This window comes from Streptomyces tendae, from assembly GCF_014650435.1.
Classification (GTDB): domain Bacteria; phylum Actinomycetota; class Actinomycetes; order Streptomycetales; family Streptomycetaceae; genus Streptomyces; species Streptomyces tendae.
In genome coordinates this window covers 1-115,343 of the sequence record NZ_BMUY01000017.1, presented here as the reverse complement: position 1 = coordinate 115,343, position 115,343 = coordinate 1, and the positions used below count along the sequence as shown (strand labels likewise).

Sequence of the window (115,343 nt, the reverse complement as noted above, 5' to 3'; positions counted from 1 at the left end):
GATGCCGGGTGACCCTCCTCGCCGAATCGTTCGGCCGCCCGCACCTCCTGGCCGACCTCACCGAGGCCATGGCCCTCGAAGGCGCCGAAATCGTCTCCGCGACCGTCGAGCCCCCCGACCGCCAGCGGGTCCGGCACAGCTACACCGTGGTGCTCCCGGACGCCGCCCGGCTGCCCGCCCTCATGCGGGCCATGCGCGACGTGGCCGGCGTGTACGACGTCAGCCGGGCCCAGCCGCAACCGACCGGCGCCTGACCCGGCACGCCGCGCCGAAGCGTTCGGGTGCCCCCGGCGCCGCTGCCGCACGGCCCGCGTGCGCCGGTACGGAAGCCGTTCCGGCGCTCCGTTCGGGCGCTCCGTCGGGCGCGTCACCGCACCGGCCCCGCGCCGTCCGCACGGAACCGGGCGCTGTCGCCGCACGGCCCGCGCGCCCGCGCCGAAACCCGTTCGGGTGCCCCGGGCGCGCGCCGTCACCGCCGGGCAGGCGCGCGCTGATAGCCGTGAGGGATGCTGCACACCCCTCACCCCCCGACCCCGCGACCCCGCGCACGCGCCCGGCGCCGGCTCAGGGCCGCGGCGCTGCTCGCCTCCGCCGTCTCCGTCTGCCTGGTCGCCGCGAGCGCCCCGCCCACCCCGCTCGGCGTCGGCGACCGCCTCTACCCGCAGCTGGGCAACCCCGGTTACGACGTGACGGCGTACGACCTCTCCTTCACCTACTCCGGCAGCAACAGCGAACCGCTGAAGGCCGTCACCGTCATCGACGCCCGGACCACCGCCGACCTGGACCGGCTCAACCTCGACTTCGCCCACGGAAAGGTCGACTCCGTCGAGGTCGACGGCGAGCCCGCCGCCTTCGCCACCGCCGGTGAGGACCTCGTCGTGACGCCCGAGGACGCGCTCGACGAGGGCGACCGGACGCGGATCACCGTCCGGCACAGCAGCGACCCCGTGTACCCCGAGGACCGCCAGGGCGGCTGGGTGCGCACCGCCGACGGCCTCGCCATGGCCAACCAGGCGGACGTCGCCCACCTGGTGTTCCCGTGCAACGACCATCCCTCCGACAAGGCGCGGTTCACCTTCCGCATCACCGCCCCCGACGGACTCACGGCCGTCGCCAACGGCCTGCCGACCCGCGTGGACCGCACCGGCGGAACGACCACCTGGACCTACCGGACCGGACACCCCATGGCCACCGAGCTGGCCCAGGTGTCCATCGGCCGCTCCACGGTGCTGCACCGCACCGGCCCGCGCGGACTGCCCATCCGGGACGTCGTGCCGACCGAGCACCGCGCGGCGCTCGAACCGTGGCTGGCGAAGACCCCCGACCAGATCGCGTGGATGGAGCGGAAGGTCGGGCGCTACCCCTTCGAGACCTACGGCCTGCTCATGGCCGACGCCACCACCGGCTTCGAACTCGAGACCCAGACGCTCACCCTCTTCGAGCGGGAACTGTTCACCGAGCCGGCCTACCCGAAGTGGTACGTCGAGTCGATCATGATCCACGAGCTGGCCCACTCGTGGTTCGGCAACAGCGTCAGCCCGGCCACCTGGTCCGACCTGTGGCTCAACGAGGGACACGCCACCTGGTACGAGGCGCTGTACGCGGAGGAGACCGCGGACAAGACCGTGGCGGCGCGCATGAAGGCCGCCTACGGGGCCTCCGACCGCTGGCGCACCGCGGGCGGGCCGCCCGCGGCCCCCAAGCCGCCCAAGAACGGCAGCAAGACCGGGATCTTCCGCGCCAACGTGTACGACGGCGCCGCGCTCGTGCTCTACGCCCTGCGCCAGGAGGTCGGCGGCGCCGTCTTCGACCGCATCGAGCGCGCGTGGGTCGCCCGGAACCAGGACGGCACGGCGACGACCGCCGACTTCGTCCGGCTCGCCTCCGAGACCGCCGGCCGCGACCTGGGCGACTTCTTCCATGCCTGGCTGTACGGCGAGAGGACCCCGCCGATGCCCGGCCACCCGGACTGGAAGCAGGCCCCCGCCGCGAAGGCCCCCGCCAAGGCGTCGCACAAGGCGCACGGCGAATAAGCCGGTGACGAGACGGCCCGTGCCGTGCGACCATCTTCGGGACGGCGCGGTACGGGCCCCGGGAATCTCCCCGACGGCTCGCGCGTTGTACACGATGTCGCGGCAGGAGTGCCGCGCCCACCGTTTCCCCAGCTACGTAAGGATCCAATGACCTCCTCTTCTTCCCCCTCCCAGGACACCAAGCGTCTCGTGCAGACCTATCCCGAGGGCCTCCGGGCCGATGCCCTGATGGAAGAGGACGTCGCCTGGAGCCATGGAAACGACTCGCAGTGGGACGGCGAGCAGTTCGACCGTTCCGACCGCGCGGCCCTGCGCCGGGTGGCGGGCCTGTCCACCGAGCTCGAGGACGTCACCGAGGTCGAGTACCGCCAGCTCCGGCTGGAGCGGGTCGTCCTCGTCGGCGTCTGGACCTCGGGCACCGTGCAGGACGCGGAGAACTCGCTGGCCGAGCTGGCCGCCCTCGCGGAGACGGCGGGCGCGCTCGTGCTCGACGGCGTCGTCCAGCGCCGCGACAAGCCCGACGCCGCCACCTACATCGGCTCCGGCAAGGCCGAGGAGCTGCGGGACGTCGTACTCGACACGGGCGCGGACACCGTCATCTGCGACGGTGAGCTCAGCCCGGGGCAGCTGATCCACCTCGAGGACGTCGTCAAGGTCAAGGTCATCGACCGCACCGCCCTGATCCTGGACATCTTCGCCCAGCACGCCAAGTCCCGAGAGGGCAAGGCGCAGGTCGCGCTCGCGCAGATGCAGTACATGCTGCCGAGGCTGCGCGGTTGGGGCCAGTCGCTGTCCCGGCAGATGGGCGGCGGCAAGGGCGGCGGCCTCGCCACCCGCGGTCCCGGTGAGACCAAGATCGAGACGGACCGGCGCCGGATCCGCGAGAAGATGGCGAAGATGCGCCGGGAGATCGCGGAGATGAAGACCGGCCGCGAGATCAAGCGCCAGGAGCGCAAGCGCCACAAGGTGCCCTCCGTCGCCATCGCGGGCTACACCAACGCCGGCAAGTCCTCGCTGCTCAACCGCCTCACGGGCGCGGGCGTCCTGGTCGAGAACGCCCTGTTCGCGACCCTCGACCCGACCGTGCGCCGGGCCGAGACCCCCAGCGGGCGGCTGTACACGCTGGCCGACACCGTCGGCTTCGTCCGGCACCTGCCGCACCACCTGGTCGAGGCGTTCCGCTCCACGATGGAGGAGGTCGGCGACTCCGACCTGATCCTCCACGTGGTCGACGGTTCGCACCCCGTCCCGGAGGAGCAGCTGGCCGCCGTGCGCGAGGTGATCAGGGACGTCGGCGCCACCGGCGTACCCGAGATCGTCGTGATCAACAAGGCCGACATGGCCGACCCGCTGGTGCTCCAGCGGCTGCTGCGGGTCGAGAAGCGGGCCATCGCGGTCTCGGCGCGCACCGGGCAGCACATCGACGAGCTGCTCGCACTGATCGACAACGAGCTGCCGCGTCCCTCGGTCGAGATCGAGGCGCTCGTGCCGTACACCCACGGCAAGCTGGTGGCCCGCGCCCACGACGAGGGCGAGGTGATCTCCGAGGAGCACACCCCGGAGGGCACCCTGCTCAAGGTGCGGGTGCACGAGGAGCTGGCGGCGGAGTTCGCGCCGTACGTTCCCGCGCCGCTCGCCTGACCCCGCGCGGCCCGGCAGCGGGCCGAGCGACCGAGGGCCCGTTCCCTGCCTCGGCAGGGAACGGGCCCTCGGTCATGTACGGATCCCGGTGCCGGTCACTGACCGCCGTACGTCTTGCTCATGTCCTGGTACAGGGCCTCGGCCGCCCGGCCCAGCTGCGGGCCGGCCAGCCAGGTGTTCTCCAGTGGGCCGATCGAGGTGTTGGAGACCAGCTTGGTCTCCCCGTCCACCACCCGGAACCAGCCGCCGCCCGACGAACCGCCGGTCATGGTGCAGCCGATGCGGTACATCGTCGGCAGCGACGGGCTCAGCGACAGCCGGCCCGGCCGGTCGACGCACTTGAACATCTCCAGGCCGTTGTAGGGCGCCGCCGCCGGGTAGCCCCAGGCGCCCATGCTGGACACCTCCGTCGCCGACGGGGCGGAGAAGTCCACCTCGAGGGCGGCGCCGACGGTCTCCTCCAGCGACTTGCTGCCCTGTTCCGGCTTCACGTGCAGCACCGAGTAGTCGTACGCGGCCCCGTCGCCGCCGCTCTCCGAACCGCCCTGGATCCACTGGTTGGAGGTCGACGCCCAGTCCGCCCACCAGGTGCCGTACGGCGCCATCTCGGTGGCCGTCGCGTTCGCCAGCTCGGCCTCGGACTTGCCGTAGTCGTTGTACGACGGGACGAAGGCGATGTTGCGGTACCAGCCGCCGCTGCCGCCGGCGTGGACGCAGTGGCCCGCCGTCCACACCAGGTTCGACTTGCCCGGGTGGTTCACGTCCTTGATCACCGTGCCGGAGCAGACCATCGACCCCTCGGGGGAGTCGAAGAAGACCTTGCCGACCGGAGCCGCGTTCTCGTGGTACGGCTTCTTCTCGGCCACGGCCTCCACGGGCGCGGGCTCCGGGTCGGTGGCGCCCTGGTCGGCGGCCGCGTCCTTGGTCGTGACGGTCTTGTCGGCCTCCTTCGCGGACTTCATCCGGTCCGGCTGCCACAGGCCCTCGATCACCGGGTTGACGAAGTCCTTGGCCTCACTGAGCCACTTGTCCTCGTCCCAGTTCTTCCAGCCGCCGTCCTTCCACTTGTCGACGTCGATGCCGTGCTCCTTGAGCCGGTCCGCGAGACCGGCCGCCAGACCGCCCTCGCCGCCGCCGGTGTCGCCCGCGTCGGCGGCCTGGGAGGTGCCGCCGCCGGGCTTGGTGTCGGCCTCGTCCTCGGACCCGCCGCAGGCGGTCGCGGTGAGCGTGAGCGCGGCGACCAGTCCGGCCGCGACGAGTGCGGTGCGCCGACCGCGCCGTGGCGCGGCGGACACAGGTGTGGAACGCATGGTGCGACGACCCCCGTTGAAACGTGTGAATGCGTGCATGTCTGTCAATTGACGTGCGGCGGGGTGCCGGCCTCGGGCCCGGCGCACCCCACCGTCCTCACTGGTCGGCGAACTTGCCGCTCACCGCGTCGAACACGCCCTTGGCCTCCTCGCCGAGGCGCGGACCGGCCAGCCAGCCGGCCGTCACCGGACCGATCGAGGTGTTGGAGACCAGCGCGGGCTTGCCGTCCGAACCGGCGGCGACCCAGCCGCCGCCGGACGAGCCGCCGGTCATGGTGCAGCCGATGCGGTACATCGTCGGGTCGGAGGCGTTGATCGACAGCCGTCCCGGCTTGTCCTGGCACTCGTACAGCTTCTGGCCGTCGTACGGCGGTGCGGCCGGGTAGCCGATCGCCTTCATGCTCTCGATCTCCGGCACGGCCGGCGCGTCGAAGTCCACCGGCAGCGCGGCGCCGACCGTCTCCTCCAGCGACTTGCCGCCGCTGCCCTTCTCCGGCGTCACATGGATCACGGCGAAGTCGTACGAGGCGCCGTCACCGCCGGTCGCACCGCCCTGCTCGATCCACTGGTCCGAGGTCTGCGCCCAGTCGCCCCACCAGACACCGTAGGGAGCGATCTCCTCCTTGGTGGCCTTCTGCAGTTCCTCGGCCGACATGTCCGTGTCGTTGTACGACGGGACGAAGGCGATGTTGCGGTACCAGCCGCCGCTCTTGCCGGCGTGCACGCAGTGACCGGCCGTCCACACCATGTTGGACTTGCCGGGGTTGGCCGGGTCCTTCACGACCGTCGCCGAGCACACCATCGAACCCTTGGGGGAGTCGAAGAGGAGCTTGCCGGCCGTGGCGGCGTTGTCGTGGTACTTGGCCGGCACGGCCGCCGCCTCGACGGGGGCGGGCTCCGGGTCGGTGACGCCCTGGTCCCCGGAGATGTCGTTCTCGTCGACCTCCTGGTCCGGCTCCTCGGCGTCCCGCATCCGGTCCGGGTCCCACAGACCCTCGATGATCGGGTTGACGAAGTCCTGCGCCTCGCGCAGCCAGTCGTCCTTGTTCCAGTCCTTCCAGGCGCCGTTCTTCCAGTCGTCGACGTCGATCCCGTGTTCCTTGAGCTTGTCCTTGATGTGGTCCGGGATCCGGATGCCGCCGTTGCCGTCGTCGACGGCGGAGGCGGAGGCGGAGGCGTCGCCGCCCGCCTCGGGGTCGCCGTCCTCGCACGCCGTGGCGGTGAGCGCGAGCGCCGAGACGAGCGCCACGGCGGCGGCCGCGGAGGAGGTTCCGCGCCGTCCGCGTCTGGTTCCGCGCGTGCTGAACGACGGCCGTATGGATCGCATGGTGTTGACTCCCCCTGCTGTGAACGAACATGGTGCTGTGGCCGAACCGATCCGCGGACCCCGGCCCGGTCTCCCGGGGCCCGGTTCCGCGGATCGACTGCGACCTGGAACGGCACCACACACTATGCGCCCGCCGTGGGGGACTTCCGACGGAACGGCAACGGTTCGGACACAGCCGCCGTGACCGGCGCTGCTCGGCGGCGATCCCCGCGTGGTCGGCCAGCGGTACGGAGCCGCTGTTGAGGCGTTGGCTGATCACCATGGAATACACGCAGCTCGGACGCACTGGACTCAAAGTCAGCCGACTGGTGCTCGGCACCATGAACTTCGGACCGCAGACCGAGGAGGCCGACAGCCACGCCATCATGGACGCCGCGCTGGAGGCCGGCGTCAACTTCGTGGACACCGCCAACGTCTACGGCCAGAGCGCGGGCAAGGGGCGCACGGAGGAGATCCTCGGCGCCTGGTTCGCACAAGGCGGCGGACGCCGCGAGAAGACCGTGCTCGCCACCAGGGTGTACGGCGACATGCTGCCCGACGGATCCCCCGAGTGGCCGAACTACGGCCGGCTCTCGGCCCTCAACATCCGCCGGGCGGTGGACGCCTCGCTGCAGCGGTTGCGGACGGACCACATCGACATCCACCAGTTCCACCACGTCGACCGGCTAACGCCGTTCGACGAGATCTGGCAGGTCGTCGACGTCCTCGTCCAGCAGGGCAAAATCCTCTACGCCGGTTCCTCCAACTTCCCCGGCTACAAGATCGCGCAGGCCAACGAGGTCGCGGCGCGACGCGGTTCGACGTTCGGTCTCGTCAGCGAGCAGTGCCTGTACAACCTCGCCGAACGACGCGCCGAGATGGACGTCATCCCGGCCGCGCAGGAGTACGGCGTCGGCGTCATCGCCTGGTCACCGCTGTACGGCGGCATGCTCGGGGGCGTACTCAAGAAGGAGCACAAGGGAGGGCGCAGGACCGGGGGACACGGGGCGCGCCTGCTCAACGACCCGGCCGTGCGGGGACGGGTGCAGGCATACGAGGACTGCTCGACAAGCACGGTATCGAGCCGGGCGAGGCGGCGCTGGCCTGGCTGCTGACCCGGCCCGGCATCACCGGCCCGATCGTCGGCCCGCGCACCCGCGAGCAGCTCGACTCCGCGCTGCGGGCCATCGACCTCGATCTGCCGCAGGAGGTGCGGGAGGGCCTCGACGAGATCTTCCCGGGCCCGGGTCCGTCGCCGGAGGCGTTCGCCTGGTGAGTCCGGCCGGCCGGCCCCCGCGAGCGTCCGGTGGGGGAGCGGCGGCCGGGCGGGCACGGCAAGGATCTTCGGGCAACCCGTAACCCGCCGCACGCGCCGCGGTTGCTAGCGGTGGGGGGTCCGCTGTCGCGCGCCGCGGTCCTCCGTGCCGAGGACGGGCCCGGCACGACGCGTCGTGTCCGGACAGCGGGAGGTCGAGAAGAGCCGTGGCGGAAACCGCGTACGAGGGGTTGGCGGGCGCCTGGTCCGAGGACGGCCGGTCCGAGGACGGCGGGTTTGAGGACGGCCGGTCCGAGGAGGCCGCCAGCGTTTCGGCCGGGGCGGGAGGCGCACCGAGGCGTCAGCCGGCGCGGGAGGCCGCGGCGCGTACCTACGCGCGCGCCCTCCCGGTCGTGCCCGTCCGCGCCCGGGGGCTGACCATCGAGGACGCCGCCGGCCGCCGCTACCTGGACTGCGCCTCGGGGGCGGGGACCCTCGCCCTGGGACACCATCACCCGGTCGTCCTGGAAGCGATGCGCAGGGTTCTCGACTCGGAGACCCCGCTGCAGGTCATGGGCCTCACCACCCCGGTCGAGGACGCATTCGTCACCGAACTCCTGCGCACGCTCCCACCCCGGCTCGCCGAGCACGCGCGCGTGCGCTTCTGCAGACCCGGCGGCACCGACCCGGTCGACACCGCGGTCGCCCTGGTCCGCGCCGCCACCGGCCGGGCCCCGATCGTCACCCCCACCGGCGCCCACCTCTGTGCGGCAGCCGAGGCATGCTGCCCGTCCGACGCCGGGGAACCGCCCGCCGGTGTGGTCCTGGAACCGGTGCGCAGCGCGGACGGCGTCCTGCCCGTCCCCGACGCGTGGCTGCGCGACCTGCGGCGCGTCACGGCCGAACGATCCGTGCCGCTCATCGCCGACGAGACCGAGACCGGGGTCGGCCGGACCGGTGCCTTGTGGGCGGTCGATCACAGTGGGGTCACCCCCGACGTGCTGATCCTCTCCAAGGCGATCGGCGGCAGCCTGCCGCTGGCCGCGGTGGTCCACCACGAGGACCTCGACGGCCGTCGCACCGGCTCCGACCGGCGCGCCGCCGGAGCGCCCGGCGCCGGTACGTTCCGTGGCAACCAACTTGCCCTGGCCGCGGGCGCGGCCACCCTCGCTCACGTTCGCGAGCAACGTCTCGCCGAGCATGCCGCCGCCCTCGGTGGCCGGATACTGTCCCGACTGCGCGGTCTGGCCGCGGAGTTCGCATGCGTCGGGAACGTGCGCGGACGCGGCCTGATGATCGGCGTGGAGTTGGTGTCACCGGACGGTGCACCCGACGGCGCTCCCTGCGGCGGCACTCGCTCCGACGGCATTGCCTCCGACAGCGCTCCTTCCGACGGCAATCCCCCGGGCGGCATTCCCTCCGTAGGCGGCCCACCCGGCACCGGGAGCGAACTCGCCCTCGCCGTCCAACGGGAGTGTCTGCGGCGCGGCCTGATCGTGGCTTTCACGGGCCCGGACCGGAACGTCGTGCGACTGCTGCCGCCCCTGATCATCACCGAGGAGCAGACGTCCACGATCCTGGATCGTTTCGCCGACGCGGTGCAGGCGGTGGACCGGCGGCGCGGCGGCCACGCTCCGCCCCACCGGGCGCACGCCGCGCGATGAGACCGCCGCCCCGCCCCGCTCCCGCACGTCACGAGGACCGCGTTGCACATCACCCCCACACCCGAGCCGGCGCCCGCCGAGCCGCCCGGAACCCGACCGGCCGCCGCCGCATCCTCCTGTTCCTCCCCGGAGAGTCCCGATCCCCACCACGCTCAGGAACTCCGAGAAGCCCTAGGCTCACAACGCAGCCCGCAAGACCTTCGCACCCACTCGGACGCGCATGCCGCGGCGCAGGCCGCCGCCGTCGAGAACCTGCTCCGCTGCTGGGTCCGAGAGGCCGGCGTGGGCCCGCCCGGCGACGGTGTCCTGTACCTGCGGCTCCCGGCCTGCGGCGCGGCCCTGGCCGTCCCCGTGGCCTACTGGTCCCCGACCGGGCGGCACCGCTTCGGCCTCCCGCGACTGGTCGACGCACCCGCCTCGGCACCACCCGTCGACGCCCTCACCCTCGCCGCGTTGCTCGGGCGGGAGGCCCCCGGCATCCCGGGCCCCGCCGGTACCGACCTCGTGGCGCGCGTGGCCGACTCCGTCCGCCGTACCGCCGTAATCCTGCGCGACCGCGGACTACACCCCGACGGCGGCACCGGTCGTCCGGCGCCGGCACCCCCCGACCTGTTCCTCGCCGCCGAACAGGCGCTCCTCCTCGGGCATCCGCTGCACCCCACCCCCAAGAGCCGTGAGGGCCTCACCGAGGCGGAGGCGCGGCGGTACTCTCCGGAACTGCGCGGCTCCTTCCCCCTGCACTGGGTGGCCGTGGCCCCGTCCGTACTCGCCAGCGACTCGGCCTGGACCGAGCGCGGCCGCCCGGTCGCCGCACCCCGGCTCACGGCCCGCCTCGCCGCGGACGGTCCGGTCCCGCCGGTCGGATACGCGCTCCTTCCGCTGCACCCCTGGCAGTTCCGCGCGGTCGCACACCGGCCAGGGGTCGCCGCGCTGCTGGACTCCGGACTGCTCAGGGACCTCGGAGCCCGCGGCGCCCCTTGGCATCCCACCTCCTCCCTCCGGACCGTGCACCGCACCGGCGCCCCCGCCATGCTCAAGCTGTCGCTGGCACTGCACATCACCAACTCCCGGCGAGAGAACCTCCGCAAGGAGCTCCACCGCGGCGTCGAGGTCCACCGCCTGCTGCGCCGTGGGCTCTCCCGGCAGTGGCGGGCCGCCCATCCCGCGTTCGACATCGTCCGTGATCCGGCCTGGCTGGCCGTCGACGGACCGGACGGCAGCCCCGTGCGCGGGCTGGACGTCGTCGTCCGCCACAATCCCTTCCTTCCCTCGGACGACGTCTCCTGTGTGGCCGGCCTCACGGCGCCGTGGCCGCACCCGCGGGCGGACCCCACCGACGCGGGCACCACCGCCGCCGTCCCCGACCCGCGCTCCCGGCTGGCCGCGGTCGTCACACGGCTCGCCGTCCGGACCGGCCGTCCGGCCGGAGCCGTCGCCGCCGAGTGGTTCCTGCGCTACCTCCACCACGTCGTACTCCCCGTCCTGTGGCTGGACGCCCGTGCGGGCATCGCCCTGGAAGCGCACCAGCAGAACACCCTCGTGATGCTGGACGCCGACGGCTGGCCCGCCGGCGGCCGCTACCGGGACAACCAGGGCTACTACTTCCGGGAGTCGAGGCGCACGGAACTGGACGCCCTGCTGCCCGGGATCGGAGCGCACAGCGACACCTTCGTGCCCGACGCGGTCACCGACGAGCGCTTCGCGTACTACCTCGCCGTCAACAACGTGTTCGGCCTCATCGGCGCCTTCGGCTCGCAGGGTCTCGCCGACGAACACGTGCTGCTCGCCGCCTTCCGCCGCTTCCTCGGCGAGCTCGTCTCCGGCCCGGACCCGCTGGGCGGCCCCCTCCCGGCGCATCTCCTCGACTCACCCGTCCTGCGCTGCAAGGCCAACCTGCTGACCCGCCTGCACGGCCTCGACGAACTCGTCGGGCCGGTGGACACCCAGTCCGTCTACGTCACCATCGCCAACCCGTTGCGCGCCTGACCGGTCCGCCGCCCCTGCACCCGGCCCCTGAGGCACCTCCCTCACTCCCTCCCCTCCCGAAAGAGCGATCCCTTGGCTTCCACCGACGCGAGCGCCGACGACACCCTGGACCTGCACCTGCCCGGGGAGTTCGTCGCGCTCTTCCGGAGCGCGGGGGACGACCGCGCCGGGACGAGGACGGCACGGGCGCGTGCGGACCTCCTCGACGGCGTCGCCGACTGGGGACCGAGCGCCACCCCCGTCGGTGTGTTCCACCTGGCGCCCGTCGACGTCGAGCGGGACGCCGCGCTCGTCGCGCGCTGGATGAACGACCCCGCCGTCGCCGCCTACTGGGAGCTGACCGGACCGCAGAGCGTGACCGCCGACCACCTACGGGCCCAGCTCGCCGGGGACGGACGCAGCGTCCCGTGCGTCGGGCTGCTGGACGGGGTGCCGATGAGCTACTGGGAGATCTACCGGGCCGACCTCGACCCGCTGGCCCGGTACTGTCCCGTCCGGCCGCACGACACCGGCATCCACCTGCTGATCGGCGACGCCGCCGACCGCGGGCGGGGCCTCGGCACCGGGCTGATCAGGGCCGTAGCCGACCTCGTGCTCGCGGAGCGCCCCGCCTGCACACGGGTGCTCGCCGAACCCGACGTCCGCAACCGGTCGTCCGTCGCGGCGTTCCTCGGCGCCGGGTTCCGGCTGGCGGCCGAAGTGGAGCTGCCCGCCAAGCGCGCCGCCTTCATGATCCGCGAACGGGAGGCTCGGGAGTCTCCGTGACGCCCGGCGCCGCGCCCGCCACCGCTGCCGCCCGGCTGATCGCCCGTTCCGCCGGTCGCCCGTCCCGTTCGTCGGCCACTGCCCCAGGAGCCAGCCTTGCCGCGCCGGTCGCCGCAGTCAGCGTCACACGCGCCCCTCGCACCCGCCTTGCCGACCCGTTTGTCGGACCCGGGCCGTAGGGTGGTCGAGCTATGACGAAGCCCTCACTCCCCGAACTCCTGCACGCCGCCGTCACCGCCGTCGGCGGCACGGAGCGTCCCGGCCAGGTGGCCATGGCCGAAGCCGTCGAGGAAGCCATCGACGGCGGCTCCCACCTGCTCGTCCAGGCCGGCACCGGCACCGGAAAGTCGCTGGGGTACCTGGTGCCCGCGCTGGCGCACGGGGAGCGGGTGGTGGTGGCCACGGCGACCCTGGCCCTGCAGCGCCAGCTGGTCGAACGGGACCTGCCCCGCGCGGTCGACGCGCTCCACCCGCAGCTGCGCCGCCGCCCGGAGTTCGCGATGCTCAAGGGCCGGTCGAACTACCTTTGCCTGCACCGGCTGCACGAGGGCGTGCCGCAGGACGAGGAGGACGGCCTCTTCGACCAGTTCGAGGCCGCCGCCCCCACCAGCAAGCTGGGCCAGGACCTGCTGCGGATGCGTGACTGGGCGGACGAGACGGAGACCGGCGACCGCGACGACCTGACGCCCGGCGTCTCCGACCGTGCCTGGGCACAGGTGTCGGTGTCCTCCAGGGAATGCCTGGGCGCCACGAAGTGTGCCTACGGCGCCGAGTGCTTCGCCGAGTCGGCCCGTGAGCGCGCCAAGCTCTCCGACGTCGTCGTCACCAACCACGCGCTGCTCGCGATCGACGCCATCGAGGGCGCGCCGGTCCTGCCGCAGCACGAGGTGCTGATCGTCGACGAGGCGCACGAGCTGGTCTCCCGGGTCACCGGGGTGGCCACCGGAGAGCTGACTCCCGGCCAGGTCAACCGTGCGGTGCGGCGCGCCGCGAAGCTGGTCAACGAGAAGGCCGCCGACCAGCTCCAGACCGCCGCCGAGGGCTTCGAGCGGCTGATGGAGCTGGCGCTGCCGGGCCGCCTGGAGGAGGTCCCGGAGGACCTGGGGTACGCCCTGATGGCGCTGCGGGACGCCTGCCGGACGGTCATCTCGGCCATCGGCACCACCCGCGACAAGTCCGTGCAGGACGAGGACGCGGTCCGCAAGCAGGCGCTGGCCTCCGTGGAGTCCGTGCACGACGTCGCGGAGCGGATCACCAACGGCTCGGAGTGGGACGTCGTCTGGTACGAGCGCCACGACCGGTTCGGTGCCTCGCTGCGAGTCGCTCCGATGTCCGTGTCCGGCCTGTTGCGGGAGAAGCTCTTCACCGACCGCTCCGTCGTCCTGACCTCCGCCACCCTGAAGCTGGGCGGCGACTTCAACGGGGTCGGGGCGTCGCTGGGCCTGGCCCCCGAGGGCACCGAGGGCGACGACGTGCCCCAGTGGAAGGGTGTCGACGTGGGCTCGCCCTTCGACTACCGCAAGCAGGGCATCCTCTACGTCGCCAAACACCTGGCCCGCCCCGCCCGGGACGGCGACCGCGGTGACATGCTCGACGAGCTGACCGAGCTGATCCAGGCGGCGGGCGGCCGCACACTGGGCCTGTTCTCCTCGATGCGCGCGGCCCAGCTGGCCGCCGAGGAGCTGCGCTCGCGGATCCCGGAGTACCCGATCCTCCTCCAGGGCGAGGAGACCCTCGGCGAGCTGATCAAGAACTTCGCGGCCGACCCGGGTACCTGCCTCTTCGGCACCCTGTCCCTGTGGCAGGGCGTCGACGTCCCCGGGCCGAGCTGCCAGCTGGTCGTCATGGACAAGATCCCGTTCCCGCGCCCCGACGACCCTCTGATGAGCGCCCGGCAGAAGGCGGTGGAGGAGGCCGGGGGCAACGGCTTCATGGCGGTCGCCGCCACCCACGCCGCGCTGCTGATGGCCCAGGGCGCGGGCAGACTGGTCCGGGCGTCGGGCGACCGCGGGGTGGTCGCCGTACTCGACCAGCGGTTGGCGACGGCCCGGTACGGCAGCTATCTGAAGGCGTCCCTGCCCGACTTCTGGTTCACCACCGACCGCAACCAGGTCCGCAAGTCACTCGCCGCGATCGACGCGAAGGCACGGCAGACCGAGGCCGAGGGGCAGACGGAGAGCGGCTGACAGCGCTGGGCCCCGGAACCGGCGCAGAGGTTCCGGGGCCCGGTCGGGTCGGCGGGACGCTGTCGCGCGTACCCGCCCGCCGTGGCGCTCAGACGCGACGCAGTACGGCCACCACCTTGCCGAGGATGGTCGCGTCGTCACCGGGGATCGGCTCGTACGCCGAGTTGTGCGGGAGGAGCCAGACGTGGCCGTCCTCGCGCTTGAAGCGCTTGACGGTGGCCTCGCCGTCCAGCATGGCCGCCACGATGTCGCCGTTCTCGGCGACCGGCTGGCGGCGGACCGTGACCCAGTCGCCGTCACAGATCGCTGCCTCGATCATCGAGTCGCCGACGACCTTCAGGACGAACAGCTCGCCGTCGCCGACCAGCTGCCGGGGGAGCGGGAAGACGTCCTCGACGGACTCCTCGGCCAGGATCGGACCACCGGCGGCGATCCGGCCGACCAGCGGGACGTACGAGGCGGCCGGCTTCCCGGCGGTGTCCGTCGGCTGCACCGAGGCGGCCTGGTCGGAGCCGCGCACCTCGTAGGCGCGCGGGCGGTGCGGGTCCCGGCGCAGGAAGCCCTTGCGCTCCAGCGCCATCAGCTGGTGCGCCACCGACGAGGTGCTGGAGAGGCCGACGGCCTGGCCGATCTCCCGCATCGACGGCGGGTACCCGCGCCGCTGCACGGAGTCGCGGATGACTTCGATCACCCGGCGCTGGCGGTCAGTGAGTCCCGAGCTGTCCGCCCGGATGCCGGGAGGTCGCCCCGGAAGGGAGCGCTTGTGCCCCTCGGGATTCGCGGCGTCGCTCATCGCGTGCACCGGCTCAGGACGGCCCTGGGGGCGTTCCTGGGCAGTGATGGTGGCACTGTCGGCGGTGGTGGTCACGTCGGCCCCTCTCGATGGTCTCCCTGCTGCACAACGGTAGTAGCTTTCGAAAGGTTGCGCCAAACACACGTTCGAGTGAAAAAACGCGAATCGCTCGCCCGTATTGCATGTCTGGGTGTATGGCTACCGTGGTGCCTGGCGGACAAAAGGGCCTATTGCTGTACTCTTCACCGCCGTGGTGACAACCCCGGGGATGTCGCCCCAGTCTGCCATCCGGCATCCAGTTCGACGGGGCGGGTCTCCCATCTCTTGCGGTAGTCCCACGTCCCCTCCCCGAGGTGCCCACCGTATCTCCGCATGCCCCGGGGCGATACGGCCGCGACACGGCCTTGTGTGCCAGGGGCGGCCCGGGCGGCCGCCACACACAGGCGCGACACGCGTGCAGGGCGTGTATGTATGGGCCAAGCCCCACATCTAGTGGTTGGATTGCATCAGCAGCCCACAAGTTGTGGTCCCCCGGGTCTTCGGGCCCGCCGCGATCGCCTATGCTGGGGGCTGCTTCGAGGGGCCTGAAGGGCCTTTCGAGGCTGTTGAGTCTGCTGTGAGGAGGGTTCGGAGTCCATGCACTGCCCCTTCTGCAGGCACCCCGACAGCCGTGTCGTCGACAGCCGTACGACCGACGACGGCACGTCGATCCGCAGGCGCCGCCAGTGCCCTGACTGCTCCCGTCGGTTCACGACCGTGGAGACGTGCTCGCTCATGGTGGTGAAGCGGTCCGGGGTCACCGAACCGTTCAGCCGCACCAAGGTGATCAACGGTGTGCGCAAGGCATGTCAGGGCCGCCCCGTCACCGAGGACGCGCTCGCCCAGCTCGGCCAGCGGGTCGAGGAGGCGGTGCGGGCCACCGGAAGCGCCGAGCTGACCACCCACGACGTGGGGCTGGCCATCCTCGGACCGTTGCAGGAACTGGACCTCGTCGCCTATCTGCGATTCGCCTCGGTCTACCGGGCGTTCGACTCGCTCGAGGACTTCGAGGCCGCGATCGCGGAACTGAGGGAGACGACGGGGCACCCCGGCGAGGACGACGACACCGGCACGGGGAGCCAGGAGAACGACCGCGGGTCCACGGGGGCAGGACAGGTCCCCGAGCCCGCAGGCGCCGCCGACTGATCGGCGGGCCGGACCCGGACTTCGGCGCCCGGGCCCGGCCGGACGGCGGCGAGTGAACAAGACCTGTTGCGGGCGGAGCGAGAGATGCCCGCAACACCAGACAGAACACCGTGCCCACGGGAACAATCGGGGCACTTCAGGGCGTTTTCGCCCGTACAGGGAGGCGGCATGACAGAGACGGCGAGCGGTCCGGCACGGAGTTCCCGCGCCAAGGGCACCAAGGCGGGCAAGGGACTCCGCGTCGAGCGCGTCCACACCACTCCCGGCGTCCACCCCTACGACGAGGTGGCCTGGGAGCGTCGTGACGTCGTCATGACCAACTGGCGCGACGGCTCGGTCAACTTCGAGCAGCGTGGCGTCGAGTTCCCCGAGTTCTGGTCGGTGAACGCGGTCAACATCGTCACCAGCAAGTACTTCCGGGGCGCCGTGGGCACCCCGCAGCGCGAGGTGAGCCTCAAGCAGCTCATCGACCGCATCGTGAAGACGTACCGGAAGGCCGGCGAGGACCACAAGTACTTCGCCTCGCCCGCCGACGCCGAGATCTTCGAGCACGAGCTGGCCTACGCCCTCCTGCACCAGATCTTCAGCTTCAACAGCCCGGTGTGGTTCAACGTCGGCACGCCCCAGCCGCAGCAGGTCTCGGCCTGCTTCATCCTGTCCGTCGACGACTCCATGGAGTCGATCCTCGACTGGTACAAGGAAGAGGGCATGATCTTCAAGGGCGGCTCCGGAGCCGGCCTGAACCTCTCCCGGATCCGCTCCTCCAAGGAACTGCTCTCCTCCGGCGGCAACGCCTCGGGGCCGGTCTCCTTCATGCGCGGCGCCGACGCCTCGGCCGGCACCATCAAGTCCGGCGGCGCCACCCGCCGCGCGGCCAAGATGGTCATCCTCGACGTCGACCACCCCGACATCGAGGACTTCATCCAGACCAAGGTCTCGGAGGAGGAGAAGATCCGCGCCCTGCGCGACGCGGGCTTCGACATGGACCTGGGCGGCGACGACATCACGTCCGTCCAGTACCAGAACGCCAACAACTCGGTCCGCGTGAACGACACGTTCATGAAGGCCGTGCAGGACGGCGGCAAGTTCGGCCTGACGTCCCGCATGACCGGTGAGGTCATCGAGGAGGTCGACGCCAAGGCGCTCTTCCGCAAGATGGCCGAGGCCGCCTGGGCCTGCGCCGACCCGGGCATCCAGTACGACGACACCATCAACGCCTGGCACACCTGCCCGGAGTCCGGCCGCATCAACGGCTCGAACCCGTGCAGCGAGTACATGCACCTGGACAACACGTCCTGCAACCTCGCCTCGCTGAACCTGATGAAGTTCCTGAAGGACGACGGCAAGGGCCACCAGTCCTTCGACGCCGAGCGCTTCTCCAAGGTCGTCGAGCTCGTCATCACCGCGATGGACATCTCCATCTGCTTCGCGGACTTCCCGACCCAGAAGATCGGCGAGAACACCCGCGCCTTCCGCCAACTCGGCATCGGCTACGCCAACCTCGGCGCCCTGCTGATGGCGACCGGCCACGCCTACGACTCCGACGGCGGCCGCGCCCTGGCCGGCGCCATCACCTCCCTGATGACCGGCACGTCGTACCGCCGCTCCGCCGAGCTGGCCGCGATCGTCGGCCCGTACGACGGCTACGCCCGCAACGCCAAGCCGCACCTGCGGGTCATGAAGCAGCACTCCGACGAGAACGCCAAGGCCGTCCGCATGGACGACCTCGACACGCCGATCTGGGCCGCCGCCACCGAGGCATGGCAGGACGTGCTCCGCCTCGGCGAGAAGAACGGCTTCCGCAACTCCCAGGCGTCCGTCATCGCCCCGACCGGCACCATCGGTCTCGCGATGTCCTGCGACACCACCGGCCTCGAGCCCGACCTCGCGCTGGTCAAGTTCAAGAAGCTGGTCGGCGGCGGCTCGATGCAGATCGTCAACGGCACCGTCCCGCAGGCCCTGCGCCGCCTGGGCTACCAGGAGGAGCAGATCGAGGCGATCGTCGCCCACATCGCCGAGCACGGCAACGTGGTCGACGCGCCCGGCCTGGCGCACGAGCACTACGAGGTGTTCGACTGCGCCATGGGCGAGCGCTCCATCTCCGCGATGGGCCACGTCCGCATGATGGCCGCCATCCAGCCGTGGATCTCCGGCGCCCTGTCCAAGACGGTCAACCTGCCGGAGTCGGCGACCGTCGAGGACGTCGAAGAGGTCTACTTCGAGGCGTGGAAGATGGGCGTCAAGGCGCTCGCCATCTACCGCGACAACTGCAAGGTCGGCCAGCCCCTGTCCGCCAAGACCAAGTCGGCCAAGGACGAGAAGGCGGAGATCACCGAGAAGACCGAGGCGGCGATCCGCGAGACGGTCGAGAAGGTCGTCGAGTACCGCCCGGTCCGCAAGCGCCTCCCGAAGGGACGTCCCGGCATCACCACGTCCTTCACCGTCGGCGGCGCCGAGGGCTACATGACCGCCAACTCCTACCCGGACGACGGTCTCGGCGAGGTCTTCCTCAAGATGTCCAAGCAGGGTTCGACCCTCGCGGGCATGATGGACGCCTTCTCCATCGCGGTCTCCGTCGGCCTCCAGTACGGCGTGCCGCTGGAGACGTACGTCTCGAAGTTCACCAACATGCGCTTCGAGCCGGCCGGGATGACGGACGACCCGGACGTGCGGATGGCGCAGTCGATCGTCGACTACATCTTCCGCCGCCTGGCGCTGGACTTCCTGCCCTTCGAGACGCGCTCCGCGCTCGGCATCCACTCCGCCGAGGAGCGTCAGCGCCACCTGGAGACCGGTTCGTACGAGCCGTCCGACGACGAGCTGGACGTCGAGGGCCTGGCCCAGTCGGCGCCGCGCGCCCAGGAACTGAAGGCCGTCGCCACACCGAAGGCCGAGGCCGAGGCCGCCAAGCCCGCTCCGCAGCAGGCGCACACCAGCGCCGAGCTGGTGGAGATGCAGCTGGGCATCCAGGCCGACGCCCCGCTGTGCTTCTCCTGCGGCACCAAGATGCAGCGCGCCGGGTCCTGCTACATCTGCGAGGGCTGCGGCTCGACCAGCGGTTGCAGCTGACCTGCGGCTCGACCTGCGGATGACGTGACGAGCGCGTGACTCGCGGGTCCGGAAGGGGACCGGCCATCGGCCGGTCCCCTTCCGCGTGTGCAGGCGGTCGCTTCCGCGTGTGCCGGCGGTTCGCGCACGCTCACCTCCGGCACACGCCGCACGAGCGAGCGATGACTTCGGGCGCCGGATCGGGTCTACCCCCACGACACACCCGACCTACGACATCTGCCGGGGCTCCGATGACAACAGTCAGCGTCAATGAGATCGCTTTGGGTATCGAGTCGTTCGGTGCCGACGACGCGCCACTCGTCCTGCTCGTGGGCGGGACGACGATGCTCTCCTGGCCCGACGCGCTCTGCGAGCGCCTCGCCGCGGGCGGGCGCCGCGTCGTGCGCTACGACCTGCGCGACAGCGGGGAGTCGACCACGGCTGACCCGGAGGCGCCCGCCTACACCCTGCGCGACCTGGCCGCCGACGCGGCGGCCCTTCCCGGTGCGCTCGGCGCCGGGCCCGCGCACCTCGCCGGGATCGGCGTCGGGGGCATGGTCGCCCAGGTGGCCGCGCTCGACCACCCGGACGCGTTCTCGGCGCTCACGCTCGTCGGCACCCGCGCGGTCGCGCCCGGCCCGCCCGACGACGACCTCCCCGACCACGACGAGGCGACGATGGGCCGGCTGTTCACGCGGCCGATGCCCGACTGGACCGACCGTGAGGCGGTGGCCGAGTTCGCCGCCACCGGTGCGGAGGTCCTCGGCGACGACCCCGTCGCCGCGCGCGCGATCGCGGCCCGCATCTGGGACCGCACGCCGGGCACCGCCGCCCCGGTCCAGCTGGCCAACCAGCTGGGCATCGTGTTCTCCAGGCTGGACTGCGCACCCCGTTGGCGTGAGCGCCTGCCCGGGCTCGGAATCCCCACGCTCGTCGTCCACGGCCGCCGCGACCCGTTCTTCCCCGTCGGCAACGGGGAAGCGATCGCGCGTGAGATTCCCCGGGCGCGGCTGCTCGTCCTCGAGGACGCCGCCACCGCGATCCCCGACGCGGCGGTCGGCGAGGTCGCCCAGGCGATGCTCGCGCTCGGGCGCGGGACGGCCGGGGCCGAGGTCAGGAGTGGCGCGTCGCGCCCATCACGCGGGTGAAGGTCGCGGGGTCGCCCTCGAAGCCGTGCACGCCCGCCCGGAACTCCCACGCCCCCGTCTCGTCACGGACGAACTCCGCGACCGTGGCCGCCGTGGCGCCCGGGACGCCGCCGAAGTCCTCCGCGGCCAGGTCCGTGTAGCCCTCTCGGATGCGCAGACCGGGGTTGGTCACGTCGCCGAAGGTCCGGTCCTCGGTGTGCTGCTGTATGGCGACGCCCACCACCACGCGCGCGTACCGGGCGTCCAGCCTATCCAGCTCCAGCGTCATGACCTCGTCGAAACCGAAGCCCTTGCCGTCCTTGCTGTCCCGGTTGAGGTAGATCGTGCCGTCCGGTGAGCGGCTGTCGAAGTGCACCACGTAGCCGGGGGTGCCGTACGGATCGTCGGCCGGATAGGTCCCGGCGACGAGATCCAGGTCGACGGGTGGCTGCCCCGCCGGACTCGGATCCCACCGCAGCGCGACCTCGACCTTGCGCATGCCCTTGCTGAGGCCGTTCACAGACTTCCCCTTCCCAGGTCCCCCGCCCTGCCCGGCCCTCGGAACTGCCGGGCGGTGACGGCCGGTTGTCCATCCTGCCACGCACCGGGACGCAGCCGTGGGCAAGCGGTCCGCCGGAGAGCGGCCGGTGCCGTGTTCCTGGCCTTACCATGGCGCGGTGCTGGTCAAGTGGATTCGCTGCACCGTGGTCGACCGCCGCGGTTTCGAGCGGGGGCAGCGGAAGTGGGCGGGGCTTCCGGGGGAGCCGGGTTTTCGGGGGCAGGGGGGCGGCTGGAGCCGGGGGCGGCCGGACGTGGCGCACGTCTTCGCCTTCTGGGAGAGCCGTGCCTTCTACGACTCCTTCATGGCCCGCTCCCACGACAGGCTGGCCTCGGCGCAGGTGGGCACCTTCAAGGACGCCCAGGTCAGGCTCTTCGACTACCGGTTCGACGTGAAGACCGGCTTCGAGCCGCGCTTCACCGACGCCGACCTGCTGCGGGTGGCGCTGTGCCGGGTCCACGAGGAACGGGCCGAGCACTACGTCCTCATGCAGGAGAAGGTCTGGAACCCGGCGATGGCCGGCTCGCCCGGCATGATCCGCGGCCTGTTCGGCGAGGCCCCGGGCGACGGGTACAACGAGTACCTCGTGCTGTCCATGTGGCTGTCGGCCGCCGAACACGGAAAGTACCGCACCGAGCGGGTGGAACGGCTCGCCCTGCGCGCCCAGACGGAGGCCGACATCGCGGCGCTGACGGGCGACATCGTGCAGCTGGAACCCTCCTGGACCGTTTGAGATCCGGACCCTCCCCGGCCCGCCCGGGTGTGGAGACCGTGTGACGTACGCCGTACGGGGCCCCTACGAGTGCCGGGTTCCGCCCGTCTCGATCTAGGGTTCTGGCATGGCACGACCACGGCGCATCGTTCTTGTCCGGCACGGCGAGTCGACCGGCAACGTCGATGACACCGTGTACGAGCGCGAACCCGACCACGCGCTCGCCCTCACCGACCGGGGCCGGGCGCAGGCCGAGGAGACCGGCAAGGGCCTGCGCGAGGTGTTCGGCCGCGAGCGGATCAGCGTGTACGTCTCCCCGTACCGCCGTACCCACGAGACCCTGCGCTCCTTCCACCTCGATCCGGACCTCATACGGATACGCGAGGAGCCGCGGCTGCGCGAGCAGGACTGGGGCAACTGGCAGGACCGCGACGACGTGCGCCTGCAGAAGGCCTACCGCGACGCCTACGGCCACTTCTTCTACCGCTTCGCCCAGGGCGAGTCCGGTGCCGACGTGTACGACCGGGTCGGCGGGTTCCTGGAGAGCCTGTTCCGCAGCTTCGAGGACCCCGACCACCCGCCGAACGTGCTGCTGGTGACGCACGGGCTCGCCATGCGGCTGTTCTGCATGAGGTGGTTCCACTGGACGGTCGCGGAGTTCGAGTCGCTGTCCAACCCCGGGAACGCCGAGATGCGGATGCTCGTTCTCGGTGAGGACGGCAAGTACACCCTTGACCGGCCCTTCGAACGCTGGCGAGATCCGGAACCGTACGGGATCACCGGATAGAGTGGCAGGGCGATGACCGCTCATTCTTCTCCTGACGGGCGCCTGGACCGGGCCCTGTCCAGCCTGCGCGGACTGTCGGTGGGGGACGCGCTCGGCTCACAGTTCTTCGTTCCCGCGAACTATCCGCTGCTGGGGCGCCGCGAGCTGCCGCCCGGCACCTGGCAGTGGACGGACGACACGGAGATGGCGTGCTCCGTGGTCTCCGTCCTGGCTGCCCACCACCGCATCGACCAGGACGCGCTGGCCCTCTCCTTCGCCCATCACCACGACTTCGACCGGGGGTACGGCCCCGCGGTCAACCGGCTGCTGCGCCTGGTCAGGGAAGGCGGCGACTGGCGCGAGCTGGCCGCGGCCCTGTTCAACGGGCAGGGCTCCTGGGGCAACGGCGCCGCCATGCGCATCGCGCCGCTCGGCGCCTGGTACGCGGACGACCCGGAGCAGGCCACCCACCAGGCGGAGATCTCGGCCTACCCGACGCACCAGCACCGTGAGGCGGTGGTCGGCGCGATGGCCGTCGCGGCCGCCTCGGCGCTGGCCGCCGATCCGGCCGGTCCGCCCTCCGCGCACGCGCTCCTCGACGGCGTGATCGCACTGGTGCCGAAGAGCGCGGTGGGCGCCGGACTGCGACGCGCCCGGGACATGCTCGACTACGGCGACGCGGCCACCGTGGCGGCGGTCCTGGGCTGTGGACGCCGTACGACCGCGCATGACACCGTCCCCTTCGCGCTCTGGTCCGCGGCCCGCGCCCTCGGGGCGTACGAGACCGCGTTCTGGACGACCGCGCAGGTCGGCGGGGATGTGGACACGACCTGCGCCATCGTGGGCGGTGTCGTCGCGGCCGGCCGGGCGGGCGCGCCCCCGGCCGAGTGGGCGGGACGGGTGGAGGCGCTGCCCGACTGGATGACCGTTTCCGCCTGACCGTTTCCGCCTGACCGGATCCCCTGGTCAGCCCATACCCGGCCCCGCCGTGCCGGAAAGGGCCTCCAGGTCGCTTTTGCGCACCCGGATCACCAGCCAGGCCGTGGCCAGAGCCAGTACGGCCATGGCGGCGGCCGGGATGAAGGCGGCCGAGATGCCCTGTGCCAGGACGTCGTGCGACCAGGGCGCGGGCAACTGGTGGGTCCGGGCGAACTCCGCCTTCTGCTCCGGCGAACCGTTGGCGAGGAAGTCCTGCACCTGCTTCTTCCCCTCGTCCTTGCTCGCCGTGCCGAAGACCGTCGTCAGGATGGCGAGCCCGATCGATCCGCCCACCTGTTGCATCGCGTTGAGCAGGCCCGACGCCGCGCCCGCCTCGTGCTGGGCGACCCCGGAGACCGCGGTCAGCGTCAGCGTCACGAAGTTCAGCCCCATGCCGAAGCCGAAGATCAGCATCGGTCCCAGGATTCCGCCGACATATGTGCTGTCGGAGCTGATGAGGGTCTGCCAGCCGAGTCCGAGCGCGGCGAGCGCCGAACCCACGATCATGAACGGCTTGGGGCCGAAGACGGGCAGGAAGCGCTGCGACAGCCCGGCACCGATCGCGATCACGACCGTGACCGGCAGGAAGGCCAGACCGGCCTCGATGGGGCTGTAGCCGAGCACGTTCTGTACGAACAGCACGATGTAGAAGAACATGCCGAACATCGCCGCGGCCAGACTCAGCATGATCACGTACGTGCCGGAGCGGTTGCGGTCGGCGAACATCTTCAGCGGGGTGATCGGTTCCCTGGCCCGCCGCTCGATGCGGACGAAGGCCAGCAGCAGGACCGCGGCGGCGGCGAAGGACCCGATGGTCAGATTGTCCCGCCAGCCCTCGTCGGCGGCCCGGATGAAGCCGTAGACGAGCAGGGCCATGCCCGCCGTCGAGGTCACCGCCCCGGCGATGTCGAAGCGGCCGGAGTGCCGTTCGGACTCGCTGATGTAGAGCGGTGCCAGCACGGCGATCAGTACACCGATCGGCACGTTGACGAAGAGCACCCAGCGCCAGTCGAGCCACTCGGTGAGCATGCCGCCCGCTAGCAGGCCGATGGCGCCACCACCCGCGGAGACGGCGGCGAAGACGCCGAAGGCCCGGTTGCGCTCCGGTCCCTCGGGGAACGTGGTGGCGATGAGGGCCAGCGACGTGGGCGAGGCGATCGCGCCGCCCATGCCCTGCAGGACGCGAGCCGCCAGAAGCTGCCAGGGTTCCTGGGCGAAGCCGCCGAGCAGCGAGGCGAAGGTGAAGAGCAGGATGCCGGTCATGAAGACCCGGCGCCTGCCGAGGATGTCACCGGCTCGGCCGCCGAGCAGGAGCAGGCCGCCGAAGGTGAGCGTGTAGGCGCTGACGACCCAGGTGAGGTCGGTGGTGCTGAAGTCGAGCGCGCTCTGGATGTGCGGGAGCGCGATGTTCACAATCGTGGCGTCGAGTACGACCATGAGTTGGCAGGACGCGATGACGGCCAGCGCGATGCCGGGATGCCCCTCCCGGCGGGCCGCTCCCGGCTTCCGGTCTTTGATCAGAGAAGAAGTTGGCACTATGTGTTCCCCACGATTGACTTGGTGAACGCTCGCGTTCACTGTTGTTCAACGCTGGTGACCCGTCCGATTCCCCGTCGCGGCCGCGCAACGTGTGCTTCATCCCCGAATACCCGTTTTCGCCGCTTACTGGAGACCTCCGGCATGGTTCCTCCGCACTGGCCGGCCGCCTCCGCCCGGACGCCCGCCCGCCGGCGTGGAGCGGTCCTGGAGCGCGCGATCCTCGAGGCCGCGCTGGATCAACTCGGCACCGTCGGCTGGAACGGTCTGACGATGGAGGGGGTGGCCGCGGGCGCACGGACCGGGAAGGCGGCCGTCTACCGTCGCTGGTCGTCCAAGGAAGACCTCGTCGCGGACGCGCTGCGGTCCGGACTGCCGGACGGGTCCCGACCTCGGAAGCATGCGCAAGGATCTGCTGGAGCTCTGCCGCAGGGCGCGCGACGCGATGTACAGCCGCCCCGGATCGGCTCTGCGTTCCGTGATTCACGAATGCGACACCAAGCAGGCCGAACGCTTCCACGCCGTGATCATCAAAGGGGTGGTCGAGTCGACCCTCAAGATGCTGCGTGAGGTCGTCAACCGCGGAATGGAGCGGGGAGAGGTCCGGCACGATGCGGCCAACGGGTACATCTTCGACGCCATCCCGGCGATGATGATGTACCGCTCGAAGATTTGTGCAAGTGAATGGACGGACCGCGAGCTCGAGGAAATGATCGACCAGTTGATGGTCCCGCTGCTGCGGTCGGGCGGCCCCTGATCCGGGCCGACGCGGAGTCCGCCGCCGTTCGGGCAACCGGGGTGTCGCGGGGGGATCGCGGCGGCGTAGGCTAGGGGCGCCATGCCGTACGAACCACCTACTCACACCGTCGAGCGCTCCCTTCGCGCCACGACCGGAGCGAAGGTCATCGCCGGTGTCGACGAGGTGGGGCGCGGTGCGTGGGCCGGCCCGGTCACCGTCTGCGCGGCGATCACCGGACTGCGCCGACCTCCGGTCGGCCTGACCGACTCCAAGCTGCTCACCATCAAGCGACGCACCGAACTCGAGGTGGAGTTGCGTACCTGGGTCACGTCCTACGCCCTGGGGCACGCCTCTCCGGAGGAGATCGACGCGCTCGGCATGACCGCCGCGCTGCGCCTGGCGGCGGTGCGTGCCTTGGAGGCCCTGCCGGTCCGCCCCGACGCCGTCATCCTCGACGGCAAGCACGACTACCTCGGCACCCCTTGGCGGGTTCGCACGGTGATCAAGGGCGATCAGTCCTGCGTCGCCGTCGCGGCGGCCTCGGTGCTCGCCAAGGTCCAGCGCGACAAAATGATGGCCGAACTGGGTGTCGACCATGCAGACTTCGGTTTTGCGGACAACGCCGGGTATCCGTCGCCCGTGCACAAGGCCGCACTGGAGGAGCGGGGCCCCACCCCGCACCACCGGTTGTCGTGGGCGTATCTTGATGCGCTGCCCCAGTGGCGGCACCTCAAGAAGGTCCGCAGTTGGGTGGACGGAAGCGTTCCGGAAATCGAGGGTCAGCTCGGATTCGATTTCTGACGGTTCCGCTCGCAGGCATGTGCCACCCGCCGACGCGAGCCGCACCAACGTTTGATAGATATCAGCTCATGCCTCTCATTCCCGAGGAGCCTCAGATTCACGAGAAGGCCCAGGGTCCCCGCGCCACTCCGGCCAGCGGCCGCACCGCGCCGACCCCCCGCCCCGTACCCGGCCCCCGTCCCGCGGCTCCGCCGCGCCCCGGCCGTCCCGGCCCGGTGCGGCCGGCACCGCCGGCGCAACGCGCGTCGCGGGACACGGCCGCGGCCAAACCCGGACCCGCGGGTCCGGCCACCCCGGCAGCCACCTCGGCCGCCCCGCAGATCCAGTTGATCCCGGCCACGCCCGACGGTGCGCTCGACGCCGCCGAAGAGGCCGTGGACCTGCTGCTGGACTCGGGTCGTACCCCTGGTGACGTGCTGGTGATCACCACCGGCGAACCCCACCCGTGGGCGGCCCACGAGCTGTCCTTCGGCGATGCCGCCTACTGGGCGCAGCACGACGCGGGCGACGACGTCTTCTACGCCGACGCCGCCGTCGCGGACCGTGCCGTGTCACGGGCCGTGGTCGTGGTCGCGCTCAACGGCGGTCCCGAGGCCGCCGCTGTGACCGCCCTGACCGTGGCCCACTCGCGGGCCGGCGCCCTGCTGATCGTCTGCGGCGACCCGCAGCGGATCAACTCGGTGCTGGGCGCGGGCGTCTGAGTCCGTTCGCCGAGCACGGCGGACGCCGGGTGTGACACCGGGGCGCCCGTTTGGAGCCCCCGCACGGAGGCGGTTCGGGCGAGCCCGGGCACACCGACGACGCCCGGCGCCGTAGCGGACCGGGCCCGACGGGTCGCACGCCGGTCGGGCCACGGGCACGGTCCGTCCGCGGGTCGGGTCACGGGCACTGCTGTCATCGGTGGGGTCACGGGCACGTTCCGTAATCCGTCGGGTCACGGGTACGTTCCGTAGGCCGTCCGGTCACGTGCAGGGCGTGTCACCGCTGGGGCCACGGGCGAGTCGGCTCGGGCAGGCCGACGCGGCCTCCGAGCCCGGCCTTCCTTCCGCAGTGCTCAGCGGGCCGCGGCGCGGCGCAGCACGTCCGAGGCGGCCCCGCCGGTGCGCGGCGGCGGGGGCGGTGCCTCCGCCGTGGCGAAGGGCTCCGGCGCCGACGCCGCGTTGGGCCGACGCCCGCCGCGGACCTCGCCGAGGACCTGCCAGCCGTCCCGGGTCAGCGTGATGTACGCGCCGCAGCGCAATCCGTGCAGCGTGCAGGCGTCCCGCAGCCCCCACATCCACGCGCCGTCCTCCTGCGTCCAACGCGCGTCGCCGTCACGGCAGTAGAGCAGCACGGCGGTGCGCACCGGAGTGCGGCGCCGCAGATCGTGCGGGATGACGCGGCGCAACTGGGAGAGCAGCGCGTTGCGGAACACCCAGCCGTCGGCGGGCGAGCGGCGGCTGGTGAACGAGGCGCTGGCGCGCAGTCGTTCGTCCGGGTCGAGTACCGCCACGACCGCCGTCGCCGGTTCGGGGCGGTGCCGCGAGTGCAGTCCGGTGACGACCTCGCGGGGATTGCGCAGCAGCGGGATCCCGGCGGCGGCCCACTCCGCCGGTTCGAGCATGCGGGTGGCGGAAGCGGCGGACGACGAAAACGAGGCCGCCGAGGACGGAGCGAATCCGAAGGTCACGTTCCTCCCTTCGGCTACGCGCCCACACTGCGGGCAGGGTCGGATTCGGGGAGCGCGCACCGCAGCGAAGCCCTGCCGGGTCACGGAAGGGCCGTGCGGGGAGCGGACTTCAATTCTTCCTGTCGAACTTGGATGCGGCAACGAGCAATTGAGACCGAGGACCCATATCGGCCGATGTGCGTTCTATATCCCTACCCGGAGGGGCACCGGGCGACGCATGGGGCACGGCACGCGCCGCGGTCCGTTCCGGATTCGCCGATTGTCGGTGCCATCGGGTTGCATGGGGGTATGGACCACGTGGAACTCCGTACCGAAGCCGACGCCGTCCTCGCCGAGCTCGTCGGCGACCGTGAGGGCGCGGCGCGGCTGCGGGAGGATCAGTGGCAGGCGGTGGCGGCCCTGGTGGAGGAGCACCGGCGTGCTCTGGTGGTGCAGCGCACCGGCTGGGGCAAGTCGGCCGTGTACTTCGTCGCCACCGCCCTGCTCCGGCGGCGTGGCGCGGGGCCCACGGTGATCATCTCGCCGCTGCTGGCGCTGATGCGCAACCAGGTCGAGGCGGCCGCCCGGGCGGGGATCCGCGCCCGCACGATCAACTCCGCGAACCCGGAGGACTGGGAGACGGTCTACGGGGAGGTCGAGCGGGGTGAGACCGACGTCCTCCTCGTGAGCCCGGAGCGTCTCAATTCCCCGGACTTCCGCGATCAGGTTCTGCCGAAGCTCGCGGCCACCACCGGCCTGCTCGTGGTCGACGAGGCGCACTGCATCTCCGACTGGGGCCACGACTTCCGCCCCGACTACCGCCGACTGCGCACCATGCTGGCCGAGCTGCCGGCGGGGGTGCCGGTGCTGGCCACCACCGCGACCGCCAACGCGCGGGTCACGGCCGACGTGGCGGAGCAGCTGGGCACGGGGGGCGGGGACGCCCTGGTGCTGCGGGGGCCGCTCGACCGGGAGAGCCTGCGCCTGGGAGTGCTCGAGCTGCCGGACGCGGCGCACCGGCTGGCGTGGCTGGGGGAGCGGCTGGGGGATCTGCCCGGTTCCGGGATCATCTACACGTTGACGGTGGCGGCGGCGGAAGAGGTCGCGGCCTTCCTGCGGCAGCGCGGTTATCCGGTGGCCTCCTACACGGGCAAGACGGAGAACGCCGACCGGTTGCAGGCGGAGGAGGACCTGCTGGCGAACCGGGTGAAGGCGCTCGTGGCGACGTCGGCCCTGGGCATGGGCTTCGACAAGCCCGACCTGGGCTTCGTCGTGCACCTGGGTTCGCCCTCGTCCCCCATCGCCTACTACCAGCAGGTGGGGCGCGCGGGGCGCGGTGTGGACCACGCGGACGTCCTGCTGCTGCCGGGCCGGGAGGACGAGGCGATCTGGGCCTACTTCGCCTCGGTGGGCTTCCCCCCGGAGGAGCAGGTCCGGCGCACGCTGGCGGTGCTGGAGGAGGCCGGGCGGCCCCTGTCGCTCCCGGGGCTGGAGCCGCTGGTCGACCTCCGCCGTTCGCGGCTGGAGACGATGCTCAAGGTCCTGGACGTGGACGGCGCGGTCAAGCGCGTCAAGGGCGGCTGGACCGCCACGGGACGGCCCTGGGTCTACGACGCCGAGCGGTACGCGTGGGTGGCCCGGCAGCGCCAGGCGGAGCAGCAGGCCATGCGGGACTACGTGGCGACCACGGGGTGCCGCATGGAGTTCCTGCAGCGGCAGCTCGACGACGAGAAGGCGGCCCCCTGCGGTCGCTGCGACACCTGTGCCGGGCCCTGGCTCGCCCCGGCCGTCTCCTCCGCGGCCCTGGCGGCGGCCACGGGCGAGCTGGACCGCCCGGGCGTGGAGGTCGAGCCGCGCAAGATGTGGCCGACCGGGCTCGCCGCGGTGGGGATGGACCTCAAGGGCCGCATCCCAGCGGGGCAGCAGGCCCTCACCGGGCGGGCGCTGGGCAGGCTTTCGGACATCGGCTGGGGCAACCGTCTGCGGCCGCTTCTGTCGGCACAGGCCGCGGACGCCCCGGTCCCGGACGACGTGCTGGCCGCCGTCGTCACGGTGCTGGCCGACTGGGCGCGCTCACCGGGCGGCTGGGCGTCCGGCTCTCCCGACGCGGTGGCGCGGCCGGTGGGCGTCGTCGCCATGCCTTCCCGCACCCGCCCGCACCTGGTCGGCTCACTGGCCGAGGGGGTGGCGCGGGTCGGCAGGCTCCCGCTGCTGGGCAGCCTCGCCCTCACCCCGCAGGCCGACGCGTACGCCGCCCACCGCAGCAACTCCGCGCAGCGGCTGCGCGCCCTGGCCGAGTCGTTCACCGTGCCCGGCGAACTCGCCACGGCCCTGGCCGGCACCCCCGGACCGGTCCTCCTCGTCGACGACTACACCGACTCCGGCTGGACGCTGGCCGTGGGCGCCCGCCTCCTGCGCCAGGCCGGTGCCGGCGAGGTGCTCCCGCTCGTCCTGGCCCTGGCCGGATGAAGCCTTCGGAGAGGGCGGGGGAGGCGGGGAAGGTCCGAGGCGCGCCAGGATGACGCGTCCCTGCCGATAGTTATCCACAGGGCAAAGCGGAACTTCCCGATCCGCGAGATCGTCGAGCCATGACGAACCACAGCGAAACGCCTGGATCCTCCGAGAACGGTGACATCTCGCAGGCCGCACCACCGGACCGGGCACACCGAACCCCGCACGCGGGCCCCGGAGACGAACACCAGGTCACCCTGCGCACCCCCGCAGAGCTCGCCGACGCCCTGCCGTACCTGCTCGGATACCGCCCCGAGGACAGCATCGTCCTGGCCGCCCTGCGCGACAGGGACGGGCGGGGCCGGTTCGGCGGCCGCGCACGCCTCGGCATCCCGGCGAGCCCGGACGACTGGGCGGGCGCCGCCGGGCAACTGGTCCACGGCCTGGTGACCGGAAGCGAGCGCCGAGGGGTGCGCCCCGAGCAGATGGTCGCCTACCTCTGCCAGGAGCCGGGCCGGGGCGAGACCGGTCGGGACGTGATGGAGCGCCTGCGGCCGCTGGCCCAGAAGCTGCGGGTCGAGTGCGGCGCCCTGGACATTCCGGTCGTCGAAGCCCTGTGCATCTCGGAGGGGCGGTTCTGGTCGTACTGCTGCGACGCGGAGGCATGCTGCCCGGCCGAGGGCCTCCCCATGGGGCCGCCGGGTACGTCGGTGCTGGCCGCGGCGGCCACCTACGCCGGTATCCAGGTGCGCGGCTCGCTCAGTGAGCTGCGGGTCAGGATGCTCCCCAGGGAGGACGCGGTGGCGGTCGAGCAGGCGGCGGCCCTGGACGCGACCGCGGCGACGCTGGTCTCCCGGATCCTGGACGCCGACGGCCGCGCGGAGGTGGCCGAGGAGACCCTGGAGTCGGCGGAGCGGATCATGCGACGCCTGGCCGAGGCCCCGTGCGTGTCCGGCGTGCCGGCCGAGGACCTGCGTGACGACCGGCTGCTGGGGCACGACGAGGCGGCGGCGTTGATCCTCGGACTCCAGGACCGGACGACACGCGATCGCGCGGCCGCGTGGATGGAGGGCGACGAGGCGGCCCCCGCGCTGCGTCTCTGGCGGGCCCTGGCCCGCCGCTGCGTCGGGCCGTACGGAGAACACGCGGCCGCGCCGCTCACCCTCGCGGGTTGGGTCGCCTGGTCCGCCGGTGACGAACTGGAGGCGCGGGAGGCACTGGCCATGGCCCTCGGCGCCGACCCCGACTACCTCTTCGCCCGGCTCCTGCACCAGGCGTGCAACGAGGGGCTCGACCCCGAGTCGATCCGCCGCTGCCTGCGCGAGGGCAGGGAAGGAGGCGAGGGCGCCGCGGACGACGACGCACGCGGCGGCCCGTTCACGGGGCGGGAGCCCGTCCGGCCCTCGACGGTCTCGGCTTCGGGCGACCGGCGCCGTACGCGTTCTCCCGCCACGTCCCGCGCCGTCCGCCGGTCTCGGGGGCGCCGGCCACAGGCCGGAAGGGGGCGGGCGGGGCAGAGTACGGGAGCCAAGGGGGTGGCGAGTGCGCCTGAGACGGGTGGCCGCGGCCTGGGAGATGTGGGCGGGCCCCACGAGTCGGCCGCCTCGTCGACATCGCACACCTGACCTGGTGCGACGCGCCCCCGCACAGTGCGCGCATACGGGTGGTGAGACACAGGGCGGAAGGAAGTGGATCAGTACCCCCGGCGGTTGGCGAAGGGAGTGTTTATCGTCAGGCAGACGACTATGATCGCCGCATGCCCTACGACCCGTCAGCGTTTCCGCCCTTCGCCGTCACTGTGGACCTGGTCGTGCTGACCGTGCGTCGTCACTCGCTGTGCGCGCTGGCGGTACGCAGGGGCGAGCCTCCCTTCCAGGGCCGGTGGGCCCTGCCCGGCGGGTTCGTACGGGCCGGTGAGGACCTGGCGCAGGCGGCGGCTCGGGAGCTGGCCGAGGAGACCGGGCTGTGCGTCCACGATCCCGCCGCGCCCAGCCAGGACAACGGTGCCCACCTGGAGCAGCTCGCGACATACGGGGACCCCGAGCGCGACCCCCGTATGCGGGTGGTCAGCGTCGCCCACCTCGCGCTCGCCCCGGACCTGCCCGCACCGCGAGCGGGCGGTGACGCGAGCAACGCCCGCTGGGCCCCGGTCGAGGAACTGCTGGAACAGAGCGGCTACGGCAGGCCCGGGGAGGCGGTGGCGCCGCTCGCCTTCGACCACGCCCGGATTCTGGCGGACGGGGTGGAGCGAGCCCGCTCCAAGATCGAGTACTCCTCCCTGGCCACCGCCTTCTGCCCACCCGAGTTCACCGTGGGCGAGCTGCGCCGTGTCTACGAGGCGGTGTGGAGCGTGGCGCTCGACCCTCGCAACTTCCACCGCAAGGTGACGGGCACTCCGGGCTTCCTCGTCCCCACCGGCGGGACGACCACCCGTCAGGGCGGCCGTCCCGCCCAGCTGTTCCGCGCGGGCGGCGCGACCCTGCTCAACCCCCCGATGCTCCGTCCCGAGGTGTGACCCCGGGTCCACGCGATGCCCGAAAAACCGGATATCACACGCTATTCTGCCAAAGGTGATCCAGGCCTTCGGACTGACCAGCAACCCCCGCAAGGAGCTTCCGCCCGCCGTCGACGACGTCTCGTTCGAGGCGCGCGCGGGCCGCGTCACCGCGCTGCTCGGAGCATCGGGCGCCGGCAAGACGACGGCACTCAGACTCATGCTCGAGCTCCAACGGGGCCGTGGTCTCACCTACTTCAGAGGCCGCCCCCTGCACCGCATCGCCCACCCCGCACACGAGGTGGGCGTGCTGCTGGGAGACGTTCCCGGCCACCCCACCCGTACGGTGCGCGGCCATCTGCGCATGCTGTGCGCGGCCGCCGGCGTCCCCGTCCGCCGGGCGGACGAGGTCCTGGAGTCGGTCGGCCTCGCGAGCCTGCGCGACGAACGCCTCGGCACCCTCTCCCGCGGCATGGACCGACGCCTCGGACTGGCCTGCGCGCTGGTGCCCGACCCGCACACCCTGGTGTTCGACGACCCCGCCGGCACACTCTCCGCCCAGGACGCCCGGCGGCTGCACGGCGCCCTGCGCGCCCATGCCGCCCAGGGCGGCACGGTCCTGTTCACCACGGCCGACCCCAAGGAGGCCGCGCGCAGCGCCGACCACGTCGTCACGCTGGAGCGGGGCAGGGTCGTCGCCGACCAGGAGGCGGCGGAGTTCTCCCGTACCCGGCTGCGGCCCCGCGTCGCCGTCCGCAGCCCGCACGCCGTCCGCCTCGCCGACCTGGTGACGAAGGAGGCACGCACGGCACGCCGTTCCGTCGAGGTGGTCCGCGAGGGCGGCAACCGGCTCGCCGTCTACGGCAGTACGTGCGCCGACATCGGCGAGACGGCCTTCCGGCACGGGATCCTCGTTCACCAACTGGCCGACGAGGTCGGCGACATGGGGCCCGGGGCCGGTGAGATCCCGGCAGCCCGGCAGCAGGAGCGACCGGACGCGGACGGCGGTCGCGCGCAGGACGCCGAGAGGCCGGGCACGCCGTGCCAGGCTCCCGACGCGGGGGGAGGCGCTGTCGCGGACACCGCCGGTGCCGCAGACCGCCCCGCGTCCGGGACCGTCCTGCGCAGAACTCCCGGCCCCCGCCAGGCCCTCCTCCCCGGCCACCGGCCCGGAGCTCCCGGGCTCTCCGCACCCGAGGCCACCCCGCACCGCACAACGCGCCCGGCCGGCAGCCTCACCCCCGGCAGCGCGACGGTCCCAGAAGCGGCCGCCACGCTCCCACCACCCATCTCCGTCCGCTCCGCCCCCGGTCCCCTGCGTCCGCTGCGCTACGAACTCCGGCGCGCGGCGGGTGTCCGTACCGGATTCGTCACCGGCGCGGTCGTGCTCCTGGTGTCCGCCGTCACCGCCGTGGTCCTGGCCCGGATCGGACACACCCCGCAACCGCGGCTCCTGGCCGCGTGGCCGCGCGAGCTCCCGCTGCCGCCCGCCGCACTCGGCGCGGGGCTGCTCGGCGCCCTCGCCTTCGGCGACGAGTTCCGCCACCCCGCCCTGGCCGCGGACCGCGGCACCGTGCCCCGCCGCATGGGGCTGCTGACCGCCAAACTCCTCGTCTCCGGGGCGGCCGCACTGCTGCTGGCCGCCCTGACGGTGGGCTGCGACGCCGAGGTGCTCCGGCTCCTCTACGGCCCGGAGCTCGCGCGGGTTCCCGCCGACTGGCCCGCGCTGAGCGCGGGTTGGCTCGGACTCGTCGTCGGGTGCGCCTGGTCCGGGGTGCTCGCCGCCGGCGTCTTCCGGTCCACCACCGCCGGGCTGGCGGCGGTGGTCGCCGTCCCGGTCGTCGTCGTACCGCTCGTACAGAAGGTCTGGGCGGGCCCGTCCGTACGGACGGCCGCCGGGTTCCCGATGCGGGTGCGCGAGGTCCTCCTGACCCAGTGGCCGTTCGGCGGCGAGCGCTACGTGGCCGAGGTGCTGCGACTGATCGCCCAACCGGTGGGCGGTGCAATGACGTTGTCGCTGACCGCCCTGCTCTGCGCCTATCTGCTCACGACCCTGCGGAGCAGGGTTTGAGACGGCTGTCTCGCCCTTCCGTTCCGACCGTGCGCGCAACTCCCCGGGGAAAGCCCATTTCTTTCCGATAAGGCGTCAATTGCGACGGGGTGAGCGATCACCCTTTCGTGTGCTTTTCACCAAAGACCTCAAGGGAGTTGGGGCCGACGCCGACAAAGGATGCGTGAGTACCCTTGCGCACACCATGATGACCGCCGCCCGTTCCGCCGACTCCGGCCTCGCGAACCCGGGCGAACTCGACCGCTACCCGTACGCGGAGACGCCCCCCGTCGACCGCGTCGGGGCGCCCGCCTGGGAAGGGGTGGAGCCCGAGCTGGGCCGCGTGGGCCGGCGCACCGCGGGCAACCGTGGCCGCGGACTGCACGGGCAACTCGTCCAGCAGCTGGGCCAGATGATCGTTTCGGGCGACCTGGGTGCCGACCGCCCGCTGGTGCCCGAGGAGATCGGGCAGCGTTTCGAGGTCTCCCGCACCGTGGTGCGCGAGTCCCTTCGCGTGCTGGAGGCCAAGGGGCTGGTCAGCGCCCGCCCCAACGTAGGCACCCGGGTGCGTCCCGTCAGTGACTGGAACCTGCTGGATCCGGACATCATCGAATGGCGTGCCTTCGGCCCGCAGCGCGACGACCAGCGCCGCGAGCTGAGCGAGCTGCGCTGGACGATCGAGCCGCTCGCCGCGCGCCTGGCCGCCGGGCACGGACGCGAGGAGGTCCAGCAGCGGCTCTCCGACATGGTCGGGATCATGGGCCACGCCATGGGGCAGGGCGACGCGCTCACCTTCTCGCGCGCCGATGCCGAGTTCCACACCCTGCTCATCCAGGTCGCGGGCAACCGGATGCTGGACCACCTCTCCGGGATCGTCTCCGCCGCCCTCCATGTCTCCGGGGGCCCGGTCACCGGCTGTGACCGGCCGAACGACGTGTCGCTCGCGCAGCACGGCAGGATCGTCGACGCCCTCGCCACCGGCGACGGCGCGGCGGCCGAGGCGGCCATGCGTCAACTTCTGACCGTCCACCCCGAGGTGGAACGCGTGGTGCCCGCCCCTCGCGAGCACTGACCGCTTCCGCCGGACGGCGCGGTCCGGGCCTGCCAAACCCCTCCTGTGGCAGTGGCCGGCCGCCGCCGTCACCGTCGGACCCCGCGGAGCCGCTCATGGGTTCCGCGGGGTCCGACGGTCTGATGAGAGGCTGAGTCTTCCCGGCGTGACCGGGCCGCATGGGTCGGTGACCTTATTCATCCGCATCTGACCGGTTTTGATCGCTTACGGGGTGTGACTCGGGCCACGCGGATTGGGCGTAACGCTCTTGGGAACAACACGATGACCTAAGAGGTGACAGCCGCGGAGGGAATACGGACGCCGTTCACGGCGCTGTGCATCTCCCCGGCCCGCCCGCACCGTCGGCCCATTCCCAAGCCGGTGGTCGGCCCCTGTCCACCGTGGACGGGGCCGGAAGCCGTTTTTCAACGTTCCGAGAGGTTGTTCGTGTCGGCCAGCACATCCCGTACGCTCCCGCCGGAGATCGCCGAGTCCGTCTCTGTCATGGCGCTCATTGAGCGGGGAAAGGCTGAGGGGCAGATCGCCGGCGACGACGTGCGTCGGGCCTTCGAAGCTGACCAGATTCCGGCCACTCAGTGGAAGAACGTACTGCGCAGCCTCAACCAGATCCTCGAGGAAGAGGGTGTGACGCTGATGGTCAGTGCCGCAGAGCCCAAGCGCACCCGAAAGAGCGTCGCAGCGAAGAGTCCCGCCAAGCGCACCGCCACCAAGACGGTCGCGGCCAAGACGGTGACCAGCAGGAAGGCGACCGCTCCCACCGCCCCGGCGGCGCCCGCCACCGAGCCCGCCGTCGAGGAAGAGGCACCCGTCAAGAAGGCGGCGGCCAAGAAGACGACCGCCAAGAAGGCGACGGCGAAGAAGACGACCGCCAAGAAGACGGCGGCCAAGAAGACCACGGCCAAGAAGGAAGACGGCGAGCTTCTCGAGGACGAGGCGACCGAGGAGCCGAAGGCCGCGACGGAGGAGCCCGAGGGCACCGAGAACGCGGGTTTCGTGCTGTCCGACGAGGACGAGGACGACGCTCCGGCCCAGCAGGTCGCCGCGGCCGGTGCCACGGCCGACCCGGTCAAGGACTACCTCAAGCAGATCGGCAAGGTCCCCCTGCTCAACGCCGAGCAGGAGGTCGAACTCGCCAAGCGCATCGAGGCCGGTCTGTTCGCCGAGGACAAGCTGGCGAACTCGGACAAGCTCGCGCCCAAGCTCAAGCGCGAGCTGGAGATCATCGCCGAGGACGGCCGCCGGGCCAAGAACCACCTGCTGGAGGCCAACCTCCGCCTGGTGGTCTCCCTGGCCAAGCGCTACACGGGCCGCGGCATGCTCTTCCTGGACCTCATCCAGGAGGGCAACCTCGGTCTGATCCGCGCCGTGGAGAAGTTCGACTACACCAAGGGCTACAAGTTCTCCACGTACGCCACCTGGTGGATCCGCCAGGCGATCACCCGCGCGATGGCCGACCAGGCCCGCACCATCCGTATCCCGGTGCACATGGTCGAGGTCATCAACAAGCTCGCGCGCGTGCAGCGCCAGATGCTCCAGGACCTGGGCCGCGAGCCCACCCCGGAGGAGCTGGCCAAGGAGCTCGACATGACCCCGGAGAAGGTCATCGAGGTCCAGAAGTACGGCCGCGAGCCGATCTCGCTGCACACCCCGCTGGGCGAGGACGGCGACAGCGAGTTCGGTGACCTCATCGAGGACTCCGAGGCAGTCGTCCCGGCCGACGCGGTCAGCTTCACCCTCCTGCAGGAGCAGCTGCACTCCGTGCTCGACACCCTGTCCGAGCGCGAGGCGGGCGTCGTCTCCATGCGCTTCGGCCTCACCGACGGTCAGCCCAAGACCCTCGACGAGATCGGCAAGGTGTACGGCGTCACGCGTGAGCGCATCCGCCAGATCGAGTCGAAGACCATGTCGAAGCTGCGTCACCCGTCGCGCTCCCAGGTGCTTCGGGACTACCTCGACTAGGTCGCGGCATCGCGACAGGCGCTACGAGCGACACACGAGCGACGAGGCCCGGTTCCGCACGATGCGGAACCGGGCCTTCGCGCTGGGCAGCGGGTGCGCGACGCGGCGTACTGGATCACTCTGGGTGTCTCATGACCACCTAGGAGTGAGGAGCCCGCATGCGTCGTCTCTTTGCCCGGACACTGGCCCGGCCGCTGGTGCTGGCGGCCGCGGCGACCGCGATACCGCTGGGGTCCGCCGCCCCCGCGGCCGCCGACAGCATCGTCGTCGGAGGATTTCCGGTCGAAGTGTCCGACAGCCCGTGGACCGTCGCCCTCTCCAGCCGTGACCGGTTCGGGGGTACGCGGGCGGGACAGTTCTGCGGGGGAGTGGCCGTCGGCCGGACCACCGTGCTCACCGCGGCCCACTGCCTGGGGGAGGAGGTGCTCGGGTCGCCGCCCGAGCAGGTGGGCGACCTGAAGGTCATCGCCGGCCGCACCGATCTGCTCTCGGACCAGGGTCAGGAGATCCCCGTCCGCTCCGTGTGGGTCAATCCGGGGCACGACGACGGCAGCAACGCCGGCGACTTCGCGGTGCTCACTCTCTCCGAAGCCCTTCCCGCCGGCTCCGTCATAGGGATGGCGGCGGAAGGCGACCCCGCGTACACGCCGGACACGGGGGCCCTCGTCTACGGCTGGGGGGACACCTCAGGCGCCGGCGACTACGCGAACGGCCTGCACGCGGCGCGTGTCCGTGTGCTTCCCGACGCCTCCTGCGAGCGGGCGTATCCGGGGAGCGACGACGGGCGGTACCTGCCGAGCACCATGCTCTGCGCCGGGGAGGAGGCCGGCGGCCGCGACGCCTGTCAGGGGGACAGCGGGGGACCGCTCGTCGGCCAGGGTCGGCTCATCGGTCTGGTGTCGTGGGGGAGTGGCTGCGGGCGCCCGGGCAGTCCCGGGGTGTACACACGGGTCTCCTCGATACTGCGGACGCTGGGCTGGGACGGCACGGCCGCCGGCCGGCGCGGGGGCCTCTGAGGGCCGCTGAGAGCCTCTCGGGCACGAGCACGGGCGGCCGCCTCCGGGATCCGGAGGCGGCCGCCCGTTCATCGGCCTGTGCCGATTCGGCTCGTCGTCGGGCGCGTTGAGTCAGCGCTCTTCCTCGGCGGAAGATGCCGGAACGGCCGTCAGCCGCTCCGTCTCGTCCTGTATCTCAGCGGCGATCTTCTTGAGTTCCGGCTCGAACTTGCGACCGTGGTGGGCGCAGAAGAGCAGTTCTCCGCCGCTCAGCAGGACGACGCGCAGGTATGCCTGGGCGCCGCAGCGGTCGCAGCGATCGGCAGCCGTCAGCGGGCTTGCGGAAGTCAGAACAGTAGTCACGTCGCCTCTTCTCTAGCTCGACGAGCTGTCGTACCAGGGTCAACATCCAACCAGCCCCAAAACGTTCCCGCTCGTGGCTTTTCCTCGAAAAAAATTTCCGAGGGGCCGGCTGTTGCCGATTGGCGGCGAATGTGCCGTATTGCGTGTCTCTGTGTCGTACGGGTTCGCGCAGTCGGTCAGTGTCGGTCCCGCCGGCTGGGTTGCCGGTTTGTTCATGAGGACGTGCCCGGAGCCTAAATGGTTCATGCCTCGAAGGGAACGTGATGTGTACTTCACCCCATCGAGGGATCGAACAGACATGCGACGCTGGACTAGGGTGTGTACGCGACGAGGGTGGCGTTACAGCGGCTCTACCAGGGCTCGGTACCCTCTGACCGGTGAACCGAGCCACGCCCTTACCCAGCGGGGCCCCATCTGAAATTCAGCGAGGAGCGAACCGCGTGACCGCCGATACATCCGTGCCGTCCACTGCGCTGCTGGCAGGAGCAGACCGGGACGGGTCCAACTACACCGCGCGGCACCTGCTCGTCCTCGAGGGGCTCGAGGCCGTGCGCAAGCGTCCGGGCATGTACATCGGATCCACCGACAGCCGCGGTCTGATGCACTGCCTGTGGGAGATCATCGACAATTCCGTCGACGAGGCCCTGGGCGGTTACTGCGACCACATCGAGGTGATCCTCCACGACGACGCCTCGGTGGAGGTCCGGGACAACGGCCGGGGCATCCCGGTCGACGTCGAGCCCAAGACCGGCCTGTCCGGTGTCGAGGTCGTCATGACCAAGCTGCACGCCGGCGGCAAGTTCGGCGGTGGCGCCTACGCCGCCTCCGGCGGTCTGCACGGTGTGGGCGCCTCCGTGGTGAACGCCCTGTCCGCCCGCCTGGACATCGAGGTCGACCTCGGTGGGCACACCCACGCCATCAGTTTCCGCCGCGGGGTGCCGGGCGCGTTCGCGGGAGCGGGCCCGGACGCCAAGTTCGACGCCGGGAACGGGCTGCGCAAGGTCAGGAAGGTCCCCAAGAGCCGTCGCGGCACCCGCGTGCGGTACTGGGCGGACCGGCAGATCTTCCTCAGGGACGCCAAGCTCTCCCTGGACACACTGCACCAGCGGGCCCGCCAGACCGCGTTCCTGGTGCCCGGGCTGACCATCGTCGTGCGGGACGAGTTCGGTCTCGGCGACGGCGGCAGCAAGGGTGAGGAGTCGTTCCGCTTCGACGGCGGCATCAGTGAGTTCTGCGAGTACCTGGCCAGTGACCGGCCCGTCTGCGACACCCTCCGCTTCAGCGGGCAGGGTAGCTTCAAGGAGACGGTCCCGGTGCTGGACGAGGAAGGGCAGATGACACCGACGGAGGTCACCCGTGACCTCGGCGTCGACGTCGCGATGCGCTGGGGCACCGGTTACGACACCACGATCAGGTCGTTCGTCAACATCATCGCCACGCCCAAGGGCGGCACCCACGTCGCCGGCTTCGAGCAGGCGGTGGCGAAGACGATGAACGAGGTGCTGCGCACCAAGAAGATGCTGCGCGTCGCCGAGGACGACATCGTCAAGGACGACGCACTGGAGGGCCTGACGGCGGTCGTCACCGTCCGCCTCGCCGAGCCGCAGTTCGAGGGCCAGACCAAGGAGGTCCTCGGCACCTCGGCGGCCCGCAGGATCGTGAACAACGTGATCACCAAGGAACTGAAGGCGTTCCTGACCTCCACCAAGCGTGACGCGGCCCAGCAGGCGCGGGTGGTCATGGAGAAGGCCGTCGCCGCGGCCCGTACCCGTATCGCCGCGCGCCAGCACAAGGACGCCCAGCGCCGCAAGACGGCCCTGGAGTCGTCGTCGCTGCCCGCGAAGCTCGCGGACTGCCGCAGCGACGACGTCGACCGCAGCGAGCTGTTCATCGTCGAGGGCGACTCCGCGCTGGGCACGGCCAAGCTCGCCCGCAACTCCGAGTTCCAGGCGCTGCTGCCGATCCGGGGCAAGATCCTCAACGTCCAGAAGTCGTCCGTCACGGACATGCTGAAGAACGCCGAGTGCGGGGCGATCATCCAGGTCATAGGGGCGGGTTCGGGTCGCACCTTCGACATTGACGCGGCCCGCTACGGCAAGATCATCATGATGACCGACGCCGATGTGGACGGCTCCCACATCCGCACCCTGCTGCTGACCCTCTTCCACCGCTACATGCGGCCCATGGTCGAGGCCGGCCGGGTGTTCGCCGCGGTGCCGCCGCTGCACCGCATCGAGCTGGTCCAGCCGAAGAAGGGCCAGGACAAGTACGTCTACACGTACTCGGACCGGGAGCTGCGCGACAAGCTCATGGAGTTCCAGAGCAAGAACATCCGGTACAAGGACTCCATCCAGCGCTACAAGGGCCTCGGTGAGATGGACGCCGACCAGTTGGCGGAGACCACCATGGACCCGCGCCGCCGCACCCTGCGCCGGATCAACCTGACCGACCTGGACTCCGCCGAGCAGGTCTTCGACCTGCTGATGGGCAACGACGTCGCACCCCGCAAGGAGTTCATCTCCAGTTCGGCGGCGACGCTGGACCGGTCGCGCATCGACGCGTGACCACGCTCAGTCGTCGGACCGGGCCCGGGAGCGAGAACCGGGCCCGGTCCGTCGTGCGGGTTCGGTTCCACGCCGCCGTCCCGGCCCGGTTCCCACACCGCCGTCCCGGCCCGGTTCCACACCGCCGTCCCGGTCCGCTCTCTCCACCCCTGGGTGGAGCGGTGTGAGGGGCGCGGCTCCACCCATGATCCACCCGGGCTCCGATCCCGTGACGTCGCATTTTCCGTAGCGTCGAAGGCGTCGGCGGGACCGCCGCCGGCATCACCTTCTTCCGCTCACGGAGGCACGATGTCCGGGCTCCTCGACGCATTGGCCATCACGGCGGTGGCCGGCCTGGTGATCACCCGGCAGCTGCGCGCCAGCCGGATCGACACCGACCGGCGCTGGTGGGTGCTGCCCGTGGTGCTGGGCGTCGTCGCGCTGCGTGAACCGGGCCTGATCGACGCCCACCACCACACGGCCGCCGTCCTGCTGCTCACCGCCGAGCTGGTCGTCGGCCTGGTCACCGGCGCCGGCTGGGCCTGGACCACCCGGATATGGGTCGAGGCCGACGGCGCCGTGTGGAGCAGGGGCACCCGGGCGAGCATCGCGGTGTGGGCCGTGGGCATCGCACTGCGCGCCGGTCTCTACGGGGTCGGTGCGGTCCTGGGGATGCGGCAGGACAGCTCCGGCCTGCTGCTCGCTCTCGCGGCGACCCTGCTGGTCCGGTCCGGCGTCCTGGCCTGGCGCGTTCAGACCCGGCGTCCAGCCGCGGCGCCCGGTCCCGCGTACCGTGACGCGGTGGCCCGGCCCGCCCGGAAGGAGCCCGCATGACGGAGAACGTGTGGACGAGATGGCCTTCCAGGGAGGCGCTCCTGCCCGAGAGCGTCTCCCGACCCCGCAGGCTCATGTCCTGGGCGGTGCGGCTGACGGTGTTCGGAATGCTCCTGTGGGGCGCGTTCACCAGCAGCCGGCTGCACGGATGGGGCTCGGCGGCGGCGGCCGTCGGTCTGGTGGTCGCCGTGTGCGTGGCATGGGGCTTCTTCCGGACCACGCTCGCGCACCGGGTGTGGCCGTCGCTGGCGCTCGTCGCGGTGCTGCTCGCGATCGCGGTCGCGGCCAGGTCCGTCGGCTTCGAGGGTCCCGCACTGGTCATCTGGTGCGGTTGCGCCGTCGTGGCCCTGGAGCGGCTGCCCTTCGCCTTCGCGCTGCCCGTGACCTCGGTGGCGCTGGTCTCCTATGCCGTGGTCAGCGACGACGCATGGCTGACCACGGTGGCGACGGCGGGCGGACTGGCGCTCGCCGGATACGTCCTGCGACTCGACGCCGAGGCACGGGGAAGCGCGCAGCGGCTGCTGGCCCAGGAGCGGGCCGCTCTGGCGGCCGAGGCGGAGTCCGCGGCACTCGCGGAGCGGGCTCGTATCGCCCGTGAGATCCACGACGTCCTGGCACACAGCCTCTCGGCGCAGATGGTGCACCTGGAGGCGGCCCGGTTGCTGATCGAGCGGGACGCGGACCGGCAGCAGATCCTGGACCGGGTGGTGGCGGCGCGGGGAATGGCCCGCGACGGACTCGCCGAGACCCGGCAGGCGCTGTCCGCGCTGCGGGGCGACCTGACGCCGCTGGAGGACTTCCTGGCCCAGCTCGTCGAGACGGTGGAGAGCGGCGCGGAGGTCACCATTACGGGGGAACGCAGAGCCCTGCCCGCCGAGGCGTCACAGGCCGTGCGCAGAGTGGCCCAGGAGGCCCTGACGAACGCCCGCAGGCACGCCCCCGGCGCCGGCGTGCGGGTGCGGCTGGACTACGGCGCCCACGAAGTGACGCTGGACGTGCGGGACTTTGGAGGCGCGCCGGGCGAAGTCACCGGCAGCGGAGGTGGGTACGGTCTGCTGGGCATGCGGGAGCGTGCCGAGTTGCTGGGCGGCTCGCTGCGGGCAGGTCCGGGCGAGGAGGGGTTCGTGGTGACGTTGAAGGTGCCCGTATGACGGAGGAGCCGGCAAGGACGCCCGCGCGGGTCGTGGTCGCAGACGATCAGACCGTTGTGCGGGAGGGGATCGTGATGCTGCTCGGTCTCCTGCCCGGTGTCGAGGTCGTGGGTGCGGCCGGTGACGGCGAGGAAGCGGTCCGGCTCGTCGCCGAACTCGCTCCGGACGTGGTCCTGATGGACCTGCGCATGCCCAGGTGCGACGGGGTGGAGGCCACCCGCCGGATCCGGTCCGAACACCCCGGGACGCAGGTCGTCGTGCTCACGACGTACGCGGACGACGCGTCGGTGTTCCCCGCGTTGCGGGCCGGGGCGCGCGGCTACCTCACCAAGGACGCGGGCGGGGACGAGATCGTTCGGGCGGTGCACGGCGTCCTGTCCGGGGACGCGGGGCTGGCGCCGAGCATCCAGCGGCGGCTCCTGGAGCGACTGTCCGAGTCCGAAGCCCAGACCGAGTCCCAGCCGCGGCGCGCGGGACCGCCCGAGCCGCCGGACGGGCTCACCGCCCGGGAGACCGAGGTGCTGGTTCTCATCGCCGAAGGGCTCAACAACACACAGATCGCGAGCCGGCTGCAGGTCTCCACAGCGACGGTGAAGACCCACATCAACAACCTGTTCGCCAAGACGGGCATCAAAGACCGTGCGCAGGCGGTGCGTTACGCCTATGGGAAGGGGCTGGTGCGGCCACCGGGGGGATGAATCACCTGATGGGGTGAAGTGCCTGGGGAAGAAGAGTCGGGGATCTTCCCGTTCTGTCCATCCTTGGGCATGCAGTCAAGCAACGATCGGTCCCGCGGTGGTGGGAGCGGTCCCGAAAGCGCGGCCGACCACCGCACGGAGCCCGGTGGGGGCTACGTCGAGACGGCTCCGGGCACGCCGTACGACGGCCCGCGGTACCACGACCCGCGCTACGACGACCCGTGGTACGACGCCCTGGCCTCCGGCTGGGGCGAGTCGGCCGCCCCCGGAGCCGCCGAGCCGACGGTGCCGCCGACGCGTCGGCATGCCACGGGGGAACCGCCCCGGGCCGCCGCCGACGTGTACCTGGAGGTCCAGCGCAGTGCCGCCTTCCAGGAAGTCCGCAGCCGGTACCGGAGGTTCGTGGTGCCGGCCGTCGCTGCCTTCTTCCTCTGGTACGTCGCCTACGTGGTCACCGCCACGACGGCGCCCACCCTGATGGCCCGGCCGGTGGCCGGCGCGGTGAACGTGGCGATGGTCGCCGGGCTCGGGCAGTTCCTCACCACCTTCCTGCTGACCTGGGCCTACGCTCGGCACGCCCGGCTGCGCAGGGACCGGACCGCACTCGAACTGCGCTGGGACACCCAGGAGCTGACGCGCGGGATGCAGGGCGGCGTGTCGTGACGGGCGATCACCAGACGCTGGCCCTGCTGCTGTTCAGCACCTTCGTCGCCGTCACGCTCGGGATCACCACCTGGGTGGGCCGCCACCGGCAGGGATCCGCGGAGGAGTTCTACGCGGGCGGCCGTCTCTTCTCACCGATGGAGAATGGTTTTGCCATCTCCGGCGACTACATGTCGGCCGCCTCCTTCCTCGGCATCTCGGGGCTCATCGCCCTCTACGGCTACGACGGCATGCTCTACTCGGTGGGCTTCCTGGTGGCCTGGCTGGTCGTCCTGTTCCTCGTCGCCGAACTGGTCCGCAACTGCGGTCGGTTCACCCTCGCCGACGTCGTCGCCGCCCGTATGAGGGAGCGACCGGTTCGGATCGCTGCGGGGACCTCCTCGGTCACCGTCTCGATCCTGTACCTCGTGGCGCAGATGGTGGGCGCGGGCAGCCTCGTCGCACTGCTGCTGGGCGGGACGACCGAGGCGGCGCGGACGTGGACCGTCATCGGCGTCGGCGCCCTCATGGTGATCTACGTGTCGCTCGGCGGGATGAGGGCCACCACCTGGATCCAGATCGTGAAGGCGGTCCTGCTGCTCGGTGGCACCGTGGTGCTGACCACGCTCGTCCTGGTGCGCTTCCACGGCGACGTCGACCGGCTGCTGCGCACGGCGGCCGAACGCAGCGGCCACGGCGACGCGTTCCTCGCCCCCGGCCTGGCGTACGGCGGGGACTGGGTCTCCCGCTTCGACTTCATCAGCCTGGGGCTCGCCCTGGTCCTGGGCACGGCCGGGCTGCCGCACATCCTGTCCCGCTTCTACACCGTGCCCACCGCCCGGGCGGCGAGGCGGTCCGTGGTCTGGTCGATCGGTCTCATCGGTGGCTTCTACCTGATGACGATCGTGCTCGGTTTCGGTGCCGCCGCCCTGGTCGGGCCGGACGCCGTACGCGCGTCGAACGCCGCCGGGAACACCGCGGTGCCGCTGCTCGCCCTCGACCTGGGCGGCGGCGCGCAGTCCACCGGCGGGACGGTCCTGTTCGCGGTCGTCGCCGCCGTCGCGTTCGCCACCATCCTCGCGGTGGTCGCCGGCATCACCCTGGCATCCTCGGCGTCCGTGGCCCACGACCTGTACGTGTCCTTGCGGCGCCGCCACTCCAGGCCGCGCAGCGAGGTCGCCGTGGCGCGGGTCGCCGCCGTCGGCATCGGCGCCGTCGCGATCGGGCTCGGTCTGCTCGCCCGTGACCTCAACGTCGCCTTCCTGGTGGGCCTCGCCTTCGCCGTGGCGGCCTCCGCCAATCTGCCGGTGCTGCTCTACTCGCTGTTCTGGCGCGGCTTCACCACACGCGGCGCGGTGTGGGCGGTCTACGGCGGTCTGGTGCCGTCCGTGGTGCTCGTGCTGCTGTCCCCGGTGGTCTCGGGCAGCCCGCAGTCGCTCTTCTCCGGCCTCGACTTCCAGTACTTCCCGCTGCAGAACCCGGGGCTCGTCTCGATCCCGCTGGGCTTCGTCGCCGGCTGGCTGGGCACGGTCACCTCGCCGGAGGCCCCGGACGAGGCCAGGCACGCCGAGACCGAGGTGCGCTCACTGACCGGGGCGGGGGCCGTGTAGGGACTGCGTCCCCCGGGCCCCGGCGCGCCCCGGTGCACCGCGGTCGTCTCAGGTGCGGGTCGCCCACGCGTAGCGGTGCTCGGGGCGGCCCGCCTCGCCGTACTTGAGGGTCAGGACGGCCCGCCCGGTGCGTTCCAGCAGTTTCAGGTAGCGCTGTGCGGTCTGGCGGCTCACGCCGGTCCGCTCCGCGATCTCCTGGGCGGAGAGCGGCCCGTCGGCCGTCAGCAGGCACTGGCGCACCGACTCGGCGGTGGCGGGGGAGTGGCCCTTGGGGAGCCCGGGTTCGGAGGGTGCCGACAGGGCGCCGAAGATCCGGTCGACCTCGGCCTGTTCCGCCTCACCGCCCCCGTCGAGGGTGCGGCGCAGTTCGGCGTACGCCTGCAGTTTGGCGCGCAGACCGGCGAAGGCGAACGGTTTCACCAGGTACTGCAGTGCCCCCTGGCGCATCGCCGCCTGCACGGTCGACACGTCCCGGGCGGCCGTCACCATGATCACGTCGGTCTGGCGTCCCCGCCGCCGCATCTCCTGGACGACCTCCAGACCGGTCCGGTCGGGCAGGTAGTGGTCCAGCAGGATCAGGTCCAGGCGGGGCAGCCGCTCCACCGCGGCCAGTGCCTCCAGCGCACTGTGCGCCTCGGCGGCGACGTGGAAGCCGGGGACCTTCTCGACGTACGCGGCGTTGACGCGCGCGACACGCGTGTCGTCGTCCACGACCAGGACCTCGATCATCGGGACTCCTCCTCGGCGGCGGTGGTCACGGGGGCGGTGAGGGCGGGTTCCGGGGCCGCTTCGGTCAGTGCCTCCGGGAGGACGACGACGAACTCGGCGCCGCCGCCGTACGCCTCCCCGACGGTCGCGCTGCCGCCCTGCCGTTCGGCGAGGCGGCGCACCAGCGGCAGTCCGATGCCGCGCTCGCGGTGGGCCGGCGGCTCCTTGGTGGACCAGCCCTCGGTGAACACCAGCTCCCGGTGGTCCACCGGGATCCCGGGGCCCGTGTCGCGCACCGTGAGCGTGGCGGCGCGCCCCCGGGCACGCAGTTCGACCTCCACGCGCGCGTGCGGCGTCCCCGCGACGGCGTCGAGAGCGTTGTCGACCAGGTTGCCGACGATCGTGACGAGCCCCCGGGGATCGACCAGGCGGTCCGGCAGCCGCGTGCGGTCCGAGACCCACAGGGCGACTCCGCGTTCGGCCGCGACGGTGGCCTTGCCGACCAGCAGCGCGGCGAGCAGGGGGTCCTGGATCCGCTCGGTGATCTGTTCCGCGGTGACCCGGTGGTCGCCGACCACCTCGCCGACGAACTCCACGGCGTCGTCGTACATCTCCAGTTCGAGCAACCCCAGCAGGGTGTGCATGCGGTTGGCGTGCTCGTGGTCCTGTGCGCGCAGCGCGTCGATCAGTCCGCGCGTGGAGTCCAGTTCCCGGCCGAGCTGCTCCAGCTCGGTGCGGTCGCGCAGCGTGGCGACGGCGCCGCCGTCGTCGGTGGGCATCCGGTTGGCGACCAGGACCCGCCGGCCGCGCACGGTCAGCAGGTCGGTGCCGGTCACCCGGCCGGCCAGTACGTCGGCCGTGCGCCCCGCCCCGAGCGCCTCGACGGGGGAGCGGCCGACGGCCTCGGCGCCGATGCCCAGCAGGCGCTGCGCCTCGTCGTTGAGCAGGCGCACCCGGCCGCCGCGGTCCAGGGCGACGACACCCTCCCGGATGCCGTGCAACATGGCCTCACGCTCCGCCAGCAGCCCCGCGATGTCGGAGAACGCCAGGTCACGGGTCTGCCGCTGTACCCGGCGCGAGATGATCCAGGACGCCAGGGCGCCGACGGCCAGCGCGCCGCCGGCGTACGCGAACAGACCGGGGATGGCGTGGATCAGCCGCGCCCGGACGCTGTCGTACGCGATGCCGACCGAGACCGCCCCGACGATCTCGCCGTCGCCGTCGCGCAACGGCACCTTCCCGCGCGCGGAGCGGCCCAGGGTGCCGTCGTCGATCTCCATGACCTCGCGGCCGGCCAGGGCCTGCCCCGGGTCGGTCGAGACGACCTCGCCGATGCGCTCGGGGTCCGTGTGCGACCAGCGCACGCCCTGCCGGTCCATCACGACCACGTACTCCGCCTTGGTGGCCTCCCGTACCCGCTCCGCCTCCCGCTGCACCGGGCCGTTCGCCGTCGGTCGGGTGGTCCGCAGGTCCCGTACGACCTGCGGCTGCTGCGCGGTGGTCTGCGCGATCGCCAGCGCCCGGCGCATCGCCTGGTCGTCCAGCTGGTCGCCGAGCGGCGCCAGGAACAGCCCGGTCGCGAGCACGGCGACGCCCGCGGCGATCGCCAGCTGCATCAGCAGCACCTGGGAGAACACCCGCCGCGGCAGGCCCAGGCGCAGTCGGCGTACGGGGGGAGTGGAGCTCATGGCCACGACGGTACGTGGGGCCGGTGGGATGCCCTAGAGGGGTGTGGCACGTATCTCCCCCGGGGGCGTGCGTCTCCCGTGACGGCGTGCGTTTTCCGTGGGATCAGCTCGCCAGTGCCGCCGCCACCGGCAGGGCGCGCACCGCGGTGACCTCCATCCGCGCCGGCGAGCCCAGCACCGACGCCCCGCAGCTCTCCGGTCGCGGTGGCACCGACGCCCCCTGTACGACGTTGACCCGCCAGTGCCGGCCGTCGCGGTGGGCCAGGGTCACCTCCCAGCGCGGTGCGGCACCGTCCGTCCGTACGACGGTCAGGGCCTCGGCCGTGTCCTCGCCGACGGCCGACCGCAGGGCCAGCTCGGCCGCCTGGCCGGGGCGCTCCCACGCGGAGTTCCCGCGGCAGCCCTCGACCACGATCCGGCCCTCCCGCGCGCTGTGCAGGATCTCCTTGACGGCGTGGGCCTGGACCCGGCCGTAGACGTATCCGTGGGGCAGCACGAGCACCGTCGGTGAGAAGCGGTGGCCGCCCAGATGGGTGACCTCCCAGACGCCGCCGGTTCCGGAGGCGGCGAGCTCGGCCGCGAGGGGCCTCCCGAGGAGGGCGCAGCACCGGTCGCGCTTGCCGTTGGTGCAGACGAGGGCGAGCGGATCGCCCGCGTGGGGGCGGCCGCCCAGCACCGAGTCGAAGCTGTGGTGGTCGCCCCGGCCGAGTGCCGCGAAATCGAGGCCGAGCAGCCGGCCGGGGTCCTCGATCGTGGTGCCGTGCAGCCACCCGTGTCCAGGCACGGTGTGGGCCGCGTACACCGTGCGTTCGGCGGGCGTGCCCCGGTCCGCGTGGCGGCCGGGGCGGCGCACGAGCGCGATGCGTACGCCCGTCCCCTTCACCGCCGTGTCGAGGGCGCGCCCCAGCGAGGTGTCCAGGTGGCTCGAAGTGAGCGCCTTGGCGCCCCACGGGCCGGGCTGTTCGAGCAGCAACCAGGTCCTCGCGACGGGTGCGGTGCCCGAAACGGGCTCGTCGAGGTCCCAGGAGACGGTTGAGCACGTACTCACAGAGGTGAGCCTAACCTGACTTGACCCGCGGCGACTTCCAGCCCCGGCCGAGCACTAGCCCGGCAGTGGCCGCGGCGGCTTCGGACCCGAGTACAGCCCGCTCGGTCGCATCCGCAGCGGGCGCTCCCCGTACTCCTCCAGGGCGTGCGCGATCCAGCCCGCCGTACGGGCCACGGCGAAGATCGTCTCGGCCGCGGTGGGGGCCATGCCGGAGGATGCGGTGAGCACGGCGAGCGCCAGGTCGACGTTGGCGTGCAGCGGGGTGTGGCGGGCGGCGGTGGCCTGGACGTCCCGGGCCGCCGCGAGTGCGGGCGCGGCCCGGGGGGTGTCCTCCAGGAGGGCGAACAGGGCACGAGCGCGCGGGTCCTCGCCGGGGTAGAGCCGGTGTCCCAGCCCCGGGATGCGTCGCCCGGCCCGCAGCTCCTCCGCGACCACCGGCGCCGCGCTGCCCAGATCGAGGACCTCCAGCAGCATCCGGTGTGCGAGTCCCCCGGCGGCGCCGTGCAGCGGTCCCTCGATCACGCCGAGCCCGGCGGACACGGCCGCGTAGGCGTGCGCCCGCGCCGACGCGGCGACGCGCACGGCGAGCGTGGAGGCCGCCAGGTCGTGGTCGGCGAGGAGGCTGAGCGCCGTGTCCAGCGCCCGCAGCGTCGGCTCGTCGGCCTCCTGCCCGCTGAGCCGGGTCCACAGGCGGTGGGCGATCGGGTCCCGGTCGTGTCCGTCGCGCAGTACGGGGGGAAGCGCGGCGACGAGGGTGGGGATGAGGACGCGCGCCGTGCCCAGCACCGCGTCCTCCGACAGGTCGAAGCGGAGGGGGTCCGCGACCGCCGCCGCGATCGCGGCGACGCGGAGCCGGTCGGCGGGGCCGGCGTGCTCGGGCAGCGCGTCGACGGCGCGGCGGGCGACGGACACGGAGGCTTCGGGGGCCCGGAAGGCGGTGCCGGGACGCAGCTGCCCGGTCCAGAGCCACTCGGCCACCTCCTCGTAGGAGTGGCGAGCGGCGAGTTCGACCGCTTCGACGCCCCGGTAGTACAGGCGGTCGGTCTCGATGAGGGTGAGGTGGGTGCGCACGGTCAGCTCCTGACCGGCGGCCGTCGCCCCGGTCGTGCCGCCGTCGCGCCGGTTGCGCCGGGCGAGCGCCCGCACCTCGTCGGCGTCGAAGGTGCTGCCCCGGGAGCCGGGCGCGCGTCGGCTGTCGAGCTGGCCGCGGCTGACGTACGCGTACACGGTCTCGGGCTTCACCCCGAGCAGTTCGGCGGCCTCCCTGGTGGTCAGGCGCCGTTCGCGGTCTGCGGGGTGGTCGGGCTCGTGATCGCGCATGTGGTCACCGTATCGATCGGAGGCGGCTCGTGTTGAGTCGGCATATCGGCTTGCATTGATTCAATCAATATTGACAGATCCATAGTCAAGTGTGGACAGTTGAGTCAAGTTCGAGGAGGTAATCATGTCCGTCAACAGAACCGCAGTCGCCGCAACGCCCGTCGAGGTGCCGCGCGGGCTCGCCGGTGTCGTGGTGGCCGAGACCGAGGTCGGCGACGTACGAGGGCTCGAGGGCTTCTACCACTACCGCCAGTACTCGGCCGTCGAACTCGCACGGAGCCGCGGCTTCGAGGACGTCTGGCATCTCCTGGTCCACGGCGAACTCCCCGACACGCGGCGCGGTGCCGCCTTCGCCGCCGAGACCGCGGCGCTGCGGCGGCTCCCCGACGCGGTGCGCGCCGCCCTGCCCGCCATCGCCGCGGCGGGGGGACGCTCCGGCCCGCTCTCCGGGATGCGCACGGGCCTGTCCCTGCTGGGCGCCGCCCTGGGCTTCGGACCGGTGTACGACCTCTCGGACGCCCGGCGTCGGCAGGACACCCTGGTGGCCGCCGCGGCCGTACCGACGCTGCTGACCGCACTGCACCGGTTGGGGCGGGGACTGGAGCCTGTGGAGCCCCGCGAGGACCTGTCGTACGCCGCGAACTACCTCTACATGTTGACCGGTGAGGAGCCGGACGAGACTCGCGCGCGGGCGATCGAGCAGTACCTGATCTCCACCATTGACCACGGGTTCAACGCGTCCACCTTCACCGCGCGGGTCATCGCGTCGACGGGTGCGGATGTGGCGGCCTGCCTGGCCGGCGCGGTGTCGGCGTTGTCCGGCCCGCTGCACGGCGGCGCGCCCAGCCGGGCGCTGGACACCCTGGACGCGATCGGCACCCCCGACCGCATCGACGCCTGGATCCGGGAGCGGGTGCTGGCCGGTGACCGCATCATGGGTTTCGGTCACGCGGTCTACCGCACGGAGGATCCGCGCTCACGGATGCTCCGGGAGGTGGCGCAGAGCTTCGGCGGACCGCGCGTGGAGTTCGCCGTCGAGGTGGAGCGGCAGGTGGAGGAGATCCTCGCGGAGCTGAAGCCGGGACGCGAACTGCACACCAACGTGGAGTTCTACGCGGGCGTGGTCATGGAACTGTGCGGCCTGCCCCGCGAGATGTTCACGCCCACGTTCGCGGCGGCGCGGGTGGTGGGCTGGAGCGCGAACATCCTGGAACAGGCGCGCGACTCGAAGATCATCCGCCCCGCGGCACGGTACGTGGGGCCCGGAGCGCCGATGAGGGTGCCCGCGGTGGCCTGAGAGACACGAGCGGCCTGGTGCCGTTCGGGCGCCAGGCCTGGTCGGGGGAGCGTCGAGCAAGGACGGGGTGCCGGGTTGCTCGCCGGTGGTGGGTCCGTGCGCCGTCGTCGGTGGATACGGCCGGAGACACGGTTGACGTCAGGCGTCCGGGATGTCCGCCTTGGCCCGGATGAGGGTCTCCCGGCTGACGACCACGATGCGCTCGTAGTCCGCACGGGAGGCATCGGCGGGGAGTTCACCCTGCAGGGTCTCGGTCGCTTCGGTGCCGATGACGGCGAAATTGCCGTCGCTCAGCTCGAAGAGGTCCGGACAGCTTGCTCCCGAGGTACTGCCGCGCGAGCTTGGAGGCACACCGATGCGGCGCACGATTTTCAAGGGGTACCGGTCCTTCTGGGTTGGCCATTGTGCTGGGAGCACGTTACTGGGATCTGCGGGGCCGGTGTGCCCCACAGGGCGAAGACTCCCGAGAAGCGTGACCGGTTCGGAGCACCTCAGTCGGACGGCGGGGTTCCCACCACCCACCACTCGTCCGTGTCGGCTTCGTCCAGGTCCTTGAGGAGACCGTCCACCATGGTGCCGACACGCGACTCGACGGACGTGGCCGGGAACGACGCCCGGTGTTCCCTCGAAGCCTCCCAGTACTCCCGCATCAGCGGCGTCTGGAACAGCTCGCGCAAGTGCCCGAACAACTCCTCCTGGTCCAGGACCCCCGCCTGGTGGAGGTGGTAGAGGTTGACGTACCACGCGTTCGCGTAGAAGAACTGACGTCGTTTCTGCGCCGGGATGCTCTTGTCGTACGTGTCGATGACCTCCGCCAGCGCAGGGTCGTCGAGCGCCCTGGTCAGCAACTCCCAGTGCATGCGCTGCTGATGCCGCAGTGCCTCGCGCCGGAGCGCCAGCTCCTCCAGCCGCAGCCGACGCTCGTACAGACGTGCCCTGTCCAGCCGCCGCTGCCGCGCGGCCAGCAGCATGCCGGCCGCGGCGGAGCCGAACCTCCCCGTGATCTTCTTTCGTGTGACCATGTCAACCCCCGAATCAGGCGACCGCCCGCCGGTCGTCGAGTGCGGGTCGGCTGACGGGGACCGGCGAGCGATGGGCGGCGCTTGCCGCCTCCAGAGTGCCGAGCGGCGCTGATCGACGGGGAGGCGGAGAGGAGGCGCACGGAGGGAAGCGAGGGTCGCACGGTCCGGCGCCTTGGAAAACGTCTGCCCCGCGCACGCTGCTAACAATCGTTCACTTCGTGCCGCCCGCGGCGGATCGTATCCTGAGCAGGCGATTCTGTACGCGTGAGGGAGAGAGAGGTCGCACGGTGGGGCAGCGCCCGACTCCGCAGCAGATCCCGGTCGTCGTACTCGCCGGGTTCCTCGGCTCCGGGAAGACCACCCTGCTCAACCACCTCCTGCACCGCAGCGGAGGCAGCCGTATCGGCGCCGTCGTCAACGACTTCGGGTCGATCGAGATCGACGCGATGGCCGTCGCGGGCGCCCTCGGCGACTCCACCGTTTCCCTCGGCAACGGATGCCTGTGCTGCGCCGTGGACGCGAGTGAGCTCGACGGGTACCTGGAACGGCTCTCCCGTCCCGAGGCAGGCATCGACGTGATCGTCATCGAGGCCAGCGGCCTGGCCGAACCGCAGGAACTGGTCCGCATGCTGCTCGCCAGCGGGCAACCACGGGTCGTCTACGGCGGGCTCGTCGAGGTCGTCGACGCCGCCGAGTTCGACGACACCCGTGCCAAGCATCCCGAGGTCGACCGGCACCTGGCCCTCGCCGACCTGGTCGTGGTCAACAAGACCGACCGGGCCCAGGACGCCGAGCGCGTCCTCGCCCTCGTGCACTCCCTGGCCGACGGCGCCGCCGTCGTGCCCGCGACCTACGGCCGCATCGACCCCGAGTTCCTCTACGATTGCCGGCCCAGCGAGGAGCGGGTGGGGCAGCTGTCCTTCGACGACCTGCACGACCAGGCGGAGAGCGGCGAGGGCGGCGCACACCCCGGGCACCTGCACGCCGCCTACGACACCCTTTCGTTCGTCTCCGACCGCCCGCTCGACCCGCGCCGGCTCATGCGCTTCCTCGACAGCCGGCCCGAGGGTCTCTACCGCATCAAGGGGTACGTCGACTTCGGCCCCCACGACACGCTGAACCGGTACGCCGTCCACGCCGTCGGACGCTTCCTGCGCTTCTACCCGGAGCCCTGGACGTCCGCCGTCGACGAGACCGCCGCCGACGACACCGCCGCCACCGCCGGCGCCCGTCACACCCAACTCGTCCTCATCGGCACCGGCATCGACACGGCGGCCCTCGACGCGGAACTCGACGCGTGCCGCCGGGACACCGACGCCCCGCCCGCCGACGAGCACGGCATGTGGGGCGTCCTGCGCTACGTGCCCGACGGCGAGGAGCCGCCGGACACCCCCTAGCGGCTCCCTATGCCGGGCCCGCCACCACCGACACCGTCTTCGGCAGCGACACGCCCGAGCCGTCGCGGCGCGGGTCGATGTCCGGGAGCTGGGCCGGCGTGCCGTTCTTCTGCGCGGCGAGGGCCGGGGTCGCGCCCGCCCAGGCGAAGGCCAGGCAGTCCTCGCCCTTCAGGAAGCGCTGGCAGCGCACACCGCCCGTGGCACGGCCCTTGCGCGGATACTGGTCGAACGGCGTGAGCTTGGCCGTGGTCTGCACGGAGTCGTCCAGCGTGCCCCGCGATCCGGCCACCGTGAAGACCACCGCGTCCGCCGCCGGGTCCACCGCCGTGAAGGAGATGACCTTCGCGCCGTCGGCCAGCTTGACGCCCGCCACACCGCCCGCCGGACGGCCCTGCGGGCGGACCTGCGAGGCCTGGTAGCGCAGCAGCTGGGCGTCGTCCGTGATGAAGACCAGGTCCTCGTCACCGGTGCGCAGCTCGACCCCGCCGACGATGCGGTCGCCCTCCTTGAGGGTGATGACCTCCAACTCGTCCTTGTTGGAGGGGTAGTCGGGCACCACCCGCTTGACGACGCCCTGTTCCGTGCCCAGCGCGAGCCCCGGCGACGACTCGTCCAGCGTGGTCAGGCAGACGACGTCCTCGTCGTCCTCCAGGGACACGAACTCGGCCAGCGGCGCGCCGCCCGCCAGGTTCGGCGTCGCCATGGCCTCGGGGAGCTGGGGCAGGTCCACGACGTTCACCCGCAGCAGCCGCCCCGCGGACGTCACCACGCCCACCTCGCCGCGCGCCGTGGCCGGCACCGCCGAGACGATCAGGTCGTGCTTGACCCGCTTGGCACCCGCCTCCGTGACGAGGGGCTCGTCGTTCGCGGTGCGGGCCAGCAGGCCCGTCGACGACAGCAGCACCCGGCACGGGTCGTCCGCCACCTGGAGCGGCACGGCGGCGACCGGGGCGCCGCCCGACTCCAGCAGCGTCGTACGGCGGTCGGTGCCGAACTTCTTCGCCACCGCCGCCAGTTCGGCCGAGACCAGCTTGCGCAGCTCGGCGTCCGAGTCGAGGATGCGGGTCAGCTCCTCGATCTCCGCGTTCAGCCGGTCCTTCTCGGACTCCAGCTCGATGCGGTCGTACTTGGTGAGCCGGCGCAGCGGCGTGTCCAGGATGTACTGCGTCTGCACGTCGCTCAGTGAGAAGCGCTCCATCAGGCGCTGCTTGGCCTGCGCCGAGTTCTCGCTGGAGCGGATGAGCCGGATGACCTCGTCGATGTCGACCAGGGCGGTGAGCAGGCCCTCCACCAGGTGCAGCCGGTCGCGCTTCTTGCTGCGGCGGAACTCGCTGCGGCGCCTGACGACGGTGAAGCGGTGGTCGAGATAGACCTCGAGCAGCTCCTTGAGGCCCAGGGTGAGGGGCTGGCCGTCGACCAGGGCGACGTTGTTGATGCCGAAGGACTCCTCCATGGCCGTCAGCTTGTAGAGCTGCTCCAGGACCGCCTCCGGCACGAAGCCGTTCTTGATCTCGATGACCAGGCGCAGTCCGTGGGCCCGGTCGGTGAGGTCCTTGACGTCCGCGATGCCCTGGATCTTCTTCGCGCCGACCAGGTCCTTGATCTTCGAGATGACCTTCTCCGGGCCGACCGCGAAGGGCAGCTCGGTGACGACGAGACCCTTGCGGCGGGCCGTCACCGTCTCCACGGACACCGTCGCTCGGATCTTGAAGGTGCCGCGGCCCGTCTCGTATGCGTCCCGGATGCCGGGCAGGCCGACGATGCGGCCGCCGGTGGGCAGGTCGGGGCCCGGAACGTGCTTCATCAGCGCGTCCAGGTCCGCGTTCGGGTACCGGATAAGGTGCCGGGCCGCCGCGATCACCTCGCGCAGGTTGTGCGGCGGCATGTTCGTGGCCATGCCGACCGCGATGCCCGAGGCGCCGTTGACCAGCAGGTTCGGGAAGGCGGCGGGCAGGGCCACCGGCTCCTGCTCCTGGCCGTCGTAGTTCGGGGCGAAGTCGACGGTGTCCTCGTCGATGGACTCCGTCATCAGGCCGGCGGCCTCGGCCATCCGGCACTCCGTGTACCGCATCGCGGCCGGCGGGTCGTCGTTGCCCAGCGAGCCGAAGTTGCCGTGGCCGTCCACCAGGGGCACGCGCATCGAGAACGACTGGGCCATGCGGACCAGGGCGTCGTAGATCGACGCGTCGCCGTGCGGGTGCAGCTTGCCCATGACCTCGCCGACGACACGGGCGCACTTCACGTAGCTGCGCTCGGGCCGCAGGCCCATCTCGTTCATCTGGTAGACGATGCGCCGGTGCACCGGCTTGAGGCCGTCGCGGGCGTCCGGCAGCGCACGGGAGTAGATGACCGAGTACGCGTACTCGAGGAAGGAGCCCTGCATCTCGTCGACGACGTCGATGTCGAGGATCTTCTCCTCGTACGAGTCGTCGGGCGGCGGGGTCTTCGTACTACGGCGGGCCATCGCTGCCGGCTCCTTGCTGAAGCGTGAACGGTGATCTGACGCCGTCCATTGTGGACTGCGGCACTGACAGCGACCGACCAGGACCCGTCACGGGCTGCCCGGCCCGGCGCTGCCCGCAGGGTACGCCCTCGTTCCGCACCCGCGTCCCCGACGGCCCGCCAACGGCGTTCCCGCCCTCGGCCACCCGCGTTCCCGTCCACGGTCAACCGCGTTCTCGCTCTCGGCGTACGAGGTCCGGGAACTCCACCGGTGGCCCGCACGCTTGCATACAGTGGCAGGACCGGCGGGATTCCGCAGTTCCGCCCAGTGATTCCACCCGGTGGTCCACCCCGTGGTCCCACCGGGAATTCCGCGATCGAAGGGACGTACATGCCCATGGGTCACACGGCCACAGCCCAGGCAGGCTCCGGCGGCCTGACAGCGACCGAGCACCGCCTGGCCAACGGCCTGCGCGTGGTGCTCTCCGAGGACCACCTGACCCCGGTCGCGGCGGTGTGCCTCTGGTACGACGTCGGCTCGCGCCACGAGGTCAAGGGGCGCACCGGCCTGGCTCACCTTTTCGAGCACCTCATGTTCCAGGGCTCCGCCCAGGTCAAGGGCAACGGCCACTTCGAGCTGGTGCAGGGCGCCGGCGGCTCGCTCAACGGCACCACCAGCTTCGAGCGGACCAACTACTTCGAGACCATGCCCGCCCACCAGCTGGAGCTCGCCCTCTGGCTGGAGGCCGACCGCATGGGCTCCCTGCTGGCCGCCCTGGACGAGGAGTCGATGGAGAACCAGCGCGACGTCGTCAAGAACGAACGCCGCCAGCGCTACGACAACGTCCCCTACGGCACGGCGTTCGAGAAGCTGACCGCCCTCGCCTACCCGGAGGGCCACCCCTACCACCACACGCCGATCGGCTCGATGGCGGACCTGGACGCGGCGACGCTGGAGGACGCGCGCGCGTTCTTCCGCACCTACTACGCGCCGAACAACGCGGTGCTGTCGGTCGTCGGCGACATCGACCCGGAGCAGACGCTGGCCTGGATCGAGAAGTACTTCGGCTCCATCGCCTCGCACGACGGCAAGCAGCCTCCCCGGGACGGTTCGCTGCCCGACGTCATGGGCGGGCAGCTGCGCGAGATCGTCGAGGAGGAGGTCCCGGCCCGCGCGCTGATGGCCGCCTACCGCCTGCCGGAGGACGGCACGCGCGCGTCCGACGCGGCCGACCTGGCCCTGACCGTCCTGGGCGGCGGCGAGTCGTCCCGCCTGTACAACCGCCTCGTACGCCGCGACCGCACCGCCGTCGCCGCCGGGTTCGGCCTGCTCCGGCTCGCCGGGGCGCCCTCCCTGGGGTGGCTGGACGTGAAGACGTCCGGCGACGTCGAGGTGCCGGTCATCGAGACGGCCATCGACGAGGAGCTGGCCCGGTTCGCCGAGGACGGCCCCACGGCCGAGGAGATGGAGCGCGCCCAGGCCCAGCTCGAGCGCGAGTGGCTGGACCGCCTGGGCACGGTCGCGGGTCGCGCGGACGAACTGTGCCGGTACGCCGTCCTGTTCGGCGACCCGCAGCTCGCCCTCACCGCCGTGCAGCGGGTGCTCGAGGTGACCGCGGAGGAGGTCCAGGAGGTCGCCAAGGCCCGCCTGCGCCCCGACAACCGCGCGGTGCTCGTCTACGAGCCCACCGCCCCCGCCGACGAGACCGACGCCACCGACGAGAACGAGGAGGCGGCCAAGTGACCGAGCTCGCCACCATGGAATTCCACGCCCAGCCGCAGGCCGGCGAGCCCAAGCCGTGGGCGTTCCCCGCCCCCGAGCGCGGCAGCCTCGACAACGGCCTGACCGTGCTGCGCTGCCACCGCCCCGGCCAGCAGGTCGTCGCCGTCGAGGTGCTCCTCGACGCGCCCCTGGACGCCGAGCCGGCCGGTCTGGACGGCGTGGCCACGATCATGGCGCGTGCCTTCTCCGAGGGCACCGACAAGCACTCCGCCGAGGACTTCGCCGCCGAGCTGGAGCGCTGCGGCGCCACCCTCGACGCGCACGCCGACCACCCCGGTGTCCGGCTGAGCCTGGAGGTGCCCGCCTCCCGCCTCGCCAAGGCCCTCGGACTGCTCGCCGACGCCCTCAGGGCGCCTGCCTTCGCGGACGGCGAGGTCGAACGGCTGGTGCGCAACCGGCTCGACGAGATCCCGCACGAGCTGGCCAACCCCGCCCGGCGCGCCGCCAAGGAGCTCTCCAAGGAGTTGTTCCCGGCCGAGGCGCGCATGTCGCGCCCGCGCCAGGGCACCGAGGAGACGGTCGCGGCCATCGACTCGGCGGCCGTACGCGCCTTCTACGAGCGCCACGTCCGCCCCGCCACGGCCACCGCGGTGGTCGTCGGCGACCTCACCGGCGTCGACCTGGACGCGCTGCTCGGCGACACCCTGGGGGCCTGGACCGGCTCGGCCGCCGAGCCGCGCCCCGTGCCCGCGGTGACCGCCGACGACCGCGGCCGGGTCGTCATCGTGGACCGTCCCGGCGCCGTCCAGACGCAGCTGCTGATCGGCCGCACCGGCGCCGACCGGCACGACCGCGTGTGGCCCGCGCAGGTGCTCGGCACGTACTGCCTCGGTGGCACCCTCACCTCGCGCCTGGACCGCGTCCTGCGCGAGGAGAAGGGCTACACCTACGGCGTCCGGGCGTTCGGCCAGGTCCTGCGGTCCGCGCCGGACGGCACGGGCGCCGCGATGCTCGCCATCAGCGGGTCCGTCGACACCCCCAACACCGGTCCTGCCCTGGAGGACCTGTGGACGGTGCTGCGCAAGCTCGCCGCCGAGGGGCTCACCGACGCCGAGCGCGACGTGGCCGTGCAGAACCTGGTGGGCGTGGCGCCGCTGAAGTACGAGACGGCGGCGGCCGTGGCGGACACGCTCGCCGACCAGGTCGAGCAGCACCTGCCCGACGACTTCCAGGCCACGCTCTACCGTCAACTCGCCGCCACGGGCACCGTGGAGGCCACCGCGGCGGTCGTGAACGCCTTCCCGGTGGACCGCCTCGTGACGGTCCTCGTCGGCGACGCGGCGCAGATCAAGGAGCCCGTCGAGGCCCTGGGCATCGGCGAAGTCACCGTGGTGGCGGCCGAGTAGCGGCACGCGCGTGCGGCGGCCCTGGTGACCGGAGTGTCACCAGGGCCGCCGTTTGTCCGGATTGGGGGAGTGGCTGCCCGTCTGCCCTGTGGCGTGCGCTACAAAAGGCCTGTTGCGTTTGAGGATTGAACGCAGCCGCGTTTAGCGTCTTCCGGGCTGTTCGTCAGGCAGTGCGCCGCACCCGCGGCACCGGACAGTCATCGCCGAGTCCCCGTACGGCGCGAGCCAGGGGAGCCGGGGACCCACCGCAGTCCCTGGGGTGAATCGGACGCCCGCGCGCGCAGCGAGGGGGTCCGTAGGAGACCTTCCACCTCCGAACCCGTCAGCTAACCCGGTAGGCGAGAGGGAAGGAAAGGACAAGCCTCTACATGGCGTTCACGCGCGCCACCGGGAAGCACCGCCGTCCCAGCCGGGTGCACCGCACCACCGCCCGCGCGGCGGGAGTCGCGGCCCTCGCCACCACCGGCGTCGTCGGCACCCTCGCGGCTCCGGCACTGGCCGCCGAGCCCGAGGTGGAGCAGAGCGGGCTCACCCCGGTCGTCACCATCGGTGACTCCATAGCCGACGAGATCGACGCCCAGGCCCTCGCCCAGAAGCAGGCGGCCGCGGACGCCGCCGCCCGCGAGGCGGCCCGGGAGGCGGCCCGCGAGCGGGCGGCCGAGGCGGCCAAGGAGGCACGCGAGGCCAAGGAGCGCGCCGCCCGGGAGGCGGAGCGCAAGCGCCTCAACACCTTCGTCGCGCCGATCACCGCCTCCTACGTCTCCACCGCGTACCAGGCCGGCAGCTCCCTGTGGTCCTCCGGCAGCCACACCGGCATCGACTTCCACGCCTCCAGCGGCACGACCGTGCACGCCGTGGGCGTCGGCACCGTCGTCGAGACCGGCTGGGGCGGGGCGTACGGCAACCAGGTCGTGATCAAGATGCACGACGGCACGTACACGCAGTACGGGCACCTGTCGTCCATCGGCGTCTCGGTCGGCCAGTCGGTCGAGCCCGGCCAGCAGATCGGCCTCTCCGGGGCCACCGGCAACGTCACCGGACCGCACCTGCACTTCGAGGCCCGTACGAGCCCCGAGTACGGCTCCGACATGGACCCCGTCGCCTACCTCCGCTCCCACGGCGTGAACGTCTGACGCAGGCGATCGAAAGCCCCGGCTTCCCGAGCCGGGGCTTTTTCGCATTTAATGTCGCATGATTGGCCCGAGGTCGCGCAACGCGCGTCAATAGGTCGACGTTTCACGGGGATTAAGGCGGAGGTCGTTCATGCGTATTCCGGCGCATTCGGTGTGCACGGCGATCAGGGACGACATCGTCGCCGGCGTCCACGGCCGCGGAAGCCGGCTCACCGAGGAACTCCTCGCCCGCCGCTACGGCGTCTCCCGCGTCCCCGTCCGCGAGGCCCTGCGCACGCTGGAGGCGGAGGGCTTCGTGGTGACCCGGCGGCACGCGGGCGCGTGCGTGGCGGAGCCGACCGAGCAGGAGGCCGCCGACCTGCTGGAGACGCGTACGCTCCTGGAGCCGCTCGGTGCCTCCCGGGCCGCCGGGCGGCGCACCGAGGCCCATCTCAAGGTGTTGCGCGGCCTGGTCAGGCTGGGGCAGGAGCGGGCCAGGCAGGGCACCGGCGAGGAACTGCGCTCCCTGGCCGGCTGGTTCCACGACACCCTCGCGCGGGCCGCGGACAGCCCCTCCCTGACGGCGCTGCTGACCCAGCTCCGCCACAAGATCGCCTGGATGTACGTCGTGGAGGTCCCGGTCGGCCCGGTGGAGTACTGGGCGGAGCACGGCGCGATCACCGACGCGGTGGCCCGGGGCGACGGCGCACGTGCGCGGGCGCTCATGACCCTGCACATCGAGCGGTCGGCAGCGGCGCACCGGCTGCGATTCACCTCCGGCGGCGAGCGGACCGAGCGTGTGAGGAATGCGCAACATCCCGTAAACACGGCGGGCCCCCGGCGGTAACGCGGCTGCCGTATACAAAGGGCGGGGAATTGCGTCCGATGTTTTCTGCTGCCCGTGAAAAGAATGCATGGACGGGCGGGCCGGAGCGGAAAAGGTGAAAGGCCCGCACGGTGGTACCGGAGGGCCTTTCGGTGCTGCTGTCCGTCGGGCTCAGACGGTCTCGGGGAGCTCCTCGAGCCCCTCGGCGACCAGCTTCGCCAGCCGGTCCAGGGCGGCCTCCGCGCCCTCGGCGTCGGAGGCGAGGACGATCTCCTCGCCACCCTGGGCGCCGAGGCCGAGGACGGCCAGCATGGAGGCCGCGTTGACGGGGGACCCGTCGGCCTTGGCGATCGTCACCGGGACGCCTGTGGCCGTGGCGGCTCGGACGAAGATGGAGGCGGGGCGGGCGTGGAGACCCTCGGCCCAGCCGACGTTGACGCGGCGCTCAGCCATGTGATGCTGCCCTTCAGGTGTTCAGAGGGGTTGAAGTTGTCTAGACCAGTCTTGTCTAGACCAGTTTCCCACATCGTGAAGCAAGCCGGGACGACCGCTTACGCCGTCCCGTGCGGTGCTCGGACCGCGGCCTCGGCCCGAGCCGGTGTCCCCCACAGACTGCCCCGCGCCGTTGTCGTACGCGAGCCGTACTCTGGGGCCCATGCAGACCTCGTCGGACCGGCACGAGTACCCCGCCCACTGGGAAGCCGACGTGGTGCTGCGCGACGGCGGCACCGCGCGCGTCCGCCCCATCACCGTTGATGACGCCGAGCGCCTGGTCAGCTTCTACGAGCAGGTCTCCGACGAGTCGAAGTACTACCGCTTCTTCGCGCCGTACCCTCGCCTGTCCGCCAAGGACGTCCACCGCTTCACGCACCACGACTTTGTGGACCGGGTGGGACTCGCGGCCACCATCGGCGGCGAGTTCATCGCCACCGTACGCTACGACCGGATCGGGGCCGGCGGAACACCCGCCACCGCCCCCGCCGACGAGGCCGAGGTCGCCTTCCTGGTCCAGGATGCCCACCAGGGCCGGGGCGTCGCCTCCGCGCTCCTGGAGCACATCGCCGCCGTCGCCCGCGAGCGGGGCATCCGCCGCTTCGCCGCCGAGGTGCTGCCCGCCAACAACAAGATGATCAAAGTCTTCATGGACGCCGGGTACACCCAGAAGCGGAGCTTCGAGGACGGGGTGGTCCGCCTGGAGTTCGATCTCGAACCGACCGACCGCTCGCTCGCCGTCCAGTACGCGCGCGAGCACCGCGCGGAGGCGCGCTCCGTCCAGCGGCTGCTGCAGCCCGGCTCGGTCGCGGTCGTCGGCACCGGCCGCACCCCGGGCGGCGTGGGCCGCAGCATCCTCGGCAACATCCGGGACGCGGGATACACCGGCCGCCTGTACGCCGTGAACAGGGCGTTCCCCGAGGATCAGAAGGAACTCGACGGGGTCACGGCGTGCCGCTCCGTGCGTGACATCGACGGGCCCGTCGACCTCGCCGTCGTCACGGTGCCCGCCGAGCACGTCCCCGACGTCGTCACCGAGTGCGGCGAGCACGGCGTGCAGGGGCTGGTGGTGATCACCGCCGGTTACGCCGACAGCGGCCCCGAGGGACGCGAACGCCAGCGCGCCCTCGTGCGGCACGCGCGCACGTACGGCATGCGCATCATCGGGCCCAACGCCTTCGGGATCATCAACACCTCCCCGGACGTGCGGCTCAACGCCTCCCTCGCCCCCGAGATGCCGCGCCCCGGCCGGATCGGCCTGTTCGCCCAGTCCGGCGCCATCGGCATCGCCCTGCTCTCCCGGCTGCACCGGCGCGGCGGCGGGGTCACCGGCGTCACGGGTGTGTCCACCTTCGTCTCCTCCGGCAACCGCGCCGACGTCTCCGGCAACGACGTCCTGCAGTACTGGTACGACGACCCGCGGACCGACGTCGCGCTGATGTACCTGGAGTCCATCGGCAACCCGCGCAAGTTCACCCGCCTGGCCCGGCGCACCGCGGCCGCCAAGCCCCTGGTCGTCGTGCAGGGGGCCCGGCACGGCGGCGTGGCACCCCAGGGACACGCCGTACGGGCGACCCGGCTGCCGCACGCGACGGTCTCCGCGCTGCTGCGACAGGCCGGCGTGATCCGCGTCGACACGATCACCGACCTGGTCGACGCGGGGCTGCTCCTCGCCCGCCAGCCGCTGCCCGCCGGACCGAGGGTGGCCATCCTGGGCAACTCGGAGTCCCTGGGACTGCTCACGTACGACGCGTGCCTCTCCGAGGGACTGCGCCCGCAGCCCCCGCTGGACCTGACGACCGCCGCCTCGGCCGACGACTTCCACGCGGCCCTGGCCAGGGCGCTGGCCGACGACACGTGCGACGCGGTGGTGGTGACCGCCATCCCGACGGTGGGGGAGGGGGCGGCCGGGGACGCCGCGCTGGCGGAGGCACTGCGCTCGGCGGCGGCCGCGGTCCCCACCAAGCCGGTGCTCGTGGTCCACGTGGAGCTGGGCGGCCTGGCCGAGGCCCTGTCCGCGGCGACGAGCACCGCCCCCCAGGGCGCCCCGGGCGCCGCCACCCCACCGGCTTCGAGCGCGCCCTCCGGGACCGGTGCGGCCGCCGTTTCCCGGGCCGCTCCCGACCCTGCCGCCGGGTCGGCTTCGAGCGCCGGGGCCCGGGCCGCCGCCGACCCCGACCCGCGGGCCGACCCGGGCACCGAACCCCAGGCGGCGCCGGGCACCGCCGCCCGGCCCGATCCGGCAGCCGCGGTCCGGCCCGATCCGGGAGCCGCCGTCCGTCCCGCCCCGGCCGCCTCCACCGAAGCGGCTTCGGGTCCCGCCTCCCGAGCCACCCCGGGAGCCGCCACCCGGCCCGATGCGGCAGCCGCCGCCCGGCCCGATCCGGGAGCCTCCACCGAAGCGGCTTCGGGTCCCGCCTCCCGAGCCACCCCGGACACCGCCCCCCACGCCGCTCCGGGATCCGCCGGGGAGCCCCCGGCCGCCTCGGACGCGTCGCCGTCCGCCGCCCCGGCTCCGGCCCCGGACGGAGCCCACCTCATCCCCGCCTACCCCGCCGCCGAGCGTGCCGTCCGCGCTCTCGGAGAGGCCGTCGCCTACGCGCAGTGGCGGCGCGACGCCGCCGACCCCGGCAGGGTGCCGGAGTACGAGGACATCGACGAGAAGGGCGCCGCCGAGCAGATAGCGGGGCACCTCGCGCGCGGACAGGGGCTCACCCTCGGCAGCCGGGAGACCTGCGACCTGCTCGGCAGGTACGGCGTCCACGTCCACCGCGCCCTGGCCGCCCCCACCCCCGACGACGCCGCGGCCGCCGCGCGGACCATCGGCTACCCCGTGGCGCTCAAGGCCACCGCCCCGCACCTGCGTCACCGCGCGGACCTGGGCGGCGTACGCCTCGACCTCGCGGGCGAGGAGCAACTGCGGCGGGCCTACGCCGAATTGACCGAGCTGTTCGGGACGCCCACGGAGCTGCGCCCGGTGGTGCAGGGCATGGCCCCGCGCGGCGTCGACACCGTCGTACGGGCGGTCATCGACCCGGCGGCCGGCGCGGTGCTCTCCTTCGGCCTCGCCGGCGCCGCCACCCAGCTGCTCGGGGACATGGCGCACCGGCTGATCCCGGTCACCGACCGGGACGCCACCTCGCTCATCCGCTCGATCCGCACGGCGCCCCTCCTCTTCGGCTGGCGCGGCTCCGCCCCCGTCGACGCAGCCGCTCTCGAGGAGCTGCTGCTGCGCGTCTCCCGGCTGGTCGACGACCACCCGGAGGTCGTCGCGGTCACCCTGGAACCGGTCGTGGTCGCCCCGCACGGCCTCAGCGTCCTCGGCGCCTCCGTCCGCCTCGCACCCCCTCCCGCCCGCGACGACCTGGGCCCACGGACCCTGCCGGCCTACTGACCCGGCACGTCCACCGACGGGTGCCGCAGGAGCGTCCCTCGCAGTCAGTGGGTCCCCGTAGGATGGACGGCATGGCCAAGACCAGTACGACGACCCAGGGGCTGCGAGCGGCGATCGAGCGCAGCGGCTACTACCCGGCCCTCGTGGCCGAGGCGGTGGAAGCCGCCGTGGGCGGCGAGCCCGTGCGGTCGTACCTGGTCCATCAGGAGACGACGTTCGACCAGAACGAGGTGCGCCGGCACGTGACCGTGCTGGTCCTCACCGGCAACCGCTTCATCGTCAGCCACACCGACGAGCAGGCCGCCGACGACACCTCCCCGACGCCGTACGCCACGACGTCCACGGAGTCCGTCAAGCTCGGCCGGATCTCGTCCATCGTCGTCAGCCGCGTCGTCGCCAACCCGGAACAGTACAAGCCGGGCACCCTGCCCCGCGAGATCGTGCTGACCATCGGCTGGGGTGCCGTCTCCCGGCTCGACCTGGAGCCCGCCGCCTGCGGCGACCCCAACTGCGAGGCCGACCACGGCTACACGGGCAGCTCGACGGCCGACGACCTCAGCCTGCGCGTCAGTGAGGCCGGGGACGGCCCCGAGACGGTGCGCCAGGCGCTCACCTTCGCCCAGGCCCTCTCCGAGGCGACCGCGGACTCCACCCGCTGATGGTGCAGCACACCGCCTGGGACACCCACCCGGAACCGCTCCCCGTCGACTCCGCCCCCGTACCCGAGTACGGCCGGGGCTCCCTCGCCGACCTGCTGCCCACCCTGGCCGCCGGCCTCGGCGTCCCCGGCATGACCGCGGGGATCATCGAACTGACCCCCGCCGACCGCAACTGCGTCTTCCTGATCGACGGCCTCGGCTGGGAGCAGCTGCGCGCGCACCCCGACGACGCGCCCTTCCTGAGTTCCCTCCTGGGCAGCTCGCGCGGCGGCACCGGACGCCCGATCACCGCCGGCTACCCGGCGACCACGGCCACCTCCCTCGCCTCGGTCGGCACCGGCCTCCCGCCGGGCGCCCACGGCCTGCCCGGATACACGGTGCGCAATCCCGACACCGGCGCCCTGATGAACCAGCTGCGCTGGCAGCCGTGGACCGCGCCCGGTCCCTGGCAGCCGTATCCGACCGTCTTCGGCCTCGCCCACGAGGCCGGTGTGCACGCCGCCCAGGTCTCCTCACCCACCTTCGCCAACACCCCGCTGACCAAGGTCGCGCTCAGCGGCGGCGAGTTCCACGGACGGCTGTCCGGCGAGGACCGGATGGACTGCGCCGCCGAACAGCTGGCCCGCGCCGACCGCGCCCTCGTCTACACGTACTACGCCGAGGTCGACGGCGCCGGACACCGCTTCGGCGTCGACTCCGACACCTGGCGCGGCCAGCTCGGCCACGTCGACCGGCTCGTCCAGCGCCTCGCCGAGCAGCTGCCGCCGCGCAGCGCCCTGTACGTCACCGCCGACCACGGCATGGTCGACGTGGCCTTCGACGAGGACCACCGCATCGACTTCGACGAGGACTGGGAGCTGAAGGCGGGCGTCGCCCTCCTCGGCGGCGAGGGCCGCGCCCGCCACGTCTACGCCGTCCCGGGCGCCCACAACGACGTGCTGACCTGCTGGCGCGAGGTGCTCGGCGAGCAGTTCTGGGTGGCGTCCCGGGACGAGGCGATCGAGGCGGGCTGGTTCGGCCCCCGCATCGACGAGCGGGTGTACGGCCGCATCGGCGACGTGGTCGCCGCGGCCCGCGACGACGTCCTGCTCATCGCCTCCGAGCGGGAGCCCAAGGAGTCGGCGATGGTCGGCAACCACGGTTCCATGACCCCCGCCGAGCAGCTCGTCCCGCTGCTCGAAGTACGCTCCTGACCCACTCCGCTCCACCGACCCCGCTGCCGAAAGGTGCCCAACCCCTCATGCCCGAGCTGGTGTTCTTCTCCGGAACGATGGACTGCGGGAAGTCGACACTGGCTCTCCAGATCGAGCACAACCGCTCGGCGCGCGGACTGGCCGGCATGATCTTCACCCGCGACGACCGCGCGGGCGAGGGCAAACTCTCCTCCCGCCTCGGCCTCGTCACCGACGCGGTGGAGGTCGCGGACGGCCAGGACCTGTACGCCCACGTCGTCGACCACCTCTCGCGGGGCGGCCGCGTGGACTACGTGATCGCGGACGAGGCGCAGTTCCTCGCGCCGGACCAGATCGACCAGCTCGCGCGCGTGGTCGACGACCTCGACGTCGACGTGTACGCCTTCGGCATCACCACCGACTTCCGCTCCAAGCTCTTCCCCGGCTCCCAGCGCCTGGTGGAACTCGCCGACCGCGTCGAGGTGCTCCAGGTCGAGGCCCTGTGCTGGTGCGGCGCCCGCGCCACGCACAACGCCCGCACCGTCGGCGGCGTCATGGTCGTCGAGGGCGCCCAGGTGGTCGTCGGCGACGTCGCCCGGTCCGCCGACGAGATCGGCTACGAGGTGCTGTGCCGCCGCCACCACCGCAGGCGGATGACGAGCGCCTCGGCGCGGGCGGCGGCGCTGTCGCCGGACGTGCTGCCGGTCACCGCCACGTGAGTGCCGGGACCGGCGCACGCGAGCCCTGATCAGCCGACGGGCTCGGCCACGACGAGCTGGAACCGCTCGAAGGCCAGCGTCACGGTGTTGTGCCGGGCGTCGACGGTACCGAGCGGAGTGCCGCTGAACGGGTCGGTCAGGCGGTACCTGCCGCGGCCCAGACCACGCAACTCGACCGCGCCGTCCCACCGCTGGGCGTAGAAGGCGTAGTGCAGCGCCCCTCCCTTGGCCACCGCATGGGCCTCGGGCTTGTCGAAACCGATGTCGTACAGCTCGCCCCGGTACTCGCCGGTGGTCAGCATGTTCTGCTCGTACAGGTCCAGCCACCGGCGCCAGAGAGCTTCGCGTTCCGGCGTGAGCACGATGGACTCGTCCGGGCCCGCGGGGTAGGTGAACTTCGTCGACAGGACGGCTCCCACACCGTAGCTGGAGGCGAAGTCGTCGCCGCCGTCACTGAGTTCGACATGGTCGCCCGAGTAGCTGCTGCCCCGGCCCATCAGTGCCTTCATCGTCTTGCCCTTCGTCCGGACCTGGTACGAGGAGAGCGGGTCCGAGCTCGGGTACTGGTCGACGTAGGGCAGGTTGTGGAAGGCGAAGGCGGTGCCGCAGGGGCACAGCTCGACCACGGCGTCGCGGTTCGCCTCGTGAGCGGCCTCGTACACCGCCTTCCAGAACCGCGCGAGCCCCTCGGTCGACTCTTCGGGGCGGGCATGCCCGTGCGCCGGGTTGTAGCAGGGTGTGACGGCGTTGAGGTGCTGGCCGTCGATCTTGAGCCCTTCGTACCCCCAGTCGCCGATGAACTCCTTCACCTGCCCGACGAAGTAGTCCACCGTCGGCTGGTACGCCGGGCACAGCGTCCAGGCGTCCCACCAGCTCACTCGCTGCTTGTTGCCCTCGCGGTCCAGCAGGAGCATGTCGGAGTGGTTCTCGTACAGATCGCTCCCGGGGTCCGCCGCCAGCGGAGCCCACCACAGGCGCGGCCGCAGACCGGCGTCCCGGATCCGCCGCGTGAAGGCCCGCATGTCCGCCGCGCCCCGCGGGAACTTCCGCGGGTCCAGCTGCCAGTCGCCCTCGTTGGTCTGCCAGCCGTCGTCGAGCACCGCCCACTTGAGACCGACCTCCCGCACCTTGGGGAGCGTCGCGACCACCTGCTCGACGGTGAAGTCGCGCTCGTACCCCCAGGCGCACCACATGGGCTCCAGGGCCGGCCCGGGTGCCTCGGGGGCACGCAGGCCGACGTCGCCCATGTAGTCGCGATAGCGCTGGAGCGGCACGAAGTGGTCGCCCGGCAGTGCGGTCAGGAACGTGGTGTCGGTGGTCAGGCGCCGGCCCGGCCCCAGGGTCACGGGGGTGTCACCCTCGACGGCGAGGCTCGCTCCGCCGGCCGTCCTGCGGACCGGCAGGCGCAGCATCCTGGCCACGGGTTCGACATGCCCGACGGAGAGCCCGGCGCCCGGCCGCCACACGGACGCCACGGGGGTGCCGCCGCCGTAGTCGGAGGCGTCCATGCCCAGCGAGTTCCGCTGCACGAACCCGTCCGTCATCGGCTGCACCCAGTCGCGACGGTCCTCGTAGGTGGTGCCCGAGAAGGTGTAGAAGCCGGCGGGACTCTCGAGGAGTTCATGGGCTCCGCTGCGCCACCCGGTGACCGCCAGCGGGCTCCCGGTCCCGTTGGTGTAGGTCACCTTCATCACGATCATCCCGGTCAGGCGCCGGAAGGAGGTCAGCTCCACCGTCTTGCGAACGCCGGTCGCGGACTCGCCCCAGAGGGTCACCCTGACGCCCGCGCCGTGCCGGGGATGCCGGGTCCTGCGGGTCCGGTGCCCGCCGTAGGCGAACTCGTCGATCGTCCTGTCGCCCAGGAGCAGGGCCTCGCCGGCGTCGAAGCGCGTGATGTCGACGCCCTTCAACGCCACCCGGCTGCGCAGTCGGTCGTCGAACTCCAGGGTGATGGAGGTGTCGCCGACCCCGACGAGGTCCGGCCCGCGGTGCGGTGCGGCGGCCGCGGGCGCGGCGCTCTGGGCCAGTGCCGCGGTGGGGAAGGCGGCCAGCCCCGCACCCCCCAGCGCCACCTTCAGCACGCTGCGCCGGTTCACATCCGTCATGTCGATCTCTCTCTCGGAGCAGGGTCTGGTCTTTAACCGGCTCCTCGAACGGAGTCCGGGCAGCCGTGAGGGTGAGGAGGCCCCATCGGGCTCTGGGTGGCCTGCATCGAGAACGTAAGTGGTCTTTAATTGGCATGTCAATGGTTCAAATGTCTCCCACGGCCCAGGAGTTCACCGTGTGCGTCTGGGGAAGTGCGAGATGCGGGTGCCTCCGCGGGCGGTCGAACCGGTACGCTTCTGGTATGACCGAAGCGAGTACGCCGATGCCCAGGGGCCTCTTCGCCGACGACGCCCTCCCGCTGTACGAGCGCACGGCCGCGCGGCTCCTCGACGACCTGCGTGCCGCCGCCGCCCGCCCCGGCGACCGGCTGCCCTCCGAGCGGGCCATGGTCGCCCGGTACGCCGTGTCGCGCGTGACCCTGCGGGCCGCCCTCGCCCAGCTGGAGGCGCGAGGCATCGTGCGTCCGTCGTCGTCACGCGGATGGTTCGTCGCCGAGCCCGGTCTGTTCCCCGAGGCGGTGTCGGCGCCCGCCTCGCCCGCTCCCCAGGTCCAGGGGTTCGCCGACTACGCGGAGGCCAACGGCCTGACGACGGCCAGCAAGGTGCTCTCGGCCGCCGTTCGCCCGGCCACGGTGGCGGAGGCGGAGCAGCTCCGGATCGCCCCGGGCGCCGACCTCTTCGACCTCCACCGGCTGCGCTTCCTGGACGGCCTGCTGGTCGTGCTGGAGCACAACCGGCTGCCACTGTCGGCCTGCCCGGCCCTGGCCGACACCGACTTCAGCACCGCCTCGCTGTACGCCACCCTGCGTGCCGCCGACCCGCCGCAGCTTCCCCGGGTCGCCGACTACTCGGTCGAAGCCCGGCATCCGACGGCACGGGAGATGGAGCTGCTCGAGATCGGCGCGACCATGCCGATGCTGGTCGCGACCCAGCTGACCTCCAACCAGGACGCCCGCCCGATCGAACTGACCGTCCAGGTCTACCGGGGGGACCGCTACCGGTTCCGAGCCTCCATCACCAACCAGACCTGAACCACCCGGCACCGACCAGACCTGAACGACCCGGCACCGACCGGAGCCGAACGGTCCCGTGCAGCCTTGCCCGAGCCGGGCGTCGCAGTGGCCGACGCCCGGCTCGTCGCCGTTGCGCCCCCTGGCCACCGTGAATACCAGAAGCGGACCAATGGAGACCTATTGACGGTCGAAAATAAGACCAGTAACGTTCCGGGTGAGCTTCGGGCCATCGCGGCAAACGGGCTCAAACTGCACTTCAGTAAGGGGTTGGCCATGCAGAGCCCGTTGGACGAGGTCGTCCGGAACCAGAAGGCCGGACGGCCACAGGGCATCACCTCCGTGTGTTCCGCCCACCCGCTGGTCATCGAAGCGGCTGTGGTGCAGGCCCGCGAGACCGGTGGTCCGGTACTGGTAGAGGCGACCTCGAACCAGGTCGACCAGTACGGCGGTTACACGGGTATGCGGCCCGGCGACTTCCGCGACCTCGTGCACGGCATCGCGGCGAAGAGCGGTCTGCCGCTGGACCGAGTGATCCTCGGCGGCGACCACCTCGGCCCCAACCGGTGGCAGTCCCTGCCGCCCGACGAGGCGATGGAGCAGGCCGAAGCCCTGGTCGCGGCCTACGCGGCGGCGGGCTTCACCAAGATCCACCTGGACTGCAGCTTCGCGTGCGCCGGCGACCCCGTACCGCTGACCGACGACGTGGTCGCCGAACGCGCCGCGCGGCTGATCCGGGCGGCCGAGGACACGGTGGGCCCTCGGCGGGCGGAGCGGATCCGGTATGTGATCGGCACCGAGGTGCCCACCCCCGGCGGCGCGCACGAGACGCTCGGCGCTCTCGTGCCCACCACGCCCGAGGCGGCGCGCACGACGCTGGAGCAGCACCGCAAGGCGTTCGCCCGGCGCGGCATCGACGGTGTCTGGCCACGCGTCATGGCCCTGGTGGTGCAGCCGGCCGTGGAGTTCGACCACCTGCGGGTCGTCGACTACCGGCGGGAGCAGACCGAGGAGCTGCGCAAGGTCCTCGACGACGAGCCCACCATGGTCTTCGAGGCCCACTCGACCGACTACCAGACCGCCGAGGCACTCACCGCGCTGGTCGAGGACCACTGGGCGGTCCTCAAGGTGGGCCCCGGGCTGACCTTCGCCCTGCGCGAGGCACTGTTCGCCCTCGCCGCGATCGAGGACGAGCTGGTGCCGGCCGGCGAGCGGTCCCGGCTCGCCGAGGTCGTCGAGCGCCGGATGCTCGCCGAGCCCGCCCAGTGGGAGGGCTACTACCCGGGCAGCGACGCCGAACGGCGCCTCGCGCGCCGCTACAGCTACAGCGACCGGATGCGCTACTACTGGCCCGACCCCGAGATCGAAGAGGCCCAGGCCCGGCTGCTGGACAACCTCTCGGCCGCGGTCGTCCCGCTGCCGCTGCTCAGCGCCCATCTCCCGCTCCAGTACGCCCGCGTCCGCCGCGGTGAGCTGGCCGCCCGCCCGCGCGAGCTGGCCGTGGACCACGTCCGCGACGTCCTGCGTGACTACGACCGCGCCGCCGGTGCGCACCGCAACCAGAACCCCAGGCAGAACCAGAAGCAGAACCAGAAGGAGCACGTGTGACCACGCCCTCCGGCACGCTGCCCGTCGACGACAGCGCTGTCCACACCGTCCGCGAGATCGCCCAGCAGCCCGCCCTGTGGCGGGAGGTCGACCGGATCGTCACCTCCTCCCGCGAATCGCTGGACGCGTTCCTGCGCCCGCTCCTCTCGCGCGGCGACCTGCGCGTGGTCCTCACCGGGGCCGGCACCTCCGCGTTCGCCGGCCAGGTGCTCGCTCCGGCCCTGTCCAGGCGCCTGGGACGGCGCGTCGACGCGGTTCCCACCACGGACCTCGTCGCCGACCCCCGCGGATGCCTCGCCGAGGACCTCCCCACGCTGCTGGTCTCGTTCGCGCGGTCGGGGGACAGCCCGGAGTCCGTGGCCGCCACCGCCCTGGCGGACCAGGTCCTCTCCGAGGTGCACCACCTCGTGATCACCTGCAACGAGCAGGGCCGTCTGGCACGCGAACACGCGCGGCGGCCGCAGTCCCAGGTGCTGCTGATGCCCGCCGCGTCCAACGACCGCGGCTTCGCCATGACGTCGAGCTTCACGTGCATGACGCTCGCGGCCCTGCTCGCGCTGGGCGGGGACGCCTACGGCGGGATCGCCGAACGCCTGGCCCTGGCAGCGGAGTCGATCATCGAGGAGGGCGCCGCCGACCGCACCGCCGGCGCCCTGGTGGACCGTGCGCCCGAGCGCATCGTCTTCCTCGGCAGCGGCCCGCTGAAGGGCCTCGCCGCGGAGTCGGCGCTGAAGGTGCTGGAGCTCACCGGCGGGACGCTCATGGCCGTACCGGAGTCCTCGCTGGGTTTCCGGCACGGTCCCAAGGCGGTGCTCAACGAGCGTTCGGTCGCGGTGGTGTACGTGTCGAACGACCCCTACACCCGCCAGTACGACCACGACATCGTCGCGGAGCTGCGCGGAAACCTTCCCGCCGGCAGCGTCGTCGCGGTCTGCGCGGACACCGGCGCCGCGGCGGAGGGCGCCGATGCCTGGCCCCTGCCGGGCCTCGACGACGTCGAGGACGCCGCCCTGGCCCTGCCCGCCGTGGTGTACGCCCAGCTCATCGCCCTGCGTGCCTCCCGGGCCCGTGGCCTGCGGCCCGACAACCCGTTCCCCTCGGGTGAGGTCAACCGCGTGGTGCAGGGCGTGATCCTGCACTCCCTGAACAACTGATCGAAGACGGCGACGGCGCGGCTCGAGGGCGCCGGACGGAGGTACGACGATGTTCCTGGGTGTCGACGGCGGCGGTACGAAAACCGCCTTCTGCCTGGTCGACCGGTCCGGACGAGTGGTGGCGCGCGCCCAGGCGGCGAGTTCGTACTACTTCTCCCACGGTATCGAGCTGGTCGGACGTGTTCTGAAGGAAGGTGTCGACGCCGTCTGCGCCGCGGCCGAACTGGCCCCGGCCGACATCGAGTACGCCTTCTTCGGCCTGCCCGGCTACGGGGAGGTGGCCCACGACGTGCCCGTCCTGGACGCCACACCGCGAGCGGTGCTCGGGCACGACCGCTACGCCTGCGACAACGACATGGTCTGCGGCTGGGCGGGATCGCTGGGCGCGGTCGACGGCGTCAACGTCATCAGCGGCACCGGCTCGATGACGTACGGCGAGCGGCTCGGCCGGGGCGTACGCATCGGCGGCTGGAGCGAGACGTTCGGCGACGAGGGATCGGCGTACTGGATCGCGGTCCGCGGCCTCAACGCCTTCTCCCGGATGAGCGACGGACGGCTCCCCGAAGGCCCCCTGGCCGGGGTGTTCCGCAGCCGGCTCGACCTCGGGTCCGACCTCGACGTGATCGACGTCGTCCACAACCGGTGGCAGGGCGACCGGGGCCGGATCGCCGCACTCAGCCGCTCGGTGGCCGAGTCGGCCGCACTGGGCGACGAGACCGCCGCGTCGATCCTCGCCGAGGCCGGCCGCGAACTCGCCCTCCTCGTGGACGTCACCCGCGAACGCCTGGAGTTCGGCCCGGACGACACCGTGCCCGTCTCCTACTCGGGCGGCACCTTCGGCGCCGCCCCGGTCCTGGAGGCGTTCACCACCGGGCTGAACAGCCGCTTCACCGGTTACGAGTTGCGGCACCCCCTGTACGAACCCGTCGTGGGCGCCGCCCTGTACGCGGCGAAACTCGCCGGAACCCCGCTCGACCGGCCGGCGCTCGACGTGCTGCGCGGGACCTCCGGGGCCCCTGCCTCAGGAGAGGACGAACAATGAAGAACGGCACAAGAAGCTGGATCCTGTACGCGTCGCTGCTGGTCCTGTTCTGGGGTGTGTGGGGCGCCTTCTCCAGCGAGCCGAACAGCAGGTACGGCTACCCCAACGAGATGATCTACATCATCTGGGCCTTCACGATGCTCATCCCCGCCTTCTTCGCGATGCGCGGCAACAGCTTCGACCGACGCCCGGTCGCCGCGATGTACGGACTGATCGCGGGACTGACCGGGGCCGGCGGACAACTGCTGCTGTTCCAGGCGCTCTCCGACGGCCCCGCGTACCTGATCTTCCCCCTGGTGTCGCTCTCCCCGGTGATCACCGTGCTCATGGCGACGGTGCTGCTGCGAGAGCGGATCACCCGGCTCGCCGTCGTGGGCGTGGTCGCGGCGCTGGTGGCGATCGTGCTGCTCAGCATTCCCAGCGGCTCGGACGACTCGGACTCGCACGGCCCGTGGCTGCTGATCGCCATCCTGGTCTGCGTCGCCTGGGGCGTGCAGGCGTTCTGCATGCGCAAGGCCGCCCTCGTCGGCGTCAACGACGCGACCACCTTCGGGTGGATGACCATCAGCGGACTCCTGCTGGTGCCCGTGGCGTTCGCGCTCATGGGCGGTCTCCCGGACGGGGCCCCCTGGCAGGCACCGGCGCTCACCGCCGTGACCCAGGTCCTCAACGCGGTCGGCGCACTGTTCCTGGTCATGGCGTTCAGCCGGGGCAAGGCCACGGTCGTCGCCCCCGTCACCAACGCACTCGCCCCGGTCCTGACCATCGTGCTGTCCCTGGCGGTCTACCAGACGCTGCCCAGCGTGTGGGGCACCCTGGGCATCGTGCTGGCCCTCGCGGGCTCGACCCTGATGGTCTACAGCGACGAGAAGAGCGGCGAGAGTTCCGTCGCACCGGGAGCGGCGGACAACGACGTGAGCCCTGTCGGCCGGTAGCCCCGCACACCCATCCACCCGTACCGGCCGTGCGGGGCGGCGACCGCCCCGTACCGGCCGGACCGACCGCCCGTCGAAGCAACACGAAAGCGAGGGGGAACACCCCCATGCCCCTGGTCCCCACGCGCGAACTCGTCTCGGCGGCCACGGCCGCCGGCCGGGCCGTCGCGGCGTTCAACGTCATCACACTGGAACACGCCGAGGCGATCACCTCCGGTGCCGCCGCCGCGGGCGCCCCGGTGATCCTGCAGATCAGCGAGAACGCCGTGCGGTTCCACGGCGGCCGGGTCGAGCCGATCGCACGGGCCGCGGCCGAGGTCGCCAAGGCCGGTGACGTCGACGTCGCACTGCACCTGGACCATGTGACGGACATGGGACTGCTGCGCACGGCAGCCGACGCGGGGTTCTCCTCCGCGATGTTCGACGCCGGGGCACAGCCCTACGCCGAGAACCTGGCCGCCACCCGCGCCGCCGCGCAGTGGGCCCACGGCGCGGGCCTGTGGCTGGAGGCCGAACTCGGGTACGTGGGCGGCAAACCCGACGCCCCCGCGAGCGCCCACGCGGCCGGGGTGCGCACCGACCCGGAGGAGGCCGCGCGCTATGTGGCGGACACCGGCGTGGACGCGCTGGCCGTCGCCGTCGGCAGCAGCCACGCGATGACCGAACGCTCCGCGTCCCTGGACCACGCGCTGATCGGGCGACTGCGGGAGGCCGTGCCCGTCCCCCTGGTACTGCACGGTTCGTCGGGTGTCGGGGACGACGAACTGCGGCGAGCCGTCCGGGCGGGCATCGTGAAGATCAACGTCGGTACAGCCCTCAACATCGCCTTCACCGGCGCGGTCCGCGAGACGCTGGCGGCGCGCCCCGACCTGACCGACCCCCGCCCCTACGTCGCCCGGGGCCGGGAAGCGATGGCGGAGACGGTACGCGTCCTGCTCGGTGTGGTCGGCGGCTGAGCGGCACTGAGGGCGCCCGGTACGCGTACCGGCCGCCCTCAGTGCCTCAGTCCCGCGTCACCGCTCCGCGTGCAGCAGCGTGAACCGCGCGCCCTCCGGATCCGCGACCGTCGCCGCTCGGCCGTGGGGCGTGTCCCGGGCCGGGTCGAGGACGTGCCCGCCCAGGTCGACGAGGCGCTGCACGGACTCGTCCGTGTCGGCCACCTCGAAGTACGTCATCCAGTGCGGGCCCCGGTCGCGCGGCAGGGTGTCGCCGACGCCGTGGATGCCGGCGACCGGCCGGCCGGCGAGGCGCAGGGTGACGTGGTCGCGGTCGGTGGAGGTCTCCGGAACCAGCTCGAAGCCGAAGACCGTCTCGTAGAACTTGGCGACGCTCGCCGTCTCGTAGGTCAGCAGTTCGTTCCAGGCCGGCGTGCCGGGCACGCCCGTGACGGCCGTGCCCAGGTGCGCGGCCGCCTGCCAGATGCCGAAGACGGCGCCCGCGGGGTCGGAGCCGAGGGCCATGCGGCCCGCCTCGCCCGCGTCCAGCGGCCCGACGCCGACCGTGCCACCGCACAGGCGCACCGTCTCGGCCGTGCGGTTGACGTCGTTGGAGGCGAAGTACGGCGTCCAGGCGGTGGGCAGTTGCCGGTCGGGCGGCAACTGGCCGATACCGGCCACCTCGCGCCCGTCGAGCAGGGCCCGCGCGTACGGGCCCAGTTGCTGGGGCCCCGGCCGGAACTCCCAGCCGAACAGGGCACCGTAGAAGTCGTGGGTGGCGGCCGGTCCGTGCACCATCAGACTCACCCAGCAGGGTGTGCCGGGCGCGCGCCGGGCGTTCGTCTCGCCGATCCGGCTGTCCGATCCCCGTGCGTCGGTCATCGTCACCCTCTTCTCGGCCCTCCGCGGGCCGTGCGTCCGCTTCCGCTCCGACGGGCCTCGGCACCGACACCGGCACCGGGTTCCGGTGCGTGGTTCGGGCGAGCTCGCGCTCGTGGGGCAGCCCGCCTGCCCGGGCAGTACAGCATGTGCCCGAACCCGTACGCCTCGTGATCGGTACTGTCCGGCGGGCAGAGTAGCCCGACATCGACGCCTCGGCCACTCGGTACGCCAGGATGGGGCCATGAACGCCATCATCTCCGCATCCGCACTCGTCGACGAACTGGCGGGCGCCAACCCGCCCGTCCTGCTGGACGTCCGCTGGCAACTGAGCACGGCGAGGGCGGCCGGGGCCCCGCCGTTCGACGGCCGCGCCGAGTACGCGTCGGGGCACCTTCCCGGCGCCGTCTACGTCGACCTGGACAGGGAGCTGGCCTCGGCGCCGGGTGCGAACGGCCGGCACCCGCTGCCCGACGTCGCCGAGTTCGGCGCGGCGATGCGCCGGGCGGGCGTGTCGCAGGGGCGGCCGGTCGTCGTCTACGACGGCGGACAGGGGTGGGCGGCGGCCCGCGCCTGGTGGCTGCTGCGCTGGACGGGTCACCCGAACGTGCGGGTCCTCGACGGCGGGTTGCCGTCCTGGCAGGCGCCGCTGTCGACGGACGTCCCGACGCCCGAGGAGGGCGACTTCACACCGGTACCGGGTGCGCCGGGCCTGCTGGACGCGGACGGGGCCGCCGCGCTGGCCCGGTCCGGAGTGCTGCTCGACGCGCGCGCGGGGGAGCGCTACCGGGGCGAGGTGGAACCGATCGATCCGGTCGGCGGCCACATCCCGGGAGCGCTGTCCGCCCCCACGACCGACAACGTCGCCCCGGACGGGCGCTTCCTGCCCGCGGAAGAACTCCGGGCACGCTTCAACACCCTGGGCGCCACGGAGAACGGCGCGGTCGGCGTGTACTGCGGCTCGGGCGTGTCGGGTGCCCACGAGGTGCTCGCGCTGGCGGTGGCGGGTATTCCGGCGGAGCTGTACGTGGGTTCGTGGTCCGAGTGGTCGTCGGACCCGGCCCGCCCCGTCGCGGTGGGGCCGGACCCGCAGTAGGGGCAGCGGTGGGGCCGAACCCGCAGTAGGAGCAGAGGCCGGGCCCGCAGTTGGGACAGAGACCGGGGCCGCACCCACGCGGGTGCGGCCCCGGCCTCGTGCACGTTGTCCGGCGAGGACGCGCTAGTCCTGCTTCTTGCGCCGCGTTCCGAACACGATCTCGTCCCAGCTCGGCACCGCCGCGCGGCGGCCCGGCCGGACGCCGTCGGCCTCGGCCTGGCGGTCGGTGGAACCGGTGAGACGGTCGCGGTGGCTGGCCACCGAGCGCGGCATGAGCACGTCGGCGTAGGCGGAGCCGGCCGACGCCGCGGGGGCGGGGGGCTCCTCCACCTCGGGTTCCTCGACGGGCTCCTCCACCGGCTCCGGAGCACGCTCGGGCACCACCAGGTCGCCGCGGAAGCTCGGCACCGCCTCCAACAGGCTGGTGAGCGAGTCGCGTTCCCGCTCCGCCGAGGCGGTGGCCGCGGTGTCCTCGGCCGGCTCGACAGGCGGCGGGGGCAGACTCGGCCGCTCCCGCTGCTCCCGGTCCAGGGTGCGGTCCAGCGGCCGGTCGCGGGGCAGCCGGGCGATGCGCGGCACGAACGGGAAGCTGGGCTCGGGTGCGGCGAGGTCGTCGGACTCGCCGATCAGCGCGCGCGCCTCCGCGTCGACGGCCTGGACGAGCCGCCGGGGTGGGTCGTACGTCCAGCTCGCCGAGTGCGGTTCGCCCGCGACCAGGTAGACCAGCAGGACTTCCCAGGTGCCGTCGTCGCGGCGCCAGGAGTCCCACTGGACGGTGTCCTTGTCGGCGCCGCGCAGCAGCAGCCGCTCCTGGACGGCCTCGCCGAGGGGCGGCCCGGAGTTCTCGCCGGGGCGGCGGACGGGGGTCTTGCGGGCCCGCTCCGCCATGAAGGCGCGCTCGGCCAGCACGGGGCCCTCGAAGCGCCGTACGCGATCGACGGGGATGCCGGCCATCTGGGCGACCTCTTCCGCGGTCGCGCCGGCCCGTATACGTGCCTGGATGTCGCGGGGGCGGAGATGGCTCTCCACCTCGATCTCGATCTGGCCGAGGCGCGGACGGTCGCCGCGCACGGCGGCCCGGAGCCGCTCATCGATCGGAAGCGTGTACTCCGTGCTGTCCGCAGCCTTCAGCACCAGCCGTGTGCCGTCATTCGAGACGGCCACGACACGCAGTTCGGGCATGGGGACCTCCCGGGTGGTGCCTGCCGACGTCACGTGCGTCGCTGCTTCCGCTCTGTCGAGTGTGGCCTGCCCGGGTGCAGCCTGCCACAACCTTGCCGAGTTGCCCGGCGTGTCGGGCGCGGGCCCTGGATCGCCGTTATGGCACGGTTACCTATTCGCAACGCTAAGTGACCAACTCCGTCACCCTGTGCAACTAGCCCCCTCCCGGCGGTCCTTCAAGGTGCCGGACCCCCTGTCGGGAGACCGGCTCCAGGGCTCGCAACAGTACTCCATTCGGGCCACGTGCGTGGATTGGCACGCCGCCCAACTTCTGGCAAGAGGTGACGCTTGGCCGTCCCTGGCGCGATTTCCGCGATCTTGGACGTGGCGTACTTCACGCAATCACCAGAAACGGAACTAATGGTTTCGGCCGCACGTCCCTTTCTCGTGCAGTTGATCGATCCCGTATGGGAAAGGCAGGCAAGGTCCGACAATGCGCGAAAGGTCCGATGACGCAGGCGAGGCAGACGTGCGTTCGAAGGGGGAGTCCAGGCGCATCGACCTGAGCGTGCCCCAGGTCGCGGGCAGCGCCCTGGCCGCGGTGGTGGCCGCCAAACTCGCCTCCTCCTTCGGTGTCTACGGCACGATCGCCGGCGCCGGTCTGATCAGTGTCGTCGCCACCTGCGGGGGCTCGGTGCTGCAGCACTTCTTCAAGCGCACCGGGGAGCAGATCCGGGTGAAGCGCACCGTCGCCACGGTGCGGACCGGCGGGCGGACCGCGTCGGTCGCGGCGGCCGTGCCGCCCCCGGCCTCGGGCGATTTCACCGAGGGGACCGTCTACCGCGCGCGGGCCAAGGGCTGGCGCCGCCCGCTGGTCGCGGCGGCCCTGGTCTTCGGCGTCACCATGGCCGGGATCACCGTGTACGAGGTCGCCTCCGGCCAGAACCTGAGCGGCGGCCACAGCACCACCGTCGGCAGCGCCTTCACCGGTCACGGCAAGTCGGCGGCCGATTCGGGGGAGTCGGGCGGTTCCGGCGGCTCAGACGGCTCCGAGGACGGGCAGCACGGCCGCGACTCGGGTGGCTCCGGCGGCTCGGGCGAAGAGAAGGACCCCGGTACGGGGAACGACGCCCCGGCCTCCACCCCCTCCGCGAGCCCGGACGGCACCGGTGAGAGCCCGTCGAAGGGCGGCGGCTCCGCGGAGGACGGCGGTACGGCGGCCAGCCCGACGCCCACCCCGGACGCCACCGGCGACGAGGGCACCGGCGGCACCGAGGCGCCCGACCCGGACGCCTCGGCTACGGCCCCAGAACCCGGCGCAAGTAGTCGTTCTGGAACCGGCGCTCCGGGTCAAGACGGTCCCGCAGCGCCGTGAACTCGCCGAAGCGCGGGTACACCCGGGAGAGGTACTCGGCGTCCCGGGTGTGCACCTTGCCCCAGTGCGGCCGGCCCTCGTGCGCCGTGAAGATGCGTTCGGCGGCGGTGAAGTACGCCTGGTAGGGCGTCCCCCGGAACATGTGCACGGCGATGTACGCGCTGTCGCGGCCCGACGCGGTGGACAGCGTGATGTCGTCGGCCGGGGCCGTGCGCACCTCGACCGGGAAGCTGATCCGCAGCCGTGACCGTTCGACCATCGCCCGCAGTTCGCGCAGCGCCTCGACGACGGCCCCGCGCGGAACGGCGTACTCCATCTCCACGAACCGCACCCGGCGCGGGGATGTGAAGACCTTGTAGGGGGTGTCCGTGTACGTCCGCGCGGAGAGTGCCCGGCTGGAGATCCGGGCGATCGACGGGATGGTGGCGGGTGCCGCGCGGCCGACCCAGTTGACCCCCTGGAAGAGGCCGTTGGAGAGGAACTCGTCGTCCAGCCAGCCCTTGAACCGGCCCACCGGCCGCTCCGGACCGGCGCTGCGGTTGTTGCGCTTGGTGTTGGTGCTGTTGGTGTGCGGGAACCAGTAGAACTCGAAGTGCTCGTTCTCGGACCACAGGGCGTCGAAGTCGGCCAGGACCCGGTCGAACGGCATCGGTTCCTCGCGGGCGGTCAGCAGGAAGACCGGCTCCACGGCGAAGGTGATCGCGGTGACGACGCCCAGCGCTCCGAGGCCGATCCGGGCGGCGGCGAACACCTCGGGGTTCTCGTCCGCGGAGCAGGTCAGCACCGAACCGTCCGCCGTGACCAGCTCCAGGCCCCGGATCTGGGCGGCAATCGAGGCCGAGTCGCGGCCGGTGCCGTGGGTGCCGGTGCTGGTGGCCCCGGAGACGGTCTGCTCCATGATGTCGCCCATGTTGGTCAGCGACAGGCCCTCACGCGCGAGCGCCATGTTGAGCCTCTTGAGCGGGGTGCCCGCCTCGACCGTGACCGTCATGGCGTCACGGTCGACACGGCGGATGCCCGTCAACAGTTGAGGGCGGATCAACACACCGTCCGTCGCGGCTATCGAGGTGAACGAGTGCCCGGTGCCGACCGCCTTGATCCGCAGCCCGTCCTCGGCCGCCCGGCGAACGGCGTCGGCCAGTTCGTCCACGGAGGCGGGAGCGACCTCCCGCGCGGGGCGCGCCGAGACGTTGCCGCCCCAGTTACGCCATGTGCCGTTCCGGCCGCTCGTCCTGCCGTTCGCCGTGCGTGTGCTGCTCAACGGTCCCTCCCCGACGCGGTTCCGGCCGCTTGAGCCGGCGGTACCCGAGGAAACCGACCGCGACCGCGACGGCCCCGGCCACCGCCGGAACCCCGTACCCCGCGCGCGCCCCGGAGGCGTCGATCACCCAGCCGCCCGCGGAGGAGCCGAGCGCGACCCCGACCGCGAGTCCGGTGCTCACCCAGGTCATGCCCTCGGTGAGCTGCGTGCGTGGCACGTGCTCTTCGATGAGGGACATCGTCGTGATCATCGTGGGAGCGATGGACAGACCCGCAACGAACAGCGCCGCGGCCAGAAACGGCAAGTTTCCGACCAGTAGGAGGGGGATCATACTCACGGCCATCGCACACACGCCCAGGAGCCAGCGGCGTTCCGGCGGCCCGGCGAAGCGCAGCAGCCCGAAGATCATGGCCGCCGTGCACGAGCCCGCCGCGTAGAGGGCGAGGACGAGGCTGGCGGCGGCCTTGTGTCCCTCCTCCTCGGCGAACGCCACGGTGACGACGTCGATGGCCCCGAAGATCGTCCCCGTGGCCGCGAAGGTGCCCACCAGGACCTGCAGCCCCCGGGAGCGCAGCGCCGTGCCGCCGCCCTTGTGCTCGCGCGGGTGCGGCTCGGGCTCGGTGGCGCGCTGCGAGGTCAGCCAGAAGACACCGGTCGCCAGGAAGCAGGCCGCGAGCAGCGGGCCGGCCTCCGGGAACCAGGCCGTCGACAGGCCGATGGAGATGATCGGGCCGAAGATGAAGCAGACCTCGTCCACCACGGACTCGAAGGAGTACGCGGTGTGCAGTTGCGGCGTGCCCCGGTAAAGGGCCGCCCAGCGGGCCCGGACCATCGCCCCGAGACTCGGCACGCAGCCGATGCCGACGCAGGCCGCGAACAGCACCCAGTCCGGCCACCCGTAGTGCGCGGCGGGCAGCAGGACCGCCGCCGCGGTCAGCGACACCAGCGTCGCCGGGCGCAGCACCCGGCGCTGCCCGTACCGGTCGACCAGGCGGGAGACCTGGGGTCCGGCCACGGCGGCGGCGAGCGCGATGGTGGCCGACAGGGCACCGGCCAGTCCGTACCGCCCGGTGAGCTGGGAGATCATCGTCACCACGCCGATGCCCATCATCGACAGCGGCATCCGGCCGAGGAAACCCGCGGCGGAGAAGCCCTTGGTGCCGGGGAGGGCGAACAGGGCGCGGTAGGGACTGGCCAACGAGGTCTCCGGAAGCGGCTCGGTCACGAGTCAGTAAGGTGCGAACGCAGTCGATACAGCTTACTCGCCCCTTCGTTCGGAAACACCCCCTCGGACCTGGTGAAACGCACGGTCGGTACCCCACCGTTTCCCCGCTGTCAGTGCCGGGTGGCAGGATCGGGGCATGCCAGACGTGCTCGATGCCAGCCCTTACGACGCCCTGCTCCTGCTCTCGTTCGGCGGCCCGGAGGGCCCGGACGACGTGGTCCCGTTCCTGGAGAACGTGACCCGGGGGCGCGGCATCCCCAAGGAACGCCTCAAGGAAGTCGGACAGCACTACTTCCTCTTCGGCGGCGTCAGCCCCATCAACGACCAGAACCGCGCCCTGCTGGACGCCCTGCGCAAGGACTTCGCCGAGCACGGCCTGGACCTGCCGGTCTACTGGGGCAACCGCAACTGGGCGCCGTACCTGACGGACACCCTGCGCGAGATGGTCGGCGACGGCCGCCGCCGCATCCTGGTCCTCGCGACCAGCGCCTACGCCTCCTACTCGGGCTGTCGCCAGTACCGCGAGAACCTGGCGGACGCCCTCGCCGCCCTGGAGTCCGAGGGGCTGGAGCTGCCGAAGATCGACAAGCTCCGGCACTACTTCAACCACCCCGGCTTCGTCGAGCCGATGGTCGACGGGGTCGTCCGGTCCCTGGCGGAGCTGCCCGAGGAGGTCAGGGACGGCGCGCACATCGCGTTCTGCACCCACTCGATCCCCACCTCCGCAGCCGACACGTCCGGCCCGGTCGAGGAGCACGGCGACGGCGGGGCGTACGTGCGCCAGCACCTGGACGTGGCCCAGGTGATCGCCGACGCCGTCCGCGAGCGCACCGGCGTCGACCACCCCTGGCAGCTCGTCTACCAGTCGCGTTCCGGAGCCCCGCACATCCCGTGGCTCGAGCCCGACATCTGCGACCACCTGGAGGAACGGCAGGCGGCCGGTGTGCCCGCGGTCGTGATGGCCCCCATCGGCTTCGTCTCCGACCACATGGAGGTCCTGTACGACCTCGACACGGAGGCCACCGCCAAGGCGGAGGAGCTTGGGCTGCCGGTGCGCCGCTCGGCCACCGTGGGCGCCGACCCGCGCTTCGCCGCGGCCGTCCGCGACCTGGTCCTGGAGCGGGCGGGCGACGAGCGCGGGCAGGAGGTCGCGCCCTGCGCCCTCGGCGCGCTCGGCGCGAGCCACAACCTGTGCCCGGTCGGCTGCTGCCCGGCCCGTGCCCCCCGGCCCGCCGCCGCGGGCGCCGACAGCCCCTACGCGTGAGGACCCCCGTGACCGACGTGACGCCCGACCCGCTCCACGCCGACCTGCTGAAGATCGCCCAGGAGGCCGCCCGTCGCGCGGGCGAGCTGCTGCGGGACGGCCGCCCGGCCGACCTGGCGGTCGCCGCCACCAAGTCCAGCCCGATCGACGTGGTCACCGAGATGGACATCGCCGCGGAGAAGCTGATCACCGGGCTGATCGCCGAGCGCCGCCCCGACGACGGCTTCCTCGGCGAGGAGGGTGCCGCCACGGAGGGCACCAGTGGCATCCGCTGGGTCATCGACCCGCTGGACGGCACGGTGAACTACCTGTACGGACTGCCCACCTGGGCGGTCTCCATCTGCGCCGAGCAGGACGGCGAGCGGGTGGCCGGCGCGGTCGTGGCCCCGATGCGGGGCGAGTCCTACCACGCGGTCCTGGGCGGCGGCGCCTGGGCGACCGGCGCCTGGGAGGGCGAACGAAGGCTCGCCTGCCGGTCCGCCGCACCGCTGGACCAGGCGCTGGTCTCCACCGGCTTCAACTACGTCGCCGACGTCCGCGCGGAGCAGGCCGAGATCGCGCGACGGCTGATCCCGCTGGTGCGGGACATCCGGCGCGGCGGCTCGGCCGCGATCGACCTGTGCGACGTGGCCGCGGGACGCCTCGACGGCTACTACGAGCGCGGACTGCACCCCTGGGACCTCGCGGCGGGGGACCTGATCGCCCGTGAGGCGGGCGCGGTGACCGGTGGACGCCCCGGTGAGCGCCCCTCCGGCGCCCTGACCATCGCCGCCACCCCGGCCGTCTTCGATCCCCTCCAGCGGCTCCTGACGGACTTCGGAGCGTAGGCCGCCGGCGGTTGTGCGGAGGGCGGCGTCGGTCCCCGCGGGGGAGTGCCGTCGCCCGGCGCCGTGCCCGCGCGCCCCGCGGGCGTGCCGGGTGCCGAGCGGGGAGGCTGCGCCGACGCATGCGGGGCCGCGTCACGCCGCCCCACCGGGTGGTGCGGGGCGGCGGCCCGCCCCGCCCGAGCGGGCCGCCGCGGGCATGCTCCCGCGGTCGGTTCCGCCGTCGACACCACACTCGGTTCCGCCGTCGATCCAGCGTCCGGTCACATCGCGTCGTGGGCCGACGAGCGGGCCGGCGGAGGTCGTTGCGGTCGGGCCCCTCGGCCCCTCGGCCGCACGGTCAGGCACGTGGGTCTGGACCGCCTCTCCGTCCCGCCGCTGCCCGCTTGCCGGGCGGGGTTCGGCGGCCCCCCTCCCGGCTCACCTGGTCCCGGAGACCGCTCAGGCGTGTCCCCCGCCGGGCCGGATCGGGCAGCCCTTCCGCCCGGCCGCGCCGCACGGCCTGCCCCGACCGCCCCACCTGTGCTGCCCGTACTCCGTGGCCGCCGGGGCACACCACGCACCGCAGCACGGCACCGCGCATGACGAGGCCCCGGTGCTGGATCCCACCGGGGCCTCGTTCTCCGCGGGCCGATCAGGCGTTGGTCGCGCTGACCTCCACACCGTGCTCGGCAGCGAGACGGCGCAGATCGTCGAGCTCGCCCAGCTCCACCTCGACAAGGAACTCGTCGCCCTCGTCGCGGGCCCGGGACAGGTCGGACTCGGTCGTCTTTATGCGCTGCAGAAGTCCTGCGGTGAAAGCGTCCATGCTGCGCCCCCTCGTCCTGGGTCGTGGGTCGTTGGCACGGGGGTGTGCCGATCGGAAGGGGCGATCACGCCTCCGGTGGAGTGCCCAGCGCTGCCCTGCCGGGCGGCGACCGTGCCGGACACCCACGCCCGCTCTGCGGAAGCGGACCGCGGCGTACCGCGCGGTAACGCGGTACAGGCAGAGCGTGATCGCGGGGTGTAAAGCCGTCCTCCCCCAGCTCCCCTTCGCGGAAACCTCAACCGCGCGAGAAAATCTCGCATTCCCGCTCCGGCGGCCTTTCCGCGCCGATCTTCGTCACCGGCCCCTCACCCGACTTACAGCCGACTTATGGCCGAAAAGGGCAGGATGGAGGCAACACACCCACCAGCCCCCTGCCCTCGTGCGTCCGAGAAGCGCTACGCGGGTGGACACAGGAAGGACAAGCGACGTGCGCGTACTCGTCGTCGAGGACGAGCAGCTGCTCGCCGATGCGGTGGCCACCGGACTGCGCCGGGAGGCCATGGCCGTCGACGTCGTGTACGACGGTGCGGCCGCCCTGGAACGCATCGGCGTCAACGACTACGACGTGGTCGTCCTCGACCGCGACCTCCCCCTCGTGCACGGCGACGACGTCTGCCGCAAGATCGTCGAGCTGGGCATGCCCACGCGCGTGCTCATGCTCACGGCCTCCGGCGACGTCAGCGACCGGGTCGAGGGCCTGGAGATCGGCGCCGACGACTACCTGCCCAAGCCCTTCGCGTTCAGCGAGCTGATCGCCCGCGTGCGCGCCCTGGGCCGGCGCACCAGCGTGCCCCTGCCGCCCGTCCTCGAGCGCGCCGGGATCAAGCTCGACCCGAACCGCCGCGAGGTCTTCCGCGACGGCCAGGAGGTGCAGCTCGCCCCCAAGGAGTTCGCCGTCCTGGAGGTCCTCATGCGCAGTGAGGGCGCCGTGGTCTCCGCGGAGCAGCTCCTGGAGAAGGCCTGGGACGAGAACACCGACCCGTTCACCAACGTCGTGCGCGTGACCGTCATGACCCTGCGCCGCAAGCTGGGCGAGCCGCCCGTCATCGTCACCGTCCCCGGCTCCGGCTACCGGATCTGAGCGGCTGTGGCGACGACACCCGCGCCCCCCGGGGCGCCCCCCAAGCCCACGTGGGATCCCCGCTCGGCCACGCCCCTGCCGTGGCTGCGCCCCACCATCCGGATACGGCTCACGCTGCTGTACGGCGGCATGTTCCTGATCGCCGGCATCCTGCTGCTGTCGATCATCTACCTCCTGGCCGCCCAGGCGGTGCGCACCGGCAACGAACCGCTGTACAAGATCGTCGACTTCACCGGCCTCAAGGTCTCCAGCAGCACCTGTCCCGTGGTCGACAACGGCAACCTGTCGCTGTCCGACTTCAACGCGGCGATCAGCGACTGCATGGACCACCAGCGCAAGGTCGCGCTGGACAACCTGCTCAGCCGTTCGCTGCTGGCGCTCCTCGGCCTCGCCGTGATCGCCTTCGCCTTCGGCTACGCCATGGCCGGACGCGTCCTGTCGCCGCTGGGCCGGATCACCCGCACCGCGCGCGCGGTGGCCGGCTCCGACCTCTCCCGCCGCATCGAGCTGGACGGCCCGGACGACGAGCTGAAGGAGCTGGCCGACACCTTCGACGACATGCTGGAGCGGCTGCAGCGGGCCTTCACCGCCCAACAGCGCTTCGTCGGCAACGCCTCCCACGAGCTGCGCACGCCGCTGGCGATCAACCGCACCCTGCTGGAAGTGCACCTGTCCGATCCGAACGCGCCGGTGGAGCTCCAGCAGCTCGGCAAGACGCTGCTGGCGACCAACGAACGCAGCGAGCAGCTGGTCGAGGGCCTGCTGCTGCTGGCCCGCAGCGACAACCAGATCGTCGAGCGCAAACCGGTGGACCTCGCCGAGGTGGCCGGCCAGGCCATCGATCAGGTGCACGCCGAGGCCGAGAGCAAGGGCGTGGAGATCCGCGGCACCCGCGAGGCCGCGGTGGTCCAGGGCAACGGCGTCCTGCTGGAGCGGATCGCCCTGAACCTCGTCCAGAACGCCGTGCGCTACAACGTGGCCGAACAGGGCTGGGTGGAGGTCGCCACGGCCGTCGAGAACGGCCAGGCGGTCCTGGTGGTCACCAACACGGGCCCGGTCGTACCGGCGTACGAGGTGGACAACCTCTTCGAGCCGTTCCGGCGGCTGCGCACCGAGCGGACGGGCAGCGACAAGGGCGTCGGCCTCGGGCTGTCGATCGCGCGGTCCGTGGCCCGGGCGCACGGCGGGCACATCTACGCCCAGCCGCGCGAGGGCGGGGGGCTCGTGATGCGGGTGACGCTGCCCGTCTGAGATCATGACCCCGACATCTCACCGAGACCCGAGGATGTTCGCTTTGAGCGGAATTTCCAGGCCACTGGCCCCGGAGTCGCGTGTGTGATCGATCACAGCGGAGGCTTTCCCGCTCTCTACTCTCCGTGATCATGCACCCTGTCGGAAAGCCGGGAAAATCCCGGTTTTCAGGGGCCCTGATCACGGGAAGTACACGGTGAGACGCCTTTGAAGTGCGGCATTCGGACCGTGTACGGTCCCCATCGCCATCCAAGCCGATCACTCGTGAGGAGTCCGGTTGGGTGTCGATTGAGTAACAGACCTTGATGTGAGGCAAAATCTCCGCCTCAGGTCGGGCACAAGTCCGGCCTCTCACGCGTTACGTGCGCTGAAGACACCGCAGACACCCAGAGGGGGAGAGCGACCATGGCAACCGATTACGACACTCCACGCAAGACCGACGACGACGTCGACTCGGACAGCCTCGAAGAGCTGAAGGCCCGGCGGAACGACAAGTCCGCCTCGGCCGTCGACGTCGACGAGTTCGAGGCCGCGGAAGGCCTCGAGCTTCCCGGCGCCGACCTCTCGAACGAGGAACTGGCCGTCCGTGTACTGCCGAAGCAGCAGGACGAGTTCACCTGCATGAGCTGCTTCCTGGTGCACCACCGCAGCCAGCTGGCCCGGGAGAAGAACGGCCAGCCGATCTGCCGCGACTGCGACTGAGGCGGGGTCGGCCGTGACCGGCTCGACCCCTCCCTGGAAGCGCCGTTTCTCCCGACGAGGAGCGGACCAAGGGCCGTCCTACGGTCCGTACAGCGCGCGTGACGACGAGCGGGGCCCGACCGATACGGGGAAGGCCCCGCTCGAGCCAGTGGCCGACCGGAGTGACCTCCCGGCGACCACCCGGCCGCCGGCACCCGCTGCCCGGCGCCGGGCAGCGGCGTTCCGGGAGAAGGCGGGACAGGGGGTCCGCAACGGCGGCGCCCGCGCCAGGGCAGCCCTGGGACACCTCGCCGACCGGATCATCGACCTGGCCCCGCGCGTGCCCGTACGGGACCTGGCGACGCTGCGCAGGCAGTTCCCCGGCCTCGGCCCCGAAGAGCTCGCCGACCGCCTGGTGGCCGGCGCGGCCAAGGGCACGGCGACCGTGGGAGCGGGCGTCGGCGCGGCGGCGATGCTGCCCGTACCACCGGCGATGCCCACCGAACTGGCCGCCGAGATCACCGGCGTCGCGGCGATCGAGCTCAAGATGATCGCCGAACTCCACGAGGTCTACGGAGTACGGCCGCCCGGCGGCCTCACCCAGCGCAGCACCGCGTACCTGAACTCGTGGTCGGACGAACGCGGAGTCGACGTGTCCAAGCCGTCGACCCTCGGCTCGGCGATGAACAGCCACATGAAGCGCCAGCTGCGCCAGCAGATCATGAAGCGGATGGTGCGCGACCTGCCGAACCTGATGCCGTTCATGGTGGGCGCGGCCGTGGGCGCCGTGATGAACCGACGCGACACCAGAAAGCTGGCCGCCAGGATCCGTACCGACCTGCGCAAGAGGCAGGTCGCCTGGAGCGCCCTGGACGACCTCCCCGCCCTGGAACGCCCGCAGGACGCCCTGGACATGGGCGAGATCACCAAGGGAATCGGACCCGGCTCCGCCGGCCGCGGGGAAAACTTCGGCAAAGACGAGCGCTGACCCGCGGCACGCGCCCGTGCTACGCGGCCGCAGCCTTCGCCGCCGTCAGCGCCTCGATCAGCCGCTCCGGCTCACGCGTCGACAGGTACAGGTACGGCGTCGGGTCCTCCGGGTCCGTGACCAGCACGCGCACCGCCCTCGGGATGTAGGCGCGCAGCAGCAGGAACGCCCGGGTGTCGGCCTTGTACGTGCGCCAGGCGCGTGCCTCCTCCGGGTCCAGGACCTCCGCCTCGCCCAGCGCCGAGAGCGGCACCTTCGCCTCGCCCGCGACCAGCGAATCGCCCACGATTCGGATGCGGACCGCGCCGTACGAACTGGCCGCCACCGCCGCCACCGCGGTGCCGCCCACCAGGCCGCCCAGCATCGGCAGCGTGCCGAACGGCAGCAGGATCAGCGCGAACGCCAGCCCCACCAGGAAGGAGACCAGCCACCAGGATCGGGGCGCGGTGAGGCGTTCTTCGTACGGGGCCGTGGAGAGCTGCATGAAGCAAGCTTGGCACGGTATCGGTGTTCGGCCGACGCGCGGGTAAGGTCTGCGCCTGTGAGTGGTACTTCCCCAGGTCTTCAGCCCCCCGCCGACGCCGTGAAACCCGTACGGCACCCCGACGCGCCCGCCCCCGGCGAGCTGCTCGGCGCCCACTACGGGCAGTGCTTCGGCTGCGGCGGCGACCAGCCCCACGGACTGCACCTCCAGGCGCGGGCGGGTGAAGGCGTGTCGATCACCGCCGAGTTCACCGTCCGCCCCGCCCACCAGGGCGCCCCCGGCCTGGCGCACGGTGGGGTGCTGGCCACGGCCCTGGACGAGACGCTGGGCTCCCTCAACTGGCTGCTGCGCACGATCGCGGTGACCGGACGACTGGAGACCGACTTCAGGCGTCCGGTGCCCGTGGGCACGACGCTGTACCTGGAGGCCGAGGTCACCGCGGTGGCCGGCCGGAAGATCTACTCCACCGCCACCGGCCGGATCGGTGGCCCCGACGGTCCGGTGGCCGTCCGCGCCGACGCCCTCTTCATCGAGGTCAAGGTCGAGCACTTCGTCCAGAACGGCCGCGAGGAGGAGATCCGCGCCGCCATGGACGACCCCGACCAGCTCCGCCGCGCCCGCGCCTTCGAGGTGAACCCGTGAGCCGGGCCGACCTCGAGGTGCTGATCCGCCGCGTCGACCCCGACGTACCGCTCCCGGCCTACGCGCAGCCCGGCGACGCGGGGGCCGACCTGCGCACCACCGTCGACTGCGAGCTGGCGCCCGGCGAGCGCACCGTTCTGCCCACGGGCGTGTCTGTCGCGCTCCCCGAGGGGTACGCGGCCTTCGTGCACCCACGTTCCGGACTGGCCGCCCGCTGCGGCGTCGCCCTGGTGAATGCCCCGGGGACGATTGATGCCGGGTACCGTGGGGAGATCAAGGTGATCGTGGTGAATCTCGACCCGCGCGAAAGCGTGCGGTTCGAGCGCTTCGACCGGATTGCCCAACTGGTCGTCCAGCAGGTCGAGAGGGTCCGCTTCCGTCAGGTCGCGGAACTTCCCGGCTCGGCGCGGGCCGAGGGGGGCTTCGGGTCCACCGGCGGGCACGCCGGGCTGGACCCTGCAAGCGGCACAAGCGGTCAGGTCGCCGAAGGCGGCCCGACGGGTGGGAATCGATACGCTTCGGTCGTATCCGACCGGGAAGGACAGTGACGTGTTCGGACGTCGCAAGAAGAGGGATGCCGCCGAGGACGCGGCCGGCGAGACCGAGCAGGTCGTCGACAGCGTCGACACCGAGGCGGACGAAGAGCGCGAACGCGTGCGGCTCGAGCCCGAGCCGCGCCCCGACGGGCCCTGGGACAGCACCGAGGTCCGCGACCCGGGCGAGGGCCGGGTCGACCTGGGAGGTCTGTTCATCCCCGGGGTCGACGGCATGGAACTGCGGGTGGAGGTCGCCGGTGACGCGATCGTCGCCGCGACCGTCGTACTGCGGGACAGCGCCATCCAGCTCCAGGGCTTCGCCGCGCCCAAGCGCGAGGGCATCTGGGGCGAGGTGCGCGAGGAGATCGGCTCCGGCATCACCCAGCAGGGCGGCATCATCGACGAGGTCGAGGGTCCGCTGGGCTGGGAGCTGCGGGCCCAGGTCCCGGTGCAGCTGCCGGACGGCACCGGCGGCTTCCAGGTCGTGCGGTTCGTCGGCGTGGACGGGCCCCGCTGGTTCCTGCGCGGGGTGATCTCGGGCCAGGGCGCTGTGCAGCCGCAGGCCGCCGGTCTGCTGGAGCAGATCTTCCGGGACACCGTCGTCGTCCGCGGCGAGGGCCCGATGGCCCCCAGGGACCCCATCGTCCTGAAGCTGCCGAACGACGCGCAGATGGTTCCCGAAGGTGTCCAGCAGGAGGAGGGCTCCCGCTTCGCCGGCGGCATGGGCCAGCTCCAGCGCGGACCGGAGATCACCGAGGTTCGTTAGGCGAGGACCCGACAGGGCGCTCTTCGCCGTACGCGCGCCACGAGGGCCGCGTCCCCAGGGGGATGCGGCCCTTTCGCCGTACGGACGGGACGCGTGGCGGGCGGATTCAACGGCCGCGGCCGTTGAATCCGCCCGCCCGCGTTGGTGATACTGGCGCCCGGTTCACCGGGCACGACGGGGGAGGGCACCACATGAGCCAGGTGGTCACGGAGACCATGGTCCGCGTCGAGGACGTGCGCAAGTCGTACGGCCGGGACAGCGCCGCCGTGCACGCCCTGCGCGGCGTCTCCTTCGACGTGCCGCGCGGGGAGCTGGTCGCCCTCAAGGGGCGCTCGGGATCAGGGAAGACCACCCTGCTCAACATCGTCGGCGGACTCGACACCCCGGACGCCGGGCGGGTGGAGGTCGACGGCCGGAGCCTCGCGGACCTTGACGAGGACGGACTGCTCGCGCTGCGCCGGGACCGGGTCGGTTTCGTCTTCCAGTCCTTCGGGCTCATCCCGATCCTCACCGCCGCCGAGAACGTCGGCGTACCGATGCGGCTGCGCCGGGCCGCCCCGCGCGAACGCGAGGAGCGCGTCGAGCTGCTGCTCTCCCTCGTCGGCCTCGCCGACCACGCCGCCCAGCGCCCCGGCGAGCTGTCCGGCGGCCAGCAGCAGCGCGTCGCCATCGCCCGCGCCCTCGCCAACGAGCCCGCGCTGCTGATCGCCGACGAACCCACCGGCCAGCTGGACGCGGAGACCGGGCACTCCGTGATGGAGCTGCTGCGGGCCGTCGTACGCAGCGAGCGGGTCACCGCCCTGGTCGCCACCCACGACGCCACCCTGCTCGACCTCGCCGACCGGGTGCTGGAGCTGCGGGACGGGGAGATCGTCGAGCAGTGACGCCGCAGGGGCCGAGCGGCCGTCAGGGTTCCGTCAAGGACGACCGGCATCCCCGCCCCCGCCCCTTTTGCCGCGATTGCGGGTCGTAGGGTCGACGCTGCGCAATCAGCGGTGACCGGAAGACAATGAGGCCATGGGACGCGGCAAGCTTCGGATCTACCTCGGTGCGGCACCGGGCGTCGGCAAGACGTACGCGATGCTCTCCGAGGCGCACCGGCGCGTCGAGCGGGGCACCGACTGCGTCGTGGCCTTCGTCGAGCACCACGGCAGGGCACGCACCGAGGTGATGCTGCGCGGCTTGGAGCAGGTGCCGCGCCGGGAGATCGAGTACCGGGGCGCCGCCTTCACCGAGCTGGACCTGGACGCGGTGCTGGCCCGAGCCCCTCGGGTGGCGCTGGTGGACGAGCTGGCCCACACCAACGTCCCCGGTGTGCGCAACGCCAAGCGCTGGCAGGACGTCGAGGAACTCCTCGCCGCCGGTATCGACGTCGTCTCCACCGTCAACATCCAGCACCTGGAGTCACTCGGCGACGTCGTGGAGTCCATCACCGGCGTACGGCAGCGCGAGACCGTGCCGGACGAGGTGGTGCGGCGCGCGGACCAGATCGAACTGGTCGACATGTCGCCCCAGGCGCTGCGCCGCCGCATGGCCCACGGCAACATCTACCAGCCGGACAAGGTCGACGCGGCCCTGTCCAACTACTTCCGCCCCGGCAACCTCACCGCCCTGCGCGAGCTGGCCCTGCTGTGGGTCGCGGACCGGGCCGACGAGTACCTCCAGCAGTACCGCAGCGAGCACCGGGTCTCGAAGATCTGGGGCTCGCGCGAACGCATCGTGGTCGGCCTGACCGGCGGCCCCGAGGGCCGGACGCTGATACGGCGGGCCGCGCGCCTGGCCGAGAAGGGCGCCGGCGGCGAGGTGCTGGCCGTCTACATAGCCCGCAGCGACGGGCTGACCTCGGCCTCCCCGAAGGAGCTGGCGGTCCAGCGCACCCTCGTGGAGGACCTCGGCGGCACCTTCCACCACGTGCTCGGCGAGGACATACCGGCCGCGCTGCTCGACTTCGCCCGCGGCGTCAACGCCACCCAGATCGTCCTCGGCTCCTCGCGCCGCAAGACCTGGCAGTACGTCTTCGGGCCCGGCGTCGGCGCCACGGTCGCCCGTGAGTCCGGCTCCGACCTCGACGTCCACATCGTCACCCACGAGGAGGTCGCCAAGGGGAGGGGGCTGCCGGTGGCCAGGGGCGCACGGCTCGGCCGGTCCCGGATCGTCTGGGGCTGGCTCGCCGGCCTGGGCGGTCCCGTGCTGCTGACGCTGCTGCTCAGCACCGTCCACCTCGGGCTCGCCAACGACGTGCTGCTCTACCTGGCGCTGACCGTCGCGGCCGCCCTGCTCGGCGGGCTGTACCCGGCGCTCGCCTCGGCCGCGGTCGGGTCGCTGCTGCTGAACTGGTTCTTCACGCCGCCCGTCAACCGGATCACCATCGCCGACCCGAGGAACATGCTTGCGCTCGCCATATTCGTGGGCGTCGCGCTCTCCGTCGCCTCGGTCGTCGACGTCGCGGCCCGCCGCACCCACCAGGCGGCCCGGCTGCGTGCCGAGTCGGAGATCCTGTCCTTCCTCGCCGGTGACGTGCTGCGCGGCGAGACCAGCCTGGAGACGCTCCTGGAACGCGTTCGCGAGACCTTCGGCATGGAGTCGGCCGCCCTCCTGGAGCGGGAGGGCGACGTGGCGCCCTGGACCTGCGCGGGGCGTGCCGGATCGGGACCGCCGGTCGACCGCCCGGAGGACGCGGACGTGGACATGCCCGTCGGCGACCACATGGCCCTCGCACTGACCGGCCGGGTCCTGCCCGCCGAGGACCGCCGGGTGCTGGCCGCCTTCGCCGCCCAGGCCGCCGTCGTCCTGGACCGGCGCCGCCTGCGCGAGGAGGCCGACCGGGCCCGGGCGCTGGCCGAGGGCAACCGCATCCGCACCGCGCTGCTGGCCGCCGTCAGCCACGACCTGCGCACCCCGCTGGCCGGGATCAAGGCCGCGGTGACCAGCCTCAGGTCCGACGACGTGGCCTGGTCCGAGGAGGACCGGGCGGAGCTGCTCGAAGGGATCGAGGAGGGCGCCGACCGCCTCGACCACCTGGTGGGCAACCTGCTCGACATGTCCCGCCTGCAGACCGGCACCGTCACCCCGCTGATCCGCGAGATCGACGTCGACGAGGTGGCGCCGATGGCGCTCGGCGGGGTCCCCGAGGGCAGCGCCGAGCTGGACATCCCCGAGACGCTGCCCATGGTCGCCGTGGACTCCGGGCTCCTGGAGCGGGCGCTGGCCAACCTGGTGGAGAACGCCGTCAAGTACAGTCCGGACGACCGGACCGTCCTGGTCGCCGCCAGCGCCCTCGCCGACCGCGTCGAGGTGCGGGTGGTGGACCGGGGGCCAGGAGTGCCGGACGAGGCCAAGGACCGCATCTTCGAGCCCTTCCAGCGCTACGGCGACGCGCCGCGCGGGGCCGGGGTGGGGCTCGGCCTGGCCGTGGCCCGCGGCTTCGCCGAGGCGATGGGCGGCACTCTGAACGCCGAGGACACCCCCGGCGGCGGCCTCACCATGGTCCTCACCCTCCGCGCGGTGGGATCGTCCGCGCCGACCTCCCGTCCCGCGACAGGAGAAAGCTCCCGTCCCGCGACAGCAGAAAGGCAGGCCGCCCTGTGACCCGGGTGCTCGTGATCGACGACGAACCGCAGATCGTGCGGGCCCTCGTGATCAACCTCAAGGCACGGCACTACGAGGTGGACGCGGCCCACGACGGCGCCACCGCCCTCCAGCTCGCCGCCGCCCGGCACCCCGACGTGGTGGTGCTCGACCTGGGTCTGCCCGACATGGACGGCGTCGAGGTGATCAGGGGGCTGCGCGGCTGGACCCGGGTGCCGATCCTGGTGCTGTCCGCCCGGCACTCCTCCGACGAGAAGGTCGAGGCGCTCGACGCGGGCGCCGACGACTACGTCACCAAGCCCTTCGGCATGGACGAGCTGCTGGCCAGGCTGCGGGCCGCCGTCCGCCGGGCCGAGCCCGTCCCCGGCGGCGAGGACGAGGTGGTCGTGGACACCGCGGAGTTCACCGTCGACCTGGCCGCGAAGAAGGTCCACCGGGGCGGCAGGGACGTACGCCTGACGCCCACCGAGTGGCACCTGCTGGAGGTGCTGGTGCGCAACACGGGGCGCCTGGTCAGCCAGAAGCAGCTGCTGCAGGAGGTGTGGGGGCCGTCGTACGGGACGGAGACGAACTACCTGCGGGTCTACATGGCCCAGCTGCGCCGCAAGCTGGAGGCGGACCCCGCGCACCCGCGGCACTTCATCACCGAGCCGGGCATGGGCTACCGCTTCGAGAAGTGAGCGGCAGTGCACGGGAAGTGAGGGGGAAGTGAGCCTCGCCATCCCCGTCCACGAGGGGTGCATGGCTGTCGGCGCGCCCCGGTACGCTTCAGATATGAGTTCTGCTCCGCGTTCCGACAAGCCGGTGGGCCGGTTCCGGCGCATGTTCGACCGGCTCTCCTCGTCGCAGGAGGACCTGGAGTCGGAGGAACTGCGCGAGGACGCCGACACCGCCGGCTGCACCCGTATCGGGGACTGCCAGGACCGGCAGGTCGTGTCGGTTACTGGTACCTTGCGCACGGTCACCCTGCGACCGCGCGCGGGCGTTCCGGCCCTGGAGGCCGAGCTGTTCGACGGTTCCGCCGCCCTGGACGTGGTGTGGCTGGGCAGACGCTCCATCGTGGGCATAGAGCCGGGGCGCAAGCTCATCGCATCGGGCCGGATCTCCATGAGCCACGGCCGCCGGGTGCTCTTCAACCCGAAATACGAACTGAGACCCCTCGGACGGGAGTAGCCGGTGACGTCGCTCGACAAGCCGACCGAAGAGACGACAGAGGCCGACGACGCCCGGGCGGTGACGGAGGCCGCGCTGTTCGAGGCGTTCGGCGGCGTGCGGGGCATGATCGAGACGGTGCTGCCGGGCCTGCTCTTCGTCACCATCTTCACCCTCAACAACGACCTGCACATGTCGGCGATCGCGGCGCTGGCCGTGTCGGTGGTGCTGGTCGTCGTCCGGCTCGTGATGAAGGACACCGTCAAGCACGCGTTCAGCGGGGTCTTCGGCGTCGCCTTCGGCGTGGTCTTCGCGATGATGACCGACAACGCCAAGAACTTCTACCTGCCGGGCATGCTCTACACCCTGGGCCTGGCGCTGGCGTACATCGTCACCTCGCTGGCCGGTGTGCCGCTGATCGGACTGATCCTCGGTCCGGTCTTCAAGGAGAACCTCTCCTGGCGCACCCGCAACCCGGGCCGCAAGAAGGCGTACACCAAGGCGAGCTACGCCTGGGGCTTCATCCTGCTGGCCAAGTCCGCGATCCTCTTCCCGCTGTACTGGTGGGCGGACACCGAGCAGCTCGGCTGGGTCCTGGTCACCCTGAAGATCCCGCCCTTCCTGCTCGCCGTCTGGCTGACCTGGGTCTTCCTGGCCAAGGCGCCGGCGCCCATCGACGTGTTCGCGGAGATGGAGGCGGCGGAGGAGGCCGAGAAGGCGGAGAAGGCCGAGCGGGAACGGCGCGAACGCGGGCAGGGCGAGACCGGCGGCGCGCTGCCGGGGCCGCCCGAGGCCGACGGGGAGGCCGCGGACCTGCGCGGCGGCAGACACCGCAAGGCATGACGGACGAGGCGGAGCAGTACGGCGAAGGGGCGCCCGGGAAGTTCCGGGCGCCCCTTCGCCGTAGCCGGGTCCTCGGTGTCGGTCAGACCGTGCCGTCGGGCCGTCGGCGCGCCGACAGCAGGTCCTCCAGCTGCTCCTCACGGGCCTGCGCGGCGACGAAGAGCAGCTCGTCGCCCGCCTCCAGGGAATCCTCCCGGGACGGCGTCAGCACCCGGGTGCCGCGGATGATCGTCACCAGCGAGGTGTCCTCGGGCCACTGGACGTCGCCGACCTGGGTGCCGGCCAGGGCCGACTCCTCCGGCAGCGTCAGCTCGACGAGGTTGGCGTCGCCGTGGCTGAAGCGCAGCAGCCGGACCAGGTCGCCGACGCTCACCGCCTCCTCCACCAGGGCCGACATCAGCCGCGGGGTGGAGACGGCGACGTCCACGCCCCAGGACTCGTTGAAGAGCCACTCGTTCTTCGGGTTGTTCACCCGGGCGACGACGCGCGGAACGCCGTACTCCGTCTTGGCCAGCAGCGAGACGACCAGGTTGACCTTGTCGTCGCCCGTCGCGGCGATGACCACGTTGCAGCGCTGGAGCGCCGCCTCGTCCAGGGAGGTGATCTCGCAGGCGTCGGCGAGCAGCCACTCCGCCATCGGAACGCGCTCGACCGAGATGGCGGTCGGCGCCTTGTCGATGAGCAGGACCTCGTGGCCGTTCTCCAGCAGCTCGCCCGCGATCGAACGGCCGACCGCGCCGGCACCGGCAATGGCGACCCTCATCAGTGACCGCCCTCCTCTTCGGGACCCTTGGCGAACGCCGCCTCGACCTTGTGGACCTCGTCGGTGCGCATCATCACGTGCACGAGGTCGCCCTCCTGCAGGACGGTCTGCGAGGACGGCAGGATCGCCTCCCCGAGCCGGGTGACGAACGCCACCCGCACGCCCGTCTCCTCCTGGAGCCGGCTGATCTTGTGACCGACCCAGGCCGAGGAGGTGTGCACCTCGGCGAGCTGGACGCCTCCGGTGGGGTCGCGCCACAGCGGCTCGGCACCCGAGGGCAGCAGCCGGCGCAGCATCTGGTCGGCCGTCCAGCGGACGGTGGCCACGGTGGGGATGCCGAGGCGCTGGTAGACCTCGGCGCGGCGCGGGTCGTAGATGCGGGCGGCGACGTTCTCCACGCCGAACATCTCGCGCGCCACGCGGGCGGCGATGATGTTCGAGTTGTCACCGCTGGAGACGGCTGCGAAGGCGCCGGCCTCCTCGATCCCCGCCTCGCGCAGGGTGTCCTGGTCGAAACCGATGCCGGTGACCCGGCGGCCGCCGAACGAGGAACCGAGGCGTCGGAAGGCGGTGGGGTCCCGGTCGATCACGGCGACCGTGTGCCCCTGCTGCTCCAGGGTCTGGGCGAGCGCGGAGCCCACGCGCCCGCAACCCATGATGACAATATGCATCGCCTCACACCGCGCTTCCTGCGGGCCCGCCGGCCTTAGTGAATCTCGTGCTCATGTCTCTCTTTCGGCTCGCCTGGCGACACGTCGCGGCCAGTGTGCGGGCCGCAGGGGAACATCATGCCGGTGCGCACCGACGCTGACGCCGCTAGGGGCCGTCTGACCGGTCCCAGGGGCCCGGGAAGCCGGGTCCCCCGTCCGGAGCCGACGTACCGGTGTCCGGATCCAACGTATCGGCAAGCCGCCGGGGCTCGCAGGAGCCGTCTCATCCCCCGGCCGACGACCCCCGGCGGCAGATGCTCCGGATGCTGGCGACGGTCAGGATTCCGAGGCCGACGAGGGTGACGGCGCCGCCGATCAGTTCTGCGCTCAGGTGCATGGGACCTCCAGGGGCGGCAACGGGGGGGAAACCGGGCGGTGCTTGCCGGGTAGGCAGTCATATAGACATGCGAACCCCGTCACCTGCGGAATCCGCAGCCGCACCGATCCCCGAATTCACCCGTAGAGCAGACTGCGGGCGGATCGGGGGTGGCGGTTGGGCGGCCGCCCGTTCGAACGCTTACGATCCTCTGTTGTGTCCAAACTGACCGACGTGCCCAAGCGGATCCTCATCGGGCGCGCACTGCGCAGCGACCGGCTGGGCGAAACGCTCCTGCCGAAGCGCATCGCGCTTCCCGTGTTCGCGTCCGACCCGCTGTCCTCCGTGGCGTACGCACCGGGCGAGGTGCTGCTCGTCCTGTCCATCGCGGGCGTGTCGGCGTACCACTTCAGCCCCTGGATCGCGGTCGCGGTCGTCGTCCTGATGTTCACGGTCGTCGCCTCGTACCGGCAGAACGTGCACGCCTACCCGAGCGGCGGCGGCGACTACGAGGTGGCCACCACCAACCTCGGACCCAAGGCCGGTCTGACCGTCGCCAGCGCCCTGCTGGTCGACTACGTCCTGACCGTCGCGGTCTCCATCTCCTCCGGCATCGAGAACCTCGGCTCGGCGATCCCCTTCGTCGTCGAGCACAAGGTCCTGTGCGCGGTCGCCGTCATCCTGCTGCTGACACTGATGAACCTGCGCGGGGTCAAGGAGTCGGGCAGCCTGTTCGCGATCCCGACGTACGTCTTCGTCGCGGGCGTCTTCATCATGATCGTGTGGGGCGCGTTCCGCGGCCTGGTCCTGGACGACACGATGCGTGCCCCGACCGCGGACTACGAGATCAAGCCGGAGCACGGCGGCCTGGCCGGCTTCGCCCTGGTCTTCCTCCTCCTGCGGGCCTTCTCCTCGGGCTGTGCCGCGCTCACCGGCGTCGAGGCGATCTCCAACGGCGTCCCGGCCTTCCGTAAGCCCAAGTCCAAGAACGCGGGGAACACCCTCGCGATGATGGGCCTGCTCGCCGTCACCATGTTCTGCGGCATCATCGCGCTGGCCTCCGCGACCGACGTGCGCATGTCCGAGAACCCGGCCACCGAGCTGTTCCACAACGGCGTCGCCGTCGGCTCGGACTACGTCCAGCACCCGGTGATCTCACAGGTCGCCGAGGCGGTCTTCGGTGAGGGCAGCTTCCTGTTCGTCGTGCTGGCCGCCGCCACCGCGCTGGTCCTCTTCCTCGCCGCCAACACCGCCTACAACGGCTTCCCGCTGCTCGGCTCGATCCTCGCCCAGGACCGCTACCTGCCGCGCCAGCTGCACACCCGCGGCGACCGCCTGGCCTTCTCCAACGGCATCGTGCTCCTGGCCGGCGCCGCCACGCTCCTGGTCGTCGTCTACGGCGCCGACTCGACCCGACTGATCCAGCTCTACATCGTCGGCGTCTTCGTGTCCTTCACGCTGAGCCAGATCGGCATGGTCCGGCACTGGAACCGCAACCTGGCGGGCGAACGCGACCAGGCCAAGCGCCGCCACATGATCCGCTCCCGCGCGATCAACGCCTTCGGCGCCTTCTTCACCGGCCTCGTCCTGGTGGTGGTCCTGGCGACCAAGTTCACGCACGGCGCCTGGGTCGCGCTGCTCGGCATGTGCATCTTCTTCGCGACGATGACGGCGATCCGCAAGCACTACGACCGCGTCGCCGAGGAGATCGCCGCCCCGGAGGACCCTGAGGAGGCACAGAGCGACGACATGGTGCGCCCCTCCCGGGTCCACTCGGTGGTCCTCATCTCCAAGATCCACCGCCCCACGCTGCGCGCCCTCGCCTACGCCAAGCTGATGCGCTCCGACAGCCTGGAGGCGCTCAGCGTCAACGTCGACCCGGTCGAGACGAAGGCGCTGCGCGAGGAGTGGGAGCGCCGCGGCATCGCCGTCCCGCTGAAGGTCCTGGACTCGCCGTACCGCGAGATCACGCGGCCGGTCATCGAGTACGTCAAGAGCCTGCGCAAGGAGTCCCCGCGCGACGCGGTCTCCGTCATCATCCCCGAGTACGTGGTCGGCCACTGGTACGAGCACCTGCTGCACAACCAGAGCGCCCTGCGCCTCAAGGGCCGCCTGCTGTTCACCCCCGGCGTCATGGTCACCTCCGTCCCCTACCAGCTGGAGTCCTCCGAGGCCGCCCGGCGCAGGGCCCGCAAGCGCCAGGACTGGAGCGCGCCCGGGGCGGTCCGGCGAGGGCCGGCCCAGCACCAGGACCGTGACCGTACGAAGGACTCCTCCTCGTCCACGTAGACTGGACGGCTGTTGTCCCTGTCCTCCCCCCGTTCTCTGGAGTCACCCCGCCATGCAGGCAGAACCGAAGAAGTCGCAGGCGGAGAGGCGAGCGGTCTCGGAGCCGGCCCCGCAGCCGGTCTCGCTGGTGGGTGAGGAGTACGAGGTCGAGGTCGGCCCCGTCGCCCACGGCGGCCACTGCATCGCCCGCACGTCCGAGGGGCAGGTGCTGTTCGTCCGGCACACGCTGCCCGGTGAGCGGGTCGTCGCCCGGGTGACGGAGGGCGAGGAGGGCGCCCGCTTCCTGCGCGCGGACGCGGTCGAGATCCTGGACCCCTCCAAGGACCGCATCGAGGCCCCCTGTCCCTTCTCGGGCCCCGGCCGCTGCGGCGGCTGCGACTGGCAGCACGCCAAGCCGGGCGCCCAGCGCCGCCTGAAGGGCGAGGTCGTCGCCGAGCAGCTCGAGCGACTGGCGGGCCTGACGCCCGAGGAGGCCGGCTGGGACGGCACGGTCATGCCGGCCGAGGGCGACAAGCTCCCCGCGGGCCAGGTCCCGTCCTGGCGCACCCGCGTGCAGTACGCGGTGGACGCGGACGGTCGCGCCGGTCTGCGTCGCCACCGCTCCCACGAGATCGAGCCGATCGACCACTGCATGATCGCGGCGGACGGTGTCAGCGAGCTGGGTATCGAGGCGAGGGACTGGGCGGGCATGGAGTCCGTCGAGGCGATCGCGGCCACCGGTTCCCAGGACCGCCAGGTCATCCTGACCCCGCGCCCCGGCGCCCGCCTCCCCATCGTCGAGCTGAACCGCCCGGTCTCGGTCATGCGGGTCGGGGAGAAGGACGGCGGCGTCCACCGCGTCCACGGCCGCCCCTTCGTCCGCGAGCGCGCCGACGGCCGCACCTACCGGGTCGGCTCCGGCGGCTTCTGGCAGGTCCACCCGAAGGCCGCCGACACCCTGGTGACGGCGGTCATGCAGGGCCTGCTGCCCCGCAAGGGCGACATGGCCCTGGACCTCTACTGCGGTGTCGGCCTCTTCGCCGGCGCCCTGGCCGACCGCGTCGGCGACCAGGGCGCGGTCCTCGGCATCGAGTCCGGCAAGCGCGCCGTCGAGGACGCCCGCCACAACCTCGCCGCCTTCGACCGCGTCCGCATCGAGCAGGGCAAGGTCGAGTCCGTCCTGCCCCGCACCGGCATCGACGAGGTCGACCTCATCGTCCTCGACCCGCCCCGCGCGGGCGCCGGCCGCAAGACCGTCCAGCACCTGTCGTCGCTGGCCGCCCGCCGAATCGCCTACGTGGCCTGCGACCCCGCGGCGCTGGCCCGTGACCTGGGGTACTTCCGGGACGGGGGGTACCGGGTGCGGATGCTGCGGGTGTTCGATCTGTTTCCGATGACGCACCATGTGGAGTGCGTGGCGATTCTGGAGCCTGCCGAGAAGGGCCGTTGACCTGCGGCTTTACTCGGTGTGCGGGATGTGCGCCATGCGCGTTGCGGGCGAAATCCTGACGCTCAAATGATGTCTCTCTGAGGTGTCCTGACGCTCATTTGGCGCTCGTTCTGATGGTGCGTCAGGTGCATTTCGGGATGCTGTGACCCGGGCTGCAGCGTGGGCTGAGGAACGTGCGTGGGCGGCCACGGTCCTGCCCGAGGGGTAGCGCGCCTCGGATCGTCGGGTGGGTTCGCTTGTCGGCGCGTACGGTGTGTGCCAGGCCTGACCGTGTGCCTGCGCCGTTCGAGGAAGGTGGCGATGCCGCCGTGCCGAGCGATTCACCGTCGCCTTAAGCCGCCCACCGTCGTCCCCCTCGTCTGCACGCTCATTCGCAGGCGTCGCCTCAAGACGGCGCGCTCTTGATCCTTTACGAGCTCCAAAGGGCGCAGCTCGCTGGCCTTCCGGGCGGCATTCGCTGTACCGCGACATAGCACGCACGCTGGCAGCCCGTCAGGGAAGCCGCAGGTCCCGCAGCTGTCGCCGGGAGGTGATGCTCAGCTTGCGGAAGATGCTGCGGAGGTGGGCCTCAATGGTGCGCGGGCTCAAGAACAGCTGTGCGCCGACCTCCCGGGAGGTCGCCCCGGTAGCTACCAGCCGGGCGATCGTCAGCTCCTGTGCTGTGAGCGCGTCCGAGGGCTGGGCGGACCGGCTGCGTGGGTGCTCGCCGGTGGCGCGCAGCTCGCGGGCGGCGCGTGCGGCGAACGCTTCCGCACCCATGTCCGACAGCATCTGGTGGGCGGTGCGGAGCTGCTGGCGGGCGCCTTGGCGGCGGCCCTCGCGGCGTAGCCACTCGCCATAGACGAGATGAGCTCGGGCCAGCTGGGTGGCCACTCGGCAGTTTCGTAGCTGCTCGATCGCCTCGCGGTAGTACTCCTCGGCGGCCGGGCCGGTGCTGACCAATGCCCGTGAGCGCGCTGCCAGCCCGAGCCCCCACGGGGTGCCGCTGGCCAGCGCCCGTGAGCTGAGCTGGTCCAGCGCAGCGGTCGCACGCTCCGGCCGGCCGCTACGGCATGCCGCTTCGATGAGCTCGGAGTGGGCCAGGTTGCTGTGGGTCAGCTCGTCGGACTCGAAAGCCCGCGTCGCAGCGACCAGAGCCGCCGGGTAGTCGCCCAGACCGTTGTGCAGCACCGCCATGGCGTACTGCGCCAGGAAGTCCTCAGTTCGGCGCCCACGTCCAGCCGCTTCCCGGACCATGGTCGCGTGGATCTCGGTGGTCTCGTCCGAGCGGCCGCGCCAGGCAGCCAGGATGAGCTGGCCGTGGAGCACGGGCACAGTTCTGGTCGCGGCCGCGATCGCGGTCTGTTCGGCGGCCCGGGAGAAGTCACCAGAGAGCACCAGCATGACGGACTGGACGAGCAGTGCTGCCGGGAGCGTGGCCAGCGCGCCGGCTTCCCTGACCAGCCGGACATGACGAGCGGCCAGCGCGTGCACCATCTGGTCGTCGAAGAGCGACATCGCGGTCCGGCCGGCCAGCCACAGCCAGCGGCGGTCGTCGCTGTCGTTCACGGCATGATCGTCCCGCTCGTGACGATTGAAGGCGTCCAACGCCCGCCGCAGGCCGGGCACTCCTGCCGCGTAGCCCTGCGTGAACGTCGTCACCAGCCCGTCGAGCAACAGATCCACGGGCCTCGGCGTCTCCGGTGGTGCGGGCGCGACTTGGGCTGCGTCGGCCACCGCACGCACGCCGCCGCCGGGTCCGCGGTCGCCAGTAACGATTGCCGCATCGAGCGCGTCCAGGTAGGTCTCCCGGGACAGCGGCGGGTCCAGCGGGGCGAGGCTCTTGGCGGCGTCCAGCAGCATCCGCGGACCCTCGCCGCCCCTTGCCCCGTGGAACGCGATCCGAGCATGCAGCAGCTCTAGGCGGGCCTGCGCCACGGCGTCCAACGGCCCGGCCGCGGCGACTGTCAGCAGCTCCAGGGCTTCGGACGCACCGGCCTCGTGCTTGGCGTGCGCAGCTTCCAGGGCCCGTTCCGCCCGGACGGCCGGCCTGGGGGTCAGCTCGGCCGCACGCTTCAGGAACGCCGCCGCGGCGGCCAACCCGCCGCGGGCGCGGGCCCGTCCGGCCGAACGCTCCAGCTCCGCGGCGGCGTCCTCATCAGTGCCCACCACCGCCTGCGCGCGGTGCCAGGCACGCCGGTCCGGATCGACCTGCTGGTCGGTGACGGCGGCCAGCGCGCCGTGCGCCCGGCGCCGGTCGGTCGGTGTGGCCGCCCGGTAGACCGCCGAGCGCACCAGCGGGTGCCGGAACCGCACACGGAAGTCGAACTCCAGCAGCCCGGCGGCCTCCGCGGGCGCAGCCGCCTCGCGGGCGATCCCCAGCTCCGCGGCCGCGCGCCACAGCAACGCCGCGTCCCCGGTCGGCTCGGCCGCGGCAACCACCAGCAGCATCCGCGCGTCGGCAGACAGGCTGTTCGCGCGGCGCCGAAAGCCGTCCTCGATCCGGCGCGGAACGCTCACCACGTCCGGCAGCTCGAACCCGCCCGCGAACTGCACCGCCGGAGCACCCCGGGGTAGCTCCAACAACGCCAGCGGATTGCCGCGCGCCTCGGCTACGATCCGGTCGCGCACCACATCGTCCAGTGGTGCGCGGACCGCGGTGGCCAGCAGCGTCTGGGCATCGGAGGCCCCCAGCCCCGCCAGGCGCAGTTCCGGCAACCCGCTGAACGCCTCGACGTCGGTCACCCCGGGATCGCGCAGCGCAAACACCATCACCACCCGCTCGGCCCCCACTCGCCGGGCCACGAAAGCCAGAACCTGCGCAGACGCCTGATCGAGCCACTGCGCATCATCGACCACACACAGCAACGGCCCGTTCTCGGCCAACAGGCTCAGCACCGCCAACCCCACCAGGAACCGGTCCGGCGCAGCACCCTCGCGCAGCCCGAACGCCACCCCGAGCGCGGCCTGCTGCGGCTCGGGCAGCTCGACCGCCCGCGCCAGGAACGGGGCGCACAACTGGTGCAGGCCCGCGAACGCGAACTCTGCCTCAGCCTCCACCCCGACTGCGTCGTGAACCCCGAATCCCGCCGCCACGGCGGTCTCCCGCATGTGCTGCAGGAGGGCGGACTTGCCGATGCCGGCTTCCCCGCGCACCACCAACACTCCGCTGTCGCCGCCCTGCGCCTGAGCCAGCAGCTGCTCGAGCGCCGCCTGCTCGGCGCGCCGTCCCACGAGCATCGCCTGGTCCTCCCCTGGCGCCGACACGGCGTCTATCCGGTAATTGTCACCGACGCGAAGCGTGCGGGCAGCACCGGGTCGTCAAGATGCCGGCCTCCCCCGCGCCAGGGTCGGTGACGGGGTAAGGGATTTTTACCGACGCGGACCAGGCGCCTTCCCCGCGACTCTGAGAGCCCTCAGCAGAGCGACCGGGAAGGGAGCGACCACCGTGATCAGCACCGAGGTGTTCTTCCCCGCCGACGAGGAGTCCTCCCGCTACGGCAGCAGCGCGAGCGGGTCGCCGTCCACGCCCTGGCCCACCGGGAGCTGCACGGCGGTGGGGCGGGCTGTCGGAGGCCGATCGTCGGCGCCGGCTCACGCACCCCTGACCACGCCGAAGACATTCGGGCCGACGACACGTCGGTCGACGACACCTGAAGGGAACAGCCGTGGCCTGGAGACTCCGCCAACTCGCCGATCTCGCCGGCACCACTGTGGGTGCGGTGCGGCATTACCACGACATCGGCCTGCTGGAGGAGCCGCCGCGGCGCGCCAACGCCACAACACGGCGACGAACCTGCCCCTCGACCTCCTCGGCGGACCTACCGCCGTGACCGCGTTCGCCTCCGGCCTGGATGACGCGACCACCCGTTTCGACCGCAACGAGCCACAGCTCAACGTCTCCACTGGCCCAGACGACGAGCGCGACACCACCACACCGGCCGCCATCGTCGAGAGCATGCGGGCGGTGCCCCTCGCTGGCGGCCTGCAGCCGGCCGGCCGCGAGCGGCTCACCACCTCGCTCGTCGCGAACACCACCGGCGACGCCACCATCCGGGCCGGCGTGCCAGCCGGGTGGCTAATCGGGGACAGGACCGGGACCGCAGCACAGGGCGAGCGCAACGACGTCGGGATCGTGCTGCCCCCGGACCGCACGCCGCTGGTCTCGCCGTCTACGCCGACCCGGAGTCCACGGCCGGCAACGCCACCATCGGCGAGGCGACAACGATCGCGGTACGGCGGCTCGTCGGTCAATAGCAGGCACACCACCCTCGGAAAGGAAAGATCGTGGGACACGTAACCACCGGGAACGAGAACAGCACGCCGGTCGAGCTCTACTACGAGGACCAAGGCGCGGGTCAGCCCGTCGTCCTCATTCACGGCTACCCGCTCAACGGCCACAGCTGGGAACGCCAGACGCGCGAGCTGCTCTCCGCCGGCTACCGCGTCATCACCTACGACCGCCGCGGCTTCGGCCGCTCGTCGAAGGTCGGCACCGGCTACGACTACGACACCTTCGCCGCCGACCTGAATGCCCTGCTGGAGACCCTGGACCTGCGCGATGTCGTCCTCATCGGGTTCTCCATGGGCACCGGCGAACTCGCCCGCTACATCGCTCGATACGGCCACCAGCGGGTCGCGAAGCTCGCCTTCCTGGCCTCGCTGGAGCCCTTCCTCGTCGCTCGGGACGACAACCCGGACGGCGTGCCCCAGGACGTCTTCGATGGCATCGAGGCCGCGGCCAAGGGCGACCGCTACGCCTGGTACGAGCAGTTCTTCTCCAACTTCTACAACCTCGACGAGAACCTGGGCAACCGCATCGGCCAGGAGGCGGTCACCGCCAGCTGGAACGTCGCCATCTCCAGCGCCCCCGTGGCCGCCCATGCCGTCGTCTCCTCGTGGATCGAGGACTTCCGCGCCGACGTCGAGGCCGTCCGGGCCAGCGGCACGCCGGCCCTGATCCTGCACGGCACCGCCGATCGGATCCTCCCCATCGAAGTCACGGCCCACCGCTTCCGCCGGGCCCTGCCCGACGCGCAGTACGTGGAGATCGACGGCGCCCCGCACGGGCTGCTGTGGACTCACGCCGACGAGGTCAACGCCGCCCTGCTCGCCTTCCTGGGAGACCCACTCCCTAAGGGCGTCCGCCCCGGTTCGGAGGAGTCGCCATGACCACGGCCACCGCCGCCTCGACCGGCGCATCGCCCCGCGGTACCGACCTCGGCGTGCGCCCGCGGCGAGCGCCTCGTCCATACGCTGCCCGTGCCGTGGCAGCGGTTCGGCGTGCTCGATGCGCAAGCTCGTCGTCGGCGATCGACGAACGGGACCCGACCCTACCCGCGGCGGCGGGGCCATCGGTCAAGGTACTCGGGCCCGTGGTCTGCGGGCCTAGAAGCGCCTGCGGCAGGCCGTTGAGCATGCGCACACCATTCACGGACAGGTCGGCACCACCGAACGGGACCCGGCTCGGTGGAGTGGCACTGCCGCAGCAGGGGCCCGAGGATGCGCTCATCAGGGTCCGAGCGGGGCTCACCGGCATCGCGCTCGTGCACGGGGTCGGCGTCCTCGTCGGGGCGTCGGACGATCCCGCCGACCTCGGACGGTACGGCACGGACCTCTGGGGCCGGAAGATGGTCACGGCTGAGAGGACGCGATGAGGGCAACCGGTGCTCCGGCTCCGCTCGTCGGACGACAGGCAGAGATCGCTGCCGTGACCGAGGTGCTCGACCGAGCCCGCCGTGGCACCGGTGGCGCCCTGGTGCTCTGGGGTGAGCCGGGCATCGGCAAGACCGCACTTCTCGACCACGTCACGGCGGCGTCTCCCGATTTCGCCCCGCTGACGGTACGGCCCGCACGGTGCGAGTCCGGGACCCCCTTCGCCGGCCTGGACACGCTGCTCCGGCCGGTCGAGCACCTGATCGCGGCTCTTCCGGTGTCCCAGGCGGCAGCGTTGCGAGGCGTGCTCGCGGGCGAGGTCACCGGAGTGGGCCGGTCGCTCACCGCCGTGGCGGTCCTGTCCCTGTTGTCGGCGCTGGCAGTCGACCGCCCGCTCCTGATCGTCGTGGACGACGCACACCGGCTCGACGCGGAGACCGAGTTCGTGCTCGGATTCGTCGCCCGGCGGGTGGGGACCGATCCGGTGGTGGTCCTGGTCGCCGGCCACGACGCGCCCGCCGGCGGATCGTGGGAGGGGGTCTATCCGCTCGCGGTGAGTCCTCTTGCTGACGACCACGCCGCCCAACTGGTCGCCGCCGCCCACCCCGGCCTCGACGGCCCCGAGGTCACCCGCGCGGTGAAAGCAGGTGGGGGCAACCCGCTGGCACTGCACGAGCTGCCCATACCAATCGGCGATCTTGCAGCCGGCACGGTGCCCGTGGGGCCCCGGCTGCGTAAGGCCTTCGCCGAGCGCCTGCAGACCATGCCGACCCCGGCACGCGAGTTCGTCGTGCTCATGGCCGCGGCTCGTGCCGACGGTGACCAGCTCACGCTCGCACGGTCAGCACGTTCCCGCGACGCCGAGGAGCCGGTCTGGGAGGAGACGATCCGGTCGGGTCTGCTCGCCGGGACGCCCGACCGGCCTGCGCTACGGCACCCGGTGGTCCGGGCCGCCGTCTACGCGAGCGCCTGCCCGTCTGAACGCAGGAACGCCCACCGGACCCTGGCCGCCGCGCTTCCCCTGGGCAGTCGCGGGCATGTCTGGCACCGGGCCGCGACCGTTCACGACGTCGACGAGGAGGTCGCCGGGCTGCTCGAGCAGACGGTGCCCTCGGGCGCCGGCGCGGTACCGATCCTGCGGCGGGCCGCCGAGCTGTCCGCCGACCCGGCCGCTGCGACCCGCAGGCTCGCCCGCGCGGCCGTGGCCGCCTGGCACGGCGGCGACGCCACGATGGCGCGTCGGTTGCTGGCCGATGCCCGGAGCCTGACCGACGAGGTCCTGGCCACCCGCGCCAGCCGCGGCCTGCGCGGGGTACTCGAACTCGCCGAGGGGTCTCTGGAACGAGCCCACCGATCGATCAGTCGCGACATCGCCGCGTTCGACGATCCGCGCATGAGAGTGGAGCTCGGCGCCGCTGCCCTGCACGCGGGATGGTCCGCGGCCCGCGACGACCTCGTCGGCGAGACCCTCACTCGTCTCGCGGGGCTGACGACCCCTGGGCTGCCCGACGTCCTCCCGATCGTCCGGACGTGGTGGGGGCCGGCGACGGACCCGGCACGGGCAGCGTCGTCGGCGGAACTCGGTGACGTCATGGCGCACATCTCCCGGGTGGAGTCGCAGCTGCTCCCGGCGTCGCCGCTCGGACTGGTGTGGGGCCTCGACGAGCCACTCGCCGATGCCGTGCACGCCCTTGTCCGCAGGCACCGCCGTCACGCCGATGGCACCTCGCTTGCTGCGGCGCTGGCTCGGATCGCGCGACTCGACATCGCCGCGGGCCGGTGGGGCGCTGCGGAGGACGCCGCGGCCGAGGGGCTCGCGTCGGCCGAGCGGATCGGTGCCGAGCACATCGCTGCGGAGTGCCGGAACTGCCTCGGATGGCTCGCCGCCGCCCGCGGTGACGGCCGCAGCGTCGACCAGCTGACCGTTCGGACCCTGCAGCTGGCCGGGCCGCGCCGCGACCGTGCGGTCAGCGCCTCGGCCCACTGGAACCGTGGAATGGCCGCTCTGGCGGCCGGTCGCGCCGATGCTGCACTCGACCTGCTCGCCCGCTTGGACGAGCACGGGCACGAGGCAGCACATCCGATCGTCGCTCTGCTGGCAAGCCTGGACACGATCGAGGCCGCCGTGCACGCGAGGCGGCCGGAGATCGGCCGGCGCCGCGCCGAGGCGCTCGACGCCTGGGTACGGCGCACCGGCGCCCACTGGGCGATATTCACAGCGCACCTGGCACGCGGACTGCTGGACGAACCCGCCGCCGAACGGTCCTACCGGGCGGCGCTGGACGTGCCCGGTGCGTCCCGGCGCCCGTTCGATCACGCACGGGCCCGTCTGCTCTACGGCGAGTGGTTGCGGCGACAGCGGCGGCGCCGAGACGCCCGCCAGCAGCTCGACGCCGCTGCCGAGACGTTCCACGCACTGGGAGCGCGCCCGATGCTCGAGCGGGCCCGGCGTGAGCAGCGTCTGATCATGGCGCCCGCACGCCGTGACACTGCCGTCGGCACGGGCATGGCAACGCTGACGGCACAGGAACGCCGGGTGGCCCAGCTTGCCGCCGGCGATCTGACCAACCGGGAGATCGGGGCCCATCTGCGGATCAGCGACCGCACCGTCGGGCATCACCTATCCAACGTGTTCGCCAAGCTGGGGCTCTGCTCACGGCGCGACTTGGCGGCCACCGGCATCTCCGGACGGAGCTGATTCCGGCTCGGTCACGACGCCTCACCGCCTACCGTGCACGAGCTCGTCAGAGGGCATCTGATCTATGTAGTTGGTAATTAGGGAGGACCTCCCCGGCCGGGTCGGTCGATCAGCGTGGGCCGCAGCTCGGGGGCGAGGTACCAGTCCCGCTGCCGCCAGCCCATCGCCGTCGGATCCAACGCGGGCAGCAGTGCCGCCCACGGCTCGGACGGCCCGGCGACGGGGTCGGCGTCACCGGCGACGACATACCCCGTGCCCTCGTCCAGCGAGACCGCCTCCGCGCCGATCGCGGCCAGCGCGCGGCGCACCTCCGTCACCCGCCACCCGGTCCACCACTTGAGGTCGTCCTCGGTCGCCGGTCCACACGCCGTCAGCCACCGGCGCAACAACTCGGCTTGCGCCTCGCCCGGGTCCAACTCGGGGTGCTGGGGCGCCGGTGCCCAGCGGAACTGGCTGGACGTCCACGAGCCCAACGGCCGGCCCCGCACCACCTTGCCCTCCACACCCAGCACCCTCAGCAGACGGGTGGAGACGGTGTGCACGCCCTCGTAGCTCTTCCCGGCCACGTAGATGAACTGCTTCTTCAGGCCCGGCTCGTCGCGGGCCAGTTCGGCCGCCCTGGCCTGGCCGCGCCGGGCCAGCGCGGCCAGGGCCGACTCCTGGACCTCCGTCAGCCAGGCGGCGCCCGGAGCCGCGGCCTCCGCCATGCTCCTGAGCAGTCCGGACCGCTCCCGGGCGGCGACGGTGCGGCCGGTGGGGGCGTGCACGACCGCCGTCAGCTCCGTCGGGAACACGAACACGGTGTACCGCATGCCGTGCATCCGGACCAACGACCCGTCGTCGTACAGCGCCCGCTCCGTCTCCTTCACGGTCTTCGCCGCGTCCGCCAGCCGTGCGCCCACGGCCAGATGCACCGTCGCCGGATCGGTGCCGTGCAGCGCGACCAGTGATCCGGCGACCTCCTCCGGGCTCCACGCCCGCGCCGCCCCCGCCAGCCGCTGGCGCAGGGCCAGCCGGTGCCGCCGCTCGGCCGTCCCGATGTGCCGTCGTCCGCCGCCGCCCATGCAGGCCCTCCGCCCGTCGTCCGTCCGCAGCGTGTTCGGCAGGTGCGCTTGGTGCGTGTGCTCCGTACCTGTGCCCCGTCCGACATCGTGCCCGACACCACTGACAGCGGGCCTCCCCCGAGGGCCGGCTAGGGCGTGCCGTCCGCCGACAGGCGGTGGGTGATCCGGTCGAACAGGTCCGTCAGCGGCTCCCCGATGTCCGGCCGAACCCGGTCAGCCCGTACGTGACCTGCGGCGGCGTCGTCGGTTCGACCTTCCGCCAGACCAGGCCGTCCTCGACCAGCACCCGCAGGGTCTGGGCGAGCATCTTCTCGCTGATGCCCCGGATGCTCTCGCGCAGCTCGTAGAACCGGAGGTCGTTGCGGCGCAGGGAGATGAGCACCCAGACGCCCCACCTGCTGGTCACGTGGTCGACCATGTC

The 115,343-nt window shown here is 72.1% G+C and carries 91 protein-coding genes, 4 pseudogenes and 1 riboswitch (1 of these 96 running past the window's edge); of the genes and pseudogenes, 68 read left to right on the top strand and 27 right to left on the bottom strand.

Annotated elements, in window-relative coordinates; genetic code table 11:
* From IE258_RS34335 to hflX, 3 genes are all read left to right on the top strand, one after another.
* Positions 1–254, top strand: partial view of a RelA/SpoT family protein gene (locus IE258_RS34335; RefSeq protein ID WP_189749708.1) — the 3' portion only. 1,924 nt of this gene lie to the left of the window's left edge; only the last 254 of its 2,178 coding nucleotides appear in the window; its start codon lies beyond the left edge, outside the window; the stop codon is at positions 252–254.
* 252 nt (positions 255–506) lie between these two features.
* Positions 507–2,033, top strand: coding sequence for a M1 family metallopeptidase (locus tag IE258_RS34330; protein ID WP_189749706.1), 1,527 nt, complete (start codon positions 507–509; stop codon positions 2,031–2,033).
* Positions 2,034–2,180: 147 nt separating this feature from the next.
* On the top strand, positions 2,181–3,674 hold the full coding sequence (hflX, locus tag IE258_RS34325) for a GTPase HflX (RefSeq protein ID WP_189749704.1): 1,494 nt from the start codon (positions 2,181–2,183) through the stop codon (positions 3,672–3,674).
* A 95-nt stretch (positions 3,675–3,769) separates the two neighbouring features.
* On the opposite strand, the gene IE258_RS34320 is transcribed toward hflX, so the two are convergent.
* The gene (locus tag IE258_RS34320) at positions 3,770–4,984 is read right to left on the bottom strand and encodes a trypsin-like serine peptidase (protein WP_161381567.1); all 1,215 of its coding nucleotides are present in this window, start codon (positions 4,982–4,984) and stop codon (positions 3,770–3,772) included.
* A gap of 97 nt (positions 4,985–5,081) precedes the next feature.
* A complete protein-coding gene (locus tag IE258_RS34315) occupies positions 5,082–6,311 on the bottom strand; it encodes a trypsin-like serine peptidase (protein WP_161381566.1) in 1,230 nt (409 codons plus the stop codon).
* 260 nt (positions 6,312–6,571) lie between these two features.
* Between IE258_RS34315 and IE258_RS34310 the strand changes: the two are divergent.
* From IE258_RS34310 to IE258_RS34290, 5 genes and pseudogenes are all read left to right on the top strand, one after another.
* A pseudogene (locus tag IE258_RS34310) lies at positions 6,572–7,566 on the top strand (aldo/keto reductase).
* 206 nt (positions 7,567–7,772) lie between these two features.
* On the top strand, positions 7,773–9,209 hold the full coding sequence (locus IE258_RS34305) for an aminotransferase class III-fold pyridoxal phosphate-dependent enzyme (RefSeq protein WP_229892607.1): 1,437 nt from the start codon (positions 7,773–7,775) through the stop codon (positions 9,207–9,209).
* Positions 9,210–9,251: 42 nt separating this feature from the next.
* On the top strand, positions 9,252–11,195 hold the full coding sequence (locus IE258_RS34300) for an IucA/IucC family protein (protein ID WP_189749703.1): 1,944 nt from the start codon (positions 9,252–9,254) through the stop codon (positions 11,193–11,195).
* 72 nt (positions 11,196–11,267) lie between these two features.
* Positions 11,268–11,960 carry a GNAT family N-acetyltransferase gene (locus IE258_RS34295; protein ID WP_189749701.1) on the top strand — a complete coding sequence of 231 codons (693 nt, stop codon included), beginning with the start codon at positions 11,268–11,270 and terminating at the stop codon, positions 11,958–11,960.
* Positions 11,961–12,151: 191 nt separating this feature from the next.
* On the top strand, positions 12,152–14,146 hold the full coding sequence (locus IE258_RS34290; protein ID WP_189749700.1) for an ATP-dependent DNA helicase: 1,995 nt from the start codon (positions 12,152–12,154) through the stop codon (positions 14,144–14,146).
* Between the two features lie 88 nt (positions 14,147–14,234).
* On the opposite strand, the gene lexA is transcribed toward IE258_RS34290, so the two are convergent.
* Entirely contained in the window at positions 14,235–15,014 is a 780-nt protein-coding gene (gene lexA, locus IE258_RS34285; protein WP_003973219.1) for a transcriptional repressor LexA, read from the bottom strand.
* A gap of 561 nt (positions 15,015–15,575) precedes the next feature.
* Here lexA and nrdR point away from each other — a divergent pair.
* The 3 genes from nrdR (at position 15,576) to IE258_RS34270 (ending at position 20,320) form a co-directional block, all read left to right on the top strand.
* Positions 15,576–16,124, top strand: coding sequence for a transcriptional regulator NrdR (nrdR, locus tag IE258_RS34280; RefSeq protein WP_189749699.1), 549 nt, complete (start codon positions 15,576–15,578; stop codon positions 16,122–16,124).
* 168 nt (positions 16,125–16,292) lie between these two features.
* Complete coding sequence (locus tag IE258_RS34275) at positions 16,293–19,193, top strand: vitamin B12-dependent ribonucleotide reductase (protein WP_189749697.1); 2,901 nt, start codon at positions 16,293–16,295, stop codon at positions 19,191–19,193.
* A 230-nt stretch (positions 19,194–19,423) separates the two neighbouring features.
* Positions 19,424–20,320 carry an alpha/beta fold hydrolase gene (locus tag IE258_RS34270; RefSeq protein WP_189749696.1) on the top strand — a complete coding sequence of 299 codons (897 nt, stop codon included), beginning with the start codon at positions 19,424–19,426 and terminating at the stop codon, positions 20,318–20,320.
* Here IE258_RS34270 and IE258_RS34265 read toward each other — a convergent pair.
* Positions 20,286–20,819: a TerD family protein gene (locus tag IE258_RS34265; RefSeq protein WP_189749694.1), complete on the bottom strand. Its 534-nt coding sequence runs from the start codon at positions 20,817–20,819 to the stop codon at positions 20,286–20,288. The genes IE258_RS34270 and IE258_RS34265 overlap by 35 nt on opposite strands.
* Before the next feature lie 157 nt (positions 20,820–20,976).
* Here IE258_RS34265 and IE258_RS34260 point away from each other — a divergent pair, with 157 nt between their 5' ends.
* From IE258_RS34260 to IE258_RS34250, 3 genes are all read left to right on the top strand, one after another.
* Positions 20,977–21,591 carry a YdbC family protein gene (locus IE258_RS34260; protein ID WP_104631078.1) on the top strand — a complete coding sequence of 205 codons (615 nt, stop codon included), beginning with the start codon at positions 20,977–20,979 and terminating at the stop codon, positions 21,589–21,591.
* A gap of 106 nt (positions 21,592–21,697) precedes the next feature.
* Positions 21,698–22,357, top strand: a complete 660-nt coding sequence (locus IE258_RS34255) for a histidine phosphatase family protein (RefSeq protein ID WP_159327970.1) — start codon at positions 21,698–21,700, stop codon at positions 22,355–22,357.
* Between the two features lie 12 nt (positions 22,358–22,369).
* Complete coding sequence (locus IE258_RS34250) at positions 22,370–23,275, top strand: ADP-ribosylglycohydrolase family protein (RefSeq protein ID WP_161381561.1); 906 nt, start codon at positions 22,370–22,372, stop codon at positions 23,273–23,275.
* Positions 23,276–23,302: 27 nt separating this feature from the next.
* Here IE258_RS34250 and IE258_RS34245 read toward each other — a convergent pair whose 3' ends face one another.
* On the bottom strand, positions 23,303–24,850 hold the full coding sequence (locus tag IE258_RS34245; protein ID WP_189749693.1) for an MFS transporter: 1,548 nt from the start codon (positions 24,848–24,850) through the stop codon (positions 23,303–23,305).
* 144 nt (positions 24,851–24,994) lie between these two features.
* On the opposite strand from IE258_RS34245, the pseudogene IE258_RS34240 reads away from it, so the two are divergent.
* The 3 genes and pseudogenes from IE258_RS34240 to IE258_RS34230 all read left to right on the top strand — a co-directional run bounded on the left by IE258_RS34240 (position 24,995) and on the right by IE258_RS34230 (position 27,091).
* Positions 24,995–25,607 (top strand): annotated as a pseudogene (locus tag IE258_RS34240) (TetR/AcrR family transcriptional regulator).
* A gap of 81 nt (positions 25,608–25,688) precedes the next feature.
* Positions 25,689–26,390, top strand: coding sequence for a ribonuclease HII (rnhB, locus tag IE258_RS34235; protein WP_189749691.1), 702 nt, complete (start codon positions 25,689–25,691; stop codon positions 26,388–26,390).
* A gap of 68 nt (positions 26,391–26,458) precedes the next feature.
* Entirely contained in the window at positions 26,459–27,091 is a 633-nt protein-coding gene (locus IE258_RS34230; RefSeq protein ID WP_189749690.1) for a hypothetical protein, read from the top strand.
* 353 nt (positions 27,092–27,444) lie between these two features.
* Here the strand turns inward: IE258_RS34230 and IE258_RS34225 are convergent, their stop codons facing one another.
* Entirely contained in the window at positions 27,445–28,059 is a 615-nt protein-coding gene (locus IE258_RS34225; protein ID WP_189749688.1) for a hypothetical protein, read from the bottom strand.
* 288 nt (positions 28,060–28,347) lie between these two features.
* On the opposite strand from IE258_RS34225, the gene IE258_RS34220 reads away from it, so the two are divergent.
* The 7 genes from IE258_RS34220 to IE258_RS34190 all read left to right on the top strand — a co-directional run bounded on the left by IE258_RS34220 (position 28,348) and on the right by IE258_RS34190 (position 39,080).
* Positions 28,348–30,507: a RecQ family ATP-dependent DNA helicase gene (locus IE258_RS34220; protein ID WP_189749687.1), complete on the top strand. Its 2,160-nt coding sequence runs from the start codon at positions 28,348–28,350 to the stop codon at positions 30,505–30,507.
* Positions 30,508–30,626: 119 nt separating this feature from the next.
* Entirely contained in the window at positions 30,627–32,114 is a 1,488-nt protein-coding gene (locus IE258_RS34215; RefSeq protein ID WP_189749685.1) for a DUF4192 domain-containing protein, read from the top strand.
* Between the two features lie 131 nt (positions 32,115–32,245).
* On the top strand, positions 32,246–33,004 hold the full coding sequence (locus IE258_RS34210; RefSeq protein WP_189749684.1) for an NUDIX hydrolase: 759 nt from the start codon (positions 32,246–32,248) through the stop codon (positions 33,002–33,004).
* Between the two features lie 55 nt (positions 33,005–33,059).
* Positions 33,060–35,054, top strand: coding sequence for an ABC transporter ATP-binding protein (locus IE258_RS34205; protein WP_189749683.1), 1,995 nt, complete (start codon positions 33,060–33,062; stop codon positions 35,052–35,054).
* A 163-nt stretch (positions 35,055–35,217) separates the two neighbouring features.
* Positions 35,218–36,105 (top strand): sporulation transcriptional regulator WhiH, encoded by an 888-nt coding sequence (gene whiH, locus IE258_RS34200; protein WP_127893815.1) that lies wholly within the window; start codon positions 35,218–35,220, stop codon positions 36,103–36,105.
* Between the two features lie 426 nt (positions 36,106–36,531).
* The gene (locus IE258_RS34195) at positions 36,532–38,064 is read left to right on the top strand and encodes an RNA polymerase sigma factor (protein WP_189749681.1); all 1,533 of its coding nucleotides are present in this window, start codon (positions 36,532–36,534) and stop codon (positions 38,062–38,064) included.
* Between the two features lie 158 nt (positions 38,065–38,222).
* Positions 38,223–39,080 (top strand): S1 family peptidase, encoded by an 858-nt coding sequence (locus tag IE258_RS34190; protein WP_189749679.1) that lies wholly within the window; start codon positions 38,223–38,225, stop codon positions 39,078–39,080.
* A 111-nt stretch (positions 39,081–39,191) separates the two neighbouring features.
* Here the strand turns inward: IE258_RS34190 and IE258_RS34185 are convergent, their stop codons facing one another.
* Positions 39,192–39,422: a DUF7455 domain-containing protein gene (locus IE258_RS34185; protein ID WP_007445070.1), complete on the bottom strand. Its 231-nt coding sequence runs from the start codon at positions 39,420–39,422 to the stop codon at positions 39,192–39,194.
* 440 nt (positions 39,423–39,862) lie between these two features.
* Here IE258_RS34185 and IE258_RS34180 point away from each other — a divergent pair, with 440 nt between their 5' ends.
* From IE258_RS34180 to IE258_RS34155, 6 genes are all read left to right on the top strand, one after another.
* Complete coding sequence (locus IE258_RS34180) at positions 39,863–41,986, top strand: DNA gyrase/topoisomerase IV subunit B (protein WP_189749678.1); 2,124 nt, start codon at positions 39,863–39,865, stop codon at positions 41,984–41,986.
* A gap of 288 nt (positions 41,987–42,274) precedes the next feature.
* The gene (locus IE258_RS34175) at positions 42,275–42,799 is read left to right on the top strand and encodes a DUF1453 domain-containing protein (RefSeq protein WP_189749676.1); all 525 of its coding nucleotides are present in this window, start codon (positions 42,275–42,277) and stop codon (positions 42,797–42,799) included.
* Positions 42,796–43,950, top strand: coding sequence for a sensor histidine kinase (locus IE258_RS34170; protein ID WP_189749675.1), 1,155 nt, complete (start codon positions 42,796–42,798; stop codon positions 43,948–43,950). Before IE258_RS34175 ends, IE258_RS34170 begins: the two co-directional genes overlap by 4 nt.
* Positions 43,947–44,648 carry a response regulator transcription factor gene (locus tag IE258_RS34165; RefSeq protein WP_159327984.1) on the top strand — a complete coding sequence of 234 codons (702 nt, stop codon included), beginning with the start codon at positions 43,947–43,949 and terminating at the stop codon, positions 44,646–44,648. The genes IE258_RS34170 and IE258_RS34165 overlap by 4 nt, the downstream gene beginning before the upstream one ends.
* A gap of 69 nt (positions 44,649–44,717) precedes the next feature.
* Positions 44,718–45,311, top strand: a complete 594-nt coding sequence (locus tag IE258_RS34160) for a DUF485 domain-containing protein (protein WP_189749673.1) — start codon at positions 44,718–44,720, stop codon at positions 45,309–45,311.
* Positions 45,308–46,900, top strand: coding sequence for a monocarboxylic acid transporter (locus IE258_RS34155; RefSeq protein WP_189749672.1), 1,593 nt, complete (start codon positions 45,308–45,310; stop codon positions 46,898–46,900). The genes IE258_RS34160 and IE258_RS34155 overlap by 4 nt, the downstream gene beginning before the upstream one ends.
* Positions 46,901–46,948: 48 nt before the next feature.
* Here IE258_RS34155 and IE258_RS34150 read toward each other — a convergent pair whose 3' ends face one another.
* From IE258_RS34150 to IE258_RS34135, 4 genes are all read right to left on the bottom strand, one after another.
* The gene (locus tag IE258_RS34150) at positions 46,949–47,629 is read right to left on the bottom strand and encodes a response regulator (RefSeq protein WP_189749670.1); all 681 of its coding nucleotides are present in this window, start codon (positions 47,627–47,629) and stop codon (positions 46,949–46,951) included.
* Positions 47,626–49,296: an ATP-binding protein gene (locus IE258_RS34145; RefSeq protein WP_164460850.1), complete on the bottom strand. Its 1,671-nt coding sequence runs from the start codon at positions 49,294–49,296 to the stop codon at positions 47,626–47,628. Before IE258_RS34145 ends, IE258_RS34150 begins: the two co-directional genes overlap by 4 nt.
* Positions 49,297–49,399: 103 nt before the next feature.
* A complete protein-coding gene (locus IE258_RS34140; protein WP_189749668.1) occupies positions 49,400–50,344 on the bottom strand; it encodes a ferredoxin family protein in 945 nt (314 codons plus the stop codon).
* A gap of 54 nt (positions 50,345–50,398) precedes the next feature.
* Positions 50,399–51,664 carry a citrate synthase gene (locus tag IE258_RS34135; protein ID WP_189749667.1) on the bottom strand — a complete coding sequence of 422 codons (1,266 nt, stop codon included), beginning with the start codon at positions 51,662–51,664 and terminating at the stop codon, positions 50,399–50,401.
* A 124-nt stretch (positions 51,665–51,788) separates the two neighbouring features.
* Here IE258_RS34135 and IE258_RS34130 point away from each other — a divergent pair, with 124 nt between their 5' ends.
* Positions 51,789–52,961: a citrate synthase/methylcitrate synthase gene (locus tag IE258_RS34130; protein ID WP_189749666.1), complete on the top strand. Its 1,173-nt coding sequence runs from the start codon at positions 51,789–51,791 to the stop codon at positions 52,959–52,961.
* 138 nt (positions 52,962–53,099) lie between these two features.
* Here the strand turns inward: IE258_RS34130 and IE258_RS34125 are convergent, their stop codons facing one another.
* Positions 53,100–53,336 carry a hypothetical protein gene (locus IE258_RS34125; RefSeq protein WP_189749664.1) on the bottom strand — a complete coding sequence of 79 codons (237 nt, stop codon included), beginning with the start codon at positions 53,334–53,336 and terminating at the stop codon, positions 53,100–53,102.
* Positions 53,337–53,452: 116 nt separating this feature from the next.
* A complete protein-coding gene (locus tag IE258_RS34120; protein ID WP_159327991.1) occupies positions 53,453–53,983 on the bottom strand; it encodes a DUF6082 family protein in 531 nt (176 codons plus the stop codon).
* 287 nt (positions 53,984–54,270) lie between these two features.
* Here IE258_RS34120 and IE258_RS34115 point away from each other — a divergent pair, with 287 nt between their 5' ends.
* Positions 54,271–55,380 carry a CobW family GTP-binding protein gene (locus tag IE258_RS34115; protein WP_189749663.1) on the top strand — a complete coding sequence of 370 codons (1,110 nt, stop codon included), beginning with the start codon at positions 54,271–54,273 and terminating at the stop codon, positions 55,378–55,380.
* 7 nt (positions 55,381–55,387) lie between these two features.
* Here IE258_RS34115 and IE258_RS34110 read toward each other — a convergent pair whose 3' ends face one another.
* Complete coding sequence (locus IE258_RS34110; protein ID WP_189749662.1) at positions 55,388–57,844, bottom strand: DNA gyrase/topoisomerase IV subunit A; 2,457 nt, start codon at positions 57,842–57,844, stop codon at positions 55,388–55,390.
* Between the two features lie 369 nt (positions 57,845–58,213).
* On the opposite strand from IE258_RS34110, the gene IE258_RS34105 reads away from it, so the two are divergent.
* From IE258_RS34105 to IE258_RS34090, 4 genes are all read left to right on the top strand, one after another.
* Entirely contained in the window at positions 58,214–59,566 is a 1,353-nt protein-coding gene (locus tag IE258_RS34105; RefSeq protein ID WP_189749660.1) for a M16 family metallopeptidase, read from the top strand.
* Positions 59,563–60,951 (top strand): M16 family metallopeptidase, encoded by a 1,389-nt coding sequence (locus IE258_RS34100; protein WP_189749659.1) that lies wholly within the window; start codon positions 59,563–59,565, stop codon positions 60,949–60,951. The genes IE258_RS34105 and IE258_RS34100 overlap by 4 nt, the downstream gene beginning before the upstream one ends.
* Before the next feature lie 191 nt (positions 60,952–61,142).
* Positions 61,143–61,307: riboswitch (cyclic di-AMP (ydaO/yuaA leader) on the top strand.
* A gap of 12 nt (positions 61,308–61,319) precedes the next feature.
* The gene (locus IE258_RS34095) at positions 61,320–62,084 is read left to right on the top strand and encodes a M23 family metallopeptidase (protein ID WP_159327996.1); all 765 of its coding nucleotides are present in this window, start codon (positions 61,320–61,322) and stop codon (positions 62,082–62,084) included.
* Positions 62,085–62,214: 130 nt separating this feature from the next.
* A complete protein-coding gene (locus IE258_RS34090; protein ID WP_189749657.1) occupies positions 62,215–62,910 on the top strand; it encodes a GntR family transcriptional regulator in 696 nt (231 codons plus the stop codon).
* A 150-nt stretch (positions 62,911–63,060) separates the two neighbouring features.
* Here IE258_RS34090 and IE258_RS34085 read toward each other — a convergent pair whose 3' ends face one another.
* Complete coding sequence (locus tag IE258_RS34085) at positions 63,061–63,342, bottom strand: HPr family phosphocarrier protein (RefSeq protein ID WP_007445064.1); 282 nt, start codon at positions 63,340–63,342, stop codon at positions 63,061–63,063.
* Between the two features lie 202 nt (positions 63,343–63,544).
* On the opposite strand from IE258_RS34085, the gene IE258_RS34080 reads away from it, so the two are divergent.
* From IE258_RS34080 to IE258_RS34065, 4 genes are all read left to right on the top strand, one after another.
* Positions 63,545–66,775, top strand: coding sequence for a bifunctional GNAT family N-acetyltransferase/acetate--CoA ligase family protein (locus tag IE258_RS34080; protein WP_189749656.1), 3,231 nt, complete (start codon positions 63,545–63,547; stop codon positions 66,773–66,775).
* Positions 66,776–66,837: 62 nt separating this feature from the next.
* Positions 66,838–67,434 carry a DUF5998 family protein gene (locus IE258_RS34075; protein WP_161378460.1) on the top strand — a complete coding sequence of 199 codons (597 nt, stop codon included), beginning with the start codon at positions 66,838–66,840 and terminating at the stop codon, positions 67,432–67,434.
* Positions 67,434–68,627, top strand: a complete 1,194-nt coding sequence (locus IE258_RS34070) for an alkaline phosphatase family protein (protein WP_189749655.1) — start codon at positions 67,434–67,436, stop codon at positions 68,625–68,627. Before IE258_RS34075 ends, IE258_RS34070 begins: the two co-directional genes overlap by 1 nt.
* Positions 68,628–68,674: 47 nt before the next feature.
* Positions 68,675–69,325, top strand: a complete 651-nt coding sequence (locus IE258_RS34065; RefSeq protein WP_159328000.1) for a thymidine kinase — start codon at positions 68,675–68,677, stop codon at positions 69,323–69,325.
* Between the two features lie 29 nt (positions 69,326–69,354).
* Here the strand turns inward: IE258_RS34065 and IE258_RS34060 are convergent, their stop codons facing one another.
* Positions 69,355–71,430, bottom strand: a complete 2,076-nt coding sequence (locus IE258_RS34060) for a glycoside hydrolase family 36 protein (protein ID WP_189749653.1) — start codon at positions 71,428–71,430, stop codon at positions 69,355–69,357.
* Between the two features lie 242 nt (positions 71,431–71,672).
* On the opposite strand from IE258_RS34060, the gene IE258_RS34055 reads away from it, so the two are divergent.
* The 6 genes from IE258_RS34055 (at position 71,673) to IE258_RS34030 (ending at position 78,135) form a co-directional block, all read left to right on the top strand.
* Positions 71,673–72,461, top strand: a complete 789-nt coding sequence (locus tag IE258_RS34055) for a GntR family transcriptional regulator (protein WP_229892605.1) — start codon at positions 71,673–71,675, stop codon at positions 72,459–72,461.
* A gap of 255 nt (positions 72,462–72,716) precedes the next feature.
* Positions 72,717–74,048 carry a D-tagatose-bisphosphate aldolase, class II, non-catalytic subunit gene (locus IE258_RS34050; protein WP_189749652.1) on the top strand — a complete coding sequence of 444 codons (1,332 nt, stop codon included), beginning with the start codon at positions 72,717–72,719 and terminating at the stop codon, positions 74,046–74,048.
* Positions 74,045–75,202 (top strand): SIS domain-containing protein, encoded by a 1,158-nt coding sequence (locus IE258_RS34045; protein WP_189749650.1) that lies wholly within the window; start codon positions 74,045–74,047, stop codon positions 75,200–75,202. Before IE258_RS34050 ends, IE258_RS34045 begins: the two co-directional genes overlap by 4 nt.
* A gap of 49 nt (positions 75,203–75,251) precedes the next feature.
* Complete coding sequence (locus IE258_RS34040) at positions 75,252–76,244, top strand: N-acetylglucosamine kinase (RefSeq protein WP_189749649.1); 993 nt, start codon at positions 75,252–75,254, stop codon at positions 76,242–76,244.
* Entirely contained in the window at positions 76,241–77,179 is a 939-nt protein-coding gene (locus IE258_RS34035) for a DMT family transporter (RefSeq protein WP_189749647.1), read from the top strand. Before IE258_RS34040 ends, IE258_RS34035 begins: the two co-directional genes overlap by 4 nt.
* Positions 77,180–77,286: 107 nt before the next feature.
* On the top strand, positions 77,287–78,135 hold the full coding sequence (locus IE258_RS34030; protein WP_189749646.1) for a class II fructose-bisphosphate aldolase: 849 nt from the start codon (positions 77,287–77,289) through the stop codon (positions 78,133–78,135).
* 57 nt (positions 78,136–78,192) lie between these two features.
* On the opposite strand, the gene IE258_RS34025 is transcribed toward IE258_RS34030, so the two are convergent.
* Positions 78,193–78,996: a VOC family protein gene (locus IE258_RS34025; protein ID WP_189749644.1), complete on the bottom strand. Its 804-nt coding sequence runs from the start codon at positions 78,994–78,996 to the stop codon at positions 78,193–78,195.
* Positions 78,997–79,237: 241 nt separating this feature from the next.
* On the opposite strand from IE258_RS34025, the gene IE258_RS34020 reads away from it, so the two are divergent.
* Positions 79,238–80,089 (top strand): sulfurtransferase, encoded by an 852-nt coding sequence (locus tag IE258_RS34020; protein WP_189749643.1) that lies wholly within the window; start codon positions 79,238–79,240, stop codon positions 80,087–80,089.
* Between the two features lie 123 nt (positions 80,090–80,212).
* Here IE258_RS34020 and sepH read toward each other — a convergent pair whose 3' ends face one another.
* Positions 80,213–81,271, bottom strand: a complete 1,059-nt coding sequence (gene sepH, locus IE258_RS34015) for a septation protein SepH (RefSeq protein WP_189749642.1) — start codon at positions 81,269–81,271, stop codon at positions 80,213–80,215.
* 472 nt (positions 81,272–81,743) lie between these two features.
* Here sepH and IE258_RS34010 point away from each other — a divergent pair, with 472 nt between their 5' ends.
* Positions 81,744–82,625, top strand: coding sequence for a hypothetical protein (locus IE258_RS34010; protein WP_189749640.1), 882 nt, complete (start codon positions 81,744–81,746; stop codon positions 82,623–82,625).
* Here IE258_RS34010 and IE258_RS34005 read toward each other — a convergent pair.
* Both IE258_RS34005 and IE258_RS34000 read right to left on the bottom strand, forming a co-directional pair.
* Positions 82,549–83,886, bottom strand: coding sequence for a D-arabinono-1,4-lactone oxidase (locus tag IE258_RS34005; protein ID WP_189749639.1), 1,338 nt, complete (start codon positions 83,884–83,886; stop codon positions 82,549–82,551). The genes IE258_RS34010 and IE258_RS34005 overlap by 77 nt on opposite strands.
* Entirely contained in the window at positions 83,828–85,084 is a 1,257-nt protein-coding gene (locus IE258_RS34000; RefSeq protein WP_189749760.1) for an MFS transporter, read from the bottom strand. Before IE258_RS34000 ends, IE258_RS34005 begins: the two co-directional genes overlap by 59 nt.
* 163 nt (positions 85,085–85,247) lie before the next feature.
* On the opposite strand from IE258_RS34000, the gene IE258_RS33995 reads away from it, so the two are divergent.
* Together IE258_RS33995 and IE258_RS33990 are read left to right on the top strand one after the other, a co-directional pair.
* Positions 85,248–86,375 (top strand): ferrochelatase, encoded by a 1,128-nt coding sequence (locus tag IE258_RS33995; protein ID WP_189749638.1) that lies wholly within the window; start codon positions 85,248–85,250, stop codon positions 86,373–86,375.
* An 8-nt stretch (positions 86,376–86,383) separates the two neighbouring features.
* Entirely contained in the window at positions 86,384–87,202 is an 819-nt protein-coding gene (locus tag IE258_RS33990; protein ID WP_189749637.1) for an inositol monophosphatase family protein, read from the top strand.
* A 631-nt stretch (positions 87,203–87,833) separates the two neighbouring features.
* Here the strand turns inward: IE258_RS33990 and IE258_RS33985 are convergent.
* Positions 87,834–88,007: a hypothetical protein gene (locus tag IE258_RS33985; protein ID WP_007387792.1), complete on the bottom strand. Its 174-nt coding sequence runs from the start codon at positions 88,005–88,007 to the stop codon at positions 87,834–87,836.
* A 427-nt stretch (positions 88,008–88,434) separates the two neighbouring features.
* On the opposite strand from IE258_RS33985, the gene IE258_RS33980 reads away from it, so the two are divergent.
* From IE258_RS33980 to IE258_RS33965, 4 genes are all read left to right on the top strand, one after another.
* Positions 88,435–89,088, top strand: a complete 654-nt coding sequence (locus IE258_RS33980; RefSeq protein ID WP_031134731.1) for a response regulator transcription factor — start codon at positions 88,435–88,437, stop codon at positions 89,086–89,088.
* Positions 89,089–89,094: 6 nt separating this feature from the next.
* Positions 89,095–90,339 carry a sensor histidine kinase gene (locus IE258_RS33975; RefSeq protein WP_189749636.1) on the top strand — a complete coding sequence of 415 codons (1,245 nt, stop codon included), beginning with the start codon at positions 89,095–89,097 and terminating at the stop codon, positions 90,337–90,339.
* Between the two features lie 405 nt (positions 90,340–90,744).
* A complete protein-coding gene (locus tag IE258_RS33970; RefSeq protein WP_003993510.1) occupies positions 90,745–91,041 on the top strand; it encodes a DUF4193 domain-containing protein in 297 nt (98 codons plus the stop codon).
* Between the two features lie 13 nt (positions 91,042–91,054).
* Positions 91,055–92,008, top strand: a complete 954-nt coding sequence (locus IE258_RS33965) for a hypothetical protein (RefSeq protein ID WP_189749634.1) — start codon at positions 91,055–91,057, stop codon at positions 92,006–92,008.
* Between the two features lie 19 nt (positions 92,009–92,027).
* On the opposite strand, the gene IE258_RS33960 is transcribed toward IE258_RS33965, so the two are convergent.
* Positions 92,028–92,492: a DUF3093 domain-containing protein gene (locus IE258_RS33960; protein ID WP_159328015.1), complete on the bottom strand. Its 465-nt coding sequence runs from the start codon at positions 92,490–92,492 to the stop codon at positions 92,028–92,030.
* 57 nt (positions 92,493–92,549) lie between these two features.
* Between IE258_RS33960 and IE258_RS33955 the strand changes: the two genes are divergently transcribed.
* From IE258_RS33955 to IE258_RS33920, 8 genes are all read left to right on the top strand, one after another.
* Positions 92,550–93,134 (top strand): PaaI family thioesterase, encoded by a 585-nt coding sequence (locus IE258_RS33955; RefSeq protein ID WP_189749633.1) that lies wholly within the window; start codon positions 92,550–92,552, stop codon positions 93,132–93,134.
* Positions 93,131–93,682: a dUTP diphosphatase gene (dut, locus tag IE258_RS33950; protein ID WP_189749631.1), complete on the top strand. Its 552-nt coding sequence runs from the start codon at positions 93,131–93,133 to the stop codon at positions 93,680–93,682. Before IE258_RS33955 ends, dut begins: the two co-directional genes overlap by 4 nt.
* Before the next feature lies 1 nt (position 93,683).
* Positions 93,684–94,436 carry a DUF3710 domain-containing protein gene (locus tag IE258_RS33945; protein ID WP_123626582.1) on the top strand — a complete coding sequence of 251 codons (753 nt, stop codon included), beginning with the start codon at positions 93,684–93,686 and terminating at the stop codon, positions 94,434–94,436.
* Positions 94,437–94,627: 191 nt separating this feature from the next.
* Positions 94,628–95,320 carry an ABC transporter ATP-binding protein gene (locus IE258_RS33940; RefSeq protein ID WP_159328017.1) on the top strand — a complete coding sequence of 231 codons (693 nt, stop codon included), beginning with the start codon at positions 94,628–94,630 and terminating at the stop codon, positions 95,318–95,320.
* 133 nt (positions 95,321–95,453) lie between these two features.
* A complete protein-coding gene (locus IE258_RS33935) occupies positions 95,454–98,024 on the top strand; it encodes an ATP-binding protein (RefSeq protein WP_189749630.1) in 2,571 nt (856 codons plus the stop codon).
* Positions 98,021–98,704, top strand: a complete 684-nt coding sequence (locus tag IE258_RS33930) for a response regulator (RefSeq protein WP_059298035.1) — start codon at positions 98,021–98,023, stop codon at positions 98,702–98,704. Before IE258_RS33935 ends, IE258_RS33930 begins: the two co-directional genes overlap by 4 nt.
* A gap of 94 nt (positions 98,705–98,798) precedes the next feature.
* Positions 98,799–99,197 (top strand): OB-fold nucleic acid binding domain-containing protein, encoded by a 399-nt coding sequence (locus IE258_RS33925; RefSeq protein ID WP_159328019.1) that lies wholly within the window; start codon positions 98,799–98,801, stop codon positions 99,195–99,197.
* Positions 99,198–99,200: 3 nt separating this feature from the next.
* Positions 99,201–100,019 (top strand): DUF3159 domain-containing protein, encoded by an 819-nt coding sequence (locus tag IE258_RS33920; protein ID WP_189749629.1) that lies wholly within the window; start codon positions 99,201–99,203, stop codon positions 100,017–100,019.
* A gap of 82 nt (positions 100,020–100,101) precedes the next feature.
* Here the strand turns inward: IE258_RS33920 and IE258_RS33915 are convergent, their stop codons facing one another.
* Both IE258_RS33915 and IE258_RS33910 read right to left on the bottom strand, forming a co-directional pair.
* Entirely contained in the window at positions 100,102–100,782 is a 681-nt protein-coding gene (locus tag IE258_RS33915; RefSeq protein ID WP_031035218.1) for a potassium channel family protein, read from the bottom strand.
* Positions 100,782–101,453, bottom strand: coding sequence for a potassium channel family protein (locus IE258_RS33910; protein WP_189749628.1), 672 nt, complete (start codon positions 101,451–101,453; stop codon positions 100,782–100,784). Before IE258_RS33910 ends, IE258_RS33915 begins: the two co-directional genes overlap by 1 nt.
* Positions 101,454–102,024: 571 nt before the next feature.
* Between IE258_RS33910 and IE258_RS33905 the strand changes: the two genes are divergently transcribed.
* Both IE258_RS33905 and IE258_RS33900 read left to right on the top strand, forming a co-directional pair.
* On the top strand, positions 102,025–104,097 hold the full coding sequence (locus tag IE258_RS33905) for an APC family permease (protein ID WP_189749627.1): 2,073 nt from the start codon (positions 102,025–102,027) through the stop codon (positions 104,095–104,097).
* 52 nt (positions 104,098–104,149) lie between these two features.
* Positions 104,150–105,526 (top strand): class I SAM-dependent RNA methyltransferase, encoded by a 1,377-nt coding sequence (locus IE258_RS33900; RefSeq protein ID WP_189749626.1) that lies wholly within the window; start codon positions 104,150–104,152, stop codon positions 105,524–105,526.
* A gap of 492 nt (positions 105,527–106,018) precedes the next feature.
* Here the strand turns inward: IE258_RS33900 and IE258_RS33895 are convergent, their stop codons facing one another.
* Complete coding sequence (locus IE258_RS33895) at positions 106,019–108,745, bottom strand: ATP-binding protein (protein WP_189749625.1); 2,727 nt, start codon at positions 108,743–108,745, stop codon at positions 106,019–106,021.
* A gap of 428 nt (positions 108,746–109,173) precedes the next feature.
* Here IE258_RS33895 and IE258_RS33890 point away from each other — a divergent pair, with 428 nt between their 5' ends.
* The 4 genes from IE258_RS33890 (at position 109,174) to IE258_RS33875 (ending at position 113,858) form a co-directional block, all read left to right on the top strand.
* Positions 109,174–109,338, top strand: coding sequence for a MerR family DNA-binding transcriptional regulator (locus IE258_RS33890; RefSeq protein ID WP_189749759.1), 165 nt, complete (start codon positions 109,174–109,176; stop codon positions 109,336–109,338).
* Positions 109,335–109,805: a serine hydrolase gene (locus tag IE258_RS33885; RefSeq protein WP_189749768.1), complete on the top strand. Its 471-nt coding sequence runs from the start codon at positions 109,335–109,337 to the stop codon at positions 109,803–109,805. Before IE258_RS33890 ends, IE258_RS33885 begins: the two co-directional genes overlap by 4 nt.
* A complete protein-coding gene (locus tag IE258_RS33880; protein WP_189749623.1) occupies positions 109,793–110,677 on the top strand; it encodes an alpha/beta fold hydrolase in 885 nt (294 codons plus the stop codon). The genes IE258_RS33885 and IE258_RS33880 overlap by 13 nt, the downstream gene beginning before the upstream one ends.
* 538 nt (positions 110,678–111,215) lie before the next feature.
* The gene (locus tag IE258_RS33875; RefSeq protein ID WP_229892604.1) at positions 111,216–113,858 is read left to right on the top strand and encodes a helix-turn-helix transcriptional regulator; all 2,643 of its coding nucleotides are present in this window, start codon (positions 111,216–111,218) and stop codon (positions 113,856–113,858) included.
* Positions 113,859–113,941: 83 nt separating this feature from the next.
* Here the strand turns inward: IE258_RS33875 and IE258_RS33870 are convergent.
* A pseudogene (locus IE258_RS33870) lies at positions 113,942–114,922 on the bottom strand (winged helix DNA-binding domain-containing protein); the annotation flags it as partial.
* A 128-nt stretch (positions 114,923–115,050) separates the two neighbouring features.
* Positions 115,051–115,343 (bottom strand): annotated as a pseudogene (locus IE258_RS33865) (winged helix-turn-helix transcriptional regulator); the annotation flags it as partial.

Coding starts and splice junctions, on each gene's coding strand:
- IE258_RS34230 (WP_189749690.1), top strand. CDS start 26,459: ATGCCTCTCATTCCCGAGGAGCCTCAGATTCACGAGAAGGCCCAGGGT.
- IE258_RS34255 (WP_159327970.1), top strand. CDS start 21,698: ATGGCACGACCACGGCGCATCGTTCTTGTCCGGCACGGCGAGTCGACC.
- IE258_RS34130 (WP_189749666.1), top strand. CDS start 51,789: ATGTCCGTCAACAGAACCGCAGTCGCCGCAACGCCCGTCGAGGTGCCG.
- IE258_RS34020 (WP_189749643.1), top strand. CDS start 79,238: ATGAACGCCATCATCTCCGCATCCGCACTCGTCGACGAACTGGCGGGC.
- IE258_RS34135 (WP_189749667.1), bottom strand. CDS start 51,664: ATGCGCGATCACGAGCCCGACCACCCCGCAGACCGCGAACGGCGCCTG.
- IE258_RS34075 (WP_161378460.1), top strand. CDS start 66,838: ATGGACGGCATGGCCAAGACCAGTACGACGACCCAGGGGCTGCGAGCG.
- IE258_RS34330 (WP_189749706.1), top strand. CDS start 507: ATGCTGCACACCCCTCACCCCCCGACCCCGCGACCCCGCGCACGCGCC.
- IE258_RS34160 (WP_189749673.1), top strand. CDS start 44,718: ATGCAGTCAAGCAACGATCGGTCCCGCGGTGGTGGGAGCGGTCCCGAA.
- IE258_RS34290 (WP_189749700.1), top strand. CDS start 12,152: ATGACGAAGCCCTCACTCCCCGAACTCCTGCACGCCGCCGTCACCGCC.
- IE258_RS34050 (WP_189749652.1), top strand. CDS start 72,717: ATGCAGAGCCCGTTGGACGAGGTCGTCCGGAACCAGAAGGCCGGACGG.
- IE258_RS34210 (WP_189749684.1), top strand. CDS start 32,246: ATGCCCTACGACCCGTCAGCGTTTCCGCCCTTCGCCGTCACTGTGGAC.
- IE258_RS34080 (WP_189749656.1), top strand. CDS start 63,545: ATGCAGACCTCGTCGGACCGGCACGAGTACCCCGCCCACTGGGAAGCC.
- IE258_RS34320 (WP_161381567.1), bottom strand. CDS start 4,984: ATGCGTTCCACACCTGTGTCCGCCGCGCCACGGCGCGGTCGGCGCACC.
- IE258_RS33985 (WP_007387792.1), bottom strand. CDS start 88,007: ATGGACGCTTTCACCGCAGGACTTCTGCAGCGCATAAAGACGACCGAG.
- nrdR (WP_189749699.1), top strand. CDS start 15,576: ATGCACTGCCCCTTCTGCAGGCACCCCGACAGCCGTGTCGTCGACAGC.
- IE258_RS34145 (WP_164460850.1), bottom strand. CDS start 49,296: ATGAGCTCCACTCCCCCCGTACGCCGACTGCGCCTGGGCCTGCCGCGG.
- IE258_RS34040 (WP_189749649.1), top strand. CDS start 75,252: ATGTTCCTGGGTGTCGACGGCGGCGGTACGAAAACCGCCTTCTGCCTG.
- IE258_RS34190 (WP_189749679.1), top strand. CDS start 38,223: ATGCGTCGTCTCTTTGCCCGGACACTGGCCCGGCCGCTGGTGCTGGCG.
- IE258_RS33925 (WP_159328019.1), top strand. CDS start 98,799: ATGAGTTCTGCTCCGCGTTCCGACAAGCCGGTGGGCCGGTTCCGGCGC.
- IE258_RS33970 (WP_003993510.1), top strand. CDS start 90,745: ATGGCAACCGATTACGACACTCCACGCAAGACCGACGACGACGTCGAC.
- IE258_RS33915 (WP_031035218.1), bottom strand. CDS start 100,782: ATGAGGGTCGCCATTGCCGGTGCCGGCGCGGTCGGCCGTTCGATCGCG.
- IE258_RS34010 (WP_189749640.1), top strand. CDS start 81,744: ATGCGCGAAAGGTCCGATGACGCAGGCGAGGCAGACGTGCGTTCGAAG.
- IE258_RS34270 (WP_189749696.1), top strand. CDS start 19,424: ATGACAACAGTCAGCGTCAATGAGATCGCTTTGGGTATCGAGTCGTTC.
- IE258_RS33895 (WP_189749625.1), bottom strand. CDS start 108,745: ATGCTCGTGGGACGGCGCGCCGAGCAGGCGGCGCTCGAGCAGCTGCTG.
- IE258_RS34165 (WP_159327984.1), top strand. CDS start 43,947: ATGACGGAGGAGCCGGCAAGGACGCCCGCGCGGGTCGTGGTCGCAGAC.
- IE258_RS34170 (WP_189749675.1), top strand. CDS start 42,796: ATGACGGAGAACGTGTGGACGAGATGGCCTTCCAGGGAGGCGCTCCTG.
- IE258_RS34215 (WP_189749685.1), top strand. CDS start 30,627: ATGACGAACCACAGCGAAACGCCTGGATCCTCCGAGAACGGTGACATC.
- IE258_RS34150 (WP_189749670.1), bottom strand. CDS start 47,629: ATGATCGAGGTCCTGGTCGTGGACGACGACACGCGTGTCGCGCGCGTC.
- IE258_RS34060 (WP_189749653.1), bottom strand. CDS start 71,430: ATGACGGATGTGAACCGGCGCAGCGTGCTGAAGGTGGCGCTGGGGGGT.
- IE258_RS34220 (WP_189749687.1), top strand. CDS start 28,348: ATGGACCACGTGGAACTCCGTACCGAAGCCGACGCCGTCCTCGCCGAG.
- IE258_RS34120 (WP_159327991.1), bottom strand. CDS start 53,983: ATGGTCACACGAAAGAAGATCACGGGGAGGTTCGGCTCCGCCGCGGCC.
- IE258_RS34095 (WP_159327996.1), top strand. CDS start 61,320: ATGGCGTTCACGCGCGCCACCGGGAAGCACCGCCGTCCCAGCCGGGTG.
- IE258_RS34065 (WP_159328000.1), top strand. CDS start 68,675: ATGCCCGAGCTGGTGTTCTTCTCCGGAACGATGGACTGCGGGAAGTCG.
- IE258_RS34070 (WP_189749655.1), top strand. CDS start 67,434: ATGGTGCAGCACACCGCCTGGGACACCCACCCGGAACCGCTCCCCGTC.
- IE258_RS34315 (WP_161381566.1), bottom strand. CDS start 6,311: ATGCGATCCATACGGCCGTCGTTCAGCACGCGCGGAACCAGACGCGGA.
- IE258_RS34090 (WP_189749657.1), top strand. CDS start 62,215: ATGCGTATTCCGGCGCATTCGGTGTGCACGGCGATCAGGGACGACATC.
- IE258_RS33935 (WP_189749630.1), top strand. CDS start 95,454: ATGGGACGCGGCAAGCTTCGGATCTACCTCGGTGCGGCACCGGGCGTC.
- IE258_RS33940 (WP_159328017.1), top strand. CDS start 94,628: ATGAGCCAGGTGGTCACGGAGACCATGGTCCGCGTCGAGGACGTGCGC.
- IE258_RS34175 (WP_189749676.1), top strand. CDS start 42,275: ATGTCCGGGCTCCTCGACGCATTGGCCATCACGGCGGTGGCCGGCCTG.
- IE258_RS33910 (WP_189749628.1), bottom strand. CDS start 101,453: ATGCATATTGTCATCATGGGTTGCGGGCGCGTGGGCTCCGCGCTCGCC.
- IE258_RS34030 (WP_189749646.1), top strand. CDS start 77,287: ATGCCCCTGGTCCCCACGCGCGAACTCGTCTCGGCGGCCACGGCCGCC.
- IE258_RS34250 (WP_161381561.1), top strand. CDS start 22,370: ATGACCGCTCATTCTTCTCCTGACGGGCGCCTGGACCGGGCCCTGTCC.
- IE258_RS33995 (WP_189749638.1), top strand. CDS start 85,248: ATGCCAGACGTGCTCGATGCCAGCCCTTACGACGCCCTGCTCCTGCTC.
- IE258_RS34275 (WP_189749697.1), top strand. CDS start 16,293: ATGACAGAGACGGCGAGCGGTCCGGCACGGAGTTCCCGCGCCAAGGGC.
- hflX (WP_189749704.1), top strand. CDS start 2,181: ATGACCTCCTCTTCTTCCCCCTCCCAGGACACCAAGCGTCTCGTGCAG.
- IE258_RS34110 (WP_189749662.1), bottom strand. CDS start 57,844: ATGGCCCGCCGTAGTACGAAGACCCCGCCGCCCGACGACTCGTACGAG.
- IE258_RS34035 (WP_189749647.1), top strand. CDS start 76,241: ATGAAGAACGGCACAAGAAGCTGGATCCTGTACGCGTCGCTGCTGGTC.
- IE258_RS34105 (WP_189749660.1), top strand. CDS start 58,214: ATGCCCATGGGTCACACGGCCACAGCCCAGGCAGGCTCCGGCGGCCTG.
- IE258_RS34085 (WP_007445064.1), bottom strand. CDS start 63,342: ATGGCTGAGCGCCGCGTCAACGTCGGCTGGGCCGAGGGTCTCCACGCC.
- sepH (WP_189749642.1), bottom strand. CDS start 81,271: ATGCCCGAACTGCGTGTCGTGGCCGTCTCGAATGACGGCACACGGCTG.
- rnhB (WP_189749691.1), top strand. CDS start 25,689: ATGCCGTACGAACCACCTACTCACACCGTCGAGCGCTCCCTTCGCGCC.
- IE258_RS33960 (WP_159328015.1), bottom strand. CDS start 92,492: ATGCAGCTCTCCACGGCCCCGTACGAAGAACGCCTCACCGCGCCCCGA.
- IE258_RS34055 (WP_229892605.1), top strand. CDS start 71,673: ATGACCGAAGCGAGTACGCCGATGCCCAGGGGCCTCTTCGCCGACGAC.
- IE258_RS34025 (WP_189749644.1), bottom strand. CDS start 78,996: ATGACCGACGCACGGGGATCGGACAGCCGGATCGGCGAGACGAACGCC.
- IE258_RS33900 (WP_189749626.1), top strand. CDS start 104,150: ATGCAGGCAGAACCGAAGAAGTCGCAGGCGGAGAGGCGAGCGGTCTCG.